75 protein-coding genes (1 of these 75 cut by a window edge) are annotated in these 86850 nt (G+C 54.5%); 31 read left to right on the forward strand and 44 right to left on the reverse strand.

Features of this window, described 5'->3' with window-relative positions; translation table 11 throughout:
• The 6 genes from KP814_RS17810 to KP814_RS17835 form a co-directional block, all read right to left on the reverse strand.
• A protein-coding gene (locus KP814_RS17810; protein WP_216738009.1) for a WGR domain-containing protein crosses the window boundary here: on the reverse strand, positions 1-619 show its start. It extends 2513 nt beyond the left edge of the window; 619 of the gene's 3132 nt are visible here — the first part of the coding sequence; the start codon lies at positions 617-619; its stop codon lies beyond the left edge, outside the window.
• Positions 620-928: 309 nt separating this feature from the next.
• Positions 929-2230, reverse strand: coding sequence for a glycosyltransferase (locus KP814_RS17815; RefSeq protein ID WP_216738010.1), 1302 nt, complete (start codon positions 2228-2230; stop codon positions 929-931).
• A complete protein-coding gene (locus KP814_RS17820) occupies positions 2227-4476 on the reverse strand; it encodes a hypothetical protein (protein ID WP_216738011.1) in 2250 nt (749 codons plus the stop codon). The genes KP814_RS17815 and KP814_RS17820 overlap by 4 nt, the downstream gene beginning before the upstream one ends.
• Entirely contained in the window at positions 4464-5183 is a 720-nt protein-coding gene (locus KP814_RS17825) for a TVP38/TMEM64 family protein (RefSeq protein WP_371824066.1), read from the reverse strand. The genes KP814_RS17820 and KP814_RS17825 overlap by 13 nt, the downstream gene beginning before the upstream one ends.
• 405 nt (positions 5184-5588) lie before the next feature.
• Entirely contained in the window at positions 5589-6245 is a 657-nt protein-coding gene (locus KP814_RS17830; protein ID WP_253938458.1) for a nucleotidyltransferase, read from the reverse strand.
• Positions 6246-6338: 93 nt separating this feature from the next.
• On the reverse strand, positions 6339-6908 hold the full coding sequence (locus KP814_RS17835) for an HD domain-containing protein (RefSeq protein WP_253938459.1): 570 nt from the start codon (positions 6906-6908) through the stop codon (positions 6339-6341).
• Positions 6909-7180: 272 nt separating this feature from the next.
• Between KP814_RS17835 and KP814_RS17840 the strand changes: the two genes are divergently transcribed.
• Positions 7181-7609 carry a host attachment protein gene (locus tag KP814_RS17840; protein ID WP_127970088.1) on the forward strand — a complete coding sequence of 143 codons (429 nt, stop codon included), beginning with the start codon at positions 7181-7183 and terminating at the stop codon, positions 7607-7609.
• Between the two features lie 92 nt (positions 7610-7701).
• Here the strand turns inward: KP814_RS17840 and KP814_RS17845 are convergent, their stop codons facing one another.
• Complete coding sequence (locus KP814_RS17845; protein WP_127970087.1) at positions 7702-8154, reverse strand: hypothetical protein; 453 nt, start codon at positions 8152-8154, stop codon at positions 7702-7704.
• 250 nt (positions 8155-8404) lie between these two features.
• On the opposite strand from KP814_RS17845, the gene KP814_RS17850 reads away from it, so the two are divergent.
• Positions 8405-8746 (forward strand): DUF6488 family protein, encoded by a 342-nt coding sequence (locus KP814_RS17850; protein WP_216738013.1) that lies wholly within the window; start codon positions 8405-8407, stop codon positions 8744-8746.
• A gap of 129 nt (positions 8747-8875) precedes the next feature.
• On the opposite strand, the gene gbpA is transcribed toward KP814_RS17850, so the two are convergent.
• Positions 8876-10324: an N-acetylglucosamine-binding protein GbpA gene (gene gbpA / locus KP814_RS17855; protein ID WP_216738014.1), complete on the reverse strand. Its 1449-nt coding sequence runs from the start codon at positions 10322-10324 to the stop codon at positions 8876-8878.
• Between the two features lie 478 nt (positions 10325-10802).
• Here gbpA and KP814_RS17860 point away from each other — a divergent pair, with 478 nt between their 5' ends.
• The 5 genes from KP814_RS17860 (at position 10803) to KP814_RS17880 (ending at position 15257) form a co-directional block, all read left to right on the forward strand.
• On the forward strand, positions 10803-11435 hold the full coding sequence (locus tag KP814_RS17860; protein WP_216738015.1) for a hypothetical protein: 633 nt from the start codon (positions 10803-10805) through the stop codon (positions 11433-11435).
• Between the two features lie 210 nt (positions 11436-11645).
• A complete protein-coding gene (locus KP814_RS17865) occupies positions 11646-12677 on the forward strand; it encodes an NAD(P)-dependent oxidoreductase (RefSeq protein WP_216738016.1) in 1032 nt (343 codons plus the stop codon).
• 36 nt (positions 12678-12713) lie between these two features.
• A complete protein-coding gene (locus KP814_RS17870; RefSeq protein WP_371824067.1) occupies positions 12714-13328 on the forward strand; it encodes a peroxiredoxin-like family protein in 615 nt (204 codons plus the stop codon).
• A 78-nt stretch (positions 13329-13406) separates the two neighbouring features.
• Positions 13407-13880 carry a DUF2141 domain-containing protein gene (locus KP814_RS17875; protein ID WP_216738018.1) on the forward strand — a complete coding sequence of 158 codons (474 nt, stop codon included), beginning with the start codon at positions 13407-13409 and terminating at the stop codon, positions 13878-13880.
• Between the two features lie 447 nt (positions 13881-14327).
• Positions 14328-15257 carry a mechanosensitive ion channel family protein gene (locus KP814_RS17880; protein WP_216738019.1) on the forward strand — a complete coding sequence of 310 codons (930 nt, stop codon included), beginning with the start codon at positions 14328-14330 and terminating at the stop codon, positions 15255-15257.
• Positions 15258-15269: 12 nt separating this feature from the next.
• Here KP814_RS17880 and KP814_RS17885 read toward each other — a convergent pair whose 3' ends face one another.
• Positions 15270-16217 (reverse strand): AraC family transcriptional regulator, encoded by a 948-nt coding sequence (locus KP814_RS17885; RefSeq protein WP_253938460.1) that lies wholly within the window; start codon positions 16215-16217, stop codon positions 15270-15272.
• A gap of 246 nt (positions 16218-16463) precedes the next feature.
• On the opposite strand from KP814_RS17885, the gene KP814_RS17890 reads away from it, so the two are divergent.
• The 6 genes from KP814_RS17890 (at position 16464) to KP814_RS17915 (ending at position 21328) form a co-directional block, all read left to right on the forward strand.
• A complete protein-coding gene (locus tag KP814_RS17890; RefSeq protein WP_216738021.1) occupies positions 16464-17456 on the forward strand; it encodes an aldo/keto reductase in 993 nt (330 codons plus the stop codon).
• A 202-nt stretch (positions 17457-17658) separates the two neighbouring features.
• A complete protein-coding gene (locus KP814_RS17895; RefSeq protein ID WP_216738022.1) occupies positions 17659-18087 on the forward strand; it encodes a GNAT family N-acetyltransferase in 429 nt (142 codons plus the stop codon).
• Positions 18088-18171: 84 nt separating this feature from the next.
• Positions 18172-18936 (forward strand): hypothetical protein, encoded by a 765-nt coding sequence (locus KP814_RS17900; protein ID WP_216738023.1) that lies wholly within the window; start codon positions 18172-18174, stop codon positions 18934-18936.
• A gap of 362 nt (positions 18937-19298) precedes the next feature.
• Positions 19299-19742, forward strand: a complete 444-nt coding sequence (locus KP814_RS17905) for a hypothetical protein (RefSeq protein ID WP_216738024.1) — start codon at positions 19299-19301, stop codon at positions 19740-19742.
• A 498-nt stretch (positions 19743-20240) separates the two neighbouring features.
• Positions 20241-20762: an AHH domain-containing protein gene (locus tag KP814_RS17910; RefSeq protein ID WP_216738025.1), complete on the forward strand. Its 522-nt coding sequence runs from the start codon at positions 20241-20243 to the stop codon at positions 20760-20762.
• A complete protein-coding gene (locus KP814_RS17915; RefSeq protein WP_216738026.1) occupies positions 20759-21328 on the forward strand; it encodes a hypothetical protein in 570 nt (189 codons plus the stop codon). The genes KP814_RS17910 and KP814_RS17915 overlap by 4 nt, the downstream gene beginning before the upstream one ends.
• Positions 21329-21399: 71 nt before the next feature.
• Here the strand turns inward: KP814_RS17915 and moaA are convergent, their stop codons facing one another.
• The 13 genes from moaA to KP814_RS17980 form a co-directional block, all read right to left on the reverse strand.
• Positions 21400-22455, reverse strand: coding sequence for a GTP 3',8-cyclase MoaA (moaA, locus tag KP814_RS17920; protein WP_216738027.1), 1056 nt, complete (start codon positions 22453-22455; stop codon positions 21400-21402).
• The gene (locus KP814_RS17925; RefSeq protein WP_216738028.1) at positions 22452-22832 is read right to left on the reverse strand and encodes a putative zinc-binding protein; all 381 of its coding nucleotides are present in this window, start codon (positions 22830-22832) and stop codon (positions 22452-22454) included. Before KP814_RS17925 ends, moaA begins: the two co-directional genes overlap by 4 nt.
• A 158-nt stretch (positions 22833-22990) precedes the next feature.
• Entirely contained in the window at positions 22991-23809 is an 819-nt protein-coding gene (locus tag KP814_RS17930; RefSeq protein WP_216738029.1) for a helix-turn-helix transcriptional regulator, read from the reverse strand.
• A gap of 107 nt (positions 23810-23916) precedes the next feature.
• Complete coding sequence (locus KP814_RS17935; RefSeq protein ID WP_216738030.1) at positions 23917-25383, reverse strand: sodium:alanine symporter family protein; 1467 nt, start codon at positions 25381-25383, stop codon at positions 23917-23919.
• A gap of 532 nt (positions 25384-25915) precedes the next feature.
• Complete coding sequence (locus KP814_RS17940; RefSeq protein ID WP_216738031.1) at positions 25916-26296, reverse strand: hypothetical protein; 381 nt, start codon at positions 26294-26296, stop codon at positions 25916-25918.
• Positions 26297-26741: 445 nt separating this feature from the next.
• Positions 26742-27215: a hypothetical protein gene (locus KP814_RS17945; RefSeq protein ID WP_216738032.1), complete on the reverse strand. Its 474-nt coding sequence runs from the start codon at positions 27213-27215 to the stop codon at positions 26742-26744.
• A gap of 217 nt (positions 27216-27432) precedes the next feature.
• Positions 27433-28104, reverse strand: a complete 672-nt coding sequence (locus tag KP814_RS17950; RefSeq protein WP_216738033.1) for a hypothetical protein — start codon at positions 28102-28104, stop codon at positions 27433-27435.
• A gap of 141 nt (positions 28105-28245) precedes the next feature.
• Positions 28246-28659 carry a hypothetical protein gene (locus KP814_RS17955; protein ID WP_216738034.1) on the reverse strand — a complete coding sequence of 138 codons (414 nt, stop codon included), beginning with the start codon at positions 28657-28659 and terminating at the stop codon, positions 28246-28248.
• A 13-nt stretch (positions 28660-28672) separates the two neighbouring features.
• Complete coding sequence (locus tag KP814_RS17960; RefSeq protein WP_216738035.1) at positions 28673-29059, reverse strand: hypothetical protein; 387 nt, start codon at positions 29057-29059, stop codon at positions 28673-28675.
• Between the two features lie 8 nt (positions 29060-29067).
• Positions 29068-29490, reverse strand: a complete 423-nt coding sequence (locus tag KP814_RS17965; protein WP_216738036.1) for a hypothetical protein — start codon at positions 29488-29490, stop codon at positions 29068-29070.
• Positions 29491-29582: 92 nt separating this feature from the next.
• Positions 29583-29987 carry a hypothetical protein gene (locus KP814_RS17970; RefSeq protein ID WP_216738037.1) on the reverse strand — a complete coding sequence of 135 codons (405 nt, stop codon included), beginning with the start codon at positions 29985-29987 and terminating at the stop codon, positions 29583-29585.
• A 54-nt stretch (positions 29988-30041) separates the two neighbouring features.
• Complete coding sequence (locus tag KP814_RS17975) at positions 30042-30638, reverse strand: hypothetical protein (RefSeq protein ID WP_216738038.1); 597 nt, start codon at positions 30636-30638, stop codon at positions 30042-30044.
• A 170-nt stretch (positions 30639-30808) separates the two neighbouring features.
• Positions 30809-32080 (reverse strand): nitrate/nitrite transporter, encoded by a 1272-nt coding sequence (locus tag KP814_RS17980; RefSeq protein WP_216738039.1) that lies wholly within the window; start codon positions 32078-32080, stop codon positions 30809-30811.
• Between the two features lie 365 nt (positions 32081-32445).
• Between KP814_RS17980 and KP814_RS17985 the strand changes: the two genes are divergently transcribed.
• Positions 32446-33921, forward strand: a complete 1476-nt coding sequence (locus KP814_RS17985) for a NarK family nitrate/nitrite MFS transporter (protein WP_216738040.1) — start codon at positions 32446-32448, stop codon at positions 33919-33921.
• A 17-nt stretch (positions 33922-33938) separates the two neighbouring features.
• Positions 33939-35666, forward strand: coding sequence for a bifunctional protein-serine/threonine kinase/phosphatase (locus KP814_RS17990; RefSeq protein ID WP_216738041.1), 1728 nt, complete (start codon positions 33939-33941; stop codon positions 35664-35666).
• Here the strand turns inward: KP814_RS17990 and KP814_RS17995 are convergent.
• On the reverse strand, positions 35651-36427 hold the full coding sequence (locus KP814_RS17995) for an ABC transporter substrate-binding protein (RefSeq protein ID WP_216738042.1): 777 nt from the start codon (positions 36425-36427) through the stop codon (positions 35651-35653). The two genes, KP814_RS17990 and KP814_RS17995, sit on opposite strands and share 16 nt — an antisense overlap.
• A 236-nt stretch (positions 36428-36663) precedes the next feature.
• On the opposite strand from KP814_RS17995, the gene KP814_RS18000 reads away from it, so the two are divergent.
• Both KP814_RS18000 and KP814_RS33430 read left to right on the forward strand, forming a co-directional pair.
• Positions 36664-38001 carry a CSLREA domain-containing protein gene (locus KP814_RS18000; RefSeq protein WP_216738043.1) on the forward strand — a complete coding sequence of 446 codons (1338 nt, stop codon included), beginning with the start codon at positions 36664-36666 and terminating at the stop codon, positions 37999-38001.
• Between the two features lie 305 nt (positions 38002-38306).
• Positions 38307-39929 (forward strand): ankyrin repeat domain-containing protein, encoded by a 1623-nt coding sequence (locus tag KP814_RS33430; protein ID WP_216738044.1) that lies wholly within the window; start codon positions 38307-38309, stop codon positions 39927-39929.
• A gap of 132 nt (positions 39930-40061) precedes the next feature.
• Here KP814_RS33430 and mqo read toward each other — a convergent pair whose 3' ends face one another.
• The 6 genes from mqo to KP814_RS18035 all read right to left on the reverse strand — a co-directional run bounded on the left by mqo (position 40062) and on the right by KP814_RS18035 (position 49452).
• On the reverse strand, positions 40062-41555 hold the full coding sequence (mqo, locus tag KP814_RS18010; RefSeq protein ID WP_216738045.1) for a malate dehydrogenase (quinone): 1494 nt from the start codon (positions 41553-41555) through the stop codon (positions 40062-40064).
• 343 nt (positions 41556-41898) lie between these two features.
• Positions 41899-42666: a peptidylprolyl isomerase gene (locus tag KP814_RS18015; RefSeq protein ID WP_216738046.1), complete on the reverse strand. Its 768-nt coding sequence runs from the start codon at positions 42664-42666 to the stop codon at positions 41899-41901.
• Positions 42667-42751: 85 nt separating this feature from the next.
• Positions 42752-43432 (reverse strand): respiratory nitrate reductase subunit gamma, encoded by a 681-nt coding sequence (narI, locus tag KP814_RS18020; protein ID WP_216738047.1) that lies wholly within the window; start codon positions 43430-43432, stop codon positions 42752-42754.
• A gap of 11 nt (positions 43433-43443) precedes the next feature.
• Positions 43444-44178, reverse strand: a complete 735-nt coding sequence (narJ, locus tag KP814_RS18025) for a nitrate reductase molybdenum cofactor assembly chaperone (protein ID WP_216738048.1) — start codon at positions 44176-44178, stop codon at positions 43444-43446.
• Between the two features lie 2 nt (positions 44179-44180).
• Complete coding sequence (gene narH / locus KP814_RS18030) at positions 44181-45713, reverse strand: nitrate reductase subunit beta (protein WP_216738049.1); 1533 nt, start codon at positions 45711-45713, stop codon at positions 44181-44183.
• Positions 45714-45726: 13 nt separating this feature from the next.
• Positions 45727-49452 carry a nitrate reductase subunit alpha gene (locus KP814_RS18035; protein WP_216738050.1) on the reverse strand — a complete coding sequence of 1242 codons (3726 nt, stop codon included), beginning with the start codon at positions 49450-49452 and terminating at the stop codon, positions 45727-45729.
• Positions 49453-49745: 293 nt separating this feature from the next.
• Between KP814_RS18035 and KP814_RS18040 the strand changes: the two genes are divergently transcribed.
• The 3 genes from KP814_RS18040 to KP814_RS18050 all read left to right on the forward strand — a co-directional run bounded on the left by KP814_RS18040 (position 49746) and on the right by KP814_RS18050 (position 54138).
• Entirely contained in the window at positions 49746-51608 is a 1863-nt protein-coding gene (locus tag KP814_RS18040) for a HAMP domain-containing protein (RefSeq protein WP_216738051.1), read from the forward strand.
• A gap of 693 nt (positions 51609-52301) precedes the next feature.
• Entirely contained in the window at positions 52302-53225 is a 924-nt protein-coding gene (locus KP814_RS18045) for a hypothetical protein (protein ID WP_216738052.1), read from the forward strand.
• Positions 53226-53427: 202 nt separating this feature from the next.
• Positions 53428-54138 (forward strand): phosphoadenylyl-sulfate reductase, encoded by a 711-nt coding sequence (locus tag KP814_RS18050; RefSeq protein ID WP_216738053.1) that lies wholly within the window; start codon positions 53428-53430, stop codon positions 54136-54138.
• 59 nt (positions 54139-54197) lie between these two features.
• Here KP814_RS18050 and KP814_RS18055 read toward each other — a convergent pair whose 3' ends face one another.
• Positions 54198-55250, reverse strand: a complete 1053-nt coding sequence (locus KP814_RS18055; RefSeq protein ID WP_216738054.1) for a hypothetical protein — start codon at positions 55248-55250, stop codon at positions 54198-54200.
• A gap of 185 nt (positions 55251-55435) precedes the next feature.
• Here KP814_RS18055 and KP814_RS18060 point away from each other — a divergent pair, with 185 nt between their 5' ends.
• Entirely contained in the window at positions 55436-56296 is an 861-nt protein-coding gene (locus KP814_RS18060) for a cytochrome c oxidase assembly protein (RefSeq protein ID WP_216738055.1), read from the forward strand.
• Between the two features lie 30 nt (positions 56297-56326).
• Positions 56327-56914 (forward strand): SCO family protein, encoded by a 588-nt coding sequence (locus KP814_RS18065; protein ID WP_216738056.1) that lies wholly within the window; start codon positions 56327-56329, stop codon positions 56912-56914.
• Between the two features lie 126 nt (positions 56915-57040).
• On the opposite strand, the gene KP814_RS18070 is transcribed toward KP814_RS18065, so the two are convergent.
• Complete coding sequence (locus KP814_RS18070; RefSeq protein ID WP_216738057.1) at positions 57041-58657, reverse strand: MFS transporter; 1617 nt, start codon at positions 58655-58657, stop codon at positions 57041-57043.
• Positions 58658-59062: 405 nt separating this feature from the next.
• Here KP814_RS18070 and narL point away from each other — a divergent pair, with 405 nt between their 5' ends.
• Together narL and KP814_RS18080 are read left to right on the forward strand one after the other, a co-directional pair.
• Entirely contained in the window at positions 59063-59701 is a 639-nt protein-coding gene (narL, locus tag KP814_RS18075) for a two-component system response regulator NarL (protein ID WP_216738058.1), read from the forward strand.
• Between the two features lie 96 nt (positions 59702-59797).
• Positions 59798-60928: a hypothetical protein gene (locus tag KP814_RS18080; protein ID WP_216738059.1), complete on the forward strand. Its 1131-nt coding sequence runs from the start codon at positions 59798-59800 to the stop codon at positions 60926-60928.
• Between the two features lie 62 nt (positions 60929-60990).
• On the opposite strand, the gene KP814_RS18085 is transcribed toward KP814_RS18080, so the two are convergent.
• The 10 genes from KP814_RS18085 to KP814_RS18130 form a co-directional block, all read right to left on the reverse strand.
• Positions 60991-61932: a cation diffusion facilitator family transporter gene (locus tag KP814_RS18085; RefSeq protein ID WP_216738060.1), complete on the reverse strand. Its 942-nt coding sequence runs from the start codon at positions 61930-61932 to the stop codon at positions 60991-60993.
• A 263-nt stretch (positions 61933-62195) separates the two neighbouring features.
• Positions 62196-63974: a sensor histidine kinase gene (locus KP814_RS18090; protein WP_216738061.1), complete on the reverse strand. Its 1779-nt coding sequence runs from the start codon at positions 63972-63974 to the stop codon at positions 62196-62198.
• 130 nt (positions 63975-64104) lie between these two features.
• Positions 64105-64644: a response regulator gene (locus KP814_RS18095; protein ID WP_216738062.1), complete on the reverse strand. Its 540-nt coding sequence runs from the start codon at positions 64642-64644 to the stop codon at positions 64105-64107.
• A 12-nt stretch (positions 64645-64656) separates the two neighbouring features.
• A complete protein-coding gene (locus KP814_RS18100; protein WP_216738063.1) occupies positions 64657-66000 on the reverse strand; it encodes an HD domain-containing phosphohydrolase in 1344 nt (447 codons plus the stop codon).
• The gene (locus tag KP814_RS18105; RefSeq protein WP_216738064.1) at positions 65997-67820 is read right to left on the reverse strand and encodes an ATP-binding protein; all 1824 of its coding nucleotides are present in this window, start codon (positions 67818-67820) and stop codon (positions 65997-65999) included. Before KP814_RS18105 ends, KP814_RS18100 begins: the two co-directional genes overlap by 4 nt.
• A 25-nt stretch (positions 67821-67845) precedes the next feature.
• Positions 67846-68697, reverse strand: a complete 852-nt coding sequence (locus tag KP814_RS18110; protein WP_216738065.1) for an HDOD domain-containing protein — start codon at positions 68695-68697, stop codon at positions 67846-67848.
• 35 nt (positions 68698-68732) lie between these two features.
• Positions 68733-69542, reverse strand: coding sequence for a response regulator (locus KP814_RS18115; RefSeq protein WP_279507065.1), 810 nt, complete (start codon positions 69540-69542; stop codon positions 68733-68735).
• 154 nt (positions 69543-69696) lie between these two features.
• Entirely contained in the window at positions 69697-70116 is a 420-nt protein-coding gene (locus KP814_RS18120) for an oxidoreductase (protein ID WP_216738066.1), read from the reverse strand.
• A 196-nt stretch (positions 70117-70312) separates the two neighbouring features.
• Positions 70313-73486, reverse strand: coding sequence for an efflux RND transporter permease subunit (locus KP814_RS18125; RefSeq protein WP_216738067.1), 3174 nt, complete (start codon positions 73484-73486; stop codon positions 70313-70315).
• Positions 73486-74640: an efflux RND transporter periplasmic adaptor subunit gene (locus KP814_RS18130; protein WP_216738068.1), complete on the reverse strand. Its 1155-nt coding sequence runs from the start codon at positions 74638-74640 to the stop codon at positions 73486-73488. The genes KP814_RS18125 and KP814_RS18130 overlap by 1 nt, the downstream gene beginning before the upstream one ends.
• Positions 74641-74979: 339 nt before the next feature.
• On the opposite strand from KP814_RS18130, the gene KP814_RS18135 reads away from it, so the two are divergent.
• On the forward strand, positions 74980-75339 hold the full coding sequence (locus tag KP814_RS18135) for a hypothetical protein (RefSeq protein WP_127969953.1): 360 nt from the start codon (positions 74980-74982) through the stop codon (positions 75337-75339).
• Between the two features lie 126 nt (positions 75340-75465).
• Here KP814_RS18135 and KP814_RS18140 read toward each other — a convergent pair whose 3' ends face one another.
• Positions 75466-76476, reverse strand: coding sequence for a DUF2914 domain-containing protein (locus KP814_RS18140; RefSeq protein ID WP_216738069.1), 1011 nt, complete (start codon positions 76474-76476; stop codon positions 75466-75468).
• Positions 76477-76952: 476 nt separating this feature from the next.
• On the opposite strand from KP814_RS18140, the gene KP814_RS18145 reads away from it, so the two are divergent.
• Entirely contained in the window at positions 76953-78866 is a 1914-nt protein-coding gene (locus tag KP814_RS18145; protein WP_216738070.1) for a bifunctional diguanylate cyclase/phosphodiesterase, read from the forward strand.
• 522 nt (positions 78867-79388) lie between these two features.
• Complete coding sequence (locus KP814_RS18150; RefSeq protein ID WP_216738071.1) at positions 79389-79943, forward strand: hypothetical protein; 555 nt, start codon at positions 79389-79391, stop codon at positions 79941-79943.
• Position 79944: 1 nt separating this feature from the next.
• Here KP814_RS18150 and KP814_RS18155 read toward each other — a convergent pair whose 3' ends face one another.
• Positions 79945-80247, reverse strand: coding sequence for a hypothetical protein (locus tag KP814_RS18155; protein WP_216738072.1), 303 nt, complete (start codon positions 80245-80247; stop codon positions 79945-79947).
• A gap of 293 nt (positions 80248-80540) precedes the next feature.
• Here KP814_RS18155 and KP814_RS18160 point away from each other — a divergent pair, with 293 nt between their 5' ends.
• A complete protein-coding gene (locus KP814_RS18160; protein WP_216738073.1) occupies positions 80541-81833 on the forward strand; it encodes a flavohemoglobin expression-modulating QEGLA motif protein in 1293 nt (430 codons plus the stop codon).
• Between the two features lie 56 nt (positions 81834-81889).
• Here the strand turns inward: KP814_RS18160 and KP814_RS18165 are convergent, their stop codons facing one another.
• A complete protein-coding gene (locus KP814_RS18165; RefSeq protein WP_127969946.1) occupies positions 81890-83446 on the reverse strand; it encodes a carbon-nitrogen hydrolase family protein in 1557 nt (518 codons plus the stop codon).
• A 508-nt stretch (positions 83447-83954) separates the two neighbouring features.
• On the opposite strand from KP814_RS18165, the gene uvrY reads away from it, so the two are divergent.
• The 3 genes from uvrY to KP814_RS18180 all read left to right on the forward strand — a co-directional run.
• A complete protein-coding gene (gene uvrY / locus KP814_RS18170; RefSeq protein WP_011397823.1) occupies positions 83955-84614 on the forward strand; it encodes a UvrY/SirA/GacA family response regulator transcription factor in 660 nt (219 codons plus the stop codon).
• Positions 84615-84717: 103 nt separating this feature from the next.
• Positions 84718-86556 (forward strand): excinuclease ABC subunit UvrC, encoded by a 1839-nt coding sequence (gene uvrC, locus KP814_RS18175; protein ID WP_216738074.1) that lies wholly within the window; start codon positions 84718-84720, stop codon positions 86554-86556.
• A partial coding sequence (locus KP814_RS18180) for a CDP-alcohol phosphatidyltransferase family protein (protein WP_253938461.1) occupies positions 86549-86850 on the forward strand: 302 nt, incomplete at its 3' end. The genes uvrC and KP814_RS18180, both read left to right, overlap by 8 nt.

An 86850-nucleotide genomic window follows, 5' to 3' on the forward strand; every position in this document is an offset into this window, starting at 1 on the left:
GCAACAGCGTCATTCTTTGCGAGGGGTCAGTCAGGGCCAGGATCGACTCAAAGGCCATGGCGCTGACGGTGCTGTTTTTCGAGTTCTGCAAACGATGCAGATCTTCCATGTAATCTGTCGCGCGAATGCGGCCCAGCGCCCAGGCCACCGCGAAGTCCTGTAGCCAGTCCCCTTTGCCGACGCACGCCGCCAATTCTTGCCCGGCTTCAGGGCGCCCCAATTCTCCCAAACGCCATATCAGACGGGCGCGCTTGCCGTTATCCCACTCCTGACGCAGCTTTTCCAGTAACTTCACCAACAGACTGGTCGGCCCTTCCGGCATGGCGGGTTTGACCTGGGCGTCGTTCGTTGAGGCCGCTGGCGCGCCGCGATTGACGTCGTAATAGCCTTTGTTGGTTTTGGAGACAACGACACTGTCGAACAGCCGTTCCGCCTCTTCCAGCGTCACCGGCGCAGGCGTTTTGGTGCCTTCGCGCAGCGCGCCGCCCTGGCGGCCATAACGGAAATTGACGAGGAAGCGGTCGTCCTTGCGGCTGGCGACTTCACTCAGCTCAACCTCGTAAACTTTGTTGGAGTTTCCTTCCTGAAAATGCAGGCTGGCCTTTTTTATCAGCTTCATATCGGCTTTATCCTTACGGGATAACGGGATGCGTCGCTCCGAATTAGTATCGCGGCCCTCACTGGCGAAGCCTTGCGCTGATCAAAACGAGCGTCCCATCTCGCTTTCGAGAGTCACCCGGACATCGCCATGATTCACACGCGATGAACGGAAATTTCAGCCGCAGGCGCTTAGGAGCGGAGAATGAAAGGGACTAAGAATAACATAGCGAAACGAAAAGTTTAGACGTTTTTTATCCTTTGGCGACAAAGGGTTGCGCCCTGTTATTAACAGGGCGAATGAGGTCGCTGGCGGAACTTCAAGACAGGCTCAGCCTCTGTCCTGCTCGCACTCCTGGGAACTCACGCCGCCGCCGGCAATGGCCGCGCCAGCGGCGCCCGCCATGCCTTTGACGATATTCCATTCCGCTTTGATGAGATTAAGCACGCGCTCCCATTGTTCTTCGGTCTCCGGCTCGGAGATATGGGACAGCCGCTGCAAACTCTCATAATGCCGTAAAGCGGCCTCGGCGGTGGCGCTCAGAGAGAAGCTCTCCGCCGTCAGCCGCGCGCATTCCTGCATACGCCGACGCTCCACCCGGCTCTGCGCGCCGAAGTGTTGCAACGCGCCAATAAAGTCGACGATAGAGGGCTCTTTAATCAGATAGCCGTTTTCCTGGTCTATCACCACCTCCCGCACCCCTGCGCCGTCGAGGGCGACCACCGGAACCCCCGCCGCCATCGCCTCAGTAAGCACCATGCCCTGGGTTTCACTTTGCGAGCTGAACGCAAACACATCCATGGCGTGATAGGCGTCAGCCAGATCAGGCAGTTGTAGCTGACCGGCGAAATGCAGTCGATCGGCGAGACCATAGCGCTGAAAAACATCGCGCATCTCGGCTTCCGAGGGCCCTTCTCCCACCACCAGAAAGTGCGCATAGCGGTTGAGCAACATAAAGGCCGCTACCGCTTCCGCCAGGAACTTCAAATTCTTCTCCGGCGCCAGCCGCCCCACGTGGCCAATGACATAGGCCTCCTGAGAGACGCCCACGGAATGCCGAAACAGACCGCCCTCGCCCCGTTGGAAATCCAGCAATTTCACACCCGTGGGAACGATACTGATGGGCATGCGCACGCCGCGCTCCCGAATCAGGCTGGCGACACTGTCGCTGGGGGCGAACACACGGTCGGTCATGTTGGCGTAGATGGTGGCCAGCTCGACCACGAAACGTTTGAACAGCGGCCTGTCCGCGGGCACGTAATGGGTGTACTCCTCATACAGCGTGTGATGAGTGAACACCAGCGGCGTCTCCCGATACCGGGCGACTCGTAGCGCGGTCATCCCCAGCAGATAGGGATGGTGCGAATGCACGATATCCGGCTGAAAGGCGTCCAGAGCTTCCCCCAGCAGGCCGGGAATGGGCAGCACCATGGAAAAGTCACTGCCATTGAAGTTCTGAATGGCGGGCACTCTGATAACGCCCTCTTCTTCCTGAGGCTGATTGGGAAACTCCGGCGCGATCACCAACACCTTATGACCGCGTCGCCGATATTCCCGCGTAAAGCTCTCCACCGACCGGGCCACGCCGCCCACATGAGGCAGATACGTGTTGGTGACCATGACGATATTCATCGAGAATCCTCCAAATTGATATCAACGAAATTACGTTCCTGAGGCGCTTCAATAGTTGAAACGCCCGGAAGTCTCACTTCCATCAGCGGCGCTGCGTCAAACCACTCCGCCTCCCAACTGACCCGCACCATGCCCGCGCCGCCGCTGACGCCCTCGCCGATCAGATTGAGACTGATCGGGCCAAACCGGGTCGGCGTAGGCCCGAAGGTGACGGGTTGATCGTCCTCCAGCCAGCGCAGAGGCACGCCGGACACCAAAATCAGCCTGTCCTCTTCTTCCCGCACGAAACAGTTGCGCAGCAACAAAATCCATTCCACCGCCGCCCAGGCGTGTTGTCCGTCCCCCATGCAACCTCCGCCGGTGGACGGGTGCACGGCCTCCGGCCATTGTCCGGTGGGCGAGGTCAGGTCCGCCGCCGCCTGCATCAGCGCCTCGTAGCGGGAATCTCCAGCGCGCAGCAACACCTGCGCCACATGCAGGGTCAGGTAAATATTCACGCCGGAGTGAATCACGTCCTGAAAGAACCCGCCCTTGTAAAAACAGTTGGCCAGCAGGAACTCCACCGTATCCAGCAGGCGGGGATCGTCCGCCGCGCAAAGCTGTAATGGATACCCAGCGGCTACCGATCCAATAGCCCCCGCGTCCAAACGTCGATACGGCGACGCCGGCATGCCCGGTCGACCCAGTCGCTCCGAGGCGCGATGCAGACTGATGTCGATGGCCTGCCGAAAGACTTCCGCCTCACGTTCGAATTCTTCCGCCGCCAATTTGTCATAGCCATCCATCATGCGCGCTGCGGCGCGTAAACCAGCCACGCCCCAAAAGTCATCCCAATAATAATAGTCATTGGGTCCCAGATGTTCCGCGCTGAATCCGGCTGGCAATAGTCCAGCGTGAGGCGCGCCGTCGTTGGGTTCGCGTTTGCGCAGAATCCAGCGCGCGCCAGAGCGGGCGGCGTCGCGCCAGGTGTTTTTTGGTTGGGTTCCGGTCAGCTCGCAGAAGCGCTGCATGATCCAGATCGCTTCGCCATTGGAATCCCACTCTCCCGCCTGGGAATGAAAATAGCCGTTGAGATCCTGCAGTTTGGGGAAACGATCTATTGCCCGCTCCGCTCGCTGGGTCAGCCCCAGGCTCAGCAGGCCGTGAATGATGAACGCCGCATCCCGGAACCAGAAACGCTTGTAGGTATAGGGGCCGGCGTACACTTCCCCGGGAGACAACAGAGTCAGGGTCCGCACAGCGGCGTCGTAGAGAAACTGCACCTGTTCATCCGAGGTTTGCAGCTGGCAGCATTCGCTCAGACTTTCCCGCCAGTCGCCCGGTTTCTCATCTCCCGATTCCGGCAGCAAAATCCGCGCCTGCATATTGCGGGCGCCGCCTGCGGGAATCGCGAACATGGCGGCGGCGGTGACCATGCCAATATCGCATTCCCCGGACTCCTGGTCTTTGGCGTCGCGCAGATGAATATAGACATCTCCTTGCCGATAGTCGGAGACGTGATGGCGATCGACGGGTTCGCTGAACGCCACCTGGCGCTCATTATCCACCGTCCAGCCATTGCGCTGCGGGTTCAACGTCACTTCATGAATAAAGCGCACGCCTTCCGGGTTGTACGGACGCAACGCCAACACCAGCCAGGCGTCGCGACCGGCATTCCCGGTCATGTCCAACAGGCACACCGGGGCGCCGTCGCGCATGACCACTTGCGCCTCGACGCGCAAGCGCATGTCCAGTTCTTTCGTTTCGGTCACCACGCTTAAGCCTTCGGTGTGCAGCGCCTGACGGGTCTCTGTCGAGCGTGAGGGCGCCAGAATGTCGCCATCGGCGGTGACAATCCAGGCGTCCAGTGACCAGCCGTCCCACAGCGGCGTCAACAACCCGCGGGGATCGACCAGCGGCGTTTCCTGCAAATCCGGCAGCCCCACGGCGGTCCAGTTGCGGTGGGTCAGGTTAACGTGAGTGAGACTGAAAGCGCGGGGCACGAAAGACGGGTCCGCCGGGTCAAACTGACGGGTGATCCAATACGGCCACACCCAGTCCAGGTTATGCTGAATAACCCGGCTGTTAATGAATCCCCGGGCATGAAAAACCGCTCCCGCCCGCAGCAGTTCAATTGGCTCCGTCACCTCCGAGGGTTGGGAGAACCTGTGTAAATGCGACAGCACCGCCACCGGGTCCAGGAACCCGTGTGCGCGGGCGAAGCGGCTAATGATGTAACGCCAGGGTAACCATTTCATCCACGGCATCGTTCTTCTCCTTCATTCACAGGCGACTCCTGCGCTGCGCGCGGGAGGTGCGGCGCATCCCGCTGCTGCAACTCATAGGTCGCCAGAATCCGTTTGGCCATGCGATTCAGATAGACAAGAAACACCGCCAACGCCGCGAAACCGCCTAGATATATCGCCCACTGCCAGGGACTGCGCTGCGCGGCGCCCACGGAGACACTGAGCGCGTCCGCCGCAAGCGAGCCGACATACACGTTATGCACGGAGTACGGGATGATTCCGATGGTGTTGCCGATGGCGAAGTCCCTGAGGGAGAACCGGCTGAGGCCGAACAGATAATTGGACACTTTGAAAGGAAAGAGAGGCACAAGCCGGGTCAACATCACCAGTTTCCAGCCCTGGTGGCTGACTTCCGCGTCGACCAGTCTGATTTTGGCGTGGGAGCGCACATAGGCCGTCGCCTTTTCACCGAAGCCGCGCCGAGCGATGACAAACGCGGCGATGGAGCCCAACGCCGTGCCGACGATCACGTAAATGGAGCCGGTAACGACTCCGAAAACGAATCCCGCGCCGGTAGTGAAAAATACGCCAGGAGCCAACAGCACTACCGCAGCGGCCATCAGCGCGACGAAGATCGCTCCCGCCGCCGGACCCTGTCGGTTCATCCACTCCAATAAGCGCACGATATCGCGGTGTACGTCGAAGGCGTACAGCAACGCTACGATCACGGTAACCCCGACAATTCCCAGAATTATCGAAGCTTTTAAAGACAATCCGCGCGTCATTGCGGTCCCAGTCACATCAGATTGGGTTTGACGCGCCGTTCCACAGCAGACGCTCGCACGCCCGACATCCTGCAGTTTGGTTGCTTTGTACGGTTATCGTCTGATACCGCGCCATTGCAATCCTCCCTTTTCCATAAGGCGTCGCGTCGGTTATTTATCGCCTGAAAACCTCATTGTCGATAAAGACGAAGAGCCAAACCGGCTCCTCCCGAACACGCGACACCCTTTGCATGTTTAACCGGCGCCTGGCGCCGATCATTTATTGACCATACTTACTTTAACCATCAGTCACAAGGGCGGAAGTCCTCGCCACGCCCTGGATTACCCTTTGGTCATCTCGCCGTAAGCTCAGTCCGCAAGCGCCTCAACGCCCCCGCCGCCATATATCAACGCCTCCCATTGCTCAGGATGTTCATGCATGATCAGCGCCCGCAAACGTCCCACGGAAAGGCGGTCAATAGGCTTGCCGTCAGTGCTGCTGCGCCCCCTTACCCGCAAGTCCTGCGTGGGGTACACCGATAACTCCACGGGAAATTCCATATCCAGATAGACATGAGTGAACTCCATAAAACGGCCCTCTTTGCGTATGCAAATGCTCTTGGTTTCATAGGGCCACCCCATGTCATCAAGGTAGACAAACAACGTCTCCGGCATATCGACGAAAACATGCAGATCGATATCGCTGCTGGCGCGAATGCGACCGCTGCTGACTGAGCCGATCAGTCGCGGATTAAACGGCGTCAGCTGCTCCATCACATCCATCGCCAGTACCCGCATATCAAATAAGCGCTGTGTCACCGCATCCGGTTCCTCAAAACGCGCCATGCGGTATATTTCCTCGGATATTTCCCCATTGGAGGGCAAATGCAGCGTATAGCCGCCCACCAGCCGCTTCGCCGCCTTACGCTTGGCGTCCAGGTATTGGTCCACGCCTTCTTCATACATCAGGCGCGCCGCCTCAATCACCAACAGGCGGCGAATACGGTTATTACGTTTACTTTTCATAAATGGACCGGCGCGGATCTGCGCCGTGAAAGTCTGATTGATATCTAAATAAATCGGCGCATCAAAGCGCCTGCGCGGCGATGCGCCGCAGGATCAGGGTTGCTGCGCGCCAGCGGCGATCAAAGCATCCAGCGTCAACTGCAGCGCCTGCTCCGGGTTGCGCACTTTTGCGGTGAGCGAGCGTCCGCCCAGGTCCCAGCGCCGCAAAGAGATTAAGTCCTGCAGACGCGCAGAGTCGCCCAAGCGTCGGCGCGTGCGTTGCGGCGCCAGCAGCAGGTCCAGGTGATGAGCGATCAACCACTCCACCCGGCTGGACAGCACGCCCCGCACCATGGCGGCGCCGACTGCGCAGTGATCTTTCTGGTCCACGCTTTTGCCCAGGTCGTGAAAGAGCGCCGCCGCCCAAAGCTCCGGGTCCCGGGTCTCGGCGTACGCTAGCTCGAACACTTGCAGCGAGTGATAGAGGGCATCTTCTTCAGGGTGATAACGCAATGGTTGACGCACGCCGTCCAGATCCCATAACAGGCCTGACAGGTATTCCTGAGTCGCAGGATTCGCCGCGATCTCGGCGGCTTGTTGCAAGGTGACTTCGGATGAAGTCGTTGAGGAGGTGGAAGAAAAGAAAGAGGTCGAAAAATCGAAATCGTCTTTGGTGTTTCCCAATATTTTTCCGGTTGAACCGGCTGTCCGATACTTGATTTTTAGCGGAGCGAACCGCACTGAGTTGTTATCCGCCATCATTCGGCGTTGAGCGCCGACGCGTCATTATAGCGGAATATTGTGACAGGTGAACCCAGGATGTCTTTCTTACTGCTTATCGCCGTTTCAGGCGATTCTCCAAAGTATGGGTTACACTCAAGCAGTGTGTGGCGGTACTTGCGGCGGAATGCCGCACCAGCGATTGCTTACTAAAACCGTTAACCAGAGGAGTTTTTATGACTACATGGGTACTAGCGGCGGACACCACCCACGCCAGGCTGTTTTCCTGCGACACCCCGAAAGGCGCGTTACAGGAACTGGAAACCCTCACCCACCCGATCAACCGACTGATGGAGCAGGAAATCGTCTCAGACCGCAACGGCGGGATGATGAACGGCTCAGGCAATCACTCCTACGGCGAAGCGGATCGTAAAAAGCATGAAGAAGTGGAGAGATTCGCCAAGCGCGTCAACGAGCGCCTGAATGAAGGGCTCAACAAAAAGCAGTACGACAAGTTGTACATTCTCTCCGAACCCACCTTTCTGGGCGTGTTAAGACGTCAGATGAACGCCAACGTGCGTCATTGCGTGGCGGCGGAGGTCGATAAAAATCTCACCGTGCACCCGGTCAAGGACATCCGGGGACATCTGCCGGACTATTTGTAATATTACAAACGCTTGAAGTATTACAAACGCTTGTAGCGTTACAGCGCCTTAAACGTTACTCGTCATTACGCCCCTGGGCGAGCGCCAGGCGACTAATGGGTCGCCTGGGAGCTGCTGCGGCGCGCCAGCGGCATGTTCAGATGATGCGCCACAAACATGTCATGGGCGCGGGTGTCAGAGAGACAGCTCATGCACTGCATCACACTTGAGTTGGTGGCGGGCTCACTGAAACGCGCCAAATATTCGCAGGCGATGTTCAGCACTTTGTTGGACTCCACTTCATCGCCCATGTGGTGAAACACATTGGACAGATAAATACCGGATAAGGTCAGCAACGTAATCGCTGTCTTGCGCTCTTCGCCTTGTCGCGACAGCAGCAGCCGGGCCAGATCGAAAGAGCTGCCGATATAGGGTAAGGCCCGGTTCCATTGTGAGTTTTGATAATAGCAGCCGGACAAATGCATCCAGTGCATCCAGTTATTCACCAGCTCCTCTTCAGGTTGCAGCGAATACCATTCTTCATGTGTGGGACATAGAAAACGCATGGGTGTGAAAGCCTCCGTCTTTTTGCAAAATCCTAAATGATAATTATTATCATTTGCAACAATAATTGACGCAGTTCTGATTCCTGTCAAATCGTCCATTTTCACGCCCCCTAAAACCGACCATTTGGCCGAAGCGCAGACTATCCCGCCCGACTAGAATATTGTCTTCGCATTGATCTCCCCGACTCCTGGCGCAGGCTTTGCGGTAAATGGAACTCACAACCGGATTCATATAGACACGGCAATCACTATGACCAAAACCAAAGCGCTTCTGCTAAGCCTCCCTCTGGCCTTCTCCGCCCTTCAGGCGCATGCTCACCCCAACCACGACAGGCTGCAGGCAATCCCTGAGGAAACCGCTCAGGATCGCGGAGATTTCGTCATGAAGAAGATGGTCGGAGCCAAACGTCTGGACGCAAGCTGGACCCATGCGGAAAGAGTCGAGACTCTGTATATGGACAAAGGAGAAGAGCATCTGTGGCGGGTGAGTTATAAAAAMTCCAGCGCCGCCGATGCGGTCAAGCAGACGTTTTTTATCTTCCTTGACGACAATGGTAATTACGTCACGTCTAACTACACGGGTCAGCCTTAAACTCCCGCTTTCCATGGGGCGCAGGCGAGCCCCTTCTCTCTGAACAAGCCTTCAGTTCACTGATAAAAAAAGCCCCGGCGCACGCAGCAACCGGGGCTTGAAATCAGGAATCGGAATTTCCTTAGTCGATTACTTCACCAACTCCCAGGCGTCGCTCCAGTAAGCGCCCACGCCAGGCTCATAGTGATTGGCGTTGTCGCTGTATACGGTGCACCAGCCGCTGTACGGGAATGGTTTACAACGATAGATCTTGCCGTCTTTGGCCAGAACGGTGGTTCCCGCCTTGTAGGCGCTCAGGCTTTCCGGGAAGACGTAATCGTAATCACCGCTCGGAGGCGTATCGCCGCCATCTTCCTTCAACAGGAAGCCCTGGGTTTTCTGCACCACTTTACCGTCTTCGCTTTCCCCTTTGACGACCAGGGAATAAGCGCCGGCTTCGGCTTTGTCGATATCGATGCGGAAATTATGCGATGCGTTATCCACCTTGGCTTCACCGAAGCCGGCGGCGGAACCGTCAGGCGCATACACATAGCTGCTTACGTTCATCGCCGCGTTGGTGGACACGGTGAAGTCGATGGTAGCCATACCATTTTCGATCATGTACTCGCCCTGCAATCCGCTCAGCTCAACAGCCGGATCAACGGGGCCATCATCGCCTTTGACGATTTCAATCTCAACGCGATCAACGTCGCTGTCCGCCTTGCCGAATACGTCATTGCGTCCATAGGCCGGAACGATGTCGCCTTTGGCGTTCATCTTACCAGCGCGCAGCGCGTCGGACTCTTTGTTGATGGCGGTGGCCAGCAGGAACGGCCATTTGTCTTTTTTACCGTCATCCGCGGAGTTGATATTCAGCACGGTTTGCAGTCCGGGATTCTCGCCGTTGCGATCGAAAACGCGGGTTTTCACTTGATCGCCAGTCTGCAGATCGATGGACGGGTTGATGTCGCCAATGTCGCGCCATTCCTGCGGCTCTGACGGATCACCGCCGCCACCGCCGAAATCAACGTCGATGACTTGATAGAAACTGTTGACGGTATCCCCCACATCCCATACGCCCAGGATGACCTGATAACCGCTGCGGCTGGGCACGTTACATTCATGGGACAATTCCGTAGGCGGACGCTGGTTGTTTCCGTCATAGCTACAAAACGGCTGCGCTTCAAACGAATTGCGGGTCAGCGGCGCATTGGGATTCCAGCCCTCTTTGGTGATGTAGTAACGCCAGTCACGGGTAGCGTGATTGGCGGTAAAGCTCCACATAAAGGTATTGGAGCCGGCCTGGATCGGCGTTTTCTTCCAGCGGTTGACGGACTGCTCATCCAACTCGGAAAAATGGGACACCCCTGCGCTGGCGATTTTGCCGTCGGCAGGGCCGCCTTCCGGATAACGGTCGGGGCCTTCTACACTCTGCGGCTCCCACTGAATAGCGCCGCAGTTAAGGTTTTCCCCCAGTTTACATTGGTAGGAACGGGACGCCGGCTTGGAGATGTAGCCGTGCGCGAGAACGTTTTGGGCGATGAAAGGCAAAGTTACCAGACACCCAAGAACGAGTTTCTTGGTATGTGCTCGGTTCATATTAGAGCTCCCCTTATTATCAATTGGTATTGTCCTTTCTTCAAGGAAGAGCGGGGATTTTATTACGCGTATATTTTGCGCAATATCGGCTATTTATCTCATATTTGTAAGCCTATAAAACTAAAGGACTAATAAAATCGCATTATGCCATTGGCATGCTTTTGGTATGCATTTAGATCATAAAACGACCGTTACTGGTATTTAATTTTGCCGTTACGCGGCGCCGAGCCCAAGCGTTAGCGCCTCCCGCGCGCCAAGCTTTGTTTGAGCGATTCTGTTTCCCATATACGGGACAATAAACCCCTGTTTTCACATTGCTTTCGACATATCGAGCCGGTAATTTTTTAAACCAATCTGACGTCAAACAGAATGTTGAGCCACTACCGGAAACGACGCCTTCGTCGCCCGGGCATGGACGGCATAAACACCCGGTTAACCAGTGTTTCCTTAACCTGAAATTAAAATACGAGGAGTATTTATGTTCGATAAAGTGAAACGCCAGGCAGGCATGAGTTTCATGCTGTTGGCCGGGTTGAGCGCGGGCGCGGCTAATGTTTACGCAGACTCCGACTCCTATGGTGAGCGCCATCGTCATCGTTACTTTGAAGCGGAGTTTGGCTTCACCACCGACCAGACCTGCGTGCGCAGTTTGCCGCAGGCGCCGGGAACCGTATCCATTGATCCGGATACCCGTCAGTTGCTGGTGGACGCCCAAGTGGTCGACATGAGCGGAACCGGCGTCATGACGTTCAGTAAGGACGGCACCATGACTCTCGAACAAGGCTTCGCTTCCGAGATGAACAAGGGCAATCTCAGCGTCGGCGCCATGCCAATTCAGGACGGTTTCTCGCCCTATTGCGAAGGCACTTACGAGCTGAAAGCGCAGAACCGTATCTCGGTGGCGTTCAACTGCGTCATCGACGTACCCGCCCAGGGGGCGACCATTCATGCAGGACCGGTGTTCGCAGACGGCTTTATCGCCCGCGGTGGCCGCAGCATGTCGCTTAACCTCAAGCAAAACGTGCAGACGCTGACCGTCGACTTGCCGGGAACCTCCATCGAGTTCCAGCGTATGTGCCTGCAACGCTTCGCTTTGGAAAAAATTAAGTAGCAGTGGATTAACGAATAGAAATGAGCCGGTAATTCATTTCCTGCTCAAAAAACGACATAGTCCAAGTCCCGACAGAGGCGTATGATCGAACTGTAGTTCGGGAAATGAGCGGTCAGGACAACAACGCAGCCCCGCCGGATAGTCACTCTCCTCGACGACAAGAGGCGCGTGGCGATTCGGCGGGGCGTCATAGCAAACAAGGAGACTGTCATGGACACAGGACCAAAAATGCGGGTGCTGGTTACCGGCGCGACTGGCTTTTTGGGAAGCAACGTTATCAAGGCGCTGATGGCTCGCCCGGATGTTGAGCCCATCGCGGCCTGTCGCACCCCGTCGAAACTGATTCCCCAATTCAAAGGCGAGATACGCAGCGGCGACCTGCTGGATGCGTCCTACCGCAAAGCCATGGTGCAGGACGTCGATGTGGTCTGCCACACCGGCACCTGGGGAGCCTTCTGGGGACACGCCGCTCTGGAGCGCACCCACTTTTTCGAACCTGCAGTGGACATCGTTGACCAATGCATCAACGCCGGCGTGAAGCGCTTTCTGCTCGCCAGCACTGTCGCCATCGCAGGCATTCGCAAGGACGGCAAACCCCAGGACGATTTTTCCGAACCCCGCTACACCGGCTACTGGCCGCATGTCGACAAACTGATCGACGTGGATAATTACATGCGCGAAAACAGCCAGCGCGGCACGCAGATGGTCAATATGCGTCTGGGCCACTTTGTCGGCAAGGGCAACCACCTTGGCATGGTGCCTGCGCTGGTGCCGCGTCTGCGCACCTACATGGTGCCCTGGCTGTCCGGCGGACGCAGCCGTATGGCGCTGGTGGCGGATACGGATCTCGGCGAATCCTTCGCCCTGGCTTCCGTAGCGCAGGGGTTGGACAACTATGAGTCTTTCAATATCTGCGGTAAGGACTTCCCCACCACCCGGGAAGTGTTTGAATTTATCTGCAAAGAAACCAACTCGCCCAAGCCGATTTATAGCGTGCCGTATTTTGCAGGCTACGCCTTTGGCTGGTTGATGGAGACGCTGCTGCCCATTCTGCCAGGCTCTTCCCCGTTCCTCACCCGATCGCTGGTGCACGTGGCGGAAGACTGGCTGTGCCCCTCCGACTACGCCCATAAAAAAATCGGCTATACGCCACAAAAAGACTGGCGCGTCGCAGTGAGCGAAGCGCTCGCGGAACTCAAGGAACAAGGCTACCCCTGGCCGCATCTGTCCCAGGCCGCCTGATTCCACAGCATGTCGGACAATAAGGAACACACCGCCGTGAAACCAGGATTAAAAAACAAAATCCAGGCGGGCGATCTCGTCGCCCCCAAAACCTTAACCACCATCAAAGGCCAGCCCACGCAATGGCCAGACCCGGAACGACTGGTTCATTTACAGTTCCGCCGCTTCGCCGGCTGCCCTTTTTGCAACATGCATATGCGCGCCATGACGTTAAGGCATGCGGAGCTGGTCGCCGCAGGGATTCGGGAAATCGTCATCTTTCACTCCAGCGAAGCCTCCATGCAGCCCTTCCAGGGGGACGCGCCATTTGACGTCATCTCCGATCCTGAGAAGAAGCTTTACCAGGAGTTTGGCGTGGAGAAATCCATACGCGCCCTGATGGACCCACGCGCCATCGCCGCCGCGATCAAAGGCGGCGCGCGCAAGATGAAAACCGCCAACCCGGATAAAGGTGAAAGTCCGCTGGGATTGCCGGCGGATTTCCTGATCGCGCCGGATGGCTCCGTGGTCGCAAGCAAATACGGCGTCCATGCATACGATCAGTGGTCCGTAGACGATGTCTTGGAGATGGCCCGCCGCTTCTATGCCGGCGCATCAGCGCAGTCGGAGCCGGCAGCGTCCCCTGCGCCCAAGAATGCAACCGCTCATTGATGCTGCGATGACGCTAACGCTGCTGCGAACACACTAGAAGATCGCTATTGATCTGCAGGAAATAAGGAGGGACAAATCATGCGCATCCCAACATGGAAGCAAGCCAGACTCTTTGCGCAACTCGTCGTAGCAGGCTGTCTGGCGACGCTAAGCATCACAACAGCCCAGGCGGCGGATACGCCCACCGGTTCGATCGAAGTGCAGCTGCAACATTTGCAGAACAACGAGGGCGGCTTGATGGTGCATTTATATAACAACGCCGACGGCTTTCCCGACACGCCCGCCAAGGCGTCCATCAAGCTGTATGTGAAACCCACAGACGCCGGCGCTCACGCCACATTCGCCAATGTGCCTTATGGCGTCTATGCAGTGGCGGTGTGTCACGACGCCAACAGCAATGACGACTGCGACGCTAACTTTCTGGGCATCCCCAAAGAAGGCGTCGGCGTTTCCAACAACGCGAAAGGCTTTATGGGCCCGCCCAGTTTCGACAAGAGCAAGTTCACCTTGCAAGAGCCATCCAAGTTGGTGTCCATAGATCTGGACTACTAACCCAGAGAGGTTTTTACGTCGCCCTTTCTTTTAACCCAGCCCGGCTGTTCAGCGCCGGGCTCACTCCTCGCCTCCTAGCTCAGCGCCGCCTTTTTCAGCGCCAATCAGTGTGTTAACGCGCATTAAACTTTCCTAATAATCCGCTTATTCCGCCGTCTTTTTCCAGTTCCGCCACGGGCCTAGTCTGATTGGCGTCTGGCGAAATTACGTTAACGGGCCAAACTATAAGTATCGTAGCGGTTTCTGAAGCGGCGCCCGGCGACCTCCAGCGTTGTCTAGTCGCAAAGAAGACCCAGGCGATTAACGCCGTTGGCGCTTATGCCCCTGTATTTAAAATGAATTATTGATGAATACCCTAATATTAATTCGCGAGAAAATGTTGCAGGCTGTGAGCTTTCACCCAGATCAACATCAGCGTTAAAAATAGAGAGGATAAAGAGCCGCAAAATGCTGGAAAGTTTCAAAAGTCTGATCGATATTGCGTCCACACGAGGAGTCCCCGCCACGGTAACGCTGCTGATTGCGTTAGCGTTGTTGCGATGGGTGATTCACCGTCAGATCAAGCGCAATAACTCGCTGTCCGAAGACTTCAAGCTGCGCTGGTCCAACATCCTCAAAAACTCTACTTATCTGATTCTGATCATCGGCCTGATCCTGATCTGGGCCCCGCAGATTCAGACCTTCGCCCTGTCCCTGACCGCCTTCGCCGTGGCCATTGTCATCGCCACCAAGGAGCTGATTCTGTGCGTCAGCGGCACGCTGCTGCGAGCGGGCAACCGTCAGTTCGCCGTGGGGGATATTATCGAAGCCGGCGATTATCTGGGCTACGTGGTGGATCAGAACCTGATCACCACCACGCTGAAAGAGCTGAACCGGGACTTTTACTCCAGCACAGGGAAGACCGTAGTCATCCCGAACAGTCTGTATTTGAGTTCGGCCATCAAGAACCACTCGGTGCTGCGTCCCTATGTGATCCATAGTTTCTGCATCACCACAGAGCCGGATTTCCAGCGCTCCTATGAATACTCATTGCGAATGAAGGAAGCGCTGGACAAATACTGGAGCGAGTTTCAAAAAGAAAACAAGGATTTCATTCCTTTGATTCGCAGTCGACGCCTGATATTGCAGGACGTGATTCCGAAATTCCGCTTCACCACGACGGACGTGGCCAAGCACAAATTCGTAGTGACACTACCGTGCCGCGCCGACGCCCGGCTGCAGCAGGAGCAGATGATCAATATGGTTCTGTTTGCGCCGCCGGCAGAGAGCAATGAGGAGACGAGTACGGAATCGTCTCAGACAGAAGCGCTGCCGGCTCCAGATCAGAATACGCCAGAATCGCTGCCTGACGCGGCGCTGGTGCGCACCACTATCTAGGCGGCTTCCGCGCTAGACTTCCATCACCGCCCCCAGATTTCTATCCCGGGGCGGCGCGCCAAACAGACGCTTAAACTCCCTGCTGAACTGCGACGGGCTCACATAGCCCACCTTCATCGCCGCCGTACTGGCGTTAATGCCGCCTCTCGCCAACAGATTACGAGCCTGATGCAGGCGAATGCTCTTCAGATATTGCAGCGGCGAACAGTCCGTCACCGCCTTGAAGTTATGGTGCAAGGTGGAGGGACTCATATTGGCCGCACGCGCCATCGTATCGATGTCCAAAGGCTGGTCGTATTGCTGATGGATCATGTTCAGCACTTTGGCGATCTGGGCCACGCGGCTGTTGTGGTTGGCCGCCGCGCGCAGCGTTTCACCGCGATCGCCGCATAATACCCGGTAATAGATCTCACGCAGAATCTGCGGCCCCAGGATCTTGGCTTCCGCCGGGTCCGAGAGCACTTTCACCAGACGGATACAGGCCTCAATCAAAGTATCGTTGAGGGGCGTCGAGTAAATACTTTTGGGGATGTCGCCGGAGGTTCGGGAGGGCGGCTCCCCCATATCGATCAACAGATCATTCAGCGCCAGAGCGTCCACCAGGATACGCAGTCCCAGCAATGGCGACTCCGGCGAGGCGTCATAGATTTCGCACTCAAACGGCAGCGGCACGGACAGCACCAGATAGTTATAGGCGTCATAAGTGTACGTCTGCTCGCCCACATAACCGCGCTTGCCGCCCTGCCCCACGATGACGATAGCCGGCTCGTACACTACAGGCTGCCGTGGCGACGGCTTAACGACTCTGAAGCTGGAGACTTCCGGCAGCGGGGTCTGATTCACGCCGACCTGCGTGGCGTGCTGATCCAGCAGATCGACGAACAGGCTCTTGTTATGGGCGTCCAGACACGCTTCGATGCTGGGTTTCGACTCACGGTTGAAAATGATTTTATCGTTCATCGCCATCTCTCCCATGTCATCCTCCGGGATGCGCCATCGTTGAATTCGGTATGAAAATTCTATCAGGCCCGGAGGGCCTGCGCTCCTGTTGATCACAACATACGACAGAATCAGGCAAGGACGCCGTAGAATCGTGCATTCAGTTTACTCCTCCCATCTCCTAGCATGAATATACGCCGTCAGCTAAACGGGCCCTTTAGCGACGACGCCCCATCCATGAGTGAACAACCGCACAGGGAGACAGATATGAACGATTCATCACGATTAGGCAAGGTCCAGTTAGGCTCCAGCAACCTGTTTGTTTCCCGCCTGGGATTAGGATGTATGGGACTGAACGCCTTCTACCGGCCGTTTGACGGCTCTGGCGCGCACGATGAAAAGGAATCCGAACACTTTCTGCGCCAGGCGCTGGAAATGGGCATGAACTTCTTCGACACCTCAGACTTCTATGCCGCGGGCCGCAACGAATCACTCGTGGGCCGCGCATTGAAGCCCATGCGCGAACAGGCCGTCATCGCCACCAAGTTCGGCATCACCTGGGATGAAGCCACGCAAGCCCGCGGCATTAACGGACGCCCAGAGTATGTGCGCCAATGCTGTGAAAACAGCCTGCGCAGATTGGGCGTAGATGTTATCGATCTCTACTACTACCATCGCATCGACCCGGAAACGCCTCTGGAAGACACCCTTGGCGCTATGGCGGAACTCGTCAAAGAAGGCAAAGTGCGTCATCTGGGCATCAGTGAAGCGACCGGAGAGCAAATCCGCCGCGCTCACGCCGTGCACCCGATCGCCGCCGTACAAAACGAGTATTCGTTGTGGAGCCGCGAACCGGAAGCGGACGCCCTGCCCGCCTGTCGGGAACTAGGCGTGGCCCTCGTACCCTACAGTCCTCTCGGACGAGGCTTCCTGACCGGAAAAATCGCAACAGGCAACGCGTTGAGCGAAGAAGACTGGCGTCGCAACAACCCCCGTTTCAGCGACGAAGCCATAGAGGCCAACAAGAAGTTTGTGGATGTACTGGCCGCCATCGCCCAGCGTCATAACGCCACCGCCGCGCAAATCGCACTGGCCTGGCTGCTGCGCCAGGGCGAAGACATCATCCCCATCCCCGGCAGCAGCCGCCTGAGCCGCTTACAGGAAAACCTCGCCGCCGCATCCCTGCAACTGGATGCGGAAGACGTAGACCTGATCAACGCAAAACTGCCCATGGGCTCGACGGCGGGCTCCAGGTACTAACCTTAGCTCCATGCCCGATAGTTTCGTCAAAGTAAACTGTCGGGCCTGCTACTCAACCCTACCGTCTATTCATAAGCAGTCTGCGAGGATTAAATTAAACACAACCAACTCTCTTCTTCCGGAATAGCGCCTCTACTGATACATTTCACTGGCCCATTTTTTAACGATCAATGTCAGTCAAAATACGGCTCAAGGAGCGCACATGCAGGGCTACAGAATCAGTACGAATTTGGATGAGATGGATTTGGATGTCATCCACAGCTTTATCTCCACCAGTTATTGGGCCAGCGGCATTCCCAAAGAGCTATTGGGCAAAGCCATCGCCAATTCTCTCTGCTTCGGCGTTTTTGATCCGGAAGACAAACAGGTTGGCTTCGCCCGTCTGATCACCGACAAAGCCACTTTTGCTTATCTTGCGGACGTTTTCATACTGGACGCCCACCGCGGCAAAGGCTTGAGCAAACTCCTGATGACCCAGGTCATGGACCACCCCGATCTGCAGGGATTGAGGCGCATGATGCTGGCGACGCGAGACGCCCATGGTCTCTACTCCCAGTTTGGTTTCACCCAAGTGCCGAATCCGGACATCCTGATGCAGGTTTGGAAGCCTGAAATTTATCAGGGACTGTAAGCAGTAGCCTTGGCCCCAATTCCAATTGAGACTTTCCACGCTCACACCTTTGGTGTGGGTGCGCAGCATATAAAGGCGACCGTCATGAATCTGGAATACATCGATAGCCCTGGCGAAGACTTCCTGTGCGAACGCTACCGCGTCACTGACATCAACAGCTTCAAAGAACTACTCACTGCGTATCGTGAATTGTCAGCCAGCCACCCTGACCACCGCTTCCTGCTGACTTTGGATGACCTCGGACAAGCCTGCTACACCTCCATGCATTCAAAGCTGTCTCATAATCTGGACAATATGGATGGCTTTGATTTATCCAAACTCCCGCCGGAATGTTTCGAGGAGGGTGAGCACAAAGGCTATCTGAGCCACAAAGACGAGTTCCCGATTCGCCGACGCAACATGGAAGCCAAGCTCAAAGAACACACCCTTGCCGACGTCATCGCCAAAGGCGTCAGCCTGAATGAAGACGCCCCCGAAGACATCGAAGACGTTAATGCAGACCCGTTATCCATCCTCGACGCAGAAACTTACTTGCTGAAAGTCCCAGTCACCGCCAGCCACGAAACGCTCTCCGCCTTTCCCAACGGCTACTTCACCAGCGACCTGAATCCATTCGAAAACGCCATACTCGCCAAACACCTGGACAACCACTTCGGATACCAACTGATCGGACTCGGCGCCTCCTACCTTGCATTCCTGAAAACCAAACCGCTCGACGACAACGCCATACAAAAACTGATCGACACATTGGATGAGATCTATCGCGACGAGTTTGATGAAGACATGAAGGAAATGCTTCGCGGTTTTATTGTTGATAATCCGGTTTTGGTTTTGAAATATACGGAATAATCACTTCAAACCTCGTCGTATATACGAGCTTATATCGAAACCATATCTATCCACGAACACGGTGGATTCGCACGTTAGCTGACAAACTCACTCTTTTGCAGTTTATATTTCGATTACGTAGCATGTATATCTGAATAGGCCTAAAAGACCAACTTGAGCTACAAAGGAACGATCAAGTCCTTTCCCCCTATTCTGATTACTGCAGTCTGTATTCAGGCATGTGGTTCTACCTGAAAGCACACATCAATAAACTGTTTGTTTTATTAGAAAGGATATCTAATATGAGAATAGTTCTACTCGCACTAACTGCAATACTCATCCCCTCACTGACTTACGCCGATTGTGGCGCAAGCTGCTCGGCTATGAGCGGAATCTGTATCAGAGTGAAAACGGAAGACACCACAAACGCAGGTACAAACGACAGTCTTCAAGTGTGGGTTCCTGACGCACACAAGTGGTTTCGACTTGATAACCCAGGCTGCGACGACTTTACCGAAGGCTCCGCAGACTGGTTCAGAATCAAGGACTATACGTACGACAGCTCCCAGCAACTGAGCCTGCAACTAAGGGACTTCGACGACGATAGCCAGCCTGGTTCAGATGGCCTTAGCATTACGACTATTACCGTATATAGCGATGGCGAGCGCATTGATCACTGTACAAGCTTTTCTAAACAGTGCCCCTATTCCAGTGATTATAAGAACGCATTCTGGTTAGACTCAGATGGACAAGGGAATTGCACCAGAGTCACAATCGACCCCATTTCTGAGACGGAGAATGAAGGAAAGTGCAACGTTATAAAATAACAAATCGCTTCTTCATAGTAAGTTAGTAGGTAGCTAACAACACTCAAAAGCCGCCTTAGTGGTGGCTCTTGAGGCGTTGATAACTTATAAACTCAATATTAAAATACTGGATAACTTATCCGTATCTTTAACGTGCAAAAACGCAACATCCCATTTATCAACATCAAATCCCCACCCCACATTTGCAAGCTGGCTTTTCGACCTTTCAACCGATTAAAAACTCCAATAACAACCGTTAAGATTCCAGTTGTTTCGACTACTGCCACGGAACAGAAATACAAATGGAACACGACCACGAAAGTAGAGCTGCATTACGTTATTTTGAACAGTCCCCTGTCGCAAGAGTGATATCTGACTTTTCGCAAAAGGCGAGAGCGTATTATCAGAAAGCTTCAGGGGGCAGTTGAGTCTGAAACACCTGGACAAAAAATAGCCCGCGAAGCTCGACTGCGAAAAGATTTGCGCCACCTTGACAGAGAGCGGCATCGCGCAAGATGCATGATCCAGGTATATTCCCAGCTCGAAAAGTATCGCCAAGAGCTCCAGATACTTGATGACGACAGCAAAGCCACATCAAAAGCCAAACTGGCTGCTATGCCTGCAGAGAAACATCATCCAACTGAGACCCTGACGTACAATTTGAGGCTCAATGGGCGACCACAGCCAAGTTCGCGATTCACTGCACATCACATTGTTCCAGGCAAAGGGAAAACCGAGCTGATATCTTTAGTAAGAGTTGACATGCATTACCTCGGCATTCGCATTAATGATCCCGATAATGGCGTATGGCTACCAATGACCAAAGCGGATAAAGGTCACTGGGCGATGCCTCATGCACCAGCCCACAGGGAAATTCACACACTAAAATATGAAGGATGGATTTATAGATCAGCAACACGGGCCCCAGCGGAGAAAGCATTTCGCGCAATGCTTCGAAAAGTGACCTTACTATTAACCAATGGCGACTATCCGCCCGAAATTAAAGATCCGCCGGACAATAGCTGGAAAGGGAGCTTATGACCATTTACCGAATCGTTAACAATGACCGTTGTTTTAATCAGTTTTGCTTTGACAGGGATAACTTTCTGGATAAGGTGGAGAATGTTCCTGAAACTCGAAAATATATGATGTTCGGCTTCCATAACCTTTCTCTCAAAAAGTTATGGGGGGATTATTGTGGAAGCTTTACCCCCTACGAGGGTGAAGAAATAAACTCCATCCCTGATCTTCAGGTTTGGACTGGCGCAACGCTGATTATGTCTCCACTTGCGTACAACGCTCTATCCAGTTTATTGCTACCTTATAGCGAGTGTCTTCCAGTCACATGTGGCGGACAAGTTTTTCATTTGTTTAATTGCCTAACTTCCATTGATGCCGATGAGGAAAAAAGTGAGAGGGTGGAAGATAACGGATTTGTTGCGTCGGTGAGCAAGCTAGAGTTTAAACCTACTGATAGGCTGGTGTTTAAAACACGTTACGACAACCATTCGTCCCTATATTGCCAGGATCAAGTTAAGCAAGTGATTGAGCGCGAAGGACTACAAGGCATTCAATTGCAAAGCAATCTCACAATAGAAGTATTCTGAAGCAAGCAAATTTATCAAGTTATCGCCCAATCCATCCCAGCCTCTAAAAAGCTGGCAATTAGCCAATGCTCTCACCCACCCAACATCGCCAGATGAGACATCGCGCCGGTAAAGCCTTCATGCAGAGAGTGGCCCGGCAGTTTGCCTTCTACGGCGCGGCGAATAGCGGCGACGGTTCCTACTACGTCGCCGTTGCGGAGGTGATCGCGGAGGTTGACGCCGGCTTCCGCGAACAGACAGAGGTGGAGTTTGCCTTGAGAGGAGACGCGCAGCCGATTGCAGGTGGCGCAGAAGTCTTTACTGTAGGGCATGATCAAGCCGATGCGGCCGCGATAGTCCGGGTGTTGATATTCCTGAGCGGGACCGGCGTCAATGTCTTTGGGGACCAATGACCAGCCCTGTTGCTCCAGTCGCTCCGCGATTTCCGCGCCAGATATGTGGTTAGCGCGAAAGAATACAGCGTTGTCGCCCGTTTGCATTAGTTCAATGAAACGCACCGCCACAGGTTTGTCCTTCACCCACTCAAGAAACGGCGTCAATTGGTCGCCATTGTAGTCCCGCAGCAGCACAGAGTTGAGCTTAACCTGTATTGTCCCCAATTCCAGCGCACGATCCACGCCGTTGAGCACCGCATGCAAACGATCATGGCCGGTGATGGCGTGAAACCTTTGCGGGTCCAAACTGTCCACGCTGACGTTCAATGCGCTCAATCCGGCGTCCGCCCATGTATCGACTTGCTTACGCAGGTTATAGCCATTGGTGGTCAGGGCGACTTTGCGAATCCCATCCGTTTTTGCACAGGCGTGAATGATCTGCGGCAAGTCGCGGCGAATGGCTGGCTCGCCGCCCGTAATGCGCACCTTGCGGGTTCCCAAGGCGGCGAAGGCGGTAGTGAGAGTCTGAATCTCGCCAAGAGACAACGGCAACGTTTCCGTCTTGCATTGGTATCCATCCGGCAAACAGTAATTACAGCGGAAGTTACAGATATCGGTGATGGACAGACGCAAATAGCGCAATCGCCGCCCAAACCTGTCCTGCAATACAGAGTCGTCCTGCTTGGAGACTTGCAGCTGGTCCTTCACAGGCGTGACGTGAAGACGGTCTCTGAAAGAGGCGGAGGCGTTCATTGTGCGTCCAGCCCGGCTTGCGCGATGGCAACCTGAATCTGTTCGACGACGACCTCCAAATCACCCTCAGAGCAATCCTCGCCATAGCGTTTCCGATAACCCTGCTCATCCAGACGCACATAGACCTTTGGCGTCACATTCACGTTGTTCAGACATTGCTTGACGCAGCCGAGCAGACAGCCGTCTACAGCGATGATCGGACGTCCGCTGCAGGCGACTTTGACCAGAGATTTCACGCCGCCGCCAACGCCGGAGATACAGGACATTTCCGCCAAGCCCCGACGGTCCATCGCCACAGCGGCATTGTTGGCCAACTGCGCAACGTTGGAGCAGCCGGAGCAGGCGTAAATAAGGGGGAGATCGGTGCGGCGGTTCAAAACGGCTTACCTCGGTCAGTGATCAGACAGCCTCATTGTAGGAGGCTTGCCGCCCGCGATCCCTTGACCCTCGTCAAATGCTCTCGCCGCACCGCAAGGGCATTGGTGGTACCTATTTATTGGTAGCGCTCTAGCAGCACTCGCCGCGACAACATCGACTATAGCGGCGTCGCCAACAAACTGGCGCCGCGATACCCGGTGGCGTCAGCAATTTTCTCTTTGATATGTCGCGCCACAGCGTCTGTCGCCGGATTAAATAAACCGCATTTCTGCAAGGCCTCCCGTTTGCCAATGGAGCGTCCCAGGTATTCCAACACGACCTTCACGCACACCGGCTCGCGCCTGTCGCTGGCGGAGACTCCCAGCTTCAGGCCAGACAAGTAACTCACCCTGCTCTTATAGGTTGGGTATAGAATCGTCTGTGCAATCTCATTGTGGGTCAGGGTTTCGTATCCCACCAGAAAGATGCGCTCGGAGAGAAACATGGCCGTCCCTTCATAGCGGGACTTGTATTTCTCCTCCTTGTTGGGCGGACGCATGCGCTCCAGGCGACGGAAGTAATAATCGCTCCCGCTCATATCAATCTGCAGCAGGCTGCGAATAATCTGATCCGGAAAGGTCATGGAAAAGTGGTATTCGTAGTAGTAGCCCAGATACTTATCCAGCCGCCCTTCCGACTGCTTCTGTAAACGCTCCAGTTTCTCCGCATAAGGCTTTTCCGACGGACTCACGCGCCTTTCATTGGTAACGCGGGATTGAGCCAATTGCATGAAGCGATCATGCGGCAGAGCCAGCTCATGGGGCTCCACGCCAAAGAAGTCGCAGATTTTACGTAAAACGAAGCGCGAGGGCTGGCTGGTTCCGTTCAGATATTTATTGAATTGGGCGCGGTGGATCTCCATGCGCCGACAGACTTCGGCGGTGGATTTATAGTGGCTGCACAGCAACTTCAAGTTGCTGCAGAAGTCCTCGGTCATGTTATTCCTAGCGGTTCCCGTTCGTCGCCCACCCGCGTCATGATTCTCAACATGACGCCGGCGAAACAATCAAAACGGTTCTTAATATATTGATATAACCGCTAATTTTAGCTGGGAATAACCGGAGCGCCTACTCTTGGCGACACAGAAAGCTCTTCGCTCTGCTCTTCGCTCTCGTCTCGCGTGGAGGGCGTCCAGGCGGAATGATCAATATCCAGGTCAGCGAACTTGTCTGGATCGAATACCGGACTCTTCACCCCGGATTGAATCTGCTCGTCATAGTCACGCAGCAGGCGCAACCCGACTTTCAGCAGCATAAACAGCGCCACCAGATTCACCAGCGCCAACAGGCCCATAGTGATGTCGGCGAACGCAAACACCGCCGCCAGGTTCTGCAAGGCGCCCCACATCACCAATCCGAGCGTGAACATACGGTATATAGCGACAGCTTTCTCATTAGAGGAATTCAGATATCTGAGGCTGTTTTCCCCCAGATAGTAGTTGTAAATGATGGAGGTGAAAGCGAACAACATCAGCGCCAGACTGATCAGTCCACGTCCCAGCTCTCCCATCTGCTTGGCCAGCGCCAACTGGGTCAACTCAACGCCGTTCAAAACGCCGCCCAGATCCAGAGAGTTGGACATCAGAATGATCATCGCGGTGCAGGTGCACAGCACCATGGTATCCATGAACACGCTGAACGCCTGCACAATACCCTGGTCCGCCGGGTGCCCTACTTTAGCCGCCGCAGATACGTTAGGCGCGCTGCCCAAACCCGCCTCGTTAGAGAACATACCCTGCTTCACTCCCATCATGATGGCGGTGCCAATCAAGCCGGAAAACGCAGGCTCCAACGCAAAGGCGCTCTTGAAGATCAGCAGGAAGGTCGCTGGCGCCGCATGATAGTTTATGCCGATGACGTATAGGCCAATGCCGAAATACGCCAGCACCATAATAGGCACAATCACTTCCGCCACCTCGGCGATACGACGCACGCCGCCAAAAATAATCAGCCCGATAAACACCACCAGCACAGAGCCGGTAATCGGCGTGGCGATGCCGAAAGTATGTTTAAGCGTGGACGCGACGGTATGCGCCTGCAAAGCATTAAAGGCAAAACCGAACGTCACCAGCAACAGTACGGAAAAAAGAACGGCGAGCCATTTAAGACCCAGACCACGATGAATGTAATAGGCGGGACCGCCGCGGAAGCTGCCATCAGAATCTTTGCGCTTGAACAGCTGCGCCAGAGAGCATTCAAAAAAGCTCAGTCCCATGCCAATCAAACCAATCAACCACATCCAGAACACAGCGCCCGGGCCACCCAAGGCGATAGCGATGGCGACGCCAGCGATGTTGCCCGCCCCCACTCGACCGGCGAGCGTCAGGGATAACGCCTGAAATGAGTTAATCTGATCGGGAGATTCTTTCATCGAACGGCGGACGAGACGAAACATCCGACCGAAATAGCGGAACTGTACGAAGCGCGAGGTAATGGTGAGCAATAATCCCAGCGCGATGAGGACGGCGACAAGCACCTTACCCCATATCAATTGAGTCAGGAAATCCAACATCTCAACCCTCTTTTATTTTTATATTGGAGTCTCGAAAGATTGAATGAATAGTCCAGTTAAACACCTGAGTTTTATAATTTCTGCATTAGATTTATACACAGAGCCAACCTGCGCGCCGAGTCCGGGTTCCCCATGAAAATGACACCGAATTCAAGTCGCTGATCGAGTGACGAAAACAGGCTTTAGGCAGGGTAGGAATTTTGCTGTATATACGTGTTTATTGCAATTTCGCTGACAGGCGCAAAATGAAGCTAGTTGATGCTAAACAGGCATCAACTCGATAAAACCCTCCATTTTGTGGCGAAAACTACGACCAATGTCGCCGTTTAATCGCTAAAAACTTGGAAAACGCCCTATCTATTGAGCTTTGGAAGACAGACTGAAGTGTGAAACTTTGAAAAATGTGCGTTTGTGAGGTTGTGGCAGGCTTCCATCGACCACTATTTGACATCTAACGCCTAACGCACTGAGCAGATTTCGAACTCTCACATTTTACGAGATGTAAAAAGGTGCTAGCTCGCATACTCTTTTGCTACGTATGAATTTCAAACGTAAATTCCCCGCCTTGTATAGTCACTAAGCCAAAATCACCTGACAACTTAAAGCCTGAGCTGGTTAGGCAAAACGTCTCTATCTCGCCGTAATCAATGGAGCCGTCTGGATCGATAGTAGGTATTACGGACTCAATATTTCTTAATCCGCTTATATTTTTTACATTCGTAAATATTAATGTGGCTTTGCGATAACACGCGTATTCGCCCTCCACAGGCTTAGAGTAGTATTCTGATTCAGGCCAAATGCTCGCGTCCAGATCAAAGACTAAGCTATCGCCATCTTGATCCCAGTTCAAAACAAACGAATCATTAAGATCAATACCTTTAAAAATTTCTATCTGCGACCAGTCCACACTCATTTAGACACAATACCTCAAACCATTATTAATACAATAATTTGCACAACAGGCCATGATGCAACTCACCCAAATCGCACATTATATTTATAGTTATCAATTTTCCTTCTATACTACCAGATTCTTCGAAGTCTATATCCATCGTCTGACTCATCTTCATATATTCCTGTGCATAAGCGCGCCCCTCATGACTATAGACGCTGATGAGACCTAAACGCCAGCGTTACGATTTCACACTCCAAAAAGTTGAATGTTTTGCCAAGGCAGCGCGCTTTGCCTTAGTACATTGCGCTTTAGTATTCAATTACGACATCCCCTTCACCAAGACGGACACAATTAAACTGCTTATTCAATAGTAACTTCTGCCAATATTGGGGGTCATCCGTTTCACCGTCTTTGCCTTGACCAGCCTTAGATGACATGAACTCCTGCGCCAGGGGGATCGCAACTATTTTGTCGCCTCATCAGAGGTCGGGGGAGTCGACATATTTCCTGCATTATTTACCTCTTGGAAGTACACTGTTAACTTTTTGCTAAAACCAGACCACATAATTAATACAAGTAGAAGCACATATCTCAGCAACTCAGCTATAGCAGCTCCAACCAATTGATCGTCTTCAATAACAGGGCCTGGCAAGTGCAAACCAGCACTGCGCAGCGCGTTAATAACTGGATACTTTAGCAGCACGAACCATAGATAAAGAGACACAGGAATTTTACTATTGAAACCACGCTGTTGAATCCCTCTAAATATAAAAATGGAGAGGCCAACAACAACCACATTGATAAGTAACGTTAAAAAGACTTTCTCTACTGGGTAATCTCCGATATTTAAAATGCAAACAGCCGCCTCCGATCCATTCCCAAAAACAAATAGGACGCAAATCATTTGCACAAACAATCCAACAATAGGCTTTTTCATTCGAGACTCCTATAAATTACAACTCTCAATCCAGCTCAAAAAACGATGCACATAGCACTCCAGATCACACGCTATCTATTGGACCATTTTACATCTCCATAAACCGTCTCAATGCCAGAATTGAATAATTGAAACACTATAAATTAACTCACACGAAACACCTGTTAGCTGCAAACCATAACAGGATATAGTTTACCCAGAAGGGAGCTTTGAAAATTTATCCTTTAGCACAAAACTCGGGACAACCACTGCGAAAGTTGACCACGCAACCATCGAATGAGCTGTCTCCACTAACACAAACGCCATAATCTAATAGATGTCCATTACCATCTATTGGCGCATAATACTTACACTCCGAACAAGCCCCGCCACGCGGTTGCCTCTCTGGAACGCCCCATCTTGCGGCAGCAGCTTCTGCAATTAAAAAAGCCTCTTTTTCTCCCTCTGTTAGATATGGTACTGCATTCTCATCACTTAGCTTGCCATCGACAGACGAAATCCACTCTCCAGTTAGAAGCCTGATTGACCACCCAGGATCACCGGTAACCATTATCATGGACCTTAGACAGCTTTTATCAGAGAAGACAACTTCCAGCTCAGGTACATTACCACTGATTTCTATGCTCTCTATACGGCAGTGCATTAAAGATTGAATACTGCGAGCGACTTCAACATTGGAGTTAGAACTCCCAAACAGCACTCTACCCTCTCGCTCAACCCGCCAGTCCCATTCAATCGCAATACAAGCCTCGCCTTTTTCCTTTAGTCCCCGTCTTGTTTTAACTGAAGACAACGTCCCAATCTCAAGAAAAATTGTCGACCCATACCCTTTCCGAGGCAAGGAAACTTCCAAACCTATTAACTTCTGTATTTCTGCCTCAAAGTCCATGATTTCCTACAACCCAAGAATATCTTATGGTCTGCTCACAAAGCGGATTGTTAATAGCTAACTTTTAACAATATTTTACAAGAGCTAGCTACATAGAGTTGTACGGGCTAGCGGTTCGTTGTATTCACACGTCAAATACAACTAACCTCCCATGAAAATTAGCGCAACCAGAAAACCAATTGCAGCGCCTATTTTTAAAGCGGAAAATATAGTCAAAGCCTTAGCGCCTGATACCAGCCACCATACGAACCCACCTAACACCCCACTTATAATACTTGAGAAGACAAAAAGAACACATATTCCTGCAGCCTTAATCAAGGACACATTCTTTTCTTTTTGAGTAAATTCATTAGCGAATTTCATCGGTAAGTATCCGACTAAAAAAGTCACTGATAGAACATAGGTCAGCACCGCAGGAATTGAACACACATACCCAAACGCAGCTTGATCAATATAACGCAAGGCGCCCGCTCCGATCATCGTTATGACAAAAACAAACAGGACAACATATTTCCCAAAAAAAACTCTCTGCAATTTATCAGCTAAAAAAAACATATAATACATATCCCTATACATGAGCCTCGTCAAGTGGGTATACGGTGATATAAATATCAAACCCATACATTGCCACTTTTGCCAAGTTGGCGCCGGCCAGTACATTCTTGATCACACATTCTTCGCCGCTAACATAGCCTATATCCAAAACTTTTCTGTGTGAGTTTAATAGTTTTTCCTTGGCTAAAGGAATTAGAAGGTCGATAAGGCGTAGAAATTCCTCGATTACGGAGTTAGCATCGGTTCCATTAAATACGCATTCAAAAGAAAGGAAATACTCACCATCTTCAAAGCGATTTTGAAGCAGGACCAGCCTATCAGCCAACTCATCTACCGCTGAAGACAGGCTTTCGTATGAAGAAAGTTCTAAATCCACATTGATAAACGATGTTTTACTCATAATCACAATTAGGTCTCACCAGGCCAGTGCAATCTCTGGAGCATAATGAGTATATTCCATATAGAAAATGCAGGACCGTAGGGTTCTGGAGATACAAATATTTCATTGCCGCTGGATAGTTTAATGACTAGCCGAGAAAGGTCGGCCTTGTCTTCATCCTCAGTGATTGGCGCATCGCGAATCTCTTCGATGTCTTCGTAGCTAAATCTGGTCTCTTGCCCATTACTCTTAACCACCGCGCCTCGAGTGCATAAAACAATCAAGTCAGCTTCGCTACTGGAAGATACCAGGATCGGCTTACCAAGCTCTTTGGGTAGATGGATTTGGGGCGCATTTTTAACATTCGCCCAAAAATGAGTGCTCTGCTTTGGAAATCCGTGTTCACGCGCTCTCCACCTTATTCTATCTTCGATGAACTCATCCGTTTTCATATGGCGCAATCATCCGTACTGATACGCTGCAGATAGCGCCATAATGCAAAAATAAGGTGACAGCCTCGCCAAAACTCTCATGCTTTGACTTGTCAGGCACAAGCCACTTTGTACTCACTTTCAGCCAGCTCTACGAGCTTCCAGTCAAACTTTGTCGTAATCAGTGTGAGCGACATACCGCCATACAGATGCACTTCCCATACAGGATCGTCATCTTGTAGATCATTCATTCTATGTTGAACTGAAGGCGTTACTTTACTTTTGGTTGTTTCTTTCACACGGGTTTCCAAGACCACAAATAAGTCATTGCTTGATGAGTCATCGTCAAGCTCGGCATCCATGTAGACGACCTGGCCACATTCAAAAACAGCCTTCCAATACTTATCGTCCATGGTTCCATAGACCAGTATATCCAGGGTAACTTTTGGGAAGGCGCTCAAGTCAATACGCATATCAGCGTTGTCTAAGAGTGTTTCACATACCTGCTTTAGATTCATACACAGCGCGCCCAATGTCGAATTGCAGCGCAGCTTTCCCCTAAGGATGCTTTGTTAAGCCTTAACTTGCTGAATAATTTTGCGAATTTCATTAAATTTCGTGTCTTTCTTTGATTCGAGTAATTCAAGATACTGGAGTGCATTAAATCCATCGTATTCTCTTCCGGGGCGCTCAATCTTTATATCAAGGCTCGCGCCGGCGTCCAATAATACTTTTAAATACTTTGCATTACGAAAGAGAATCGCCTCATGCACTGGAGCCATACCATCGGTTAGCTTATTAACGTCTTCACCACGAGAGATAAAATAGCTCAACAGGCGATAACCACGCTCTGTTTGCACAGGTCCATGCATATCCAGTGCACGACCAACCCAGGTAATTAGAGAGGTATTACAAATTTCTATTATTTCAGAACTGCTCGAGCACCTTCTGTAGGGATACTCGAATTGTTCCAGTAAGAGCAAGGCGATTTCTGGATTAATAAACAGTCCGTCTTTGCTATACGGATTAAATGTCATTTCATTCGGATTGAGAGTGGCAAGTATAACCAAACCATGTGCGTCCGACGCCAACTCCCAGGTTCTGCTGACACATGGAAGCAAGCTTAAAGCAAATATAAGTATGATTGTAATTGAGATTTTTTTCTTCATCTCGACTGTCTACAAAAGGCTATTCAAACTCGCCTGGGTTTGGCGTCCCAAATTCTATTAAGCTCAGTTCCGACCTCCCTACAGCCAGACATCCCAAGCAGGGCTAGCGATCCACGCGTTCACTCCCCCTCCAAGAATACCGCAAATTTGCAGTTCAATTCCCTCCAATCTCAATCATCCAACAAAAAGTTATGCTCCCTCGCTTCCCGCACCCGGCGTCGGCTGCGTTCATTGCGGATGGCTGCGTACATGGCCACCATGCAGGCTGCCAATACGCCGTAAAGGACCATGAAGCTGGCGGAGTGAACGCCTAACGCTTGCACCGCCAGGGCGAAGGCGATGGGCAGGGTGAAACCGCCGGCGGCGCCGAGTGTGGCCACGGTTCCACCGACGCTGCCCATATGGTCTGGGAAGTAGTCATGGATGATTTTGTAGACTGAAGCACGGCCGAAGCCCTGCGCCACGCCGATAATCAGCATCAGCAAAGTAAACACCCACACGTTGACCCGAATTTCAAGTTGCACGTCACGATCGACGCCATGAATGGTCATGCTGGTGGGTGGATAACTCAGAAAGAACAGACAAACCAGGCATATCCAGAACACGCTCCAGTTCACCGCCCTGCCTCCATATCGGTCCGCGAACCAGCCTCCCAGCGCCCGCACCATACTGGAAGTGGTGACGAACAGCAGTGTCAGCAGCATTGCGTTCTGTAATGACAGTCCATATGCATTGACGTAGTAGTGCGGCAACCACATCAGCAACGCCAGGAAGCTGCCGAACACGAAGTAGTAATACAGGCTGAAACGCCACACCTGGGGCTCTTTCAGCGGCTGTAGATGATACGTCAGATCCGCCCGCCGTCGGATTTGCATATAGCGGGTGTCCTCCGGCGCCAGCGCCCAGAACAGCACCAGAATAACCAGCATCCCCACGCCATAAGCGGGGCCGATAAACTCCGCGCTCCATACCCGTTCGATGACCGGCGCCAGCGCCAGGGTCACCGCTGCGCCAGCATTGCCTGCGCCGAATACACCCATGGCGAAGCCCTGACGGCGACTTTCAAACCAGGCGGTGACGTAACGAATGCCAATCGTAAAAGATACACCGGAGACGCCCAGCCATAGTCCCGCCAGCAGATATCCTTGATAGCTGGATATCAGCGGCAATAAAAACAGCGCTGGCGGCAGCAACGCCATCTGCCAGATGAACAACTTGCGACAGGACATCACCTCGCTTAACACCCCAGCGGGAAAGCGCAGCAGCGCGCCGCTGAACATCGGCGCCGCCAGCAACAATCCGAACTGGAGAATGCTGAGATCCAGCTGCTCTCGAATACGCAGCCCCAGCACCGCATATAGCGTCCATACCGAGAAGTTGGCGGCGAACGCCAGCGTCGCCGCGACGAGCGCGCGTTGTCCCAGTCTTTCGGTATAGAGCATTGGCGTTTCCCCATGCAGCGGTTTGCGCCGAGTTGTATCGGCCTTTGTTGCAAGAATACTGGTTAAAAACGCCAAGAAGACCCTTCTTACCCAAATAAGCCACTGCTTCTCCTACGCCAGCGTTTGGCTACCTACTTATAGGTAGATCTTCTCTGCATACCCCATGGACACCGCAATCCAAGTTCTCACGGGCGCTATCTCTTTGGAGGTAGCGCCCTTAGCCACGACCGAATCGGCCGCTGAAGCAATTTGATACTGGTCAATTCAGTTGGACCGCACAGGTGAAATATTGCAGTCATCCATGGTCCCTAACGAAAGCCAATGCTTTCCCATGTCTTTTCCAACCCTATGCGAAGGGGAGATGTATGAGTACCGACAGCAAACTCAATTTATTCAACTTCAGCGACGGCAAGATAAAGACGCTCCATGTCACTTGGTTTGCGTTCTTTCTGACCTTTGTGGTGTGGTTCAGCCACGCGCCGTTGATGGTGTTCATTAAGGAAGCGCTGGACCTGAGCAGCCAGCAGGTTAAAGCCCTGCTGATTCTCAATGTAGCGCTGACGATTCCGGCGCGGATTCTGATCGGCATTCTCGTCGACAAGTACGGCCCCCGACTGGTTTATAGCGGCTTGCTGATCTCCTCTTCATTTATCTGCGCCGGGTTCGCCATGGCGGACACCTATGAATCCCTGGCCTTGTTCCGCTTCCTGCTCGGCTTCGTCGGCGCGGGCTTCGTGATCGGCATTCGCATGGTGGGCGAATGGTTTCCGGCCAAACAGGTCGGCATCGCTGAAGGCATTTACGGCGGCTGGGGCAACTTCGGCTCCGCCGCCGGGGCCATGACGCTACCCACTCTCGCCCTGCTGTTCGGCGGCGATAACGGCTGGCGCTATGCTCTGGGCCTGACCGGCGTTTTCACTTTTCTCTACGGCATCATTTACTACAAAGTGGCCCGCAACACGCCTAAAGGTTCAACCTACTTCAAACCGAAAAAATCCGGCGGCCTGGAGGTCACCAGCAAAGGCGACTTTATCTTCTACCTGGTGATGAACGTGCCCATGTATCTGGCCCTGGCGGTGCTGGCTTGGAAACTGTCTCCCGCCGGCGTCGCCCTGCTTACCGACAACACCATGTACATTCTGTGGATAGCTCTCGGGATACTGTTCCTGTTCCAGACCAGCCAGATCTGGAAGGTCAACAAGGAAAATCTGACTCACGGCGCGCCCGAGTATGAGCGCTACAAGTTCAAACAGGTGGCGCTGCTGGATCTGGCTTACTTTGTGACCTTTGGTTCAGAACTGGCGGTGGTGTCCATGCTGCCGCTGTTCTTCCTGGAGACCTTCGATGGTCTGGACCCGGTCAAAGCAGGCCTGCTGGCCTCCGGTTTCGCATTCATGAACCTGGTGGCCCGTCCCACTGGAGGACACTTCAGCGATAAGATCGGTCGCCGCAAAAGCCTGATGCTGTTGATCGGCGGACTGGCCGGCGGCTACTTCGTGCTCAGCATGATCGACGGCGGCTGGTGGTTGCCTCTCGCGGTCGCCGCCACCATGTGCTGCTCTTTCTTCGTACAGGCGGGTGAAGGCGCAGTGTTCGCCATCGTACCCCTGGTGAAACGTCGCATGACCGGACAGATTGCAGGCATGGCAGGCGCATATGGCAACGTGGGCGGTGTCGCCTATCTCACCGTACTGTCATTCGTCGATTACAGCACTTTCTTCCAGGTGATCGCCGTCTCTGCGGCGGTGGTGTTCGTCGCCTGCTGGTTCCTGGACGAGCCCAGCGGACAGATTGCGGAAGTCATGCCTGACGGCAGCGTACATATGATCGATGTGAGCTGAACCGACATGAGTCAAACATGCCTCTGAGCATCCACCAGGGCTCTATCACCGCCGCCGGCGTCAAAGCCCTCAATGAAGACGCGGTGGCGGTATGCGTCCCCTCTGAAGAACGACGCCTGCACAGTAAAGGCGTCGTCGCCACGCTGGCGGACGGCGTCAGCTCCGCGGAAGCCGGCAAGGAAGCCAGCGCCACCGCAGTGGACCTGTTTATCGCCGACTACCTGAAGACACCGGACACCTGGGCTGTCAGTCACGCAGGCCAGAAGATACTCTCCTCCCTCAACCTCAGGCTGTATCGCAAAAGTCAGGAATTCGTGCATGAGGCCAAGGGTTATCTGTGCACCTTTTCCGCCTTGATTATCAAGTCCCGCACCGCGCATATTTTTCACGTGGGCGACAGCCGCATCTATCTGTTGCGTCATGGCGAACTGACCCGTCTGACCCGGGACCATATCGTCAGCCTGGGCGGCGGTAGAAAGATGCTCGCCCGAGCGGTGGGCATGGATAACAACCTGCCCATTGATTACGGCAAAACCCCGCTGGAAATTGGCGATATTCTGATCCTTACCTCCGACGGCGTGCATGACTTTCTCAATGACGATCGGATCAAGGACATCGTCGATCATGCGCCCACCGCACAGGAAGCGGTGGATGAGTTGCTGCAACAGTCGCTACATGCCGGGAGCAATGACAACCTCAGCGCTATCGTGTTGGCGGTGGATGATTTGCCGGACACCACGCTGGAAGATTACAGCAACCAGTTAACCCGCCTGCCCTTTCCCCCAGAGCTGGAGCCCGGCATGACGCTGGACGGGCTTGTCGTCGAAAAAGAGATCTTTGCTTCTTCGCGCAGTCAGCTGTACCTGGTGAAAGATCAGGACAGCGGTGAGCGCTGGGTAATGAAAACGCCTTCGCGGAACTATTTGGGAGACGTCAGCTATATCGATCGTTTCATCCAGGAAGAGTGGATCGGCAAGCGCATCGAAAATCCGCATGTGGTGCGCATTATTGAGCAGCCGCAGCCGCGGACCTGTCTCTACTATTTGATGGAACATGTAGAGGGAATCACGCTGCAGCAATGGATCAAGGCTCATCCCTTTCCCAAACCCAAAATCGCCTTTGCGCTGATCGAGCAGATCGCCAACGGATTGTCCGCTCTGCATAGCCAGGACACGATTCATCAGGACCTGAAGCCCGCCAATATCATCGTCAGCGCTGATAACCGGGCGACGATCATCGACTTCGGCTCCGTTTACGTGGCGGGAGTCGCCGAGGTTTTCCGTCCCTTGGAGCATGTCGCCGCGCTGGGCACCGCCTCCTATTCAGACCCGCTGTATCTGCTGGGGCAAAACACCGGCGCACGAGGCGATCTCTACGCCCTGGCGACCATCGCCTACGAAATGTTCACGGGCGAACTGCCCTACGGCGACCCCATCAACGAATGTCGCTCCCGTTTTGATTATGATCGTCTGCGCTATCGCTCCGCCATGCAGTTCAACCCGGTGATTCCTCTTTGGTTTGACCGGGCGCTGCAAAAAGGCGTGGCGTTCGATCTGGATCAGCGTTATCAGACCATGGACGCCTTGCTGCAAGACCTGAAAAACCCCAATCCGGCGTTCCTGCAAGACAACCCCCTGGAAATGGAAGACCGCAGCCCGGTCATGTTCTGGCAAATGCTGTCGGGATTCTGGGCGCTGATTTTGCTGCTGGTGCTGATCCTGTTTTCCTGTCAGGGACCTTCGTGAACGCGCTCGCCATCCACCAGGCCGTTTTCCTTCAGAATCCGCTCAAACTCGCCACTCTCCTTGATAATGGCCAGGCCCCGATTGAAGGCGTCGATGTATTGCTGGTGACGGGGATTTTCCAGGCCGCTGATAACGTACAGCTTGTTGGCGCTCAGAGGCGGCTCCACGAATTCCAGCATCGGCAATAGCGCAGGCTCCTCCCGTTGGATGCGATAACGGGCCACCAGCTCGTCCTCCAGAGTCAGATTGATGCGCCGTTGCGACAACATCAAAACACTCTGCATGAACTGCGTGACTTCCAGACGGGTGAAGTAATCGGCCTCCATGAACGCATCGTTGTAGGCATAGCCGCGCACTACGCCGATCACTCTGCCGCGCAGGCTCGGTAACCCCGTAAATTCGAACAGGTCACCCTTGAGCTTGATGAATTTGACTTCGTTAGTGAGATAAGGGGCGCTGTAGGCGAACAGCGCTGTGCGCTCCTGACTCCACCATGCGTCGAGAATCAGGTCGAAGGTTCCGCGCCGGGTTCCTTCCACCGCTCGCGCCCAGGGGACGAAAAGCTGCTTTACCTTGTAGCCCTGGGTGGCGAAAGCGGCGTTGGCGATTTCAACGGAGACGCCGCCCTGAGGGTGTTCGGGATCAATAAAAGGGGGCCAGGGGTCTGCTGCGGCCTTAAGTTCAATAAGGTCCGCGGCGGCCGCCCCTTTACCGCCCAGTAGAGCGGCGATAGCGATCAACAGCAACAACGCCTTCGCCATTTTCGTTTGCTCCGCCAATAAGAAAACATTGCATGAGAATGAAGTAAGTATGCATCAAAAACGAAAAAGCGCATCCAGATCAAGTTTCCGTTAAAAAACGCTAACTAGAGGATTTATATAGCGGTTTGTCCTAAGTCATTTTACCTACTCTTTTGTTTTTTAAACCAGTATATTTACGCCCGCGTGGTTAAAGGGGTATCTAACCGCGCCAACATCAAAACTAAGGAAGGAATGACATGAATAACAAATTAGCGAAAAGCTACTCCCGGCTAACCTCTTCACTCACCCTCGGCGCTCTCATCGTTGCCGCCCCAGCAGGCGCAGCCAGCTTCCAAGTCACCAAATTCACCGACGGCTATGACGGCGTATGCGACAGCGACTGTTCATTACGCGAAGCTATCCAACAGGCTAACGAGAATGCAGGCCCGGATAAAATCATCCTGGACGCAGGCGTCTACAAATTATCCATCCCAGCCGATAGCGCCATGGATGAAGAAGACGAAAACCTGAACGGCGACCTGGACATCCTGGATGATCTGGTTATCGAGGGTCAGGGCATCGACATCAGCATCATCGACGCAGACGGTCTGGACCGCGCCATCGAAGTGTTGAAAGAAGTCAAAGTGGAAATGCGCGGCTTCACCATCCGTAACGGCAACGTGCGTGATTACGGCGGCGGCATCGAGAACTACGGCGAACTGATGCTGCGTCAAATGCGCATCACCGGCAACGTCACCAAGGGCGAACTGAATCCCGGCAACGGCGGCGGCATCTCCAACGAAGGTATGCTCGACATCTATCAGTCCATCCTTGACGACAACCGCGCGCAAGGCGATGAAGCTCACGGCGGCGCTATCTACAACACCGGCTCCCTGTTCGTGCGTGAAACCACTTTCGAAAACAACTCTTCCGAGAACGAGAGCCTGACCGGCGCGGGCGGCGCGATCTACAACCGCGGCGTAGCGGACATTTCCCGCACCACTTTCGCCAATAACGTCGCTGACTCCACCGGTTCTGCGTTCCTGAACGATGACGCAGCTGATCTGTGGCTGAGCAACAGCACACTGAGCGGCAACATCGCTCTGGGTGAAAATGGCGCAACCTTGGTAAACGGCGTCACCAACCCGACTCTGCAAGGCGTCGCCACCATGAAAGTCGTCCACGTCACCCTGGCGGACAACACGGGCCACGGCTTCTACAACTACGGCGACGTCAACGTTCGCAACAGCCTGATGCTCGGCAACCACCTGCTCGACAACAGCGGCTTCGCAGACTGTGCGGACTACGGCGTGTCCTACCGCAACAAGGGCCTGATGACCGGCATCGGCGCAGGCAACTGTAAGGCGGATATGGAAGTGGCCAGCGAAGACGTGTTCACCCAGGTGCTTTATCCTTTGATGGATAACAGCGGCCTGACCAAAACTCACCGTCTGCGTGAAACCAGCCCGGCGATTGACGCGGGCATGGGCCTTTGCGCCAGAACTGACCAGCGTCGCGTAGTGCGTCCAAAAGACGGCAATGGCGACGGCGTTGAGAACTGCGATCTGGGCTCTTTCGAATTCGTCCTGCCCTAATACGCATCGGTTGAGATGAACAGCCAACGGGGGAGCGCTTCACACGCTCCCTTTTTTCATTCCCCTACCCTCGCCCTCACTCTTACCATCCGCAATCTTCCCTCTTGACGCTCAGAACTGATTAAAAATACGCTTCGCCTTATGCCGTAAATAACCACTAACTTAATGAAATTACGAAAATTTACTGCATAAAAGCCCGATTAGGGTTTATGATCCGGTTCCCACATTTTTATATATTGCGGAAAACTGGAGCGCCGTCTGAAGCGGCAATATCCGCAGTCGGTTACAACACCAGGACAGTAGTTGTGAACAAAATATCCCCAAACCAACTCTTGTGCGCGCGGCCCCACCGCATGCTGAACTCCCTGACGCGGCTCGCCCGTCTGGTTCCGTCTGCGTTAATTCTGGCAGGCGCAACTTCATCGGCGTTGGCGGCTGAGAGCAAATACTACGGCGTCATCGATCAGTACCCGATCACCATGACGCTGTCGATTGAAGAAAACGGTTCCATAAAAGGCGGCTACTTTTACGACCGCTACAAAACGGCCATCGAACTGCATGGGGGCATTCAGGGTTCGAATATTCATCTGGAAAGCAGCGCCCCCAAGGGCAAAGATGAAGAGAACTTTGACGGCAGCTTCACCACTACCATCATCGCTGGCCACAGCTACAACGCTGGCGCGGTGATCCCCAACGAAATCAAGGGATACTGGACTCATTCGGGCAAGAAGCTGCCTTTTACTCTTACCCTGGGACCCTACGAAGATGGCAAACTGACCTGCGAGGAAATGCGGGCGCAACCAGCGCGCGTGTTTTCTGAAGACCCGGATCTAGGGTCTGGCGGCGGCAGCCCGTTGGATGTGGATTACCAGTGTCCGGAGAGCCTGGCTGAACAGCCATTTTTGCAGTCTCTTAAGACATTGAGCGCCGCTTTTCGCAGCGAACAGGGATCTCAGCTCTGCACCGGCACCATTATTCACGCCCAGTGGCGTTATTATCACTTTGAACTGCTGGAGGCGGGTTTCGCGCCGGAAATGAATCTGGCCCGCATCGAACCGAATGACAGAGCGCGCAATCGCGCGGCGACTTTGGACTATCTACGCTACTGGTCTCTGGAAAGCATCTACAACCTGCCCTATTACCATGAATACCTGCAAGTAATGCAGCAGGCGGAGACCGACCTGGCCGCTCATTACGCCAGCCGCTTCGATATGGACGACGCCAAAGCGCACGCCGCCGCACAAGCAGGCGTGGACCTGTTCCTGCAACGTGCGGCGGGAGCCTATCCCAGCAGCCAGGATCATACCGTTGCGCCGCTGGCGACGTTGATGTTCAACAAGAAAGCGCCAACCTTGGAGACCGTGCGTGAACTTATCATCGACGCCGACCAAAGCGCGCGCCTGCAAGCATTAAACGCCGCTTTAGGATTAGAGCTGCCGACAGAGATCGTTAAAGCGCTGCTGGACTCCGTTGAGGACGTCAACCAGGGTGATGAACCCCCTTTGTTCTTCGCCGTGCATAATCCCGACAATGTGCGTTTGTTGCTCAACAAAGGCGCGGACGTCAACTATCAGAACGGCTTCGGCAAAACAGCGCTGTATTATGCTATTCAGTTCAATTTACCTGAGTCCGCGCAAACCCTGCTGGACGCAGGCGCGGAGGTGAATCATCGCTATAAATCCGGGCCTGAGGTGCAGTACGATTGCCGCTACAACATCACCCGCACTTTGCGCAGTCCGTTGATGCACGCCGCCCAGCATGCTGACGCCGCCATGCTGGAGCTGTTGATCAAAGCGGGCGCCGATCCCTCATTGGTGGACGGCCTTGGCGACACGGCATTGACTTATGCAGAAGAAAACGACAAGCCGGAGAATGCGGCCTATCTGAAGAACCTCGCTACGCAATCTCAGGCGAGCGCGAATCAGTAACGTCTCCACAAGACGATCTAAGCCGCCCCAAGGCGGCTTTTTTATGCCTGAAATTCACCCATAAAAAAAGGGTCGCAGCAGCAACCCTTTTCATGTCTTCAGCGGCGCTTTTTGCTTACCGCACAACAGCCATTACATACGTTTTTTATCCAGTCCCAGCACAGACAGGGTTCTGGCGCGTACGCTGTGCAGCAGCTCTGCATTGTCCACCAGCGACTCGCCATAGGAAGGAATCATCTCCTTCAGTTTGGCGTTCCAGTCTGCGCTGCTCAAACGGTCCTTGAAGCACCGCTCGATCACGTCGACCATCGCCTTCACCGCCACAGAAGCGCCTGGCGAGGCGCCCAGCAGCGCCGCCAGCGAGCCGTCTTTGGAAGCCACCAGCTCGGTGCCGAATTCCAGTTTGCCGCGGCCTTGCGCGTCACGTTTGATGATCTGCACGCGCTGTCCGGCTTCCGCCAGCGTCCAGTCGTCTTCTTTCGCTTCGGGGAAGTAGTTCAGCAGCGACTTCACGCGATCTGAATGCGACTGCATCGCTTCTTTAATCAGGTAACGGGTCAGGTCCATGTTGTTGATGCCCACGGACATGATCGGACCAAAGTTGTTGGCGCGGATGGAGCCAAACAGGTCAAAGGAAGAGCCTGTTTTCAGGAATTTGGTGGTAAATCCGGCGTACGGCCCAAACAGTAACGCAGGCTCGCCGTTGATGATGCGGGTGTCCAGATGCGGAACCGACATGGGCGGCGCGCCAATGGCCGCTTTACCATACACCTTGGCGTAATGGCGTTTGACGATATCTGGCTTCTTGCACACCAGCCACTGACCGCTGACCGGGAAACCGCCGTAGCCGTCGCCTTCCGGGATGCCGGATTTCTGCAGCAACGGCAACGCGCCGCCGCCGGCGCCCAGGAATACGAATCCGGTGTCGATAGTTTTGCTTCCGCCATTGCGACTGTCGGACAGCTGCACAGTCCAGCGTCCGTCCTGCTTTTGCTTGAGGCTCTTCACCGGATGGCTCAGCAGCAACTCAAAGTTGGCGTTCTTTTGCAGATGCTCCACCATATTGCGGGTCAGAGAGCCGAAGTCCACGTCGGAACCGTAGCGAACGCGCGTCGCCGCCACTTTCTGCATGGGATCGCGATGCTCCATGACCAGCGGCATCCAATCCTGCAGCGTGCGGGGATCGTCGCTGAACTCCATGTCTTTGAACAGATGATGAGCGCTCAATAATTGATGGCGCTTGCGCAAAAACGCGATGTCCGACTCGCCCCAGACAAAACTTTCGTGCGGACAGGTGTTGATGAATTCATTTGGACTTGGCAGTCCGCCGCGCTCCACCAGATAACTCCAGAACTGCAGCGAAACTTCGAAAGAAGCGTTGATGGCGAGCGCCCGGGTGATTTCGATATTGCCGTCGCCGCTTTCCGGGGTGTAGTTCAGCTCACAATATCCAGCGTGGCCTGTGCCTGCATTATTCCAGCCGTATGTGCTTTCGTGAGCGACATGATCGAGTCTTTCCACCATGACGATATTTAAGGATGGGTCTAACTGCATCAGCATCGTCCCAAGGGTCGTGCTCATAACACCGCCGCCAACTAGCAGCACATCCGCCTTTTTTACAGTCATTACAATCGCGCCTTTGCAAGAAAATCAAAATCTGGTGACAAGCGATAAAACCGCCGCCGATTATGGAGGATTTGGGCGAAAGGTCAAAGATAAGTGCGTCCGCCCCTGGCGAGAAGCGTTTGCTTTTCTGCTCTGTCGAGGGCTATGTTCCTGTCGCCTCGATATTGGAAGAGAACCCGAAAAGCCAAACGTACCTGGCCACGGGGTCGCAATTATACCTTAATTTAATCGCTAAACGAGCGTTTAATTGCTTACGGATAATTTATTGTGACGAGCCCCGCTGCATCAGGGCCAGCCCCACCCGGCATGGCGAGACATAACCCTTTGTAATAAATAAGAAATATTACTGAAGCAATGGAGATCCGTCCTGCGCAAAACGGTAACCGTGAATTTCCGCCGCCTCCACCAGTCTGTGCAAATAATCCACAATCGCCCGGCGCTCAGCCAGCTCCCGCAAATAACTGCGCAATTTTTCTTCAACATAAGAAAACGGTAAAAGGTCGCCAAGAAGGTTGCGCTCCACCCACACCACATGAACGCCGTATCGGCTCTCTATGGGACTGGCGAGCAAACCATGATCATGACGAAACACCGCCGCCTCAAACTCAGCCACGGTTTGCCCACGCGACAGCTGCCCCAGGGAGCCGCCCTGCTCTTTGGAAGGACAGGCTGAAAACTTCTGCGCCAGCATGGCGAACTGTTCTGGGTTTGATTGCAACCGCTCGATCAGCGCCTTGGCCTGCTCCAGTTTCAATGAGCGCTCCTTGACGTCATCAGGGGCCGCCGCCAGCAGAATATGCCTAGCCTCCACCAACGGAGACGAAGAGAACTGTTCCGGGTGGCCGCGATAGAATCGCTCACATTCCTCCGTCGTCGGCTCACGGACTGGGGCTTCTCGTTGCAACAGTTGATCAATGACTTCATCCTGTGACAGCCCTTCTGTATCCATCTCCAGCGCCCGGGCGCGTTGGCGCAACAGTTCGCTGACGATCAAGGCGCGAGCCGCCTGATTCAACGCGTCCTCCTGGCTTTCCGAAGGGAAATACTGCATTTCCTGAAATATCGCCGCCTCAGAGATTGCAACGCCGTTTACGCTGATGTCTGTGTTCATGGTCTTCCTCACTGTGCTTCTTGCAGGTCGCCCCTCACCCTCCACTATTTAAGAAGGTTCGGGGCGGGCGTTGCGGAAAGGGTCTCTATCTCGCCCGAACGACTTGATAGTTGCGGGTAAAGTAGCGCACCGGAACGCTCCACACATGCACCAGCCGGCTGAAAGGGAACAGCAGGAACAGGGTCATGCCGAGGAAGATGTGCAGTTTATAGATCACATGCACACTGCTGACCGCCGCCGCGGCATCCGCGGCATTAAACGTCACCAGAGATTGCGCCCAGCTCATCAGCTTGAGCATTTCAGTCCCGTCCATGTGACCTGAGGACACGAAGATGCTGAGCAATCCCAGAATCAGTTGCGCATAAAGCAGCAACAAAATCGCGATGTCCATTTTGCTGGAATTGGCGCGCACCCGGGGATTAGTCAGACGGCGCTTGATCAGAATGGTCAGCCCGGCGAAGCAGATAATCCCAAACAGCCCGCCAATGCCCATCGCCATGGCCTGCTTGAAACTGGCGGAAATACCCAGCACATGCCATACCGCTTTCGGCGTCAGCAAACCGACGAAGTGTCCCGCCAGGATGGCGATGACGCCGATATGAAACAGGATGCTGCCGATGCGCAATTGACGACTTTCAAAAATCTGACTGGAGCTGGTTTTCCAGGTGTACTGATCCCTGTCATAACGAATCAGACTGCCTACGAAAAAGACCGCCAGCGCGATGTAGGGATAAACGGAAAACAGAAGTGTATTGATATAGTTCATGATATTTCTCCTCAACCCAGATTGGACTGGCGCTCGGCCATCGCCGCAGGGTCCAGTAACTGCACCGGCATGACGTCGTCTTTGCGCTGACTCGCCGCCGGACGATAACGCGCGTCGCCGCAACTGTTCATGGCGCTGTCCTGGGTGAACGTCACCGCTTCTTCCTCCCAGATTTTGTCCAGGGCTTCCGGGGTGTCGTCACGCTCCTCGCCCTTGATCTGTTCGCGCAGCGACGCCAGATTCACGTCCACCTCGGCAAGCTCGATCAGCGCATGAACCAACAGAGCATAAGGACTGTCACGCTCTTCCAGACGCGCCGCCAGCAGAGCGAGAATATGCGCCACGTCCTGCAGCCATCCTCGCGCCTGTTCGCCCTGCGTCGCGGCGAACTCAAGGTAGACCGGCAGATAATCCGGCAATTCGCGCACACTGATTTCCAGGCCCGCCTCACGATATTGTTGCAGCAGGTTGACCATGGCCTGCCCGCGGTCCCGGGATTCGCCATGCACGTGCTCAAACAGATGCAGTGATACCGCCCGACCGCGTTCGAACAGGCCATCGTATTCACTCTGCAAATCCAGTAAATCGCGACTGAAAAAATCGTCGATAAAATTTTCCAGCCGTCGCCGGGTTAAGGTTGTCAGAAGCTGGTCATCCTTAACCAAGCCTCTGACAAGCGCCGAACTTGCATACAGTTCCTCGGTGGGGTAATCCAACAACCGGGATATCAACTTCAAAATGACCATGATTAATCCTCCTGCCGCACCGGAATGACCTGCCGCACCGTCGCCTGTTTACCGCCAAACAGGTTCACCGGGTTGTCGCCGTCGGAGCAGCCATTGCCGAAGCTGAAGCCGCAACTGCTCTTGAGGTCATAAGCGTTCTCCGCGTATTCCCGGTGGGTGGTGGGAATCACAAAGCGGTCTTCATAGTTAGCCAGAGCCATGATGCGATACATGTCTTCCACCAGGGATTTAGTCAAACCCACCTGCTCCAGGACTTTCAGGTCCTCGACCTTATCCACGTGCTTGGCGCGCATGTAGGCGCGCATGGCGATCATGCGCTCCAGCGCCCGCACTACCGGCGCTTCATCTCCCGCCGTCAGCATGTTGGCCAGATAACGCAGGGGAATACGCAGGCTTTTCAGGTCTGGAATCTCGCCGTTCATGCCCACATGTCCCTGCTCCACCGCATTCTGGATCGGGCTGAGCGGCGGCACGTACCAGACCATGGGTAAAGTGCGGTATTCCGGGTGCAGCGGCAGCGCCACTTTCCAGTCAATCGCCATCTTATAGACTGGCGACTGCATGGCCGCCTCCAGCCAAGCCTGGGGAATGCCTTCCGCCCGCGCCGCTTCCTGCACCTTGGGATCATGCGGGTCCAGGAAAATATCGCATTGCGCCTGATACAGATCCTGATCTGAGGCGGCGGAGGCCGCGTCTTTGATGCGATCCGCGTCGTATAACAACACGCCCAGATAGCGGATGCGGCCGACACAGGTTTCCGAACAGACGGTCGGCTGCCCGCTTTCTATACGCGGATAGCAGAAGATGCATTTCTCGGACTTGCCGCTCTTCCAGTTGTAATAGATCTTTTTGTAGGGACAGGCGGAGACGCACATCCTCCAGCCCCGGCATTTGTCCTGATCAATCAATACAATGCCGTCCTCTTCCCGCTTATAGATGGCGCCGCTGGGGCAGGAAGCCACGCAGGCGGGATTCAAACAGTGCTCGCATAACCGCGGCAGATACATCAGGAAGGTTTTTTCAAACTCGCCGTACATGTCCGCCTGCACCTGATCAAAGTTTTTGTCTTTGCGGCGCTTGGCGAACTCCGTACCCAGGATTTCCTCCCAGTTAGGCCCCCATTCGATTTTCTCCATGCGGCGGCCGTCAATCAGCGAGCGCGGACGCGCAGTAGGCTGATGCTTGCGGTCCGGCGCGGTGTGCAGATATTGATAGTCGTAATCGAAGGGTTCGTAGTATTCATCGATTGTCGGCAGGTCCGGATTGCCGAAAATATTCGCCAACACCCGATGACGGCCGCCGATGCGCGGCTTCAAAGTTCCGTCGGCGCCGCGTTTCCAGCCGCCTTTCCATTTCTCCTGATTCTCCCATTCTTTGGGATAACCGACGCCGGGCTTACTTTCCACGTTGTTGAACCAGGCGTACTCCACCCCTTCCCGCGACGTCCATACGTTCTTGCAGGTGATGGAGCAGGTGTGACAGCCGATACACTTGTCCAGATTCAGGACCATTCCGATTTGAGCGCGTACTTTCATAATCTGTCTCCAATCACTCTGTATCTAGCCAGTCAACATTATTCATTTTGCGTACGATGACGAACTCATCGCGGTTGCAGCCAACGGTGCCGTAGTAGTTAAAGCCGTATGACTGCTGCGCGTAGCCGCCGATCATATGGGTCGGCTTCATCACCGCGCGGGTCACGGAGTTGTGAATGCCGCCCCGGGTCTGGGTCATTTCCGCTCCGGGCGTGTTGATGATCCGCTCCTGAGCGTGATACATCATCGCCATGCCTTCCGGCACCCGCTGTGACACCACCGCCCGTGCAGCGATGGAGCCGTTGACGTTGAACACCTCGATCCAGTCGTTATCCTCCAGGCCGGCCTTTTTGGCGTCGGTTTCGCTCATCCACACGATGGGGCCGCCCCGGGACAAAGTCAGCATCAGCAGGTTGTCCGAATAGGTGCTGTGAATACCCCATTTCTGGTGCGGCGTAATCCAGTTGAGCAGGATCTCCTTGTTGCCGTTGGGTTTGCTGTTCATCACCGGCGAGGTGGTTTTCAAGTTGATCGGCGGCTTGTAGACGCACATGGTTTCGCCGAAGTCGCGCATCCATTCATGGTCCTGATAGAACTGCTGACGTCCGGTGATGGTGCGCCAGGGAATCAGCTCATGGACGTTGGTGTAGCCTGCGTTATAGCTCACATGTTCATCCTCCAGCCCAGACCAGGTAGGTGAGGAAATAATCTTGCGGGGTTGCGCTACGATGTCGCGGAAGCGGATTTTTTCTTCCTCTTTCGGCCGCGCCAAGTGGGTGTGATCGAGACCCGTGGCGCGCCCCAATGCTTCCCAGGCTTTCACCGCCACATGGCCGTTGGTCTCCGGCGCCAGAGACAGAATCACTTCCGCCGCGTCGATGGCGCTTTCGATTTTGGGACGACCGCCGCGGGCGCTGTCTTCGTCGTGAGTCAGGTTCAGTTTGGCGAGGAACGCCACTTCTTCTTTAGTATCCCAGTTGATGCCTTTGCCGCCGTTCCCCAGCGTGTCCAGCAGAGGGCCGACTGAGGTGAAACGGTTATAGGTGTTGGGGTAGTCCCGCTCCACCACGACCATGTTGGGGGCCGTCTTGCCGGGTATCAGGTCGCATTCGCCTTTCCACCAGTGTTTGACGCCAAACGGCTGGGCGATTTCCGCCGGAGTGTCGTGCAGAATCGGCACGGTCACCAAGTCTTTTTCCACGCCCAGATGACCTTGCGCCGCCTTGGAGAACTGCTTGGCGATGCCTTTGAAGATGTCCCAGTCGCTGCGCGCTTCCCACACCGGGTCCACCGCTTTGGACAGAGGATGAATGAAAGGATGCATATCTGAGGTATTCAGATCGTCCTTTTCGTACCAGGTCGCCGTTGGCAACACAATGTCGGAATACAGACAGGTGGTGGACATGCGAAAGTCCAGCGTCACCAGCAAGTCCACCTTGCCTTCCGGCGCTTCGTCGCGCCAGGTCACGTCGTCCGGCTTGGTTTCTCCCATTTCCCCGAGATCTTTGCCCAGCAGACCATGCTTGGTTCCCAACAGGTGACGCAGCATGTATTCATGGCCTTTGCCGGAGGAACCCAGCAGGTTGCTGCGCCAGATAAACATGTTGCGGGGATAATTCTGAGGGTTATCCGGGTCCTCACAGGCGAATTTCAGCTGGCCTTCTTTCAACAATTTGACGGCGTAGTCTTTCGGGTCCATGCCCTCCACCGCCGCTTCTTTGGTCAGCATCAGCGGGTTCATGCCCAGCTGCGGCGCAGACGGCAGCCACCCCATACGCTCGGCGCGGGTGTTGTAATCAATGATGGAGGCGCTCCATTTGCCTTTGTCCGCCAGGGGCGACACCACCTCCGTCATCTGCAGTTTTTCATAGCGCCATTGGTCGGCATGGTTATAAAAGAAGGAGGTGCCGTTCATCTGCCGGGGCGGACGTTGCCAATCCAATCCAAACGCCAGAGGCAGCCAGCCGCACTGAGGACGCAGCTTCTCCTGCCCCACATAATGCGCCCAACCGCCGCCGCTTTGGCCAACGCAACCGCACAGCATCAACATGTTGATCAGCCCGCGGTAGTTCATGTCCATGTGATACCAGTGGTTCAGCGCAGCCCCGACAATGACCATAGAGCGGCCATGGGTTTTATCCGCATTGCGGGCGAACTCGCGCGCCACGCGGATCACGTCTGCCTGCGGAACGCCAGTGATTTTTTCCTGCCAGGCCGGCGTGTAGGGAATATCGTCGGAGTAATCCTTGGCGCAGGCTGGATCATCATAGCCATTGTCGACGCCATAGTTGGCCACGGTCAGATCGAATACGCAGGCCACTTTTACCATGGAGCCATCCGCCAGTTGCACGTGCTTCACCGGCACTTTGCGGATCAGCAGTTCATCGTGATCGGTGTGCTGGAAGTAGTCATATTCGTGCTCCTGCCCGCCAAAATAGGGAAACGCCACTGGCGCGATTTCATCGCTGATATTTTTCAGGCTGAGCGCCAGTTTCACTTCCGCGCCGGACTTACCATCCAGTTGCTGGATATTCCATTTGCCCTGCTCGCCCCAGCGATACCCAACAGAGCCAGTGGGTGATATCAGCTCGCCGGTAGCTTCATTAACTGCGATGGTTTTCCATTCCGGATTGTTGTCCTGCCCCAGATTACCGGACAGGTCCGATGCGCGCAGGAAACGGCCTTGAATGTAACGGCCTTCGTGCTCTTCCAGCATGACCAGCATGGGCATGTCGGTGTAACGGCGCACGTAGTCAGTGAAATATTCACTGGGATTATCCACGTGAAAGTCTTTCAGAATCACATGGCCAAACGCCATGGCCAGCGCGGAGTCGGTTCCCTGTTTGGGCGCCAGCCAGGTATCGCCGAATTTGGAGCACTCGGAATAGTCCGAAGTGATGACGCAGGTCTTGGTTCCTTTGTAACGCACTTCTGTCAGGAAGTGCGCGTCAGGAGTACGGGTCTGCGGCACATTGGAGCCCCAGGCGATGATGTAGTTGGAGTTGTACCAGTCCGCCGCCTCCGGTACGTCGGTCTGCTCGCCCCAGATTTGCGGAGACGCTGGCGGCAAGTCGCAATACCAGTCATAGAAGCTCAGGCAATTGCCGCCGATCAGTGACAAATAGCGGGAGCCGGCGGCGTAGGACACCATGGACATGGCGGGAATCGGCGAAAACCCGGAGATACGGTCAGGACCATAACGTTTCGCGGTATAGACGTTGGCGGCGGCGATAATCTCGTTAACCTCATTCCATGAACTGCGCACGAATCCGCCCAGGCCACGGCGCTGCTTGTAGGACTTGGCCTTAGCCGGATCTTCAACAATGCTCTCCCAGGCGTCGACGGGATCGTCGTGCCTTTGCTTCGCTTCGCGCCACAGCTTGATCAGGCTTTGCCTGACTTTGGGATACTTGAGCCGGTTAGCGCTGTAGATGTACCAGGAATAACTGGCGCCTCGCGGGCACCCTCTGGGTTCATGATTGGGGAGGTCCGGGCGCGTGCGGGGATAGTCGGTCTGCTGGGTTTCCCAGGTCACCAGACCATCTTTGACGTAGATCTTCCAGCTACAGGAGCCGGTGCAATTCACTCCATGGGTGGAGCGCACGATTTTATCGTGCTGCCAACGACGGCGATAACCGTCCTCCCAACTACGATCGTCTTTGGTGGTGGCGCCGTGTCCATCCGCGAAAGTCTCTCCTTTGCGTTTGAAAAACTGCAGTCTATCCAGAAAATGGCTCATGTCGGACTCCTCATCAGAACCTGCTTCGAAGCATGGAGCACAGCGTTAGAGACAGGTCGTTTTTTAATTTCAAATTCATTCTAGGAGAGCCCGGGGGACTATAATTGATGCAAATCAAAGCGGTTTTTTGGGGACGCGTCAGCATACTCTGACGCATACCTCTTAGGGGGTAGAGGCGAAAAAAGCGTTGTTCATATTTTTCAATAAGTTATACATTGGAAGCATAGATTGACTGAGCTAACGACAGGTCTCGGTTCTTTGGTAGTACTCCCCCCTGGAAGGAGTTCGAAACGATGATTGCGCGATTCCAGAAATCCCTGATCTTCCGAATGGGCGCGTTGATGATCGCCATGGTGTCGCTGGCGATGATCACCATGCTGGCGTCATTCTTTATCTCCGAGTCGGCGGAAAAAGACGCGGAGGCGGTAAATATCGCCGGCTCGCTGCGCATGCAGAGCTACCGCATGCAGGCGCGACTGCTGACCCTGGATGCGCCCTCCGCGGATTTCGTAGCGGCGCTGACCCGCCAGTTTGCTGACCGCATCGAAAATCCCGTGCTGGTGGCGGAAGCCATGAAAGATGAGTCCGCGGAGCTGCATCATCAGTTCCTGCAGGTGCGAGAGCGGTGGGAGAAAGATGTCAGCGGCTTTATCGCCACCTACGCCCGCAATCCGGACCGCCGCATTGCAGATCAGCTGGGCGAGAAGATCGACAAGTTTGTTGATGAGATAGACAACCTGGTGCAGCTCTATCAGATTCGCGCAGAGAATCGCATCGAAAACCTGCGTCTGATACAAATCAGCGCCCTCTTTCTCACCTTCGCCCTGGTCAGTTTCTCTCTGCTCATTCTCCATCATCATGTCGAGCTGCCCTTACGCAGCCTGACGCAAAACGCCCGCAAAATCGCCCGCGGCGATTTCAGTGATCGTCTGGAGGTGAAAAACGACGACGAACTGGGTCTGCTGGCGGAGACGTTCAATCAGATGAGCGATGCGTTATCGGAGATGTACGAGTCGCTGGAGACGCGAGTCAAAAACAAAACCCAGGCGCTGAAACGCAGTAACGACTCCTTGAATTTTCTTTACCATCTGGCCCGGGAGGTCAGCGAGAAAACCCATGAAAATATTGATTTTCAGGCCTGGCTGGAGGAACTCACCAGCATTACCGCCGTCGGCGGCGTCGAACTGTGCCTGAAAACGCCCGAGGCGGTGATTCCCTATGAGCACATCCGCAACGATTACATGATGGAGCTGCCTTCAACCTGCCAGCGTCAGGAATGCGAAAAGTGCATGGTGGAGAAAGCCCAGGTGTGCCGGGACAATGACGAGGTGCAGGTGCGTTATCCTCTGATCAAGGAAGGCGTGCAGTATGGCGTCATCGTTTGTTCTCTGCACAACAGCCAGTTTTTGGAAGGCTGGCAGCATCAATTATTGCAATCCTTCTCTGATCAGGTCGCCGTTGCTCTTAGTCTGAAAAATCAGGGAGATCAGGAACGTCGGGTGTCTCTGATGAACGAACGCAACGTTATCGCCCGGGAACTGCACGACTCCTTGGCGCAAAGCCTCTCCTATCTAAAGATACAGGTGGCGCGCCTGACCCGCGCCTTGCAATCCAAACAGGTGGAAGACGAACAGATTGACGGCATTACCGCAGAACTGAAAGAAGGCATCACTTCCGCCTATCGGCAGTTACGCGAGCTGCTCACCACATTCCGCCTGAGCATTTCCGAAAAAGGCCTGCATGCGGCGATTTTACATACCGTCGAACAACTGACTGAGCAGAGCACAAACGTCAAAATCGTGTTGGATTATCGGGTGGAAGATATTCCCTTTTCCCCCAACGAAGAAATTCATTTGCTGCAAATAACGCGGGAGGCGCTGCAGAACGCCGTCCGTCATTCTCAAGGCAATCTGGTCATGGTGTCGTTGCATTCGGACCCGATGAAAAAAGTCACTTTAGCTATCACTGACAATGGCGTCGGCATTCCCGAGGACCCAGAGAAGCTCAACCACTATGGCCTCGCCATCATGCGCGAGCGCACCCGCAACCTGCACGGAGAGTTGTCTATTCAACGCATGCCGGAGGGCGGCACCGGCGTGCTTTTCAGCTTTACTCCCAGCTACGTACAGGAGCGCAGAATCTCATACGCCGAATAATGTAGGAAATATCTCACACGCAATGCAGACATCGCGTCTATTTTCCTACCCCTCCCCATCCTAATATAGACACCAAGAGGATGCGCTGACACATAAGGACATGAAGCAAGGAAGCAACAAGGACGACCAAAGCCGACGGAAATAGGCATCAAGGGAAGCATCTGACACGGAAGACGCAGCATGGAACGTTGCGTCTTTTTCTTTGTGGAGCACGAACGCTCGGACGCGTCGACTGAATGGAGTCAGACAACAGCAGGTACGGACACCGAGGCTGGATGGGATGAAGGATTGAGGGATGAACAGGCGGGACGCCAGGGTGTACGAGATATCCTACAGACAATGCAGATATGTCGTCTATCCTCCCTACCAGGCCATGGCTAATATAGCCACAACGGATGCGAAAACGCGGCAAGGAAAGCCCGCAAAGGACTGCAGCAAGGATAGCAAAAGAGCCGCAGGAACCGGCAAAAGGAAGCATCAAATGGAAAAGGCGCAATATGGATATTGCGCTTTTTGTTTTTCTGGACCCCGCCTTTCTAAACTCCCCCCACTCTTATCTCTTCATTGATTAGTCTACGCCCCGATTTCTTTTCACAACTCTATGACATGCATGCGAAATTTTATTTTGGAAACGCTATCCTTTATCCTCGCCGGCTATCATTAAAACCTATCAGCTATAGAAAGCCCGCCATTATGGATATGACATTCGTGGAGTTCGCCAATATTCTGGCGCAGAATCTTTTCCCAATTACCTTTAACAGCCTCGCCGCCATCATTCTACTGCGCTACTTCCGCAGCAGCGCGCTGGTCGTCGCCTTGGCGGTATGTTTGATTGCAAGCGCACTTTATTACTTGCTATTTCCCTTCACTTTTTATTTGGATACGAGCGACGACAGGTTCATTTTCGGCTTGTATTCAGCGATTGGCGGGGGTTTTCAACAAGGAATGATGATCACGCTCATCGGCTTTCTGCTTTTCAAAAAGGAAAGAGTGGACAGACTTAGAGACTCCACCAAGGCATTGGGTGGATTTACTCTTACCCTCCTCGCCGCAGCCAGCGTCATGAGCGTATACACCAGCATTCTGGCTTTCTCGAAAAAGTCCTCATTCATGTACGGCGCAAGTGACGAGCTGATCTACATCCTGATCACTTACCTGTTCGCCACCACTTATTCACTGGTTTCACTGATGTTGATGACATACGTCCAGTGGCGGGTGATTYCTGAATCCAAACGCCCCCATTCGCCCAAATACATGGCCTGGTTGATGGCGATTCCGGTATTCAATATTTTCTGGTTGTGCAGCAGCTTGAGCCGCTGGGCGCAAACCGTCAAAGGCGCCCTTGGCGACGCCAATGCTCGCGAGGCGCAGTTGGCAGACCGGGTACGCTATGTCTTCATCAGCCTGCTGTGCGGATGGCTTTTCATCACCCTGATATCAGTAACCGTCAGATATCCGGACAAAGCGACCGTCATCTTCATGGGGCTGCTGTCACTAGTCTTGCTGGGGCTAAGCATCGCCTACCTCGTTTACGTGATAAAACTCATCTGCAGCTTTCACACGCTGGAGCAAAAGATTCAGCAGACCAATACAGTTGAATCATCCATCGAAAGCTAAGTCATAAGCCGCCTCCAGGCGGCTTTTTCGATTGGGAATACACGCCTCGCCCTAAAACGTCACCGAAAAAGTCGCCACATTCTTCGCATGTGCATTAACAAAAACGCATAACAATAGAATTTTTTATTACTTTAAATTTTATGCTCGTTCCGTATCATGAATCCCGTGACTTGATGACCCGTAGTCTGGAGATGACCGATTCATGAACAGCGCGCAACTGATAACCCGCATAGGCGACAATAGCGCAGGGCTTTCTTACGAAGCCATCGCCGATTTGAACGCCTCCTATGCCCCGCTTGATTTTGAAGCGCGTATCCGTCGCCTGTATCAGGATTTCGCACCGGAGAAGGTGCTGGTGACGTCTTCTTTCGCCGCCACGTCCGCTTACTTCTTGCATATTATTTCTCGCATGCGTCCCTCGCAGAGAATTCACTTCATCGATACTCAGTTTCACTTCAATGAAACCCTGGAGTACAGGGATTATCTCACCCGCTTGTACGGGTTGAATGTGGAGGATGTAAAACCGGACAGGCATCATCATGCCTACTCGGTAAGCGAACGCCTGTGGGAAACCGACCCCGATCTGTGCTGCTCCGTCAACAAGGTTCAGCCGCTGGAAGAAGTGAAAGAGAACTACGACGTATGGGTATCCAGCCTGATGAGCTGGCAGACCGAGCATCGCGCTGGCCTGCAGATTTTTGAAGAGCGCCGCGGCATTATCAAATTCAACCCGATGATTGATGTCACCAGAGAAGAGCGCGACGCGTATATTCGCGATCACAACCTGCCCTTCCACCCGCTCGTGAGCGAAGGCTACTCCTCAATCGGCTGCGAACACTGCACCCGTAAAGGGGAAGAACGCGCAGGACGCTGGCAGGGCAAAGAAAAGACGGAGTGCGGTCTGCACCTGTAAATCCGATGCCAAGGCGACGACGGTCACATCGTCGCCTCTCTCACTGAATCTCAGTCCCTTTATTCCTTCCCATCCAATACGCTCTTTTGCGCAACCACAAGTGCTTCGATTTCACTTTCCGAGGCGTTCAATACAAACGAATCAAAGGCTTTCTTGTCCTCAAAACTATGGCGGATCTGCTGCATCAAAGCCCCAAGCTCGGTCCCTGCCAGGCCTGACAACCCACTGACCAACTCGCCGTTGAACTTCCGCTTGATCTCACGCTGACGAGCCAAGTCCGTTTCAGCAGCCCGCCAGGCAGCTTCCGCTTCAGGAAACTCGGCGAAGATCTGCGGCAGCCAGGCGGTTTTGCACGCCGGCCAGTCTTTAAAGTCTTCGCCCGTATAAGCCTCACGCAGCCAGTTGAGGAAGCCCGTATAAGTGGGTCGCTTGGCGTCGCGGACGCGAGCGTTGTGGCTGCGGTTTTCCAGTAAATAGATGTTCTTGTCGAAGTATTTGGAAGCTGAAATAAACTGATATAACTGAATCAAATCGTCAAAGCCCTGCTTCCAGCGAGCTATATCGAAGCCCAAAAAGCGGACGGCCTTGTCGAAATCCCGCGTCACCAGTACTTCGGTAAACAAATAGTCCCCATCCCGAAACGGCAGCCACAAACCATTGTGGCCGAACTTCATTCCCATTTTGTGGGCGACGCGACCAATCAAATTGCCGGCGTCGTTCCAGGAAAAGTAACTCAATGCAAAATCGAACTGAGACGCGGGCGTATACAACAAGTCCACCTGAAAGACGCCGCCCTGCTCCAACGGGGCGCCAAAACTGGCCACGCCGCCATTGGCGATAAACGGCAGCGGTTGGCCATCACCCAATACGTTACCCAGTAACTCAGCCATAAAAGCATTGCCTAAATCACGTTTAACGCAGTCGCTGACCACAATATCAATGTCGCCGTAGGTTTCTTTCTTCCGGTACGCCGTGACGATCTCCGCGCGCACTAGCGCGCCGTCATGACACCGCAATGCCTGAATAGCATGAAGCGCCTTCTCGCCAATGCGTAAAGCGTCTGCGGTGCACAAGCGCTGCGCGCCGTAATCTTTCAATGCGTTACCGCCCAAAACTCACTCCTGTCATATAGATCGTTATTTCGCCGGCGCATACCGTATTTTTCACCGCGCGGCGGTTATTGTCATTTCTCGTGACGACTGGTAAAACAAGGACTCTGCCGAACAAAATTGAATAACAATAACTTAAATCACCACCGCCCTCACGTTAACGCGGCGGTGTAACGGAAAGGTCGCTCATGCCCGATAGTGCTCCGACATGGATTACCGTTCTCACGCCCTGGGAATTTTACCCTTCGGTCGTTTTAGTTTCCCTGGTCACTGTCACGCTGTACATACGCGGCATGCGCAGATTGCGCGCAACGGGTCATCCTGTCAGTTTCGCCCGCTCTCTGTCATTCTTTGTCGGCGTGGCGATTACTTACGCTGTTCTGCACACGCAATTTGATTACTACGCTCAATACCTGTTTTTCGCACATCGCCTGCAGCATCTGGTGCTGCATCATCTAGGACCGTTTTTTATCGCACTGGCGGCCCCCTGGTCAGTGCTGGCGGCGGGTTTGCCGCAACGCTGGCGCGACGTCAACTGGAGAGCCCTTCCCGGCGCGTGGCTGATTGTGGGTGGCTACCGGATACTGCAGTTTCCTCCCCTGGCCGCTTTTTTATTCGTCGGCATCATCTTTTTCTGGCTGACGCCGTCCATACACTTTTACGCCATGCTGGACTTGAAGCTCTATCACTTGATGAACTGGAGTATGTTTCTGGATGGACTGTTGTTCTGGTGGCTGATTCTCAACCCTTCGCCCCAGCAAGGCCCTTCCTTTGGCTGGCGCATCATCATTTTATTGGCCATTATGGTGCCCCAGATTCTACTGGGCGCGTATATTACGCTGTCGGAATCCACCCTTTATGACATCTACGCCATCTGCGGACGCGCCTTTCCCATCGCGCCGGCGGCGGACCAAATGGTGGGTGGCGTGATCACCTGGATTCCGCCTGCGATGATGAGCGCTATCGCCATTTTGGTGATGTTGTCCTATATCCGACGCCAGGACATGGTGAGCGCACGCAGCCCAGGCGCTCTCACCGGCGCAGCTTGAGTTTTCAGAGACTATTAAGGAGATCCCTTCGTGACGGCGATACGCCTCGTTTTTATCGCAATCGTATTGGCGCTGACCAGCGCCTGTAGTCAGGAACCTGTGGAGTGGTCAGGGACCGATATCAGCGGCATGCTGCCGGAACTGAAGTTTTCACTGCAAAGTGAAAACGCCGCCCCGGTGTCGGAGCAAGATTTCACTGGCAAGTACAATATCCTGTTTTTCGGTTACACCTATTGTCCGGATATCTGCCCCACCACCCTCGCCAGACTGAAGTCCGCACTGAGTAAACTGGAGGCCGCCGAACAGCAGCGCATCAATATCCTGTTTGTCAGCGTCGACCCCAAAAGAGACGCGCCGGAACAACTTAAAGCCTACACCGACGCCTTCGGCTCGGAGTTTATTGGTCTTACCGGCGATATGGACGCGCTACAGACTCTCACCAAGCGTTACCGTGTAGCGTTCGGTTATGGCAAGCCCGATGAAACCGGCGCCTATGAGGTCTCCCACAGCTCCGCCGCATTCGTGTTCGACGCGGACGGCAAGGCTCGCCTGTTGCTGCGGGATGATCTCAGCGCAGACATGATCGCCAAGGATTTGGACCAGCTGCTCAAAAGCTGACCCTTATCTGCCGCAACCTGCCTCAGCGCAATAAAAAAGCGCGCCCTAAGGCGCGCCAAGATCAAGTTCCATCCCAGCTGCGTGAACGACGGGACGGAACTCCACTCCGCAGGAGTGACTCAGGAATCAAGGGTTATAAAACTCAGCTCCTTTACGCAGATAGAAGAACCAGTTCACCAGAACGCATACCGCGTAGAACACCGCAAAACCAATCAGCGCGTATTCCGGCGTGGCGGCTTTGATCTGCTCGCCGAACACCTGGGGAATGTAGAACGCGCCGTAGGCAGCCACCGCAGAGGTCCAGCCCAGCACAGGGCCCGCCTGCTCTTTCGGAAACACCATGGCGATGGTGCGGAAAGTGGAGCCGTTGCCAATGCCAGACGCCGCGAACAGCGCCAGGAACAAGATGAAGAAAGGCGCAAAAAACTCTTCAGGGGTCGCTGAGTTATAGGCCGCGCTCATGTAATAGGCGACCGCCAGGGCGCACACCACCATCACCAGTGAGCAAATCTGCGTGACCAGCGCGCCGCCGAATTTATCGGAAATCCAGCCGCCCACCGGGCGAATCAGCGCGCCGATAAAAGGGCCCATCCAGGCGTACATAAGTGCGCTGGGACCGTTGGGATTAACGGTGTTGTGAGTCATTACCCCGTCCACCATCACATGGCTGTATCCGAAGATCACTTTGATCGCCAGCGGAAACGCCGCCGCGTAGCCGATGAAGCTGCCGAAGGTCATGGTGTAGATAACGCTCATCACCCAGGTGTGACGATTGCCGAAGATACGATACTGACGATTCAGACTACTGCGAATCTGTCCCGGCAACAGCTTGAGCAGGAACACCGTGGCGGCGATGACGGCCACCAGCACCAGTTCTTTAGGGATGCCCCACCCTGCGCCGTTGGCGGACTCAGGCAACATCAGCCAGAGACCGGCGATGGAAGTCAGGAAGCCGATCAGCAGCATGAAGGTGATTTTGGAGAAGGAGCCGACAGGCCCGCCAATGTCCGGCGACACTTCATCGGTGCGAATATTGTTCATGCCGAACCAGCCGGCGAACGCCAGTGGAACCAGGAACAGTAGCCACACAAAGCCTGCGTTTTGAATCCAGGTTTCAGATCCCGCAGGAATCTTGCCGATCAGCGTGCCGGATGGATTGACCAGAGTCATGGGGTCGCCGCCGGCCGCACCGAAGGCGCCGAACGTCATGAATAACGGCACCAGTATCTGCATAGTGGTGACGCCGAAGTTGCCCAGACCTGCGTTGAGGCCCAGCGCCAACCCTTGCTGTTTCTTGGGAAAGAAAAAGCTGATGTTGGACATCGAAGAAGCGAAATTACCTCCGCCCAAACCAGATAGCAACGCCAGCACCTGAAACACCCACAGAGGGGTGTCTTTACTTTGCAGGGCGATGCCCGCGCCGATTGCAGGAATCATCAACAGCGCCGTGGTGAAAAATATCGTGTTGCGACCGCCGCACAGGCGGATGAAAAAGCTGCTGGGAATGCGCAGCGTGGCGCCGGTAAGACCGGAAATCGCCATCAATGTGAACAATTCCGACGCCTGAAACGGAAAGCCCAGATTCAACATCTGTACTGTGATGACGCCCCAGTACAACCATACGGCGAAGCCGCACAGCAAACTCGGAATGGATATCCACAAATTCCGATTCGCTACTTTCTTACCGGTTTTTTGCCAGAACCCGCTGTCCTCTGGATTCCAGCCAGCAGTGATGTCCGCCATATGCCTTACCTCTGCGTTGGGCCTGAATAATAATCTTCGGCTCAACTATCTTTATAAACAGACGGGGCGACAATGCTCCGGAGGGGGTAGCGTTTAAGACCGGGGCCGTGTGGATGATCTGCTCACAAGCGACTTTAAATCGCGCCACCATTTTCTTTATTTTCATAGAGTTAGAGCGATTTCCGAGAATCTGTGCAAGACTTTAGATACCCCCAATGAGGTAGGCGAATCCGGCGCCAAAGCGGTAGGTCTTCGGTATGCGCAGCTCAGGGTCATCGTTGGTAAACCTGATATGGATCAAGTCCCTATCGCGCCATCGCAGGGGCTTCTCTGAGTTCGTGTTATGCTGAAAACGTCAGATAACGCTGGCCGTATAAATGAAAAGAATGACAAGGTGAAGCTGAGATGAGCGCAAAAGCAACGATCATGATGGTGGACGACCACCCCCTGTTTCGCAAAGGCATCCGCCAGTTGATCGAAATGGAGGATGAGCTGGACATCGTCGCCGAAGCCAAAAACGGCGAGGAAGGGCTGGCCAAGGCGAAGGAACTGGAGCCGGATCTGATTCTGCTGGACCTCAACATGCAGGGCATGGACGGGCTCGATACCTTACGCGCCATTCGCGCCGCCGGCGTGGACTCGCGCATCATCATGCTGACAGTGTCCGACAACGAAGCCGATGTGGTGAACTGTTTCCGCGCCGGCGCTGATGGTTATCTGCTGAAGGACATGGAGCCGGAAGATATCCTGGAAAAGATCAAACAAGTAACGCTGGGCAAAATGGCGATCAGCGAACGCTTGACGGAAATTCTCGCCTCCGCCCTGCGCAAGCCTGTGGAAGCCGCCGATCCTTCCGCGACCCTGACCAGCCGTGAATATGAGATTCTCACCCGCATCGCACAAGGACACAGCAACAAAGTCATCGCCCGCGATCTGAATATTTCCGACGGCACTGTGAAAGTCCACGTTAAGCACATTCTCAAGAAGATGGGCATGCGCTCCCGGGTCGAAGCGGCGGTATGGCTGGTGAATCGCAAGGCGTGACATTGCGGGCGCGCCACTCGTTTGAGTGATGTTCGCCCTGGGTTAATCGAAGACAATTTTCCTTCCAACAACAATAAATCATCAGGAAGGAAATCCATGAATCATTACAACTGGCGCGCTGCGATTGCCGCCGCCATCCTGCCGCCGTTATTGGGCGGATGCCTGGAAAAACAAACCCTGGTCGCCATTCCCGATGCGGAAAACATTCTGTTTACGGCGGACGGCCAATTACTGGTGACCGGGGGCAAAGGCATATACCGCATCGACACCCACACGGACGCCAATGGCGAGGTCGTTTACGTCCCCACGGAGCTGTCGCCCCCACAACTGGACAGCTGCAATTACACCGGTATGGCGCAACATGGCGACTGGGTGCTGACGTCCTGTGTGGAGACGCGCTGGCTGGTCATTCGCAACAATCACCTGCTGGCCGCCAACCTGAGTCGACCGGACTATCGCTTCGAATTCGTGACGCGCAGGGATGATACACGGGACCCATTCGATGCGCTGGCGATCCCCAATGGAGTCGCCTTCGCCCCGGATGGCGCATTGCTGGTGGCGGATGAAAATTTCTTCGCCACTTCCGGCCTGACACGCATTACACTGGCGTTTCCTGAAGCCGGTTCCGCCGGGACGCCGCAAATCACCGGTTTCCAGCGGGACTGGATCGCGGGAGAGCACGGACTCGGCTCCCCCAATGGCGTCAGAGTGGTCGGCGATCAACTATTCATCAGCGATGGCGACAGCGTGAAGCGTTTCCAGTTTGACGCCGACGGCTCCATACCCGCTCTGGTCACTGACCGCAACGGCAACTATCAAACCAACCTGGGCGTCACTCTCTGGCGGGAGCCCGGCGCGATTGTGGATGACATCATGCCTTATTGCGGCGGCGTCGCCTTGACCAGCTTTCTCAGCGGGCGCTTGCATTATGTGGCTTCATACACCGATCCCGCGACGGGACGCGAATACTTTCCAGAGCTGTACGCCACACCCTGGTTCGCCTTCGAAAACCCCAGCGCGTTGGCGATCGGCCAAGGCCCTCTGTTTGACGGCGAAGATTTGCTGATCACGGAGAAAGGCGTCTTATTCGAAGGCAAGTCGAGTTACGGCAATAAACTGACCCGTACGCCTCTGTCCCTGAATCTGCACGATCCCGACGCCTGCCTGCTGATACAGGAAGAGGCCAGAGAAAAACTGATCCGGCAAGGCGTGATATCAGAGTCGTAAAGACTCAGTTTAGAAGTAAAAACAGCGGAGCCATGCGGGTCCGCTGTTAATATCGAATGGGGTTATACGTCGACCGTCGGCGCCGCTACGGCTGCCTTTTTACGACGGCTTTCCGCCTCCACGAAAATGCGCTTGCACTCAGGGAAAGAGGATTTGATCTGTTCGTCGAGACCGGCGATGCGGGTTTCAATCTCGCCAGCGGAAATGCTGTCTTTGAAATCCACCGAGATATTCACCAGTACGAAGTCAGGCCCCATGTGCATGGTCAGCACTTCGTTGACATGCTCCACGCCCGGAATAGCCTGGGTCATTTCACGAATGCCTTTCACCACCTTCTTGTTGGCGCTTTCACCGATCAACAGCCCTTTAGTCTCCACCGCCAGCCACAGCGCCGTCAGGCCGAGAATACAGCCGATGATGACCGAGGCGACGCCATCGTAAACTGGATTGCCGGTCACCTGTCCCAGCACAATGCCCCCCAACGCCACCACAAGGCCGAGCATGGCGGCGGCGTCTTCAAACAGCACGACAAACATGGAGGGGTCTTTGCCCCGTTGCACCGCTTCCACGTACCCCATCTGCCCTTTGGCGTTACGGAATTCCTTGATCGCCATGACGAAAGCAAAGCCTTCAAAAAGAATCGCCAAAGACAGCACGATATAGTTGACCACCGGGTTTTCCACCACCTGCGGATGCAGGATGTGCTCAATGCCTTCGTAGATGGAGATGCCCGCGCCCAGGGCGAAAATCAGGATCGCCACAATAAAAGACCAGAAGTAAATTTCCTTACCGTGTCCGAAGGGAAAATCTTCTGATGCGGGGCGTTGGGAGCGCTTCATTCCGTGCAGCAACAACACTTGATTACCGGTGTCCACCACGGAGTGAACGCCTTCGGAAAACATCGCCGAGCTGCCGGTGAAAGCCGCCGCCGCAAACTTAGTGAGCGCGACCATTGCGTTGCCGACCAAGGCCGCATAAATCACTTTTTTAGAACCTGACGCCATGCGTACGGGTCTCCTTTTCTTTATCTGTCAGTATTGAGTTGTCTAACTGTGCTTACTTGTTAAGTCACATGGATGTTGCAAATTTTCATGCGTCACACGCAATGAGAGCCGACCAATGTTTGAGCGACTCTCTCTGGTATTTCTTTTTTGGATAAGGAAAGCGACATAACGGATGAGTTTCCCGCTTTCTCATGAAGCATGGAATTCTAAGGAAATTTGCCGCCTGACAATAGGCCTAATTTTCCCGGCGGAAGCATCTTATCTCAGGCGGCGGAGGAAGGACGCTCCGGCTGCGCCTTGCGCTGGGCGATCGGCAGTTTGATGATAAACGTCGATCCTACCCCGGTCCGGCTTTCCACTTTAATGTCGCCGCGATGCTTATTGACGATGATGTCGTAGGAAATATTCAGCCCCAACCCGGTGCCCTTGCCTACCGGTTTGGTGGTGAAAAACGGATCGAAGATTTTGCAGACGATATCCTGGGGAATGCCGCAGCCGGTATCCGACACTTCCGCATACACCCATTCCGAGTCGCTGTGGGTGCGAATGCGCACCTTGCCATGTCGCTGCGTTTCCTTAATGGCGTGACTGGCGTTGACCAGAATATTGGAGACCACCTGATTGATCTGTCCCTGGTTGCCGCAGGTCAGCTCAGTGTTCTGCAAATCGGTTTCCACGTCACAGTCATATTTCAGCTCGTTCCACACCAGTTTGAGCGTGCTGGTGATGACGTCGTTGATATTGAAGTCCAGGTGCACGTCGCCCTGATCCACACGGGAATAGTTCTTCAGGTTTTCGACGATTTCCTGCACCCGACGGCTGCCCTCCAGGCAATCTTGCAGGAGTTCAGGTAAATCCTCTTTTAGAAAGTCGTAGTCGATCTCGTCCTTCACCCGATCCAGTTCCGCCGCCACTTCTATCGGCACACGATCATAGTGCGCCTCCACCACCTGAAACAGTTTTTCGAAGTCTGAATAGTACTCTTTCAGCCGGTTGATATTGCTGGCGACATAGCCGATGGGGTTGTTGATTTCGTGGGCGACGCCCGCCGCCAGTTGCCCCAGAGACGCCAGCTTTTCCTGCTGCACCATTTGCGACTGGGTCACCTGCAACGACTCCAGCGATTCCTGCAAACTGGCGTTGGCGCGTTTCAACTCCCAGGTGCGCTCCTGAATGCGGTTCTCCAGTTCTTCATTCAATTTGCTCACATGTTGCGAACGTTGCGACAGCTCCGACGCCACCACGGTAAACGCCTGCATGACCTGGGCGAAGGCGCGGATAAAATCCCCCATCTCATCTTCCCGATGGGTGTCGACACCACTTTGCTGCAGCAGCTTTCCCAGGTCAGGCAGAACGTTCTCGTTATGATCGCCCTGCTCCATCTCGCAACGGTACTTATCCAGGCTGCCGCCCAAGTTCACGGCCAGTTGATGCATGCCTAAAAACGGCCGGCTGAACCAGTGGCTGAAAATGTAGAAAAGCGCCAATAAGTAGAGGAATAGAAAACCCAGTAAAGCCAGCACAAAGCTGGCGGTTTGTTCTTCCAGTTTGGCTTGCACGGGACTGTCGCTGAAATACAGATAGGCGCGGCCGATGACCGAGTTTTCCCAAACCACTTCCCGCTCCTGACGAAATACGTAGCGACTGCGTTCCGGCTCCAGCACATCCAGGCTGGGAGAGCGCTGCCGTACTTCTTCGATGCCGCCGATATTGCCGGTAAAGAAGCTGCCGCCGTTCTGAACAGCGTCATACACCTCAAAGATGACAGCGCTGACAATGGGATCTTTGGACAGGGATTTGGCGAACTGATTGCTTTTGCTCAGGTCGAAATCCCACATGTTCTGGGCGTTCGCCTGCACGGCGATTTCCATGAGGTAGTCGGCGCGGGCGTAGAAATCTTCGTACACCTGTTCCTTCAGGCTGGACAGCGTGTAAAAGGCGAAGCCTCCGTAAAACAGCAGCAACGCCCCGGCGATAGCGACCATCAAGCGCCGGGTGAGTCTTAATCTGCGAAAATAGCCCGCCTTCAACAATATATCCATGCCCTAGTTATCCATACGACGTTTACTTCCCCTCATCATGAGGATGTCGCGCGGCCGGTTTTTTTCCTGGCGCTCCCTTACGGGGTCGCCTTATGCTGTGGAGCGCTTAGGGGCTCCGAATTTTTCGACGTCAGAGTTCGTCGAAGTCCTCATCCACCAGATCAATGCTGCCGTCTTCATTCCAGCTCACCTGGGTAATACCCGGCGTCGCGGCCTCCAGCCGCTGCAGCTCCTCCAGCTGTTTCTTCAGCGCGCCTTCCTGTTTACGCACCAGATCCAGCAGGCGGCGGTTCTCCCGCACCAAAGCGTTATGCTCCAGGGCGTTCTCCAGGGTCATCAACAGATCCTCATCGGACCAGGGCTTGGAGATAAACCGATAAATTTCCGCATCGTTGATAGCCGAGGTAACGCCATCAATATCCGCTTGTCCGCTCAATAAAATACGCAACGCATCCGGGCGTATTTCTTTGAGTGCGTTGAGCAGCTCCACGCCATTGATTTCCGGCATCCGATAGTCGGAAATGACCAGATCAACGGGCTCTTTCTTCAATGCGTCGAAAGCCTCATAAGGGTCGTTAAAGGTCAACACCTTCCAGGGCTTCTTGCGTAATATCCGCTGCATGGCGCGCAGCACGTTTTCTTCGTCATCGATTATCGCCAATGTAGTCATATAGACTCCCGCCTATCTTTTCATTACGAACACACTGAGTTTGCGGTTTTCCAACTTCTCCAACGACAGCATTTTTTCGATGATTTTCTCCGTCAGCACATGGCCTTTGGCGATGAGCAGAATGCCATTGGTGTTTTTCAAGTCCCGGGATAACCGCATGCCGGGAACCAGCGCTCCCACGCCGAGCTTATCTTCATGAGGCAACACATCGTCGCCGGTATAACTGTCCACCAGCGGCGCCAGCAGTTTCACCACCTGAGCATCGTAGCGCTTGCCGGCGTTGTCCTGGATCAATTTGAAGGCGTCGTCCTTGGTCATGGCGTCGGTGCGCATCAGCCCGCTCTGCAGCCCCACAAAGTCGCGCACGGCGCGGATGATGCGCGAGCCTATGGGAATGGCGTCGCCTTTCAGCCTGTCAGGAAAACCGCTGCCGTCCATGTACTCTGTATGGTGGCGGATAAAGCGGGAAGTCGGCTCCAGCTCCGCAATTGCGGTCAAAGCCATTTCCCCCAGCAGAGGGTAACGTTGATACTCCACCGCATCCTGCCGGGTCAGTTTAGCTTCCGCCCGACTCAACACATCGTCAGACAGACTGAGCTTGCCCACCTCATGCAGCAGGCCGGCGTAATAGATATGTTTGACGTCCGCCTCCGGCAGCGCCATGGCTTCCGCGATGGTTTTCGACAAGTCCGCCACGCTCTGTGAATGGCCCTTGATCAAATAACCGCGACTGGTGATAAAGGTGGAGAACACCCTCACAAAATCGTCATAGCTGTCTTTCAGTTGCTGATACGCCAGCTCCAGCATGTCCGCGGTTTGCCGCACTTCCTCGGTGCGCGCGGCGACCATTTTTTCCAGATCCTTGTTGAACTTCTGCAGCTCCCGATTCTGTTGCTGGGTGACATTGAGCAGGCGTTTTTTCTCCCGCTCCAGACGCCGTATGCGCAAGCCTTCATGAATCACTTCAATCAGGTTTTCATCGTCCCAGGGCTTGCTGATGTAGCGATAGATGCCGCCTTCATTAAGCGCGGTCACTGTGGCGGAAATATCCGAGTGGCCGGTCAGCAGCATGCGCACCGTCAATGGCCAGCGCGCCTTCACCTGTGACAGAAACTGAGCGCCGTCCATATTCGGCATGCGCATGTCGGAGATCACCAGATCGACCCGCTGCGACTCCAGAATTTTCAGCCCATCCGCCCCGCTCTCCGCAAACAGACACTTAAAATCCTGTTTGCGCAGTAAACGCTGAATGGAAGAGAGGATCGGCTTCTCGTCGTCGACAAACAGCACATAATCAACGTCCGCATCAGAGGCCGCGGGTGAGGCGGAATCCGGCGAAGCCAGGTCTTGCGTCATTGCTCCTCTCCCTGTTTAGGTTGCTTAACGGGCAGATAAACGTAAAACGTCGTGCCTTTCCCCAGTTCGCTCTCCACTTCCAGGCGGCCATGGTGTTTGTTGACGATGCCGTAGGACAGCGCCAGCCCCAGTCCGGTGCCCTGTCCCACCGGCTTGGTGGTGAAGAAAGGGTCATAGAGCTTGGACAGATTTTCTTTGGCGATGCCGCTGCCGTTGTCCGCCACGGAAACGCAGATGAAGCCGTCCTCCACCACTTTGGTGGATACCCTGATAACGCCGTTGTGCTCAATCGCATGACCGGCGTTGACCACCAGATTCAATATCACCTGGCCGATCTGCGACTCCACCATCTCGATCTTGGGCAAATCGCCAAAGTCCTTGATGACTTCCGCCTTGTATTTGATCTCGTTGTGAACAATGTTGAGCGTCTTGTTGATGTACTGGTTCAGGTCGCCCAGCTCGAATTGACCGGTATCCGGCCGCGAGAAATCCTTCAGGGATTGAATGATCTGCTTGACCCGATAGATGCCCTCGCTGGACTCTTTCATCAGATCGGTGACGTCGCCCCGGATGTATTCCGTTTCGTATTTCTCCTCCAGTTCCTTGAAGATGGCCTTCACTTCCGCCTTGTCGCCGCCGAGACGTTCTTCGATTTCATCCAGCAGCTCAAACAATGTGCTGATGTATTCATTCAGGGTGGTCAGGTTGGAACTGACATAGCCGATGGGGTTATTGATCTCATGCGCCACCCCGGCCGCCAGTTGCCCGATGGAGGCGAGTTTTTCCGATTGCAGCAGTTGCGCCCGGGTGTCCTGTAGCTGACTGATCAGTTTCTCCTGTTGCTGCCTCTCCAGCACCAGTTGTTGGGTGCTCTTCTCCAATTCCGCCAGCAGCGCGTTTTTCTCAAAGCCGCTATACGCCTGGCTGACCATCTGCGAGATATACATTTCATCCGCCAGGGAAAACACCGGCTTGCCTTTGCTCTTGGCGAGATACAAAGTGCCTTTGCACACGCCGTCGCCGGTCTGAATAGGAAAGATATTCAACTGGTCGATTTCGTGGCAACTGCCCGGCGGCTGGCACTTTTCAGACAGGTCGCCCAGACACAGCGATTTTTCCGACTCCAGAATCGACTCGTCGCCCAGAGCGGCGGCGATGCTTTTCAGCTTGGCCAGCGTCAGCCCCTTCTCCAGCCATTTCGACGGCTCGCCGCGTTGTCCCCGCAGCTCCAGGGCGGAACCGCTGGCGCCGGTGACGATCTCCAGACGCACCAGTAACTCGCGGAAAAACTCGTCGTCTTCGTTCTCCACCCCTTTGATCCACTCCAGGGTCTCCGCCCATACGACCTGGAACAGCATCAGTTTCTGTAAATCGGTCAGTTGGTATTGCAGGACTTCGTTACGCCGGGTCAATCCTAGGGTGGTCATCGCCCAACTCAGCTTGCTGTCCAGTCTCTCAGACAGTTTGAACGCCTCATCGGCGCACACGGCGATACCGCTGGAAGCGCTCTCGCTCAGTTTGATCTTGATATGCCAGCCGTGCAGGGTCTTGCCGTTAGCCAGGGGCAGCTCAAACTCGGTCCAGGCGTTGGGCTCCGAGGTTTCCACCCGCTCGCGCAGAGTGCTGATCGCCTCATCTCCCCATTTGAAGCGGAATGAAATAACCGAACTTTGCAGGTGTTGCGCAATATACTGACTTTGCGGGTCCAGCCACATCCAGCTTACCGAAACGCCTTCGTCTTCAGCGAACAGCGCTTCCAGCAACTCACTGATATTGCCCTGGTTACCGCCAGCGTCATGAACAACCTTATAAAGCAACATTCCGTTTATCCTATCTAACAGGGGCTCAGGAGCCGTTTTTCTTGCCTTTGGGAATAAATTCCGACGCCAACTCCTTGAACAACTTCAAACCGTTGAGGGTCATGGCGGGAACCTCTGAGATATCCACGCCGCTCGCTTCCACCTTGCAGGGAGCGATGCAATGCAACTGCACCCCGGCGATGCAATTGCCAACAATACTGGTGGCCAGTACATCTCCCAGGCTGACCGCCAACGCCATGGGCGTATTGATTTCACTGCCGGCGTTCAACACCTGCACAATTTCCTGGGGGAACGACCAGCACTCCAGAACGATGCCGGACAGCGCCCGATGATCTTTGCCAAGAATGCTGCGCTCCGACGACACCAGATGCTTTTTCTCCTGGCGGGCGACTTTTACGCATTCGGTAATTTCGTCGCCGTAAAAATAGTCCATCAGCACCACGCCCAGATTGTTGAACAGGCCGGCGGTAAAGGCGGTCAGAAAGTCGATGCCCTGACGCCGGGATAACTCCTGGGAGATACAGGCGGTCATCAGGCTATGCCGCCAGATTTGCGTGTAGTCGAGCTGGGTATCCTGTCGGGGGCCGTTAAAACGGGAGAGCACCACCAGGGTGTAAATCAGATTGCGAATGGTGTTGGCGCCAAGAATGACGCAGGCCATGTCCACGTCCTTCACTTCCTTGGTGAAGCCGTAGAACGAACTGTTGGCGAGTTGCAGAATACGGGCCGCCAGCACAGGGTCGGCCAATACTTTTTTACCGATAATGCCCAGGTCGCTAATGCCGTCATCCATCATTTTGATGATGGCTTCAATTTCCGGATTGGGCGATGAAAGCTCGGAAAGCTTGGTTTTGATCTCCTCCACATTCCAGGTCATATCCTTCTCTCCTGATTAAATCCGCAAGGCGCTGCTCATCCTTCCTCGGACAACATCGCCATGACGGTGCCTGAAACGTTGAAATTTCCGCTGAAACGTTTGATCAATAGATGCGTGGACTGGCCGCCTATCGCCGCCGCCACTTGCACGACCTCCCCTACTGACGATTTCACCGCCTCCATGTAGCTGTGAAATACATTTTCCGGAAACACCTGCATCACGAACATACCGACCTGCAGCCCCTCTCCCAGCAGACCGCGGGCGGCGGCGTTTACTTCGACGATCATGCCGTCATCGGAGACGCCGACGATGGCGACGGGTAAATGCTCAAGAATTTCCTGGGAAGCGCGCAGCGAGCGAACATTCAGTATCAACTCCAGGTTTTGCTCTTCCACTTTCTGTTCCAACTGACGATTCAACTCCTTGAGCTGCTCGTTCAGGCGGGCGTTTTTACTTTTCAGTTCATGAATGGAAAACGCCTCACGGATATGCTGCAGCAGCTTTTCGTCTTCCCAGGGTTTGAGCAGAAACTTGTAGACGGCGCCGTCGTTGATGGCGGAGGTGATGCTTTCCAGCTCGGTATAGCCGCTCATGATCAGCCGGATGGTGTCTGGATAGCGGGACTTCACTTCCTTGAACATTTCCGACCCGGTCATGCCCGGCATACGCTGATCCGACAGAATCACCGCCACCGGTTCCTTCGCAAGTATGTCGAGGCCTTCCTGCGCGGAGTTGGCGGTTAAGATCCGGTATCCTTCGCGACGAAACAGGCGCGTGAGGGACCTGAGAATATTAACTTCATCGTCCACCAGTAATAGGGCGTCGGGGAGCTGATCTGTTTCCACTAACAGTCTCTTTGATTCCTTCCAAACTCTCTCCACATAGTGTAGTAGCGATATGCTGTTGCGCAAACGTCAGCCAGGGGCTTCACGCTGAAAACGAAACTTCATCGACGCGATACTGAAGGGGATGATTGCAGAAGAATGGCGTGGGATGGGATCAGATTTTAGGCGGGCGGATTTTCTCCAGCACATGGCTGCGCATGCCGCGCGCCACTTTCAGTAATTCGTCGCGCGCCAGTTCCCGGTCAATGCCCTGCTCCACCAGAAACTCCAGGAAGTCGCCGAAGCGTTTGCGGCGTCTGAGACCGGCCTCGGACAGGTCGCGACGATTATTGAACACGTCCATCAAGGTGGAGCCGCAGGCGCAATTGCGAAACACCTCGACGATCATGGAGCCGTCATCGTCCTCGGACTCTTTCAGGCCGCTGCGGGTGTTGCGGATGTTTTCCGTTTCAGACAGGAATTGTTCTGCTGTCTCATAGACGCGACCACAGGTGTTGCAGCGCTTTGGGAAGGCGGACTCCGCCACTGCGCGAAGCCCCTTGAACAGTTCCCTATAAAATTCTTTCTCTTCCATTTCGGCCCCAGGCGAACAGAGACCGAACAAGCAGAGTTGTCCGGCGCGTTGCTCTACACTGCCTCAAGCTACGCCGAAGCAGTTTCGGCGTATATCCTTTCCCCACGCACAGACCTCATGTCCCGTGGAGGGCGCGTCTGGATTTCAGGCGGCAGCCGTTTACAGTGTAGTTTTTAATCCGCGCCGGAGCCATCTATCACTTGCCGAAGATCTCCTCTTTGGGTCGTGGCGAGTTGCTGAGACCGCGCACCGGCGGCGGTTCAAGCCCCGCTTCCTCCTGCTCACGACGGCGGAATCTACGCCGCCAAATTGAGCGCAACCTGGCGCCGGTTTTCTCGCCGATCACCAACAGACAAGGCGTAATCAACAAAGTCAGGAAAGTGGCGAAAGTCAGGCCGCCGGCGATGGCGCTGGACAGCTCCGTCCACCACTGGGTGGAAGGTCCGCCAACGCCCAGAGACGGCGTCATCAGGTCCACGTTCACCCCCAGCACCATGGGCATCAGCCCCAGCACCGTGGTCACCGCCGTCAGCAACACCGGCCGCAGACGCACTTTTCCGGTCTCCAGCGCGGCCTCGTAGGGCGACGCGCCAGATGCGCGCATCTGATTGTAGGTGTCGATCAGGATGATATTGTTGTTCACCACAATACCCGCCAGAGCAATCAGCCCCAGCCCCACCATGACGATGCCGAACGGCCGACCGGTAATCATTAACCCCAGCAACACGCCTGCGGTGGAGAATACGATGGCCGACAACACCAGCGCCGCCTGATAGATGCTGTTGAACTGCACCACCAGGATCAACGCCATCAGCATAATGGCGATGAGGAAAGCCTGCGCCAGGAAGACCATGGTTTCACGCTGGTCTTCGTCTTCCCCGGCGAATTTCACCATGACGTCATCCAGCGGACGTTTGGCCAGAGATTCCTTCAATGCAGTAATGCGCTCGTCCGCCTGCACGCCTTCCGCCACATCCGCTTCCACCGTCAATGAACGCTCTCCGTCCACTCGATGCAAAGTGCCGGTTTTCGGCGCGGGAATCAGGCGGGTGAAGTTGGAGACCGGCACCGGCCCCATGGCGGTGCTCACCATCTGACCGCTCAAGGCGTCCAGAGTGCGTCGCTCCAACGGCGCGCGCAGGCGAATATCCACCTCTTCCTCCGCATCGTCGGGACGATAGTCCGCCAGCTTCAGACCGGTGGTCACCAGCTGCACCACATTGCCGACGGTGGCCACATCCACGCCGTAGCGCGCGGCTTTTTCGCGATCCACTTCGATACGCCATTCGATGCCGGGCAGCGGGCGATTGTCAGAGATGTCGATAAAGCCGCCCAACTCCAACAGACGCTCATGCAGTTGTCCCACCGCTTCCTCCACTTCCTCAGTGGAGCCGGAGAGACGCACCTTGACCGGTTTGCCTTGCGCCGGGCCGTCTTCCTGCTTGCGGAACTCCAGCTTCAGCGGCAAATCCTGAGCGCGGAGGCGCATGTCTTCCAATATGCGATTAGCGGGACGGCGCTCGTGCCAGTCGATCAACTGAAAACGGATGACGCCGATGACGTCTTCCGCCATATCCCCGTCCGCCATGGCGAAGGAACGCGCATACAGCGCCCGCACTTCCGGCATGCCGGACAGGCGTTGCTCCACGCTCTGCAACATGGTGTCTTTTTCGTACACCGACAGGTCGCCTCTGGCGTGCACCAGCACCTGAGCGGAGTCAGGCTCCACTTCCGGGAAGAATTCAACGCCGTAGTTGTAGCGGCCGTAGGCGATATAGGTCAGCGTCAACAACGCCAGGAACATCAGCAGCGTTTTCCCGGGCGCCGCCAGTAATCGCGCCAGCGCCGCGGCGTACCAGTGCGTGAAGCGGCTGGGCCCATTGGAGGCGTTGACCGGCGCCTTGGAGCGCCCGAAGACGCCTCCCAGCACCGGCATGAATATCAGCGCCATCAGCAACGAAGAGATGAGGCAGACAATCACCGTCGCCGGCAGATATTTCATGAACTCGCCGACCATGCCCGGCCAGAACAGCAACGGCATGAACACCGCCAACGTCGTGGCGGTGGAGGCGATAACCGGCCACGCCATACGATAGGCCGCCTGCGCATACGCCTCTTTGCGCGACATACCGTTTTCCAGATTACGGTCGGACAGTTCCGCCACTACGATGGCGCCGTCCACCAGCATGCCCGCCACCAGAATAAGACTGAACAGCACCACGATATTGAGCGTAAAGCCCAGCGCCTGGATCACCAGCAAACTGGCCAGGAAGGCGCCGGGAATGGTCAGCCCCACCAGCAACGCCGGGCGCATGCCCATGGCGGCGATCATGACGATCAACACCAGCACCACCGCAAACAACACGTTATTGAGCAGGTCGCGCAACATCTCGCGAATCTGCTTGGATTCGTCAGTGATGTAGGTCACCTTGAGACTGGAAGGCCAGCGATCTTCCGCGATCTTGACCACCGCCTTCACCGTCTCAATGGTTTCAATGATATTGGCGCCGGCGCGCTTGGAGATTTCCAGCACCACGGCGGGTTTGCCGTCCACTCTGGCGAAGCCGCCTGGATCTTTGAAGGTGCGCTGCACCGTGGCGACGTCGCCAAACGTAATGACGCGGCCCTCATGAATTTTGATCGGCATGCCCAACAGATCAGGCAGGTTTTCAATCACCCCCGGCACCTTGATCACCATGCGACCCGCGCCAGTGTCGATATTGCCTGCGGCCACCAGACGGTTGTTATTGGAGATCAGGGAGAACAACTGCGCATAGTCGATGCCGTAACGCTCCAGCACCTGCATATCCGCCACCAGCTCCAGCAAATCCTCACGGTCGCCGCCAATTTCTACTTTCAGTACCTCAGGAATGCCTTCGATATGCCGTTTCAGTTCCCGGGCGATACGCACCAGCTGGTCTTCAGCGAAAGGACCGGACAGACTCAGGTTGAGCACCGGAAACTGCGACACGTTGATTTCCACAACGCGAGGCTCATCGCTCTCCACCGGCAGCTTGGCTTTGGCGGTATCCACTTTTTCGCGCACATCGGTCAGCGCCTGATCCGGATCGAAACCGGCCAGGAACTCCAGGGTCACCGAGGCATAGCCTTCCGCCGCCACCGAACGCATTTCCTTCAGCCCTTCCAGAGAGCGCAGCTCCTGCTCCAGAGGACGGGCCAACAGGCGCTCCGCATCTTCCGGCGCGATGCCTTCATGGGATACGGAGACATAGATTATGGGAATAGTGATGTCAGGATTGGATTCTTTGGGCATGGTCATAAACGCCCAATAACCGCCAAGCCATAACATCAGCAATACAATCACGCTCGCTCGCGAGCGATCCATCGTCGCACGTATGAGCTTATCCATCAGTTCACCGCTTGTTTCATCGCCAGACTGGCGCTATCCGCATCTGGCTCTTCATCTTTGTCTTTGTCTTGATCGTGTTTGAGCAACTCTTCTTCTGGCGTCGCGTCGACCTTTTCGCCCAGTTTGGCGTAACCGCGCCCCATGGTGATGAGCTTGACGGTTTCCGGCAGTCCGCTGACCCAGAGTTCCGTATTGCTGGCGCGGATGCGCTCAACCGGCGTGCGGGCGATGCGCTGATCCGCATCCAGATATTCCACACTGAGGCGGCCTTTTTCATCCAGGCTCAACAAAGCGGCGGAAATACGGTGGGCCATGACATCGCCGACGTCGATGTTCAAGGTAGCGGTGGAGCCGGCCACACGCAGACGCTGCGGGTTATCCAGCTCCGCTTCCACGGTAAAGGAGCGGGTGTTGGCGTCCGCCTGGGCGGCGATAAATGACACTCTGCCAGTCAGGGTTTCACCGTTCAGCAAGTGCGCCGTCACCGGCTGACCAATGCTGATCAGCCCAACCTGTTGCTGGGGCGCCTGCCCTATCAGCTTCAATTTGTGATCATCGATAAGACGCACCAGGGTAACGCCTTCCTGCACAGTCTGCCCCAGCTCCACCATCCGGTCTTCGATCACGCCAGCAAACGGCGCGTGAATACGAGTGTGCTTCAGGTCCTGCTCCAGTCTGGCGACAGCGGCTTCCGCGCTGGCCAGGGCGGCCTGCTTCGACTTGAGTTCAGTTTCCGCCTGCAGACCTCTTTGCATCAGGGATTTGGCGGCTTTCAATTCACTGCGCGCCACATCCACCTGCGCTTTGGCCTGGGCCATTTGCGCTGGCAGATCTTCTTCGTTGAGAGTCAACAAAAGATCACCCTGATTCACGCGACGACCGCGTTCCGCAGCGACTTTTTCAACCGTGGAGCCCAGACGGGATTGCAGATTCACCTGGCGCCAGACATCAATCTGGCCCTGAATCTCCAACGCTTTCTTGATCGTTTCAGCCTGCGCCACTTTATAAGCCACTTTAGTCGGCGCGGCCTTCTCTTGCTTCGCCGCTTCAGGCGCTTCGGTCTGAGCAGTCTGCACAGGCCCCGCCATCAGCCAGACAGCTAATGCGACGATAATTCCGAATGAAATCCAATAGGTGGGTATGCGCGTGCGCATTAGTGTCTTCTCCATTTCTTGACTCGTGCGGCGCAGAAATACGGCGGACGGGCGCGCCGCGGTGAGACAGCCGGAGAGGCGGCTCTGCGCTTAATATTTTATAAATGCAAAACAAGGGCTTAACCTTAGCCCTGCAACGTACTACAGTTTCAGTTTCACCGCGGTCGCTGTAAATCTGAATACGACGTTTTGATTAATTGCATGGCCCGTATACGGGTTTTCGGGAGCAACGCCCGCGCCGGTCAGCCTTGCAGTCGTGAACTGACAACGCGCCACCGGGACTAGTCGTTTGCGCCGACTCACACTTTAAATCGATAAAGGAAAATTTGGAAGTTAACGATGATAACTTATATATATTGGATTTTCGTCCTCGCCCTCACCGGAGGAACGCTTTACCTGCTTGGCATAAAACTTAAACAGTGGATACCCGCCGCGGTAGTCAGTGGCGTTATACTGGTGGTCTGCGCCTCCTTCTATTATTTCTATCTACAGCAAATGTTCGTGAAGCGCTGGGGCGGCACCATGAGTCTGTCAGTTCCCGAGGGCATGCAGCATGTCGCCGCCACCTGGAAAGACGACAATATGTGGATTGAGAATTACGACCCCAAAACCAACACCTGTTATTTTCAGGAATATTCCCGTGGCGCGATGCTGGAAGGCAAAGTGGTCATAAAAAACTGCAATCCGGTCCCTCGCTGAGCAGCCGCGCCCACGCCGAACGGCTACCGACCTATCCAAACAGAAAGCCCGACATTGCATCGGGCTTTCTTTCATTCATTTGTTCAATCGTTCAATCGTTCAATCGTTCAATCGTTCAATCGCAGCCTAATTAACCGAAAAGGCCGCTTCAGCCAATATATTGCCCTCTGGCCCCGTCACTTTGACCGTCCACTGCCCCAGCATATGCCGATCAATAAATTTACTGGAGGAAGCGCGCATGGGCGAACGATGCGGCCGAATTCTTATGCGCGCCACCCGCTTATCGCCGCGATACCATTCGTGATAAAGCGTCTGTCCGGTCATATCCATCATTTCCGTAAACAGATAGATGCGCAGCAGGCCTTCGTCGTTCATGACAATGCTATTGCGGAGCGCGTTCGTCGGCTCGCTATCGTCCAGTTCCTGGGTTAATTGCGCGCGACTGATGGCGTCCGAAAAGATTTTCACCGGCTCGCCACCGCTGGAGACCGTTTCCAGATGTCTGCGCCTGGTGGGATCGACAGACTCTTCTTCTGAGCCTTGCGCGACTTCTACTTGCTCAACGTCCTCAAGCGTGTCTATTTCAGGCGCGGTCTTCGGGGCAAACGTCGTGTCGGCAGAGTTGCTCTCTTCTTGTACTTGCAACGGCACTTCCGGCTCTGGGGCCGTTGGCAATGCGCTGGCGGCGGCTGGCTCGGCCATGACGACGCGCTCTTCAAGCTTGCTTTCCGGTGCGACAGGGTCCGGCGCTACGACTGGCTCCGCAGTGGTCTCTGGCGCGACGTCTGCGATGACGGGCTCATCTATCGGCATTTCTACTCGGCCACCAACACTTTCTTCACGCCCTTCTTCGGCGGCCAAAGAGACCGACGTCGATTCAGCCGCTTGCTCAGGCCGTTCGTCCGTTATGACGGGATGCTCGCTCTGTGCAACGAGATCTGTCTGTGCAACGTCCGACGGCGTGGCGAACGCCCAGCGATATACGCCCCAAAACGCCCCGACAAACAGCGCGAATGCTACGCAGCCAGCGGCGATGATGCGATTCCAATGGTAAACCGTAACGGTTTGCGGCGGCTTGGCGGACGCATCCGCCAACGACTCCGCATTTTTGACTCGGATGACTAATTTTTGCGACATGTAAGGGTCCGACCTAAGGTTGTGTTCTTTTTTAATATAGCCACAGGCGGTTGATTATTTTKCGCTCGGATTCTACTCCCCAGCCACCGAATTTGACACTACTGTCACCTACGATTGGCGAGCATTCGATCTAACCTATCCCTTTTTTAATGATTGATACGCAGCGACCGCTTATTGTCGATAAAACGTCCACACATACGACCTAGTCTCTCGACCTCAATACAGGGAATTTGCCATGACTAATGCAAGTCCGCCGGCATGGGCTTTGTAAAAGTTATTTAACAGTTTACAACCCGTAATCAGACCGGGGCGCTTTTTTTGAGGGGCGTCACACTCCGGCTTTGTCGCTTTACATATGGTTACGATGGTTACAAAATCTGACTATAGCAACCTGAGGCCAGCTTCTACACTGGGAGGCTTAAGAAGAGGCCCGCAGTAGGTTACCGGATGGAACCTGGACACAGAGATGCAGATACATGCGAAAACATGGTGAGTTTTGGAACGTACTACCTATCTCGTTGCTTATGCTGGGAAGCGTCGCAACCATCCACTTGGCTTCACTGTATTACTTTGAGGGCGAAAGCCTGTCCTGGCCGATTCTGACCACCCTCAGCATCGCCGTTATCTTCGCATTTTTATCCCTGATTCAAATCCGCCTCAACCGTCAGCTCTCCGCCAAGGTCAGAGCATTGCATGAGCGTGACTTCAAGTTAAAAAAGCTGAGCAGCGCGGTCACTAACAGCGGCTGTTCAATCATCATCACAGACCGTCTTGGCCGCATCGAATTCGTCAACAACAAGTTCGTCAATGTCACCGGCTATGGTCAGGAAGAAGCCCGCGGCCGCTTCCTCGACATTCTCAATCCCAAAGACGTGGAAGAGGAAAAGCCGCAGGAGCAAATCTGGGAAAGCGAGATTCTGTACGATGGCTGGGAAGGCGAAGTCTTAAGCCGTCGCCGGGACGGCCACGATTTTTGGTGGGCGGTGACGGTCTCCACTGTCTGCGACAGCGACAATACCGTCACCAACTACGTAATCTCCGGGGTGGACGTCAGTGAGCTGAAAGAAGCCAACCGCAAGATGCAGCAAATGGCGTTGTACGACTCCCTCACCGGACTCGCCAATCGTCGTCTGTTCGTGGACCGTTTGGAGCAGGCGGTGAAAGCCGCCCGCCGCGATCGTAAACAAATCGCCCTGCTGTTTCTCGACCTGGACCAGTTCAAGCGCATCAACGACACCCTGGGACATGACGCCGGCGACAGCCTGCTGCAAACCGTGGCGCAACGTCTGAAAAACTGCGTGCGCGCCAAAGACACCGTCGCTCGCTTAGGTGGCGATGAGTTCACCGTGCTGTTGACCGATATCGTCGACACGTTTTCCGTCACTCCCGTCGCCACGCAAATTCTGAAAGCTCTCAAGGAGCCCATCAAGCTCAAAAAGCATGAGGTGATCGTTTCCACCAGCATCGGCGTCACCCTGGCCCCTGCGGACGGAGCCAACGCAGACGTGCTGATGAAGAACGCGGATCTGGCGCTATACCGGGCCAAAGAGCATGGCCGCGACCGTTATCACTTCTATACGGAAGAGCTGAACGCTCATGCTCTCAAACAACTGTTGATGGAGCAGGAGTTGCGCCACGCGCTACAGTTCGAGGAATTCACCCTCGGCTTCCAACCCCAGGTCAATCTGGCCTCCGGCAAAATCGTCTGCGTCGAAGCGCTGATCCGCTGGCACCACCCCAGCAAGGGACTGGTGATGCCGGACAGTTTCATCAGCGTGGCGGAAGAAACCGGACTGATCAATCCAATCGGCCGCTGGGTGCTGAAAAACGCCTGTATGCAGATGAAAATGCTGCAGGACCTGACCGGCTCCGCCATCAAAATCGCCGTCAACCTGTCCGCGCGTCAGTTCGATGATCCGAAACTGGAGCAAAGCATTGAGGAAGTGCTCAACGAAACCGGCCTGGAGCCGCAATGGCTGGAGCTGGAAGTCACCGAAAGTATGTTGATGGGCGATATTGAAGCCGTCACCGCCAAACTGAAGCGCCTCAAGCAAACCGGAGTCAGTCTGGCTATCGACGACTTCGGCTCCGGTTATTCTTCACTCAGCTATCTGAAAAAGCTGCCAGTGAATGCGCTGAAGGTCGACCGGGAGTTCGTGCGCGATATTCCTGAGGACAGCAACGACATGGAAATCACCTCGGCGATTATCGCCGTCGCCCACAAACTGCAATTGAAGGTCGTAGCGGAAGGCGTGGAGACGGCCGATCAGAAAGAATACCTGATCGCCAATCAATGCGATTTCGCCCAGGGTTATCTGTTCAGCAAGCCTCTGTCCTTCGAGGATCTCTACATCTATCTGAACGAGCATAAGCTCAAGCAGACCGCCTGAGCCGTCAATCTCTTCTTCGCTACTCTTCTCTTACCTACTCTTATCTACTATTCATACCCCAAGCGCGCCGACAGGCTGTCTGGCGCGCTAATAAGTCGTCCTGGTTAACGAATCTCGCATGCGGTTCTTCACAGTTTCAGCCTAATCCTTTCGACATAAAACAAAATGTCACCTGGATCACAGGCGCTTTTATGCGATTCGTATAACTTGATTACCAGCAGTTATAAGCATGCGTTGCTGACGCCAGGCGGAATACCGACACCGCACGAGCAAGGACAAAACGCTGACAGGTCAAAGCAGTAAAAGAGACGGAAACTAAGAAATCACCCTGCGCGCTTAGCCGCCAGTGAGTCTTTTATTAACATGGCGATGATATTGGCATGTTGATAATCAGGCGCAAGGATGCGCCTGTGCGGCGGCCAGCCGCGGGAGACAGGGCCTGACATGTGCAGGACCTGTCGTTGCAGACAAATAGAAGGGAGCTATTTGTCTGCTTGGTTAATAATAGGGATACTTCAATTTATGCAATGGCTGATCCACGGGATGGAGGCAATACTGTTCGGTCTTATTGTCTGCCTGATATACAGTCTGACTGAAGCCATGAAAAAGGACGCGGATGAACACGTCGTCCTCGGCAACCTCAGCGTCAACTCCGTGCGCAAAGATCCGCGCTGTTCCTGCGCGCCATCCGAATCCATCAAACAACTACAGATGTTCTGGTCAACCCAGGTGCTGGAAATGCGCCTGAACGGCTTCGCCCCGGATATTCTTCTGCACCCTGCACTGTTCGAACATACCCTGGACTATCTGCAGGGCGCGGCGGATGCGGCGGCGGAATTTTTTCAGTGCAGCGACCGTCAACGCCTGCAAATGCAGTGCTATCTCATCGCCAAAGGATTGGGCGCGCCGGGTCATGACGACAACGATCTGGAATTGATTGAGCGGGCGAAGTCTCACCGCCACACAGAGATGTACGTCGCCGGCCATTGCGCCGCTGAGCAGTGGCTGTACAGCCAGGAATTTCCCAAAGAGTGCAGTTTGTTCAACAGCATCAACGCCTGGGGATTGGTGGCCTGAGTCAGCACAGTTCCCATTGGGAAGGAATCTGTATGGGGGAGGCTCCTTCGCTTTCCCCGCCGTCAAGCCTGGTCGCGGTAACGCAAGGTTTCCCCCACTCGCCATTATCCAGGCGTTGCATGGAGTCCAGGTCCACGGACTGCACCAGATAAACGCCGCCTTCGAACTTGATCTTGGTGCGATGGGAAATACCGTAGATGAACCGGCAATAGTCCATCTTCAGTTGCTGCAGTTCTCTTTCCGCTTTAACAATCTTCCGAACCAGAAATTCTCTCAGACTATCTGCATACTGCGTTGTGCTCATCCCCTTGAACTCCCCATAGCGCCGGACTCCCAGGCCCCGGCGGAAACCCTTTGGCGCGCGCGCAAGCGCACGTATTTAAAGAAGATTACAGACAAACCGGCGATTACGCCACCGCGTGCGCGGCCTTCGCCACGGCTTGGGTGATCGGCGACGATGAAACACATAAATTGGCTTGGCGCGAGGCCGGAAACGCCACTAGAATCGAAACTGCCGGACCGCGCGAGGCGCCGCATTCTTCCAGACGCCAACTCGACCGGAAAGCAGCCGTCCAACAAGAGGAACTCACAGAGTCTATGCCGTCCAATCAAATGGGAGAGTCGTACCTCCAAACCCTGAAATCGCTCTCTGACCGCATCGTGGAGGCGCAAAAGCCGATCCGCATCCTGGACGCCATCAAATGGTCGCCGTCGATCCGTCAGCAGTTTTTTGATTCCGGTTTCAAAAAAGCGCCCCAGGTGGACCTTGAGTACTACCAGAAAAACTGTCCGCTGGGTTTCGACCCCGCCGCCAAAAAAGCCGAGTTCTACGAGATAGAACGCGAGATCAGTAAAAAACTGGGGCAAATGAACCCGGTCACCCAGATCATGCGCCGCGTATGCCGGGAATATCAGATGGTGGTGCGCATGCTGGAAGCGCGGGGCACGCCGGAGTTCAGCTACATCTCCCAGGAACTATACGGCTCCCCCAGCGACGCGTTCCATGCCGGTGACCCCACTCTGGCGGAACTCGGCGAAATGATGGAGATGACTCTGTCCAACCTGCTAAAAGACAACTCCATGCAGGAGTCGGAAAAGAATTTACCCGCACAATATGTGGTGGACGAACTGAACGCCCGCCTGTCCAACTTTTTCGTCGGCGCCGGTATCCGCGTCATGATCTCCGACGGTATCGCCGCCGATGCGGCGGCGGGCACGGATTACATCAAGATCCGCAACGACGCCCTGTTCAATCAACAAGACGTGGATGTACTGGAAGTTCACGAGGGCTGGGTGCATCTCGGCACCACCCTCAACGGCGGCAGCCAGCCCTACTGCACTTTTCTAAGCAAAGGGCCGCCCTCCGCGACGATCACCCAGGAAGGCCTTGCCGTATTAAGTGAAATTCTTACTCTGCGCTCCGGCCCGACGCGCCTGTTCAAGCTTATCAATCGGGTGCGCGCAGTGACTCTCGCCGAAGACGGAGCCACCTTCAATGACGTGTTTCATTACCTGTGTGAGAAAGGCATCAGCGAGGACGAGAGCTTCACCCTGGCCGCCAGGGTGTTTCGCGGCAGCACTCCCAACCTGGGGCCCTTCGCCAAGGACATCACCTACATCAAGGGCTTTGTGCTGACTTACAACTTCCTGCGTCTGGCCTTCGCCAGGGGCAAGATCGACCGCCTGCCCATGCTGTTCTGCGGCAAGATCGTACTGGATGATTTGGCCAGCCTGCATGATCTGGAGGAGCAAGGCGTCATTACCGCGCCCCGCTATGTGCCGCCCTTCTTTCAGGATTTGAAAGGGTTGGCGGCGTGGATGAGCTTCTCCCGTTTTATTGGGCAGCTTAACTTCAACCAGCTGGAAGCTGACTACAAACACCTGCTGTAGTCAGCTCTTCCCGGTTCTCTCGGTCCCAATAAGATCAAGCAGGAGTAGCCCGACGGCTACTCCTGCTCTCCCTGCCATTCGATGCGATACAGATCGCGGCGGCGGTCCAGATAGTTACGCACGGAACCTTCGTTCTGCAGTTCCTGCAGCTTGTTCAAATCCAGATCGACGATCAGCGTCATCTCTGTATTCGGGGTGGTTTCCGCCATGATGGCGTCGTGGGGGAATGCGAAGTCTGAGGGCGAAAATACCGCTGACTGGGCGTACTGAATATCCACGCTGTCCACCTGAGGCAGGTTGCCCACCGAACCGGCGATGGCCACGTAGCATTCGTTTTCAATCGCCCGCGCCTGGGCGCAGCGACGTACGCGCAGATAACCATTCTTGGTGTCGGTCCAGAACGGCACCAATAGAATCTCCACCTCCTGATCCGACAGCAGACGCGCCAGTTCCGGGAACTCCACGTCGTAGCAGATCAGGATGCCCACCTTGCCGAAATCCGTGTCGAACACCGTCAGCGCATCGCCGCCCTGCATGGTCCATTCTTTCTTTTCATGAGGGGTGGGATGCAGTTTGTATTGAGATTCAATCCCGCCATCGCGACGACACATGTAGGCGACGTTATAGAGTTCGCCGTCTTCGATCACCGGCATGCTGCCAGCCACCACGTTGATGTTGTAACTGACCGCCAGGCGGGAAATTTCCTCCAGCATCTTGTCAGTAAAGCCCGCCAGATACTTGATGGCGTCAATGGAATTAGCATGACGCTCCAGCCCCATCAGCGGCGCGTTGAAAAACTCGGGGAACAACGCCACGTCGCACTTGTAGTCCGACAATGCGTCGATAAAGTATTCCACCTGCTGCAGCACCTCTTCCGCACTGCGCATCTGACGCATCTGCCACTGCACGCAGCCAACGCGGGCAGTGGTCTTGGCGGCGCCGATCAGTTGCTTGGCGCCGGGTTCGTAGTTCAGGTTATCCCATTGCAACAAGGTGGCGTAGCCTTTGGACTCTTTGTCCTCCGGCAGGTAACCCGTAATGATTTTCTTCACCATGAAGTCATTGGACAGCTGGAACGTCAGAATCGGGTCGTACACCTCTTTACGACTAACCGCTTCGAGGTACTCCTCCGGCGTCATGCTTTTCGCGTAGGACTGATAATTGGGAATGCGCCCCCCGGCCACTATAGCGCGCAGGTTCAGGTTGCGGCACAGTTCTTTGCGTCCTTCATACAAACGACGCCCCAGGCGCATGTCGCGGTAATCCGGATCGACGAACACATCCACGCCGTACAGCACATCGCCATTGGGGTCGTGGGTGGTGAGATAGGCGTCGCCGGTGACCTCGTCATAGGTGTGCTGATCGCCGAATTTGTGATAATCGATGATTACCGAGAAAGCCGCGGCGACCACCTTGCCGTTGTCTTCGATACAAATCTGGCCTTCCGGGAAAGTTTTCAGCTGCGCGCGAAATTTACGTTTGGTCCAGGCGCCGCCCAGGTTGTGATAGACCTTGTCCATCACCTCCTTGATGTCGTTGTAATCGGCCAATAACAGGTGGCGCAGTATCAAGTGATGATCAAGGCTTTCCTCTTTGATTTTGTCGTCTTTCATATCCATTCCCAGTTTTTAGTTATCTCGACTTCCCTGCCTCCGCGACAATGCGCGACTGGATAAAGGGAAGCGCTTTCGATGAAAATTAGCTTTATTTAAACAAGCACTTATAAAGTTGTCCAAATATTCAGATTAATATACGTTAAGCTCCCTGCGCACGTCGTCGCATTTTAGTCGCGCTTTTCCAAACCTATACTTATACGTGAAGGCGCTGTGTTTTTGATCAAAACCTGCAACAAATATCGATGATATTTATTCATTCGAATATGCGGAATCTATCGCCATACAAGTGGTCGACGGCGCTTTTAAAATGGCGGATGCAAATTTAATCCGACAGCGATTTCATATCGTGATAATGTCTAAAGGTAGCCGACTTTTTCGTCTATCGTTTTAGTTACACGTTTTTTATAATGAGCGCCTTAGCTCTGTTGAGATTTGCGAGTGTTTTGGGAGTTTACGCCCGGTCGGCTCGAACAAGGATCAACAAGGAAGACTGCGAGGTGATACTTTGATCAGGGTGTTAATTGTTGATGACCACGAGCTGGTGCGCGCCGGCTTGTCCAGAATGTTAAAAGATGAAGACGGTATTGAAGTAGTCGCGGAAGCCCGCTCGGGCGAGGAAGCGGTCAGTATTGTCCGCCAGCATCCGATCGATATTATTCTCATGGATATTCGTATGCCCGGTATTGGCGGGCTGGAAGCCATGCGCCGCATTCATCGTATTGATGAAAGCGTAAAAGTGGTGGCGGTCACCGCCTGTGAAGACGACCCGTTTCCTTCACGGGTCATGAAAGCCGGCGCTTCCGCTTACATCACCAAGGGCGCGGATATTACCGAGATGGTCAAAGCCATCCGCGTGGTGCATGCGGGGCAGCGTTACATCAGCCCGGACATCGCTCAGAAAATGGCGCTGCGTCCGTTCGACGCGGAAGAAGGCGACGTGTTCGAAAGTCTGTCCGAACGCGAAATGCAGATCGCCATGATGATCGTGAACTGCCATAAGGTGCAGGAGATTTCCGACAAACTCTGCCTGAGCCCGAAAACGGTCAACAGCTACCGCTATCGTATTTTCGAGAAACTGAACATCAACAGCGATGTTGAACTCACCCTTCTCGCCATCCGGCATGGTATGCTCGACGCCAATCAGGTCGGCAGCCTGAAAACCTGAACTTAAGGACTCTGGCGATATAAAACGTCGCCAGCCCCGGGCGCCGCTCCGCACAGGCGGAAAACGGCGCATTTGACAGCAATCCGACGGAAAACTCTGATCGGTGGAATCGCAATCCATTTTCGACGCTAAATCTTTTCTCAAACAACTCACCACGCATCCCGGCGTCTATCGCATGATGGACGCCCGCGGCGAGGTGTTGTACGTCGGCAAGGCGCGCAATCTGAAAAACCGCGTCAGCAGCTACTTCCGCAACACCGGCGTCAGCATCAAGACCCGTGCGCTGGTGGAGAAAATCGCCGACATTGAAATCACCATCACCCACAGCGAAACTGAAGCCCTGCTGCTTGAACAGAACCTGATCAAGACGCTGAAGCCGCCCTACAACATTCTGCTGCGGGACGATAAATCCTACCCCTATATCTATCTGTCGTCCGACTCGGACTACCCTTCGTTGACCTTCCGCCGGGTACGCCAGAAAAAGTCCGGCAAGGGCCGCTTTTTCGGTCCTTACACCAGCGCCGCCGCCGTGCGCGAAAGCCTGGCGCTGCTGCAGAAGATTTTCCGCATCCGCCAGTGCGAAGACAGTTTTTTCAGCAATCGCTCCCGTCCCTGCCTGCAACATCAGATCGGACGCTGCAGCGCGCCCTGCGTGGGATTGATCGATCCGCAGAGCTATGCGGAGGATATGTCCCACGCCACCATGTTCCTGGAGGGGCGTAACCCGGAAATCATCAACGAGACCATCCAGCAGATGGAAGCCGCCTCGATGCAGTTGGATTTTGAGCGGGCGGCGGTGCTGCGCGATCAGGTGGACTATCTGCGTCGGGTGCAGGAGCAACAGGCGATTGAAGGCGTGGCGCGCGACATCGACGCCTTCGCACTCTCTTCGTCACTGGAGCTGGTGGTAGTGCACGGACTGTTTATTCGCGCCGGCCGCGTGGTCGGCAGCAAGTCCTTTTATTTGTCGGAGAGACTGGAAAGCGATGATGGCGATTTGTTGTCCTCCTTCCTCAATCAGTACTACTTTGGCGAGCACGCAATTTACGGTTTGCCTCAGGAAATCACCACCTCTGTCGCCCTGACGGACAAGGACGCGCTCAAAGAGGCCTTTAAAGAAGTCTTCAATCGCAACGTGCGGATCGAGCACAATGTACGCAGCAACCGGGCGGAGTGGCTGCATCTGGCGCAAACCAACGCCAATCAGGCGCTGAGCACGCGCATGCAGTCGCAGGACGCGCAGTTGCAGCGCTGGCAGTCATTCTGCGACGCACTGAGCCTGGAAGCCTCCGTGAAGCGGGTGGAATGTTTTGACGTCAGCCATACCTTCGGCGAGGCGACCGTCGCGTCCTGCGTAGTGTTCGGACCGGAAGGGGCGATCAAGGATCTGTACCGCCGTTACAATATCAAGGATGTGCCCGCCGGCGACGATTATCACGCCATGGAGCAGGCGCTGACGCGGCGCTACAGCAAGCTGAAAGACAGCGACGTCGGTCTCCCCGACATCATTCTGATCGACGGCGGCAAGGGGCAGCTTGGCATCGCGCACCAGGTCTTTGACGAGCTGCAAATCACCGGCGTCACGCTGATTGGCGTCGCCAAAGGCGTAACGCGGAAACCCGGCATGGAAACCTTGTTCATTTCCGCGGATAATTCGATCCTGAATCTGCCGGGCGACTCCACCGCCCTGCATCTGATTCAGCAGATCAGGGATGAGGCTCACCGGTTTGCGATCACTGGACACCGGAACCAGCGCAATAAAAAGCGAACGCAATCGGTTTTGGACGCCGTGCCCGGCATTGGTCCCAAACGCAGACGGGACCTGCTCAACTATTTCGGCAGCGTGCGCAATATAGAACGAGCCAGCCTCGAGGAAATCAAGCGCGTGCCTGGCATTAGTGAAGTGATAGCTCAAACAATTTATGCAGCCTTCCATGAATAAACGCTCAAAAAAGTCGGTTTTTCTCAATTTCCCCAACATCCTGACCTTGGGCAGACTTGTCCTGATCCCCGTCATTGTCGTGATTTATTACCTTCCCTTTCAGGGCAATTACGTGGTGGCGGCGGCGATTTTCGCCCTGGCGGCGGCGACGGACTGGCTGGACGGCTATCTGGCCCGACGCTGGAACCAGATGACGCCCTTCGGCGCGTTTCTCGACCCGGTGGCGGACAAAGTCATCGTGGCGGTGGCGCTGGCCATGCTGGTGGAGGCTCATCACAACCTGGCCCTTACCGC

Origin of the sequence: Hahella sp. HN01 (assembly GCF_018986435.1) — a bacterium.
Lineage (GTDB): Bacteria > Pseudomonadota > Gammaproteobacteria > Pseudomonadales > Oleiphilaceae > Hahella.

Coding starts and splice junctions, on each gene's coding strand:
- narI (WP_216738047.1), bottom strand. CDS start 43,432: ATGAACTATATCAATACACTTCTGTTTTCCGTTTATCCCTACATCGCG.
- KP814_RS17945 (WP_216738032.1), bottom strand. CDS start 27,215: ATGAAAAAGCCTATTGTTGGATTGTTTGTGCAAATGATTTGCGTCCTA.
- KP814_RS17990 (WP_216738041.1), top strand. CDS start 33,939: ATGCCTCTGAGCATCCACCAGGGCTCTATCACCGCCGCCGGCGTCAAA.
- KP814_RS17845 (WP_127970087.1), bottom strand. CDS start 8,154: ATGCGTTTTCTATGTCCCACACATGAAGAATGGTATTCGCTGCAACCT.
- KP814_RS17840 (WP_127970088.1), top strand. CDS start 7,181: ATGACTACATGGGTACTAGCGGCGGACACCACCCACGCCAGGCTGTTT.
- KP814_RS17980 (WP_216738039.1), bottom strand. CDS start 32,080: ATGCTCTATACCGAAAGACTGGGACAACGCGCGCTCGTCGCGGCGACG.
- KP814_RS18150 (WP_216738071.1), top strand. CDS start 79,389: ATGCAATGGCTGATCCACGGGATGGAGGCAATACTGTTCGGTCTTATT.
- KP814_RS17970 (WP_216738037.1), bottom strand. CDS start 29,987: ATGAATCTAAAGCAGGTATGTGAAACACTCTTAGACAACGCTGATATG.
- gbpA (WP_216738014.1), bottom strand. CDS start 10,324: ATGAACCGAGCACATACCAAGAAACTCGTTCTTGGGTGTCTGGTAACT.
- KP814_RS18015 (WP_216738046.1), bottom strand. CDS start 42,666: ATGAACACAGACATCAGCGTAAACGGCGTTGCAATCTCTGAGGCGGCG.
- KP814_RS17950 (WP_216738033.1), bottom strand. CDS start 28,104: ATGGACTTTGAGGCAGAAATACAGAAGTTAATAGGTTTGGAAGTTTCC.
- KP814_RS17905 (WP_216738024.1), top strand. CDS start 19,299: ATGAGCGGAATCTGTATCAGAGTGAAAACGGAAGACACCACAAACGCA.
- KP814_RS17955 (WP_216738034.1), bottom strand. CDS start 28,659: ATGTTTTTTTTAGCTGATAAATTGCAGAGAGTTTTTTTTGGGAAATAT.
- KP814_RS18105 (WP_216738064.1), bottom strand. CDS start 67,820: ATGTTGCTTTATAAGGTTGTTCATGACGCTGGCGGTAACCAGGGCAAT.
- KP814_RS17995 (WP_216738042.1), bottom strand. CDS start 36,427: ATGGCGAAGGCGTTGTTGCTGTTGATCGCTATCGCCGCTCTACTGGGC.
- KP814_RS17875 (WP_216738018.1), top strand. CDS start 13,407: ATGCGCATCCCAACATGGAAGCAAGCCAGACTCTTTGCGCAACTCGTC.
- KP814_RS18165 (WP_127969946.1), bottom strand. CDS start 83,446: ATGAAAGACGACAAAATCAAAGAGGAAAGCCTTGATCATCACTTGATA.
- KP814_RS18130 (WP_216738068.1), bottom strand. CDS start 74,640: ATGCGCACGCGCATACCCACCTATTGGATTTCATTCGGAATTATCGTC.
- KP814_RS17960 (WP_216738035.1), bottom strand. CDS start 29,059: ATGAGTAAAACATCGTTTATCAATGTGGATTTAGAACTTTCTTCATAC.
- KP814_RS18050 (WP_216738053.1), top strand. CDS start 53,428: ATGAACAGCGCGCAACTGATAACCCGCATAGGCGACAATAGCGCAGGG.
- KP814_RS17820 (WP_216738011.1), bottom strand. CDS start 4,476: ATGCCGTGGATGAAATGGTTACCCTGGCGTTACATCATTAGCCGCTTC.
- KP814_RS17910 (WP_216738025.1), top strand. CDS start 20,241: ATGATCCAGGTATATTCCCAGCTCGAAAAGTATCGCCAAGAGCTCCAG.
- KP814_RS17965 (WP_216738036.1), bottom strand. CDS start 29,490: ATGAAAACGGATGAGTTCATCGAAGATAGAATAAGGTGGAGAGCGCGT.
- KP814_RS18120 (WP_216738066.1), bottom strand. CDS start 70,116: ATGGAAGAGAAAGAATTTTATAGGGAACTGTTCAAGGGGCTTCGCGCA.
- KP814_RS18110 (WP_216738065.1), bottom strand. CDS start 68,697: ATGACCTGGAATGTGGAGGAGATCAAAACCAAGCTTTCCGAGCTTTCA.
- KP814_RS18000 (WP_216738043.1), top strand. CDS start 36,664: ATGAATAACAAATTAGCGAAAAGCTACTCCCGGCTAACCTCTTCACTC.
- KP814_RS17985 (WP_216738040.1), top strand. CDS start 32,446: ATGAGTACCGACAGCAAACTCAATTTATTCAACTTCAGCGACGGCAAG.
- KP814_RS18140 (WP_216738069.1), bottom strand. CDS start 76,476: ATGTCGCAAAAATTAGTCATCCGAGTCAAAAATGCGGAGTCGTTGGCG.
- KP814_RS17830 (WP_253938458.1), bottom strand. CDS start 6,245: ATGAAAAGTAAACGTAATAACCGTATTCGCCGCCTGTTGGTGATTGAG.
- KP814_RS18095 (WP_216738062.1), bottom strand. CDS start 64,644: ATGACTACATTGGCGATAATCGATGACGAAGAAAACGTGCTGCGCGCC.
- KP814_RS18160 (WP_216738073.1), top strand. CDS start 80,541: ATGCCGTCCAATCAAATGGGAGAGTCGTACCTCCAAACCCTGAAATCG.
- KP814_RS18145 (WP_216738070.1), top strand. CDS start 76,953: ATGCGAAAACATGGTGAGTTTTGGAACGTACTACCTATCTCGTTGCTT.
- KP814_RS17860 (WP_216738015.1), top strand. CDS start 10,803: ATGTTCGATAAAGTGAAACGCCAGGCAGGCATGAGTTTCATGCTGTTG.
- narL (WP_216738058.1), top strand. CDS start 59,063: ATGAGCGCAAAAGCAACGATCATGATGGTGGACGACCACCCCCTGTTT.
- KP814_RS18040 (WP_216738051.1), top strand. CDS start 49,746: ATGATTGCGCGATTCCAGAAATCCCTGATCTTCCGAATGGGCGCGTTG.
- KP814_RS17865 (WP_216738016.1), top strand. CDS start 11,646: ATGGACACAGGACCAAAAATGCGGGTGCTGGTTACCGGCGCGACTGGC.
- KP814_RS18085 (WP_216738060.1), bottom strand. CDS start 61,932: ATGGCGTCAGGTTCTAAAAAAGTGATTTATGCGGCCTTGGTCGGCAAC.
- KP814_RS17890 (WP_216738021.1), top strand. CDS start 16,464: ATGAACGATTCATCACGATTAGGCAAGGTCCAGTTAGGCTCCAGCAAC.
- KP814_RS18100 (WP_216738063.1), bottom strand. CDS start 66,000: ATGACGCAAGACCTGGCTTCGCCGGATTCCGCCTCACCCGCGGCCTCT.
- mqo (WP_216738045.1), bottom strand. CDS start 41,555: ATGACTGTAAAAAAGGCGGATGTGCTGCTAGTTGGCGGCGGTGTTATG.
- KP814_RS17935 (WP_216738030.1), bottom strand. CDS start 25,383: ATGTTGGATTTCCTGACTCAATTGATATGGGGTAAGGTGCTTGTCGCC.
- KP814_RS17895 (WP_216738022.1), top strand. CDS start 17,659: ATGCAGGGCTACAGAATCAGTACGAATTTGGATGAGATGGATTTGGAT.
- KP814_RS18135 (WP_127969953.1), top strand. CDS start 74,980: ATGATAACTTATATATATTGGATTTTCGTCCTCGCCCTCACCGGAGGA.
- moaA (WP_216738027.1), bottom strand. CDS start 22,455: ATGAACGCCTCCGCCTCTTTCAGAGACCGTCTTCACGTCACGCCTGTG.
- KP814_RS17900 (WP_216738023.1), top strand. CDS start 18,172: ATGAATCTGGAATACATCGATAGCCCTGGCGAAGACTTCCTGTGCGAA.
- KP814_RS18080 (WP_216738059.1), top strand. CDS start 59,798: ATGAATCATTACAACTGGCGCGCTGCGATTGCCGCCGCCATCCTGCCG.
- KP814_RS17885 (WP_253938460.1), bottom strand. CDS start 16,217: ATGAACGATAAAATCATTTTCAACCGTGAGTCGAAACCCAGCATCGAA.
- KP814_RS18090 (WP_216738061.1), bottom strand. CDS start 63,974: ATGGATATATTGTTGAAGGCGGGCTATTTTCGCAGATTAAGACTCACC.
- KP814_RS17915 (WP_216738026.1), top strand. CDS start 20,759: ATGACCATTTACCGAATCGTTAACAATGACCGTTGTTTTAATCAGTTT.
- KP814_RS18155 (WP_216738072.1), bottom strand. CDS start 80,247: ATGAGCACAACGCAGTATGCAGATAGTCTGAGAGAATTTCTGGTTCGG.
- KP814_RS17815 (WP_216738010.1), bottom strand. CDS start 2,230: ATGAATATCGTCATGGTCACCAACACGTATCTGCCTCATGTGGGCGGC.
- KP814_RS18125 (WP_216738067.1), bottom strand. CDS start 73,486: ATGGATAAGCTCATACGTGCGACGATGGATCGCTCGCGAGCGAGCGTG.
- KP814_RS17880 (WP_216738019.1), top strand. CDS start 14,328: ATGCTGGAAAGTTTCAAAAGTCTGATCGATATTGCGTCCACACGAGGA.
- KP814_RS18035 (WP_216738050.1), bottom strand. CDS start 49,452: ATGAGCCATTTTCTGGATAGACTGCAGTTTTTCAAACGCAAAGGAGAG.
- KP814_RS17940 (WP_216738031.1), bottom strand. CDS start 26,296: ATGAGTGTGGACTGGTCGCAGATAGAAATTTTTAAAGGTATTGATCTT.
- KP814_RS18070 (WP_216738057.1), bottom strand. CDS start 58,657: ATGGCGGACATCACTGCTGGCTGGAATCCAGAGGACAGCGGGTTCTGG.
- KP814_RS17975 (WP_216738038.1), bottom strand. CDS start 30,638: ATGAAGAAAAAAATCTCAATTACAATCATACTTATATTTGCTTTAAGC.
- narJ (WP_216738048.1), bottom strand. CDS start 44,178: ATGGTCATTTTGAAGTTGATATCCCGGTTGTTGGATTACCCCACCGAG.
- KP814_RS18060 (WP_216738055.1), top strand. CDS start 55,436: ATGCCCGATAGTGCTCCGACATGGATTACCGTTCTCACGCCCTGGGAA.
- KP814_RS17930 (WP_216738029.1), bottom strand. CDS start 23,809: ATGACCGAGGACTTCTGCAGCAACTTGAAGTTGCTGTGCAGCCACTAT.
- narH (WP_216738049.1), bottom strand. CDS start 45,713: ATGAAAGTACGCGCTCAAATCGGAATGGTCCTGAATCTGGACAAGTGT.